Source organism: Klebsiella sp. Q2 (assembly GCF_009900705.1).
Lineage (GTDB): Bacteria > Pseudomonadota > Gammaproteobacteria > Enterobacterales > Enterobacteriaceae > Klebsiella > Klebsiella quasipneumoniae.
Genome location: NZ_JAAABE010000002.1, coordinates 222259 through 334662 on the forward strand (window position 1 = coordinate 222259; position 112404 = coordinate 334662).

Annotated in this window: 110 protein-coding genes, 3 tRNA genes and 3 pseudogenes (2 of these 116 cut by a window edge); 49 read left to right on the plus strand and 67 right to left on the minus strand. The window is 58.0% G+C overall.

Annotated elements, in window-relative coordinates:
- Nucleotides 1-1141: the 3' portion of a M20 aminoacylase family protein gene (locus GT756_RS08760; RefSeq protein WP_004203021.1), read on the plus strand. It extends 17 nt beyond the left edge of the window; 1141 of the gene's 1158 nt are visible here — the last part of the coding sequence; the start codon falls outside the window, past its left edge; the stop codon is at nt 1139-1141.
- A gap of 42 nt (nt 1142-1183) precedes the next feature.
- On the opposite strand, the gene fdhF is transcribed toward GT756_RS08760, so the two are convergent.
- Both fdhF and GT756_RS08770 read right to left on the minus strand, forming a co-directional pair.
- Complete coding sequence (fdhF, locus tag GT756_RS08765) at nt 1184-3334, minus strand: formate dehydrogenase subunit alpha (RefSeq protein ID WP_060655977.1); 2151 nt, start codon at nt 3332-3334, stop codon at nt 1184-1186.
- A 246-nt stretch (nt 3335-3580) separates the two neighbouring features.
- Entirely contained in the window at nt 3581-4660 is a 1080-nt protein-coding gene (locus tag GT756_RS08770) for a malate/lactate/ureidoglycolate dehydrogenase (RefSeq protein WP_004203019.1), read from the minus strand.
- Between the two features lie 303 nt (nt 4661-4963).
- Here GT756_RS08770 and GT756_RS08775 point away from each other — a divergent pair, with 303 nt between their 5' ends.
- From GT756_RS08775 to GT756_RS08785, 3 genes are all read left to right on the plus strand, one after another.
- A complete protein-coding gene (locus GT756_RS08775; RefSeq protein WP_004203017.1) occupies nt 4964-6052 on the plus strand; it encodes an ABC transporter substrate-binding protein in 1089 nt (362 codons plus the stop codon).
- Nucleotides 6053-6127: 75 nt separating this feature from the next.
- Nucleotides 6128-7897, plus strand: a complete 1770-nt coding sequence (locus GT756_RS08780) for an iron ABC transporter permease (RefSeq protein ID WP_004189548.1) — start codon at nt 6128-6130, stop codon at nt 7895-7897.
- Nucleotides 7890-8960 carry an ABC transporter ATP-binding protein gene (locus tag GT756_RS08785; protein ID WP_160124713.1) on the plus strand — a complete coding sequence of 357 codons (1071 nt, stop codon included), beginning with the start codon at nt 7890-7892 and terminating at the stop codon, nt 8958-8960. Before GT756_RS08780 ends, GT756_RS08785 begins: the two co-directional genes overlap by 8 nt.
- 7 nt (nt 8961-8967) lie before the next feature.
- Here GT756_RS08785 and GT756_RS08790 read toward each other — a convergent pair whose 3' ends face one another.
- On the minus strand, nt 8968-9339 hold the full coding sequence (locus tag GT756_RS08790) for a VOC family protein (RefSeq protein ID WP_017899590.1): 372 nt from the start codon (nt 9337-9339) through the stop codon (nt 8968-8970).
- 501 nt (nt 9340-9840) lie between these two features.
- Between GT756_RS08790 and GT756_RS08795 the strand changes: the two genes are divergently transcribed.
- From GT756_RS08795 to ccmI, 12 genes are all read left to right on the plus strand, one after another.
- Complete coding sequence (locus tag GT756_RS08795) at nt 9841-10596, plus strand: gluconate 2-dehydrogenase subunit 3 family protein (protein ID WP_165796161.1); 756 nt, start codon at nt 9841-9843, stop codon at nt 10594-10596.
- Nucleotides 10597-10598: 2 nt separating this feature from the next.
- A complete protein-coding gene (locus GT756_RS08800) occupies nt 10599-12383 on the plus strand; it encodes a GMC family oxidoreductase (RefSeq protein ID WP_002908285.1) in 1785 nt (594 codons plus the stop codon).
- A gap of 10 nt (nt 12384-12393) precedes the next feature.
- Nucleotides 12394-13734: a cytochrome c gene (locus GT756_RS08805; RefSeq protein WP_004184337.1), complete on the plus strand. Its 1341-nt coding sequence runs from the start codon at nt 12394-12396 to the stop codon at nt 13732-13734.
- An 83-nt stretch (nt 13735-13817) separates the two neighbouring features.
- Nucleotides 13818-14441, plus strand: a complete 624-nt coding sequence (ccmA, locus tag GT756_RS08810) for a cytochrome c biogenesis heme-transporting ATPase CcmA (RefSeq protein ID WP_032456218.1) — start codon at nt 13818-13820, stop codon at nt 14439-14441.
- On the plus strand, nt 14438-15097 hold the full coding sequence (gene ccmB, locus GT756_RS08815) for a heme exporter protein CcmB (protein ID WP_032456217.1): 660 nt from the start codon (nt 14438-14440) through the stop codon (nt 15095-15097). Before ccmA ends, ccmB begins: the two co-directional genes overlap by 4 nt.
- 49 nt (nt 15098-15146) lie before the next feature.
- Nucleotides 15147-15884 carry a heme ABC transporter permease gene (locus GT756_RS08820; RefSeq protein ID WP_109938556.1) on the plus strand — a complete coding sequence of 246 codons (738 nt, stop codon included), beginning with the start codon at nt 15147-15149 and terminating at the stop codon, nt 15882-15884.
- Complete coding sequence (gene ccmD / locus GT756_RS08825) at nt 15881-16111, plus strand: heme exporter protein CcmD (protein WP_023286548.1); 231 nt, start codon at nt 15881-15883, stop codon at nt 16109-16111. Before GT756_RS08820 ends, ccmD begins: the two co-directional genes overlap by 4 nt.
- The gene (ccmE, locus tag GT756_RS08830; protein WP_004143391.1) at nt 16095-16553 is read left to right on the plus strand and encodes a cytochrome c maturation protein CcmE; all 459 of its coding nucleotides are present in this window, start codon (nt 16095-16097) and stop codon (nt 16551-16553) included. The genes ccmD and ccmE overlap by 17 nt, the downstream gene beginning before the upstream one ends.
- Complete coding sequence (locus GT756_RS08835) at nt 16550-18502, plus strand: heme lyase CcmF/NrfE family subunit (protein ID WP_109938557.1); 1953 nt, start codon at nt 16550-16552, stop codon at nt 18500-18502. Before ccmE ends, GT756_RS08835 begins: the two co-directional genes overlap by 4 nt.
- Entirely contained in the window at nt 18499-19053 is a 555-nt protein-coding gene (locus tag GT756_RS08840; protein ID WP_004202997.1) for a DsbE family thiol:disulfide interchange protein, read from the plus strand. Before GT756_RS08835 ends, GT756_RS08840 begins: the two co-directional genes overlap by 4 nt.
- Before the next feature lie 11 nt (nt 19054-19064).
- Nucleotides 19065-19511 (plus strand): cytochrome c-type biogenesis protein, encoded by a 447-nt coding sequence (locus GT756_RS08845; RefSeq protein ID WP_174562438.1) that lies wholly within the window; start codon nt 19065-19067, stop codon nt 19509-19511.
- The gene (gene ccmI, locus GT756_RS08850) at nt 19508-20350 is read left to right on the plus strand and encodes a c-type cytochrome biogenesis protein CcmI (RefSeq protein WP_065904635.1); all 843 of its coding nucleotides are present in this window, start codon (nt 19508-19510) and stop codon (nt 20348-20350) included. Before GT756_RS08845 ends, ccmI begins: the two co-directional genes overlap by 4 nt.
- Before the next feature lie 824 nt (nt 20351-21174).
- Here the strand turns inward: ccmI and GT756_RS08855 are convergent.
- A pseudogene (locus GT756_RS08855) lies at nt 21175-21334 on the minus strand (LysR family transcriptional regulator); the annotation flags it as partial.
- Nucleotides 21335-21561: 227 nt separating this feature from the next.
- Between GT756_RS08855 and GT756_RS08860 the strand changes: the two are divergent.
- A complete protein-coding gene (locus GT756_RS08860) occupies nt 21562-21954 on the plus strand; it encodes a cyclophilin-like fold protein (RefSeq protein ID WP_228715094.1) in 393 nt (130 codons plus the stop codon).
- Between the two features lie 127 nt (nt 21955-22081).
- Entirely contained in the window at nt 22082-23299 is a 1218-nt protein-coding gene (locus tag GT756_RS08865; protein ID WP_074194568.1) for an MFS transporter, read from the plus strand.
- A gap of 204 nt (nt 23300-23503) precedes the next feature.
- Here the strand turns inward: GT756_RS08865 and GT756_RS08870 are convergent, their stop codons facing one another.
- The 9 genes from GT756_RS08870 to GT756_RS08910 form a co-directional block, all read right to left on the minus strand.
- Nucleotides 23504-24307 carry a carboxymuconolactone decarboxylase family protein gene (locus GT756_RS08870; protein ID WP_049004716.1) on the minus strand — a complete coding sequence of 268 codons (804 nt, stop codon included), beginning with the start codon at nt 24305-24307 and terminating at the stop codon, nt 23504-23506.
- 15 nt (nt 24308-24322) lie between these two features.
- Nucleotides 24323-25033 (minus strand): putative quinol monooxygenase, encoded by a 711-nt coding sequence (locus GT756_RS08875; RefSeq protein WP_160124808.1) that lies wholly within the window; start codon nt 25031-25033, stop codon nt 24323-24325.
- A gap of 34 nt (nt 25034-25067) precedes the next feature.
- Complete coding sequence (locus GT756_RS08880) at nt 25068-25607, minus strand: NAD(P)H-dependent oxidoreductase (protein WP_254067453.1); 540 nt, start codon at nt 25605-25607, stop codon at nt 25068-25070.
- Between the two features lie 87 nt (nt 25608-25694).
- Complete coding sequence (locus GT756_RS08885) at nt 25695-26714, minus strand: aldo/keto reductase (protein ID WP_065696969.1); 1020 nt, start codon at nt 26712-26714, stop codon at nt 25695-25697.
- A 2-nt stretch (nt 26715-26716) separates the two neighbouring features.
- On the minus strand, nt 26717-27289 hold the full coding sequence (locus GT756_RS08890; RefSeq protein WP_064187652.1) for an NAD(P)H-dependent oxidoreductase: 573 nt from the start codon (nt 27287-27289) through the stop codon (nt 26717-26719).
- Nucleotides 27290-27440: 151 nt separating this feature from the next.
- Nucleotides 27441-28475: an amidohydrolase family protein gene (locus tag GT756_RS08895; RefSeq protein ID WP_064187651.1), complete on the minus strand. Its 1035-nt coding sequence runs from the start codon at nt 28473-28475 to the stop codon at nt 27441-27443.
- Between the two features lie 102 nt (nt 28476-28577).
- Nucleotides 28578-29525, minus strand: a complete 948-nt coding sequence (locus tag GT756_RS08900; protein ID WP_136073436.1) for an aldo/keto reductase — start codon at nt 29523-29525, stop codon at nt 28578-28580.
- A gap of 84 nt (nt 29526-29609) precedes the next feature.
- Nucleotides 29610-30299, minus strand: coding sequence for a type 1 glutamine amidotransferase domain-containing protein (locus GT756_RS08905; protein ID WP_094311870.1), 690 nt, complete (start codon nt 30297-30299; stop codon nt 29610-29612).
- 14 nt (nt 30300-30313) lie between these two features.
- Complete coding sequence (locus GT756_RS08910) at nt 30314-30616, minus strand: hypothetical protein (RefSeq protein ID WP_053810270.1); 303 nt, start codon at nt 30614-30616, stop codon at nt 30314-30316.
- Nucleotides 30617-30755: 139 nt separating this feature from the next.
- Between GT756_RS08910 and GT756_RS08915 the strand changes: the two genes are divergently transcribed.
- A complete protein-coding gene (locus GT756_RS08915; RefSeq protein WP_053810271.1) occupies nt 30756-31655 on the plus strand; it encodes a LysR family transcriptional regulator in 900 nt (299 codons plus the stop codon).
- 36 nt (nt 31656-31691) lie between these two features.
- On the opposite strand, the gene GT756_RS08920 is transcribed toward GT756_RS08915, so the two are convergent.
- Nucleotides 31692-32600 carry a LysR family transcriptional regulator gene (locus GT756_RS08920; RefSeq protein ID WP_004184079.1) on the minus strand — a complete coding sequence of 303 codons (909 nt, stop codon included), beginning with the start codon at nt 32598-32600 and terminating at the stop codon, nt 31692-31694.
- 213 nt (nt 32601-32813) lie between these two features.
- Here GT756_RS08920 and GT756_RS08925 point away from each other — a divergent pair, with 213 nt between their 5' ends.
- From GT756_RS08925 to GT756_RS08935, 3 genes are all read left to right on the plus strand, one after another.
- Complete coding sequence (locus GT756_RS08925) at nt 32814-33800, plus strand: aldo/keto reductase (RefSeq protein WP_094311869.1); 987 nt, start codon at nt 32814-32816, stop codon at nt 33798-33800.
- 46 nt (nt 33801-33846) lie between these two features.
- Nucleotides 33847-35028 (plus strand): aldo/keto reductase, encoded by a 1182-nt coding sequence (locus GT756_RS08930; protein WP_065696975.1) that lies wholly within the window; start codon nt 33847-33849, stop codon nt 35026-35028.
- A 65-nt stretch (nt 35029-35093) separates the two neighbouring features.
- Nucleotides 35094-36038: an SMP-30/gluconolactonase/LRE family protein gene (locus tag GT756_RS08935; protein WP_053810274.1), complete on the plus strand. Its 945-nt coding sequence runs from the start codon at nt 35094-35096 to the stop codon at nt 36036-36038.
- A 51-nt stretch (nt 36039-36089) separates the two neighbouring features.
- On the opposite strand, the gene GT756_RS08940 is transcribed toward GT756_RS08935, so the two are convergent.
- The gene (locus GT756_RS08940; protein WP_053810275.1) at nt 36090-37127 is read right to left on the minus strand and encodes an aldo/keto reductase; all 1038 of its coding nucleotides are present in this window, start codon (nt 37125-37127) and stop codon (nt 36090-36092) included.
- A 284-nt stretch (nt 37128-37411) separates the two neighbouring features.
- Between GT756_RS08940 and GT756_RS08945 the strand changes: the two genes are divergently transcribed.
- The 4 genes from GT756_RS08945 (at nt 37412) to GT756_RS08960 (ending at nt 43644) form a co-directional block, all read left to right on the plus strand.
- Nucleotides 37412-38299, plus strand: coding sequence for a LysR family transcriptional regulator (locus GT756_RS08945; RefSeq protein WP_040241338.1), 888 nt, complete (start codon nt 37412-37414; stop codon nt 38297-38299).
- 356 nt (nt 38300-38655) lie between these two features.
- Entirely contained in the window at nt 38656-40539 is a 1884-nt protein-coding gene (locus GT756_RS08950; protein ID WP_160124714.1) for a beta-glucoside-specific PTS transporter subunit IIABC, read from the plus strand.
- A gap of 34 nt (nt 40540-40573) precedes the next feature.
- Nucleotides 40574-41977: a glycoside hydrolase family 1 protein gene (locus GT756_RS08955; RefSeq protein WP_064794664.1), complete on the plus strand. Its 1404-nt coding sequence runs from the start codon at nt 40574-40576 to the stop codon at nt 41975-41977.
- A 164-nt stretch (nt 41978-42141) separates the two neighbouring features.
- On the plus strand, nt 42142-43644 hold the full coding sequence (locus GT756_RS08960; protein ID WP_160124715.1) for a carbohydrate porin: 1503 nt from the start codon (nt 42142-42144) through the stop codon (nt 43642-43644).
- A 386-nt stretch (nt 43645-44030) separates the two neighbouring features.
- Here the strand turns inward: GT756_RS08960 and GT756_RS08965 are convergent, their stop codons facing one another.
- Genes GT756_RS08965 through budA form a run of 3 tightly spaced genes read right to left on the minus strand, consistent with a single transcriptional unit; the run spans nt 44031 to nt 47293 of the window.
- Nucleotides 44031-44801 carry a (S)-acetoin forming diacetyl reductase gene (locus tag GT756_RS08965; RefSeq protein WP_004151179.1) on the minus strand — a complete coding sequence of 257 codons (771 nt, stop codon included), beginning with the start codon at nt 44799-44801 and terminating at the stop codon, nt 44031-44033.
- A gap of 23 nt (nt 44802-44824) precedes the next feature.
- The gene (gene alsS, locus GT756_RS08970; protein WP_004202990.1) at nt 44825-46504 is read right to left on the minus strand and encodes an acetolactate synthase AlsS; all 1680 of its coding nucleotides are present in this window, start codon (nt 46502-46504) and stop codon (nt 44825-44827) included.
- 9 nt (nt 46505-46513) lie between these two features.
- Nucleotides 46514-47293 (minus strand): acetolactate decarboxylase, encoded by a 780-nt coding sequence (gene budA, locus GT756_RS08975; RefSeq protein WP_002908205.1) that lies wholly within the window; start codon nt 47291-47293, stop codon nt 46514-46516.
- Nucleotides 47294-47399: 106 nt separating this feature from the next.
- On the opposite strand from budA, the gene GT756_RS08980 reads away from it, so the two are divergent.
- Entirely contained in the window at nt 47400-48272 is an 873-nt protein-coding gene (locus tag GT756_RS08980) for a LysR family transcriptional regulator (RefSeq protein ID WP_004145376.1), read from the plus strand.
- A 19-nt stretch (nt 48273-48291) separates the two neighbouring features.
- On the opposite strand, the gene GT756_RS08985 is transcribed toward GT756_RS08980, so the two are convergent.
- Genes GT756_RS08985 through GT756_RS09010 form a run of 6 tightly spaced genes read right to left on the minus strand, consistent with a single transcriptional unit; the run spans nt 48292 to nt 54016 of the window.
- Nucleotides 48292-49062, minus strand: a complete 771-nt coding sequence (locus GT756_RS08985; protein WP_004202988.1) for a 3-hydroxybutyrate dehydrogenase — start codon at nt 49060-49062, stop codon at nt 48292-48294.
- A gap of 23 nt (nt 49063-49085) precedes the next feature.
- Nucleotides 49086-50480 (minus strand): GntP family permease, encoded by a 1395-nt coding sequence (locus tag GT756_RS08990; protein WP_196531944.1) that lies wholly within the window; start codon nt 50478-50480, stop codon nt 49086-49088.
- Nucleotides 50481-50524: 44 nt separating this feature from the next.
- Entirely contained in the window at nt 50525-51448 is a 924-nt protein-coding gene (locus GT756_RS08995) for a 3-hydroxyacyl-CoA dehydrogenase family protein (RefSeq protein ID WP_048295006.1), read from the minus strand.
- An 11-nt stretch (nt 51449-51459) separates the two neighbouring features.
- The gene (locus GT756_RS09000; protein ID WP_043519898.1) at nt 51460-52641 is read right to left on the minus strand and encodes an acetyl-CoA C-acetyltransferase; all 1182 of its coding nucleotides are present in this window, start codon (nt 52639-52641) and stop codon (nt 51460-51462) included.
- A gap of 9 nt (nt 52642-52650) precedes the next feature.
- Nucleotides 52651-53307 carry a CoA transferase subunit B gene (locus GT756_RS09005; RefSeq protein ID WP_004202984.1) on the minus strand — a complete coding sequence of 219 codons (657 nt, stop codon included), beginning with the start codon at nt 53305-53307 and terminating at the stop codon, nt 52651-52653.
- Between the two features lies 1 nt (nt 53308).
- Nucleotides 53309-54016, minus strand: coding sequence for a CoA transferase subunit A (locus GT756_RS09010; RefSeq protein ID WP_004202983.1), 708 nt, complete (start codon nt 54014-54016; stop codon nt 53309-53311).
- A 140-nt stretch (nt 54017-54156) separates the two neighbouring features.
- On the opposite strand from GT756_RS09010, the gene GT756_RS09015 reads away from it, so the two are divergent.
- Nucleotides 54157-55047, plus strand: a complete 891-nt coding sequence (locus GT756_RS09015) for a LysR family transcriptional regulator (RefSeq protein WP_017899570.1) — start codon at nt 54157-54159, stop codon at nt 55045-55047.
- A gap of 43 nt (nt 55048-55090) precedes the next feature.
- Here GT756_RS09015 and GT756_RS09020 read toward each other — a convergent pair whose 3' ends face one another.
- On the minus strand, nt 55091-55231 hold the full coding sequence (locus tag GT756_RS09020) for a hypothetical protein (protein WP_002908189.1): 141 nt from the start codon (nt 55229-55231) through the stop codon (nt 55091-55093).
- A 289-nt stretch (nt 55232-55520) separates the two neighbouring features.
- Between GT756_RS09020 and GT756_RS09025 the strand changes: the two genes are divergently transcribed.
- Nucleotides 55521-56429, plus strand: a complete 909-nt coding sequence (locus tag GT756_RS09025; RefSeq protein WP_004202981.1) for a DUF535 family protein — start codon at nt 55521-55523, stop codon at nt 56427-56429.
- Nucleotides 56430-56489: 60 nt separating this feature from the next.
- On the opposite strand, the gene GT756_RS09030 is transcribed toward GT756_RS09025, so the two are convergent.
- Nucleotides 56490-57707, minus strand: a complete 1218-nt coding sequence (locus tag GT756_RS09030; protein WP_160124716.1) for an MFS transporter — start codon at nt 57705-57707, stop codon at nt 56490-56492.
- A gap of 236 nt (nt 57708-57943) precedes the next feature.
- Nucleotides 57944-58405 carry a helix-turn-helix domain-containing protein gene (locus GT756_RS09035; protein ID WP_048295003.1) on the minus strand — a complete coding sequence of 154 codons (462 nt, stop codon included), beginning with the start codon at nt 58403-58405 and terminating at the stop codon, nt 57944-57946.
- 60 nt (nt 58406-58465) lie between these two features.
- Between GT756_RS09035 and GT756_RS09040 the strand changes: the two genes are divergently transcribed.
- The 4 genes from GT756_RS09040 to chrA all read left to right on the plus strand — a co-directional run bounded on the left by GT756_RS09040 (nt 58466) and on the right by chrA (nt 62518).
- Entirely contained in the window at nt 58466-58702 is a 237-nt protein-coding gene (locus GT756_RS09040) for a tautomerase family protein (RefSeq protein ID WP_043519905.1), read from the plus strand.
- 197 nt (nt 58703-58899) lie between these two features.
- Nucleotides 58900-60093: an MFS transporter gene (locus GT756_RS09045; protein WP_004202975.1), complete on the plus strand. Its 1194-nt coding sequence runs from the start codon at nt 58900-58902 to the stop codon at nt 60091-60093.
- Between the two features lie 129 nt (nt 60094-60222).
- The gene (locus GT756_RS09050) at nt 60223-61182 is read left to right on the plus strand and encodes a chromate resistance protein ChrB domain-containing protein (protein WP_160124809.1); all 960 of its coding nucleotides are present in this window, start codon (nt 60223-60225) and stop codon (nt 61180-61182) included.
- The gene (chrA, locus tag GT756_RS09055) at nt 61151-62518 is read left to right on the plus strand and encodes a chromate efflux transporter (RefSeq protein WP_017899566.1); all 1368 of its coding nucleotides are present in this window, start codon (nt 61151-61153) and stop codon (nt 62516-62518) included. The genes GT756_RS09050 and chrA overlap by 32 nt, the downstream gene beginning before the upstream one ends.
- Before the next feature lie 136 nt (nt 62519-62654).
- Here chrA and GT756_RS09060 read toward each other — a convergent pair whose 3' ends face one another.
- The 10 genes and pseudogenes from GT756_RS09060 to GT756_RS09105 all read right to left on the minus strand — a co-directional run bounded on the left by GT756_RS09060 (nt 62655) and on the right by GT756_RS09105 (nt 72571).
- The gene (locus GT756_RS09060) at nt 62655-63137 is read right to left on the minus strand and encodes a hypothetical protein (RefSeq protein ID WP_004202969.1); all 483 of its coding nucleotides are present in this window, start codon (nt 63135-63137) and stop codon (nt 62655-62657) included.
- 108 nt (nt 63138-63245) lie between these two features.
- The gene (locus GT756_RS09065; RefSeq protein ID WP_004202968.1) at nt 63246-64610 is read right to left on the minus strand and encodes a patatin-like phospholipase family protein; all 1365 of its coding nucleotides are present in this window, start codon (nt 64608-64610) and stop codon (nt 63246-63248) included.
- Between the two features lie 273 nt (nt 64611-64883).
- Nucleotides 64884-66305, minus strand: coding sequence for an FAD-binding oxidoreductase (locus GT756_RS09070; RefSeq protein ID WP_167878459.1), 1422 nt, complete (start codon nt 66303-66305; stop codon nt 64884-64886).
- Between the two features lie 26 nt (nt 66306-66331).
- Nucleotides 66332-67147, minus strand: coding sequence for an ABC transporter permease (locus tag GT756_RS09075; RefSeq protein ID WP_160124717.1), 816 nt, complete (start codon nt 67145-67147; stop codon nt 66332-66334).
- Nucleotide 67148: 1 nt separating this feature from the next.
- Nucleotides 67149-67979, minus strand: a complete 831-nt coding sequence (locus GT756_RS09080; protein WP_032431880.1) for an ABC transporter ATP-binding protein — start codon at nt 67977-67979, stop codon at nt 67149-67151.
- A complete protein-coding gene (locus GT756_RS09085; protein WP_064183308.1) occupies nt 67976-68959 on the minus strand; it encodes an ABC transporter substrate-binding protein in 984 nt (327 codons plus the stop codon). Before GT756_RS09085 ends, GT756_RS09080 begins: the two co-directional genes overlap by 4 nt.
- Nucleotides 68959-69842 (minus strand): annotated as a pseudogene (locus tag GT756_RS09090) (creatininase family protein). Before GT756_RS09090 ends, GT756_RS09085 begins: the two are co-directional and overlap by 1 nt.
- A complete protein-coding gene (locus tag GT756_RS09095; protein WP_048324511.1) occupies nt 69839-70318 on the minus strand; it encodes a RidA family protein in 480 nt (159 codons plus the stop codon). Before GT756_RS09095 ends, GT756_RS09090 begins: the two are co-directional and overlap by 4 nt.
- Nucleotides 70308-71591 carry an amidohydrolase family protein gene (locus GT756_RS09100; protein WP_049093734.1) on the minus strand — a complete coding sequence of 428 codons (1284 nt, stop codon included), beginning with the start codon at nt 71589-71591 and terminating at the stop codon, nt 70308-70310. Before GT756_RS09100 ends, GT756_RS09095 begins: the two co-directional genes overlap by 11 nt.
- Before the next feature lie 11 nt (nt 71592-71602).
- A complete protein-coding gene (locus GT756_RS09105) occupies nt 71603-72571 on the minus strand; it encodes a PDR/VanB family oxidoreductase (protein WP_004202954.1) in 969 nt (322 codons plus the stop codon).
- 207 nt (nt 72572-72778) lie between these two features.
- Here GT756_RS09105 and GT756_RS09110 point away from each other — a divergent pair, with 207 nt between their 5' ends.
- From GT756_RS09110 to GT756_RS09125, 4 genes are all read left to right on the plus strand, one after another.
- Entirely contained in the window at nt 72779-73678 is a 900-nt protein-coding gene (locus tag GT756_RS09110) for a LysR family transcriptional regulator (RefSeq protein WP_049093733.1), read from the plus strand.
- Nucleotides 73679-73972: 294 nt separating this feature from the next.
- On the plus strand, nt 73973-74962 hold the full coding sequence (locus GT756_RS09115; protein WP_160124718.1) for an ABC transporter substrate-binding protein: 990 nt from the start codon (nt 73973-73975) through the stop codon (nt 74960-74962).
- 11 nt (nt 74963-74973) lie between these two features.
- Entirely contained in the window at nt 74974-76392 is a 1419-nt protein-coding gene (locus tag GT756_RS09120) for an amidohydrolase family protein (protein ID WP_064187142.1), read from the plus strand.
- Between the two features lie 20 nt (nt 76393-76412).
- The gene (locus tag GT756_RS09125; RefSeq protein ID WP_072140470.1) at nt 76413-77402 is read left to right on the plus strand and encodes an isopenicillin N synthase family oxygenase; all 990 of its coding nucleotides are present in this window, start codon (nt 76413-76415) and stop codon (nt 77400-77402) included.
- Nucleotides 77403-77475: 73 nt separating this feature from the next.
- Here the strand turns inward: GT756_RS09125 and GT756_RS09130 are convergent, their stop codons facing one another.
- Entirely contained in the window at nt 77476-78393 is a 918-nt protein-coding gene (locus GT756_RS09130) for a LysR family transcriptional regulator (RefSeq protein WP_109938399.1), read from the minus strand.
- 116 nt (nt 78394-78509) lie between these two features.
- Between GT756_RS09130 and GT756_RS09135 the strand changes: the two genes are divergently transcribed.
- The 4 genes and pseudogenes from GT756_RS09135 (at nt 78510) to GT756_RS09145 (ending at nt 82097) form a co-directional block, all read left to right on the plus strand.
- On the plus strand, nt 78510-80042 hold the full coding sequence (locus GT756_RS09135; protein ID WP_131076431.1) for an MFS transporter: 1533 nt from the start codon (nt 78510-78512) through the stop codon (nt 80040-80042).
- A 159-nt stretch (nt 80043-80201) separates the two neighbouring features.
- Nucleotides 80202-80315 (plus strand): annotated as a pseudogene (locus tag GT756_RS26160) (LuxR family transcriptional regulator); the annotation flags it as partial.
- Nucleotides 80316-81137: 822 nt separating this feature from the next.
- Nucleotides 81138-81275, plus strand: coding sequence for a hypothetical protein (locus GT756_RS26165; RefSeq protein ID WP_229583961.1), 138 nt, complete (start codon nt 81138-81140; stop codon nt 81273-81275).
- A 132-nt stretch (nt 81276-81407) separates the two neighbouring features.
- Complete coding sequence (locus tag GT756_RS09145) at nt 81408-82097, plus strand: hypothetical protein (RefSeq protein WP_129550391.1); 690 nt, start codon at nt 81408-81410, stop codon at nt 82095-82097.
- A gap of 114 nt (nt 82098-82211) precedes the next feature.
- On the opposite strand, the gene GT756_RS09150 is transcribed toward GT756_RS09145, so the two are convergent.
- The 3 genes from GT756_RS09150 to GT756_RS09160 all read right to left on the minus strand — a co-directional run bounded on the left by GT756_RS09150 (nt 82212) and on the right by GT756_RS09160 (nt 85800).
- Nucleotides 82212-83408, minus strand: coding sequence for an MFS transporter (locus GT756_RS09150; RefSeq protein ID WP_109938396.1), 1197 nt, complete (start codon nt 83406-83408; stop codon nt 82212-82214).
- Between the two features lie 99 nt (nt 83409-83507).
- Entirely contained in the window at nt 83508-84656 is a 1149-nt protein-coding gene (locus tag GT756_RS09155) for an iron-containing alcohol dehydrogenase (protein ID WP_049093728.1), read from the minus strand.
- Nucleotides 84657-84717: 61 nt separating this feature from the next.
- A complete protein-coding gene (locus tag GT756_RS09160; protein WP_223171628.1) occupies nt 84718-85800 on the minus strand; it encodes an alpha/beta hydrolase in 1083 nt (360 codons plus the stop codon).
- 227 nt (nt 85801-86027) lie between these two features.
- Between GT756_RS09160 and GT756_RS09165 the strand changes: the two genes are divergently transcribed.
- Complete coding sequence (locus tag GT756_RS09165; RefSeq protein WP_049093752.1) at nt 86028-86948, plus strand: LysR family transcriptional regulator; 921 nt, start codon at nt 86028-86030, stop codon at nt 86946-86948.
- Between the two features lie 237 nt (nt 86949-87185).
- Nucleotides 87186-87557: a cyclophilin-like fold protein gene (locus GT756_RS09170; protein WP_017899547.1), complete on the plus strand. Its 372-nt coding sequence runs from the start codon at nt 87186-87188 to the stop codon at nt 87555-87557.
- Nucleotides 87558-87635: 78 nt separating this feature from the next.
- On the opposite strand, the gene GT756_RS09175 is transcribed toward GT756_RS09170, so the two are convergent.
- From GT756_RS09175 to GT756_RS09235, 13 genes are all read right to left on the minus strand, one after another.
- Entirely contained in the window at nt 87636-88124 is a 489-nt protein-coding gene (locus GT756_RS09175; RefSeq protein ID WP_039103707.1) for a DinB family protein, read from the minus strand.
- A gap of 117 nt (nt 88125-88241) precedes the next feature.
- On the minus strand, nt 88242-88784 hold the full coding sequence (locus GT756_RS09180) for an anti-virulence regulator CigR family protein (protein ID WP_108433493.1): 543 nt from the start codon (nt 88782-88784) through the stop codon (nt 88242-88244).
- A gap of 368 nt (nt 88785-89152) precedes the next feature.
- Nucleotides 89153-90124: an ABC transporter ATP-binding protein gene (locus tag GT756_RS09185; protein ID WP_039103704.1), complete on the minus strand. Its 972-nt coding sequence runs from the start codon at nt 90122-90124 to the stop codon at nt 89153-89155.
- On the minus strand, nt 90121-91101 hold the full coding sequence (locus GT756_RS09190) for an ABC transporter ATP-binding protein (RefSeq protein ID WP_023318454.1): 981 nt from the start codon (nt 91099-91101) through the stop codon (nt 90121-90123). The genes GT756_RS09185 and GT756_RS09190 overlap by 4 nt, the downstream gene beginning before the upstream one ends.
- Nucleotides 91098-92048 (minus strand): oligopeptide ABC transporter permease, encoded by a 951-nt coding sequence (gene opp4C / locus GT756_RS09195; RefSeq protein WP_072500751.1) that lies wholly within the window; start codon nt 92046-92048, stop codon nt 91098-91100. The genes GT756_RS09190 and opp4C overlap by 4 nt, the downstream gene beginning before the upstream one ends.
- Nucleotides 92045-93004, minus strand: a complete 960-nt coding sequence (locus tag GT756_RS09200) for an ABC transporter permease (RefSeq protein WP_004202926.1) — start codon at nt 93002-93004, stop codon at nt 92045-92047. Before GT756_RS09200 ends, opp4C begins: the two co-directional genes overlap by 4 nt.
- A gap of 44 nt (nt 93005-93048) precedes the next feature.
- Nucleotides 93049-94752, minus strand: a complete 1704-nt coding sequence (locus GT756_RS09205) for an ABC transporter substrate-binding protein (protein WP_004202925.1) — start codon at nt 94750-94752, stop codon at nt 93049-93051.
- Nucleotides 94753-94900: 148 nt separating this feature from the next.
- Nucleotides 94901-95944 (minus strand): methionine ABC transporter ATP-binding protein, encoded by a 1044-nt coding sequence (locus GT756_RS09210; protein ID WP_017899540.1) that lies wholly within the window; start codon nt 95942-95944, stop codon nt 94901-94903.
- A 52-nt stretch (nt 95945-95996) separates the two neighbouring features.
- Nucleotides 95997-96773: a MetQ/NlpA family ABC transporter substrate-binding protein gene (locus GT756_RS09215; protein WP_049092638.1), complete on the minus strand. Its 777-nt coding sequence runs from the start codon at nt 96771-96773 to the stop codon at nt 95997-95999.
- A gap of 31 nt (nt 96774-96804) precedes the next feature.
- On the minus strand, nt 96805-97479 hold the full coding sequence (locus GT756_RS09220) for a methionine ABC transporter permease (RefSeq protein WP_004202921.1): 675 nt from the start codon (nt 97477-97479) through the stop codon (nt 96805-96807).
- A 1-nt stretch (nt 97480) separates the two neighbouring features.
- Nucleotides 97481-98707 (minus strand): SfnB family sulfur acquisition oxidoreductase, encoded by a 1227-nt coding sequence (locus tag GT756_RS09225; RefSeq protein WP_023318450.1) that lies wholly within the window; start codon nt 98705-98707, stop codon nt 97481-97483.
- Nucleotides 98708-98986: 279 nt separating this feature from the next.
- Nucleotides 98987-99661, minus strand: coding sequence for a CatA-like O-acetyltransferase, family 1 (locus tag GT756_RS09230; protein WP_160124719.1), 675 nt, complete (start codon nt 99659-99661; stop codon nt 98987-98989).
- Nucleotides 99662-99692: 31 nt separating this feature from the next.
- A complete protein-coding gene (locus tag GT756_RS09235) occupies nt 99693-100076 on the minus strand; it encodes a VOC family protein (protein WP_004202917.1) in 384 nt (127 codons plus the stop codon).
- Nucleotides 100077-100166: 90 nt separating this feature from the next.
- Here GT756_RS09235 and GT756_RS09240 point away from each other — a divergent pair, with 90 nt between their 5' ends.
- Complete coding sequence (locus GT756_RS09240) at nt 100167-100937, plus strand: DeoR/GlpR family DNA-binding transcription regulator (RefSeq protein WP_004202915.1); 771 nt, start codon at nt 100167-100169, stop codon at nt 100935-100937.
- A 3-nt stretch (nt 100938-100940) separates the two neighbouring features.
- On the opposite strand, the gene GT756_RS09245 is transcribed toward GT756_RS09240, so the two are convergent.
- Nucleotides 100941-101570 carry a LysE family translocator gene (locus tag GT756_RS09245; RefSeq protein WP_023318448.1) on the minus strand — a complete coding sequence of 210 codons (630 nt, stop codon included), beginning with the start codon at nt 101568-101570 and terminating at the stop codon, nt 100941-100943.
- Nucleotides 101571-101819: 249 nt separating this feature from the next.
- Between GT756_RS09245 and GT756_RS09250 the strand changes: the two genes are divergently transcribed.
- Complete coding sequence (locus GT756_RS09250) at nt 101820-102455, plus strand: carbonic anhydrase (protein ID WP_004202911.1); 636 nt, start codon at nt 101820-101822, stop codon at nt 102453-102455.
- A gap of 47 nt (nt 102456-102502) precedes the next feature.
- Here the strand turns inward: GT756_RS09250 and GT756_RS09255 are convergent, their stop codons facing one another.
- The 4 genes from GT756_RS09255 to GT756_RS09270 all read right to left on the minus strand — a co-directional run bounded on the left by GT756_RS09255 (nt 102503) and on the right by GT756_RS09270 (nt 105162).
- Nucleotides 102503-103519, minus strand: coding sequence for an NAD(P)-dependent alcohol dehydrogenase (locus GT756_RS09255; protein WP_023318447.1), 1017 nt, complete (start codon nt 103517-103519; stop codon nt 102503-102505).
- A gap of 152 nt (nt 103520-103671) precedes the next feature.
- The gene (locus GT756_RS09260) at nt 103672-103881 is read right to left on the minus strand and encodes a YdgH/BhsA/McbA-like domain containing protein (protein ID WP_004202908.1); all 210 of its coding nucleotides are present in this window, start codon (nt 103879-103881) and stop codon (nt 103672-103674) included.
- 84 nt (nt 103882-103965) lie between these two features.
- Entirely contained in the window at nt 103966-104682 is a 717-nt protein-coding gene (locus GT756_RS09265) for a hypothetical protein (RefSeq protein WP_043519949.1), read from the minus strand.
- 45 nt (nt 104683-104727) lie between these two features.
- Nucleotides 104728-105162, minus strand: coding sequence for a winged helix-turn-helix domain-containing protein (locus GT756_RS09270; protein ID WP_017899535.1), 435 nt, complete (start codon nt 105160-105162; stop codon nt 104728-104730).
- Nucleotides 105163-105562: 400 nt separating this feature from the next.
- On the opposite strand from GT756_RS09270, the gene GT756_RS25840 reads away from it, so the two are divergent.
- A complete protein-coding gene (locus tag GT756_RS25840; RefSeq protein ID WP_002907802.1) occupies nt 105563-105712 on the plus strand; it encodes a hypothetical protein in 150 nt (49 codons plus the stop codon).
- 87 nt (nt 105713-105799) lie between these two features.
- Here the strand turns inward: GT756_RS25840 and GT756_RS09275 are convergent, their stop codons facing one another.
- Nucleotides 105800-106636, minus strand: coding sequence for an MBL fold metallo-hydrolase (locus GT756_RS09275; protein ID WP_043519952.1), 837 nt, complete (start codon nt 106634-106636; stop codon nt 105800-105802).
- A 7-nt stretch (nt 106637-106643) separates the two neighbouring features.
- Nucleotides 106644-107159: a hypothetical protein gene (locus GT756_RS09280; RefSeq protein ID WP_023318444.1), complete on the minus strand. Its 516-nt coding sequence runs from the start codon at nt 107157-107159 to the stop codon at nt 106644-106646.
- A gap of 156 nt (nt 107160-107315) precedes the next feature.
- Here GT756_RS09280 and GT756_RS09285 point away from each other — a divergent pair, with 156 nt between their 5' ends.
- The gene (locus GT756_RS09285) at nt 107316-108200 is read left to right on the plus strand and encodes a LysR substrate-binding domain-containing protein (protein WP_043519954.1); all 885 of its coding nucleotides are present in this window, start codon (nt 107316-107318) and stop codon (nt 108198-108200) included.
- A 1-nt stretch (nt 108201) separates the two neighbouring features.
- On the opposite strand, the gene GT756_RS09290 is transcribed toward GT756_RS09285, so the two are convergent.
- Nucleotides 108202-109122 carry an AraC family transcriptional regulator gene (locus GT756_RS09290; protein ID WP_043519957.1) on the minus strand — a complete coding sequence of 307 codons (921 nt, stop codon included), beginning with the start codon at nt 109120-109122 and terminating at the stop codon, nt 108202-108204.
- 97 nt (nt 109123-109219) lie between these two features.
- Here GT756_RS09290 and GT756_RS09295 point away from each other — a divergent pair, with 97 nt between their 5' ends.
- Complete coding sequence (locus tag GT756_RS09295) at nt 109220-109972, plus strand: SDR family oxidoreductase (RefSeq protein WP_043519959.1); 753 nt, start codon at nt 109220-109222, stop codon at nt 109970-109972.
- Between the two features lie 121 nt (nt 109973-110093).
- On the opposite strand, the gene GT756_RS09300 is transcribed toward GT756_RS09295, so the two are convergent.
- The 3 genes from GT756_RS09300 to GT756_RS09310 all read right to left on the minus strand — a co-directional run bounded on the left by GT756_RS09300 (nt 110094) and on the right by GT756_RS09310 (nt 110332).
- Nucleotides 110094-110170, minus strand: a tRNA-Val gene (locus GT756_RS09300).
- A gap of 4 nt (nt 110171-110174) precedes the next feature.
- Nucleotides 110175-110251, minus strand: a tRNA-Val gene (locus GT756_RS09305).
- A gap of 4 nt (nt 110252-110255) precedes the next feature.
- A tRNA-Val gene (locus tag GT756_RS09310) sits at nt 110256-110332 on the minus strand.
- A 253-nt stretch (nt 110333-110585) separates the two neighbouring features.
- On the opposite strand from GT756_RS09310, the gene GT756_RS09315 reads away from it, so the two are divergent.
- A complete protein-coding gene (locus tag GT756_RS09315) occupies nt 110586-111164 on the plus strand; it encodes a TIGR00730 family Rossman fold protein (RefSeq protein WP_004202897.1) in 579 nt (192 codons plus the stop codon).
- Between the two features lie 140 nt (nt 111165-111304).
- Here the strand turns inward: GT756_RS09315 and asr are convergent, their stop codons facing one another.
- Both asr and mdtK read right to left on the minus strand, forming a co-directional pair.
- Nucleotides 111305-111769 (minus strand): acid resistance repetitive basic protein Asr, encoded by a 465-nt coding sequence (gene asr, locus GT756_RS09320; RefSeq protein WP_032456174.1) that lies wholly within the window; start codon nt 111767-111769, stop codon nt 111305-111307.
- A gap of 177 nt (nt 111770-111946) precedes the next feature.
- On the minus strand, nt 111947-112404 hold the 3' end of the coding sequence (gene mdtK / locus GT756_RS09325; protein WP_004202895.1) for an MdtK family multidrug efflux MATE transporter. 916 nt of this gene lie beyond the right edge of the window; the window shows 458 of its 1374 coding nt (coding positions 917-1374); its start codon lies off the right edge, out of view; the stop codon is at nt 111947-111949.

Consider the following 112404-nt stretch of genomic DNA (forward strand, 5'->3'; position numbering starts at 1 on the left):
ACTGATCGCCGAAGCCACAGGCTGGCGACGTGAGTTTCACGCCGCGCCTGAGCTCGGATATCAGGAGCAGGAGACCTCGCGCCGCGTCGCCGAGCTGCTGGCCTCGTTTGGCCTGCAGGTTCATCGCGGGCTGGCCGGCACCGGCGTCGTGGCGACGCTGGAAAACGGCCCCGGGCCGGTCATCGGCCTGCGCGCCGATATGGACGCCCTGCCGATCACCGAGCTGGGGAGCGTCAGCTACCGTTCGCGCCGCGCCGGGGTCATGCACGCCTGCGGCCACGATGGCCACACCGCGATGCTGCTGGCGGCCGCCGCCCATCTGGCGCAGACCCGTCAGTTCAGCGGCACCGTCCACTTTGTTTTCCAGCCAGCGGAAGAGAACCTCGGCGGCGCGCGCAAAATGGTGGAGGAGGGATTATTCGAACGCTTCCCGATGGATGCGATTTACGCGCTACATAACTGGCCGGGGATCCCGCTTGGCGAAGTGGCGCTCAGCGATGGCGCGATGATGGCCTCCCTCGACGCCTTCGAGATCACCCTGCGCGGCAAAAGCTGCCATGCGGCGATGCCGGAGAGCGGGGCCGATCCGATCGTCGCTGCGGCGCAGCTGATTATGGCGCTGCAGACCATTCCTTCCCGCCGCCTGTCGCCACAGGATTCGGCGGTGGTCAGCATCACCCAGATAAACGGCGGCGAGGCGATCAACGTCCTGCCGGACACCGTGGTGCTGCGCGGCACCTTCCGCTGCCTGAGCAATCGCGTTCGCGCCCGCGTGCGGGAGCTTATCGAAAGCTATGTGGCGACCCAGCCGCAGGTGTCCGATGTGCAGGGCGAGATTAGCTGGTTTCCGGGGTATCCGGTGACCAAAAACCATGCGCCGCAGGCGCAGCTGCTGCGCGAGGTGGCGGTCGCCACCCTTGGCGCGGAGGCGGTGCGCTGGAACCAGGCGCCGTCGATGGCCTCTGAGGATTTTGCCTGCATGCTGGAGGCCTGTCCGGGGGCCTATTTCTGGATCGGCACCGATGGCGAAACGCCGTCGAAGCCGCTGCATAACGCCAGCTATGACTTTAACGATGCGCTGATTAGCCACGGGGTGGCGATGTGGGTGGCGCTGGTGGAGAAACAGCTGCCGGCGGCGTAACCCACCGGCAGCGGCAGCAGGGAGCGCGCGCGCTCCCTGAGGTCAGACGTCGGCGGCGGCTTTCAGTCGCGCCTTCATGTCGCTGTAGGCCGTCCAGGCATAGCGCTCCGCCCACTGCTGGTCGGCTATCGCTTCCACTTTCACCGCACAGTATTTGGTTTCCGGCGTTTTGGAGATCGGATCGAGGTTATCCTGGGTCAGCTCATTGCAGGCGCCCACCCACCACTGATAGGTCATATAGACCGCGCCCGGGTTGATGCGATCGCTGAGGTCGGCGCGGGTGATGACTTTCCCGCGTCGGGAGCTAACCCACACCAGCTGTTTGTCAGCGATCCCCAGCCGTTGCGCATCCACCGGATTCATCTGCACCCGTCCCGGCTCGTCGGCCAGCGACTGCAGCGCGGCGCAGTTGCCGGTCATCGAGCGGCAGGAGTAGTGCCCCACCTCCCGCACCGTGCAGAGCACCAGCGGCCATTCATCATCCGGACGCTCCGCCGGCGCGCGCCAGGCGGTGGCGAACAGCTGCCCTTTACCCGATGGGGTGTCGAAGCGGTTGTCTTTATACAGCCACGGCGTGCCGGGGTGGTCGAGGGTCGGGCACGGCCACTGAACATGGCCCATATCGCCCATTTTCTCCCAGGTCACGCCGTAGAAAAGCGGGCAGAGCTCGCGCATCTCGTCCCAGATCTGCTGGTTGTTCTCATAGTGCATCGGATAGCCCATTTCGCTGGCCAGCAGACTGATGATCTCCCAGTCGCGCTTCACATTCCCCGCCGGAGGGATTGCCTGTTCAAACCGCTGAAACCCGCGGTCGGCGCAGGTGAAGACGCCACCGTGCTCGCCCCAGGAGGTGGCCGGCAGCAGGACATCGGCAATCTCCGCCGTTTTGGTCATGAAGATATCCTGCACCACCACGAAGTCCAGCGCCTCGATGCCTTTGCGCACCAGGCCGAGGTCGGCTTCGGTCTGCAGCGGATCTTCGCCCATGATGTAGTAGGCTTTGATCTCGCCGGTCAGCGCTTTATGCGGCACTTCGGTGATGCGGGTGCCGACCTGGTCATCCATTTGCGCCGGGTCGATCCCCCAGGCGGCGGCGAATTTGGCCCGCACGGCGGGGTCGGTGACCTCCTGATAGCCGGGGAACAGGTTCGGCAGCACGCCCATATCGCAGGCGCCCTGCACATTGTTTTGCCCACGAACCGGGCCCACACCGACGTTCGCCCGCCCCAGGTTGCCGGTGAGCAGCGCCAGGCTTGCCAGGCCGCGCACCACGTCCACCGCCTGGCCAAACTGGGTGACCCCCATGCCCCACATAATGGTGGCGGAAGGGGCGGCGGCAAACATGCGCATCGCCTCGCGAATAGCCTGCGCGCTGACCCCGACAATCTCTTCCACTGCTTCCGGGGCGTAATCCTTCACCGCCTCGCGGTAGGCGTCCAGCCCTTCGGTGTAGCGTTCGACATAGGCTTTGTTGTACAGCTCCTCCTCCAGCAGGACATAGCCGAAGGCGTTCACCAGCGCCATATTGCTGCCGTTGTTGAGCTGCAGATGACGGTCGGCTATGCGTGCGGTTTCAATGCGTCGCGGATCGCAGACGATGATCTTGGCACCGTTTTCCCGGGCTTTGATCACCCGGCGGGCGACGATGGGATGGGAGTCGGCGCAGTTGTAGCCAAAGACCAGCAGGCACTTCGAGTTTTCGATGTCGCTTATCGAGTTGCTCATCGCCCCGTTGCCCAGCGCCTGCTGTAGCCCGGCGACAGAGGGGCCGTGGCAGACGCGGGCGCAGCAGTCGACGTTATTGGTGTTCAGCACCGCGCGGGCGAACTTTTGCATCACATAGTTGGTTTCGTTGCCGGTGCCGCGCGAGGAGCCGGTGGTCATGATGGCGCGCGGGCCATGCTTCTCTTTGATCTCCCTGAGCTTGCTGGCGGTATAGCGAATCGCCTCCTGCCAGCTGACCGGCGTAAAGGCGCCGCCTTTCTGGTAGCGGATCATCGGTTGTTTAAGACGGGGCGTCAGGAGCTGCGTGTCGTTCAGAAAATCCCAGCCGTAATAGCCTTTCAGGCACAGCTGGTTCTGGTTGGTGACGCCGTCGGCGGCTTCCGCGCGAATGATTTTATTGTTGTCGACAACCAGTTTAAGTTTGCAACCCGCCCCGCAGTAGGGGCACACGCTCGTGATTTTTTTCATCAGTAACAGACCTGTTAACAGTGAACAGAGGATCGCTGTCGCGCCGGGCCCGACGGGCAACGATCGCGGTATCGCCTGGTGGTGATGCGGACGCAGGCCCGCTGCGCTATGCAGGTCTCGTGCCAGATTTTAATGTGTTGATTTATAATGAAAAACTTCAGATGGATGATGACGGGAGCGTGACCTCGTCACTAATGACGATGACGCAGAGCGCCGACGTCAGACGCTCTGCGGGGGAAAACGCCGCTACGCGAGAGGGCGGCAGCGGGTGATATGCGACTCGCTCAGGCCGACGTCGCGTGCGGCGGCGCAGATTGCCTGCCAGCTGCCCGCATCCAGCGGGATCCCCTCGGCCAGGCGCGCTTCGCGGTTGGCGGCTTCCCATTCGCCGGGGGCCAGCACCGGGGCATCGGGATCGTGCGGCGACTGTTTACACCATGCGATAAAGGCCTCCGTCTGCGCCTGGCTGTCCGGGGCATCGAACGCGTCCGGGCGCAGGATCACGGTGGTCATGCAGTTAAAGATGGCGTCGACGCTGGTCTGCAGGCTTTCCTGATGGGTGGTTTGCCCCCCGGAGAGCGCGCCGCCGAGCACTTCACACAGCGTCGCCAGGGCATAGCCTTTGTGCTGGGCGAAGGTGAGCAGGGCGCCCAGCGGCGAGGTTTGCATCACCGCCGGGTCGGTGGTGGGCAACCCCTCGGCGTCGATCAGGCAGCCGGGGGCCACGGCTTCCCCTTTGTGCCAGGCGACGCGGGTTTTACCAAAGGCGATGGCGCTGGTGGCGTAGTCCAGCAGCAGCGGCGGATGGCCCTCTCGCGGAAACACCACGCACAGGGGGTTGGTGCCGAAGCGACTGTCTTTTCCGCGGAACGGAGCGACCATCGGGTCGCCGATCACGCTGACGAAGTGAATAGAGATCAGCCCGGCGGCGGCGCACTGCTCGGCCCAGTAGCCGATGCGCCCGACGTGATGCGCATTGCGCAGGGCGATAGCCGCCATGCCGTGCTGCTTCGCCTTTTCGATACCTAACTGCATCGCTTCGTGGGCGACCACCTGGCCGAAGCCGGCGTTGCCGTCGAGGGTGACCACGGCGCCGGCGTCTTTGGTGACCGTGGCGTGGCGGTTGAGCTGCAGAAAACCGCCGGCATGGGATTTCACATAGCTTGGGATCATCCCGACGCCATGGGAGTCATGCCCGGCCAGGTTGGCGGCGATCAGGTGGTCGGCGACCAGCGTCGCTTCTTCTGAGCGGCTGCCGAGATGGGTAAACAGTGAGACGACAAACTGATGCAGATCCGTCGCCAGAAAGCGGTGTCCTGTTGGCACTGATTCTCTCCTGTAGTCTGTTGTTATTTTGTTATGTTTGCCGTTTTATGCTGCGCCGCCCGGCGCAGAAGGTCAAGGGCGGGGGCTCCGGGCGTCACGCCACTGCGCCAGCGTCTGCGTTATACGCCAGACGATAAAAAACCGGTCCGCGATCGCGTTTTAATTAACGTCATAAACACCACATTTTTAAATTCTGCCACTGTCACAAAAGCCAGAAAAAAGCCAGCCCCGGCGTTGCAAGGGCAGCTGATACCACTATATGTTAAATTTGTGTTTATTAATTGATGATTAAAGGTTGGTATCATGTATAAGAAAATAAGTGGTTTAGTGGTTTCACTGACGGCCGTTTTCGCCTGTGCCGCCTGGGCGGAGGTGCCTGCGGGCTATCCGGCGGATTATCAAAAAACGGTTGATGCCGCCGTCAAAGAGGGCAAGGTGGTGATCTATTCCACAACCGATACCAAAGCCGCCGGGCCGTTAATTAAAGGATTCGAAGCGCAATATCCGGGCGTCAAAGTCGAATATAACGACATGAACAGCACCGAGCTGTATAACCGCTATATCAGCGAGCAGGCCGCCGGGGGCGGCAGCGGGGACGTGGTGTGGAGCTCATCGATGGATACGGCGCTGAAATTAGCCACCGAATACGCGGAACAATATGCCTCGCCGGAGGTGAAGCAATTGCCCGACTGGGCGGTGTGGCAGCAGAAAGCCTATGGCACCACCTACGAGCCGGTGGTATTTATCTATAACAAACGGCTGATCCCGCAGAATGAAGTTCCGGATTCGCATACCGCGCTGGCAAAATTGATCGCCAGCCAGGCCGATAAATTTAAAGGCAAAGTCACCACCTACGATATCGAAAAATCGGGCCTCGGCTTTATGCTGGCGGTGCAGGACAGCCAGGCCGACGCGAACTATTTTACCGACCTGGCGAATATCGCCAAAGGCGGCCTGACGGTGCAGTCTTCCACCGGAACGATGATGGAGCGCGTCTCCTCTGGCGAAAACCTGATCGGCTATAACATCCTTGGCTCCTATGCCGAAGCGCGGGCGAAAAACGATCCCTCTTTAGGCATTGCCTATCCGAAAGATTACGTGCTGGTGCTCTCCCGCGTCTCGTTTATTAGCCAGGAGAGCGAACATCCCAATGCGGCAAAATTGTGGCTGGACTATGTCCTGTCGGAAAAAGGCCAGCAGATCCTCGCCAGTCAGGCGGATATTCCCTCTATTCGTCGCGATATTGAAGGCAAAAATGATATCGACGGCATGACCGCGCTGCTGGGCAAAGCGTTAAAACCGATCCCGGTCAACGAAACGCTGCTGGATTATTTACAGCCGCAAAAACGTCTGCAGTTTATTAAACAATGGCGCAGCGCCGCCGCGAAATAATCCTCCCCCGGGGCATCGCCGATGCCCCCTTATTCACACCCGGCGGGTTTATTCACCTGACCAAAGGGATGAACCATGAATGTATTACGCAGAAAGTGGCAGGGGCTGCCGCGCGGCGTGGTGGTGTGCATCACGGCGCTGGTGATTTATGTCCCGCTGTTATTTATTGTGGTGCAGAGTTTTCTCTCCGCGCCGTTCTTTTCCCGCTCCAAATCCTGGAGCCTGGAAGCCTTCGCCTTTATTTTTACCGACCCGGATTTTTATCTGGCGTTAAGGTCAGGCTTTATTCTGGCCTTTGGCCTGGTGATTATCGCCATTCCACTGGGCGGTATTTTGGCCTTTCTGATGGTACGCACCGATTTACCCGGCCGGCGGTTCATTGAGCCGCTGATCCTGGTGCCGATCTTCGTCTCGCCGATGGTGCTGGGCTTTGGCTACGTGGTGGCCGCCGGGCCGGTAGGCTTCTTTTCACAGTGGGCGCAGCAGCTGATCGGCTTTGTGCCGTGGAATATCTACTCGATGTTCAGTATTGTGGTCATCGCCGGCTTAACCCACGTGCCGCACGCCTATCTCTATATCTCCTCGGCGCTGCGCAGCGTCGGCTCGGACGTGGAAGAGGCGGCGCGCACCGTCGGCGCCACGCCGCTGCAGGTGATGACCTCGGTGAGTCTGCCGATGGTGCGGCCGTCCATTCTTTACGCCTGCGTGCTGCTCTTTTTCCTCGGTCTGGAAGTCTTCGGTCTGATGCTGGTGCTGGGCGACCCCGAGGGCAACATGGTGCTGGCGACCTATCTCTACAAGCTGACCAACAAGCTCGGCACCCCCTCCTACCATCTGATGGCGGCGGTGGCGGTGGTGCTGATCTGCATCACCATCCCGCTGGTGATGCTCCAGCGGCGGCTGATGCGCACCGCCAACCGCTTTGTCACCATGAAGGGCAAGGCGTCGCAGGCGCGGGCGCTGCCGCTGGGCAAATGGCGCTGGGTGGCCGGGGCGGTGGTAGTGGCCTGGCTGACGGTGACCATCGGCGTGCCGCTGCTCGGCGTGGCGCTGCGCGCTTTTATCTCCAACTGGGGCGTCGGCGTGTCGCTGTGGGATGAGCTGTCGCTGACGACGTTCCACAATATCTGGCAGCAGCCCAACCTGCTGAGGGCGATCGTCAACTCGATGGCTATCGGCATCGTCGGCGGCGCGCTGGCGGTGATCTGCTATCTGTTTGTCGGTATCGCCATGCACCGCAAAGCGGACAACGTCACCCGCTTTCTTGATTACAGCGTACTGGTCCCGCGCGCGGTGCCGGGGCTGCTGGCCGGTCTGGCCTTCCTGTGGGTGTTCCTGTTTGTGCCGATGTGGCTCGATCAGTCGCTGAAGCACGGCTGGCTCTCGGCGCTGCCGGTGGCCGACTGGCTGCGGGAGCACCTTATCGTGCAGCTGCGCGCGCTGCGCAACACCATCTTCAGCGTCTGGCTGGCCTACACCGTGGTATGGATGGCTTATGGCCTGCGGCTCATCTCTTCGACGCTGCTGCAGGTGGGCCCGGAGCTGGAGGAGGCGGCGCGCAGCACCGGCGCCTCGCGGGGGCAGATCACCCGCCACGTCACCGTCCCGCTGTCGCGCTATGGGCTGATTGGCTCCTGGCTGCTGATGTTCCTTATCTTTGAGCGCGAATATTCCACCGGCGTCTATCTGCTGTCGCCGGGTACCGAAACCATCGGCTCGATGCTGGTGTCGCTGTGGGCGGCGGGGGCCATCGATATCGTCGCGGCGCTCTCCTTTATCAATATTCTGCTGGTGGTGATTGGCCTTGGCATCGCCCTGCGCTTTGGAGTGAAATTACATGATTGAGTTATCGGTAGAAAACCTGCATCTCACCTATGGCGACAACCCGGTGCTGAAAGGGGTGTCGATGACGCTCGGCCGGGGAGAGTTGGTGTCGTTGCTGGGGCCGTCGGGAAGCGGCAAAACCACGCTGCTGCGGGCGGTGGCCGGGCTGGAGAAGCCGACGAGCGGACGGATCGCCATCGGCAACCGCACGGTGTACGACGGCACGCCGCGCAGCGAGATCCCGGCCGAAGAGCGTAACCTCGGCCTGGTGTTCCAGTCCTATGCCCTGTGGCCGCACAAAACGGTGTTCGACAACGTGGCCTATCCGCTGAAGCTGCGTAAAGTGGCCGCCGGGGAGATAAAAGAGCGGGTGCAGCGCGTGCTGGATCAGCTGGGGCTCGGGCACCTTGGCAACCGCCATCCGCACCAGCTCTCCGGCGGCCAGCAGCAGCGGGTGGCCATCGGCCGGGCGCTGGTCTACAACCCGCCGGTGATCCTGCTGGATGAGCCGCTCTCCAACCTTGACGCCAAGCTGCGCGAAGAGGCGCGGGTGTTTCTGCGCGAGCTGATCGTCAAGCTGGGCCTGTCGGCGCTGATGGTCACCCACGATCAGAATGAGGCGATGGCCATCTCGGATCGTATTCTGCTGCTGAACAATGGTGTCATCGAGCAGCAGGGGACGCCGCAGGAGATGTATGGCAGCCCGGCGACGCTGTTCGCCGCCGAGTTTATGGGCAGCAATAACCGCCTGCACGGCAAGGTAATGGCGCTGGAGAACGGCAGGGCGCGGATCGAAGGCGCCAGCTGGAGCCTGTGGGGGCGAGCGGGCGAGGGGGTTAGCGTCGGCGAGCCGGCGACGGCGGTGATCCGCGTCGAGCGCCTGCGTCTGGACGGCGCGGCGCAGGATAACAGTCTCCAGCTACCGCTGCTGACCAGCATGTACCTCGGCGACCGCTGGGAGTACCTGTTCCGCACCGAGGGCGACGATTTCCCGCTGCGCGCCTACGGAACGGCGCTGCGCGATGCCGAACACTGTCATCTGACGCTCCCGGCGGAGGATGTGTGGATTTTTCCGCAGCGGTAACCGCTGGTTAAGACGCCAGATGGCACACGGCTTCAATATTGTGCCCGTCTGGCGCAATCACAAAGGCGGCGTAATAACTGGCGTGGTAGTTTGGTCGTAACCCCGGCGCGCCGTTGTCCTTTCCTCCGGCGGCCAGCGCCGCCTGCCAGAAGGCATCGACCTGCTCGCGGCTGTCGGCGCGAAAGGCAATGTGCAGCGGCGCCGGTTTTTCCGTACTTTGATAGAGGCATAGAGAGACATCGCCGCTGCCGGCCAGCTCTGCGCCGTAGGTCGGCTCGCCTTCGCCGACCAGCGTTACGCCAAGCGGGGCAAGGGCTTGTAAAAAGAACGCTTTGCTCGCGGCATAATCACTGACGCCGAATTTCACATGATCGAACATATCTTCTCTTCTCCTGCGGATGGGATATCGCCAGCCGAACGCGTTAGCCGGGAAATAGATGCAAAATAGTTAACAACGGTTATTAACTTTTTTAACAGCTCAAAATGTTTAATTATTCCTAATACGAGTATTTACAGACGTTTAATCTGCCATGTACCATAAACAAAAAATAACATTTGTGATACAAGTCACTCTTTTTTGGCGCATGGGTAAGCTCAGCGCGGTGTGAACGCCGCCGGTTTACCGCCTCAAGGTTATGGCAGCACCCTTCTCACGATGACATTCCGGTGAATTTCTCTCCGATTTCCCGCGTTTCGTTGAGAATCGTCTACTATCCAAACGATAACCCTATAAATGATATCGCCTCTGGCGATGTTTTATCCGACTTGCCGGGCCGGGCCAGACGCTAAGCGGTTTAAAAGCGCAATGGTATCGGTTCCAGCACGACATTCACTGGTTTTGTCAGCGACAAAAACAGTAATTTTCAATGACAGGAATGTGATGATGTCGAGCGAGAAAACTAACAATTCCAGGCGTGATTTCCTGGTGAAGTCGATGGCGCTGATCCCGACGGTGGTGATCGGCGGCGCGGGAGCAGGGGCCATTGGCGTGGCCACCAGCGCGACCGCGCAGGCGGCCCCCGCTTCAGAGCCAGCCTCCGGGAACACGGCGGCGGCCAGCGACTGGAAGCCGCAGTTCTTCAACGATCGTGAGTGGGCGTTTATCAACGCCGCCGTCGCGCGCCTGATCCCAGCGGATGAACTTGGCCCCGGCGCTAAAGAGGCCGGCGTGCCGGAGTTTATCGACCGCCAGCTTAATACCCCTTACGCCACCGGCTCCATCTGGTATATGCAGGGGCCCTTCAACCCCGACGTGCCGAAAGAGATGGGCTATCAGCTGCCGTTGGTGCCCAAACAGATCTATAACCTCGGGATCGCCGACGCCGAGGCGTGGTGTCAGGACAAGTATCGCAAGACCTTCGCTGAACTGAGCAACGAGCAGCAGGACGAGGCCCTCGGCCTGTGGGAATCCGGCAAAGCCGAGTTCAAACAGCTTCCGGCCTCGCTGTTCTTCACCTATCTGCTGCAGAACACCCGAGAAGGCTTCTTCAGCGACCCGATCCATGGCGGTAATAAAGGCATGGTCGGCTGGACGCTGATTAATTTTCCCGGCGCGCGCGCCGACTTTATGGACTGGGTTGAACGGGGCGAACGCTACCCCTTCCCGCCGGTATCAATTAATGGGGAGAGGGCGTAATCATGGCCACCGTATTGAAAAAAACCGATGTCGCGATCGTCGGCTTCGGCTGGGTTGGGGCGATCATGGCCAAAGAGCTGACCGAAGCCGGGCTCAACGTCGTGGCGCTGGAGCGCGGCCCGATGCGCGACACCTGGCCGGACGGCGCCTATCCGCAGGTGATTGATGAGCTGACCTACAACATCCGCCGCAAGCTGTTCCAGGATCTGTCGAAAAGCACCGTCACCATCCGCCATAACACCAGCCAGCAGGCGGTGCCGTATCGCCAGCTGGCGGCTTTCCTGCCGGGTACTGGCGTGGGTGGGGCCGGGCTGCACTGGTCCGGCGTCCATTTCCGCGTCGATCCCATCGAACTGCGGATGCGCAGCCACTATGAAGAGCGCTACGGCAAAAACTTCATTCCCCAGGATATGATCATCCAGGATTTCGGCGTCACCTACGACGAGCTGGAACCGTTCTTCGATAAAGCGGAGAAAGTGTTCGGCACCTCCGGGACCGCCTGGTCGATCAAGGGCAAGGTCGTCGGTAAAGGCCGCGGCGGCAACGCTTTCGCCCCGGACCGCTCAGACGACTTCCCGCTGCCGGCGCAGAAAAACACCTGGTCAGCGCAGCTGTTTGAAAAAGCGGCGCTTGAGGTGGGTTACCATCCCTACAACCTGCCGTCGGCCAACACCTCCGACTCCTATACCAACCCCTATGGCGCGCAGATGGGTCCGTGCAACTTCTGCGGTTTCTGCAGCGGCTACGCCTGCTACATGTACTCTAAAGCCTCGCCGAACGTGAACATCCTGCCGGCGCTGCGCCAGGAAAAACGCTTTGAGCTGCGGACCAACGCCAACGTGCTGAAGGTCAACCTGACCGACGACAAATCCCGCGCTACCGGCGTGACCTACGTCGACGGCCAGGGACGCGAAATGGAGCAGCCGGCGGACCTGGTGATCATCGGCGCCTTCCAGTTCCATAACGTGCACCTGATGCTGCTCTCCGGGATCGGCAAACCGTACAATCCGGAGACCGGCGAAGGAGTGGTGGGGCGTAACTTTGCCTACCAGAACATGACCACCATCAAGGCCATTTTCGACAAAGACACCTATACCAACCCGTTTATCGGCGCGGGCGGCAACGGCGTCGGCGTCGACGACTTCAACGCCGACAACTTCGACCACGGCGCGGCCGGCTTTGTCGGCGGTTCGCCGTTCTGGGTCAACCAGGCCGGGACCAAGCCCATCTCCGGTTTCCCGGTACCGCCGGGCACCCCGGCGTGGGGCAGCAAGTGGAAAGCGGCGGTGGCCGATACCTACACCCATCACCTGTCGATGGATGCCCACGGCGCGCATCAGTCCTATCGGCAGAACTACCTCGATCTTGATCCGAACTACAAAAACGTCTTTGGCCAGCCGCTGCTGCGCATGACCTTCGACTGGCAGGAAAACGACATCAAGATGGCGCAGTTTATGTTCGATAAGATGGCGCCGATCGCCAAAGCGATGAAGCCGAAATATATCCTCGGCAGCCCGAAAAACGCCAACAGCCACTTTGATACCACCACCTACCAGACCACCCATATGAACGGCGGGGCGGTGATGGGGGAGGATCCGAAAACCAGCGCCGTTAACCGTTATCTGCAAAGCTGGGACGTGCATAACGTCTTCGTCATCGGCGCCTCCGCTTTCCCGCAGGGGCTGGGCTATAACCCAACCGGCACGGTGGCCGCGCTGGCCTACTGGTCAGCGAAGGCGATCCGCGAGCAGTATCTGAAAAATCCGGGTCCCCTGGTGCAGGCATAAAGGAAGGCAGATGATGAAAATGCAATGGTTATCGGCCCTGGTGCTTGGGGCATTGAGCTGCGCGGCCTTCGCCGAAGAGGCGCCTGCGGACAGCAATCTGATTAAGCAAGGGGAGTATCTGGCGCGGGCGGGGGACTGTGTCGCCTGTCACACCAACGGCAAAGCGGGCAAACCTTTCGCCGGCGGTCTGCCGATGGAGACGCCGATCGGCACCATCTACTCCACCAATATCACGCCGGATAAAGAACATGGCATTGGCGGGTACACCTTCGAAGAGTTCGACGACGCGGTGCGCAAGGGCGTGCGGAAAGATGGTTCCACACTCTATCCGGCGATGCCGTATCCCTCGTTCGCACGGATCAGCGAAGCGGACATGCGCGCCATGTACGCCTACTTTATGCACGGCGTGGAGCCGGTGAATGTCGCCAACAAGGACACCGACATCCCGTGGCCGCTGTCGATGCGCTGGCCGCTGGCGTTCTGGCGCGGCATCTTCGCGCCGACGCCGAGCGACTTTGTCGCCAACCCGCAGGTTGACCCGGTGCTGGAGCGCGGCCGCTATCTGGTGGAAGGCCTGGGCCACTGCGGCGCCTGTCATACCCCGCGTAGCCTGACGATGCAGGAAAAAGCGCTCAGCGAAAGCGAAGGCGATGATTACCTGGCGGGCAGCAATGCGCCGATTGACGGCTGGGTTGCCTCCAGCCTGCGCGGCGAAAACCGCGACGGTCTGGGGACCTGGAGCGAAGCCGAGCTGGCCGAGTTCCTGAAAACCGGACGTAACGATAAATCGGTGGTCTTCGGCGGCATGAGCGATGTGGTGGAGCACAGTCTGCAGTATCTTTCTGATGACGACATCACCGCCATCGCCCGCTATCTGAAGTCGCTCCCGCCGCGCGGCGGCAAACAGACCCCAGCCCCGGTGGAAGACAGCGTGGCGAAAGATCTGTGGAAGGGTAACGACAGCAAAACCGGCGCCGCGCTGTACGTCGATAACTGCGCCGCCTGTCACCGCACCGACGGCGTAGGCTATAAACGCGCCTTCCCGTCGCTGAAGGGCAATCCGGTGGTGCAGACCGAAGATGCCACTTCGCTTATCCATATCGTTCTGACCGGGAGCACCACGCCGGCGGTGAAAGACGCGGTCTCCAACCTGACCATGCCGTCGTTCGGCTGGCGTCTGGACGACCAGCAGGTGGCGGATGTGGTCAACTTCATCCGCACCAGCTGGGGCAACAACGCGCCGGCGGTCAGCGCCAGCGATGTGGCGAAGGTGCGTAAGGAGACCGCGGCGCACGATGAGAAGGCGTTAGGCAACGCTGATATCTCGAAGCTGCCGGGGGCCGGACAGTAACCGTCAGGGTTGCGTCGCCCGCGCGGCGCAACCCATACTTAGCCAGGACGTAAAATACTGTCTGAATCAAGGAGTTTGCCTTCATGCTGCATGCAGAGCGACTGACCTGCATCGTTGACGATCGACCGCTGTTTGCGGAGCTGACGCTGTCCCTTGCTGCCGGTGAGCTGCTGCAGGTCGCCGGTGATAACGGCGCGGGGAAAACCTCGCTGCTGCGGATCCTCTGCGGCCTGGCGCGCCCGGAAAGCGGCGGGGTGAGCTGGCAGGGCCAGCCGCTGGCGAAGGTCCGGGAGTCATTTCATCGTCAGCTGCTGTGGCTGGGCCATAAGCCCGGCGTCAACGCGGCGCTGACCGCCGATGAAAACCTGCGTTTCTTCTTTCCGGCCAGCCGCCTTCAGCAGCGGGAACGCGCCCTCGCCGCCGTCGGCCTGGCGGGCTATGAAGATCTCCCCTTGAGCCAGCTCTCCGCCGGGCAGCAGCGCCGGGTGGCGCTGACCCGCCTGTGGTTAACCGACGCGCCGCTGTGGATCCTCGATGAGCCGTTCACCGCCCTCGACGCCACGGCGATGGAAACCCTGACCCGACGCCTGGAGCAGCACGCCCGGCAGGGGGGAAGCGCGATCCTCACTACCCACCAGCCGCTGCGGCCGCTGCGCTGCCCGTTGCGCACCCTGCGCCTCGGCGGCGGCGACGGGAGGTGGCAATGATGCGGGCGCTGTTGGCCCGGGAACTGCGCCTGGCGTGGCGCAGCGGGGCGGAGATCCTCAATCCGCTCTGGTTCTTTCTGATCGTCATCACCCTGTTTCCGTTCGGCGTCGGCGCCGCGCCGCAGCTGCTGGCGCAGATTGCGCCGGGCGTGGTATGGGTCGCCGCGCTGCTGGCGGCGCTGCTGGTGATGGATCGGTTGTTTCGTGACGACTGGCAGGACGGCTCCCTGGAGCAGCTGTTGCTTCTGCCGACGCCGCTGGTGGCGGTGGTGCTGGTGAAGGTGGTCGCCCACTGGATGATGAGCGGCCTGCCGCTGCTGATCGTCTCTCCGCTGGCGGCGCTGCTGCTGGGGATGAGCGTGCATGACGCCGGCGTGCTGGCGCTGACCTTGCTGCTCGGCACCCCGACGCTCAGTTTTCTTGGCGCGGTGGGGGTTGGCCTGACGGTCGGCCTGAAGCGCGGCGGCGTCCTGCTGAGCCTGCTGGTGTTGCCGCTGGCGGTGCCGCTGCTGATTTTCGCCACCGCGGCCTGCCAGGCCGCCGTCGCCGGGCTCCCGGTCGGCGGCTATCTGGCGATGCTGGCGGCGTTCTTAACCGCCAGCGCCACCCTGTGTCCGTTCGCCACCGCCGCCGCGCTGCGGCTGACCGTGCAATAATTCGCTGCGCCTGTGGGCGCGGCCATCAAAACCGTGTGAGTAAGCGTCTATGTGGAAAGCGTTACATCAACTGGCGATCCCCGAGCGGCTGTACCGCCTGTGCGGATGCTGGATCCCCTGGCTGGCGGCGTTGAGCGCGCTGTTGCTGGTCATCGGCCTGGGATGGGGATTTGGCTTCGCCCCGGCGGACTATCAGCAGGGGGAAAGCTACCGGATCATGTATCTTCACGTCCCGGCGGCGATGTGGTCGATGGGGCTGTACCTGGCGATGGCCGTCGCGGCCTTCGTCGGGGTGGTCTGGCAGATCAAAATGGCCGATCTGGCGATTGCCGCCCTGGCACCGGTGGGGGCGGTCTGCACCCTGGTGGCGCTGGTCAGCGGCGCGGCGTGGGGCAAGCCAATGTGGGGAACCTGGTGGATCTGGGACGCCCGCCTGACCTCGGAGCTGGTGCTGCTGTTTCTGTATGCCGGGGTCATCGCCCTGTGGCACGCCTTTGACGACCGGCGGCTGGCCGGGCGCGCGGCGGGGATCCTCGTGCTGGTCGGGGTGGTCAATCTGCCCATCATTCATTACTCGGTCTACTGGTGGAATACCCTGCACCAGGGTTCGACCAACCTGCAGCAAACCATCGACCCGAGCATGCGTCTGCCGCTGCGGATCTGTATCTTTGCTTTCCTCACGCTGTCGGTCACCCTGACCCTGATGCGCCTGCGTAACCTGATACTCCAGCTGGAGCGCCGTCGACCGTGGGTGGTGGCGCTGGCTAACAAAGGAGCCGTCCGATGAGCCCCGCTTTTTCTTCGTTCGCCGCCTTCCTGAATATGGGCGGCTATGCCCAGTACGTCTGGCTGGCGGTGGCGGTGGCCGTCGCCGCCTTTGGCCTGCTGACGGTGCACACCCTGTGGGCGCGGCGGGCGCTATTCCATGAAGTGCGACGCCAGCAGGCGCGCGAGCGGCGGATCGCTGCTGCCCGCGAACATGACAAGGAGGCCGCGGATGCAAGCGCGTCGTAAAACCCGGCTGTATATCGTGCTGGCGGTGCTCGCCGGACTTGGGCTCACCGTCAGCCTGACGCTGTACGCCCTGAGCAGCAATATCGATCTGTTCTACACCCCGGGGGAAATTATCTACGGCAAAACGGAAACCCGGGCGCTACCTCATACCGGGCAGCGTCTTCGGGTGGGAGGCTACGTTCAGCCGGGCTCCCTGCAGCGCGACCCGCAAACTCTCGACGTGCGCTTTAAGCTGTATGACGCCCGCGGGGTGGTGGACGTTAGCTATAAGGGCATTCTGCCGGACCTGTTCCGTGAGGGGCAGGGCGTGGTGGCCCAGGGCGTGCTGGACGGCGAGCGGCATATTACCGCCCAGCAGGTGCTGGCCAAACATGATGAAAATTACACCCCGCCGGAGGTGAAAAACGCCATGACGCCGGAGAAAACGGGGGCGCAGCCATGATGCCGGAGCTGGGCAACTTTTTACTGTGTCTGGCGGCGGGGCTGGCGCTGCTCCTGAGCGTCTATCCCCTGTGGGGCGCGGCGCGGCAGGACCGGCGGCTGATGGCCCTGGCCCGGCCGCTGGCCTGCGGGCTGTTCGCCTGTATCGGCGGCGCCTTCCTGCTGCTGGTGCACGCCTTCGTGGTCAACGACTTTACCGTCCGCTACGTGGCGGAAAACTCCAACAGCGCGCTGCCGGTGTGGTATCGGGTGGCGGCGACCTGGGGGGCGCATGAGGGCTCGCTGCTGCTGTGGGTTCTGCTGCTCAGCGTCTGGACCTTCGCCGTCGCCCTCTTCAGCCGCCGGATGCCGCTCGACGCCGTCGCCCGGGTGCTGGCGGTGATGGGGATGATCGCCCTGGGGTTCCTGCTGTTTATCCTCTTTACCTCCAACCCGTTCAGCCGCGGCCTGCCGCAGTACCCCATTGATGGCCGCGACCTTAATCCGCTGCTGCAGGATATCGGCATGATTTTCCATCCGCCGATCCTCTATATGGGGTACGTCGGCTTCTCGGTGGCTTTCGCCTTCGCCATCGCCTCGCTGCTGGCGGGCCGGCTGGATACTGCCTGGGCGCGCTGGTCGCGTCCCTGGACCCAGGCGGCATGGATGTTCCTCACCCTCGGCATCGTGCTGGGCTCGGCGTGGGCCTATTACGAACTGGGCTGGGGCGGCTGGTGGTTCTGGGACCCGGTGGAAAACGCCTCGTTTATGCCGTGGCTGGTTGGAACCGCGCTGCTGCACTCCCTGGCGGTGACCGAGAAGCGGGGCAGCTTCCGCGCCTGGACGGTGCTGCTGGCCATCGCCGCCTTCTCCCTGTGCCTGCTGGGCACCTTCCTGGTGCGCTCCGGGGTGCTGGTCTCGGTGCATGCCTTCGCCTCGGATCCGTCGCGCGGGCTGTTTATCCTGGCGCTGCTGATTATCGCCATCGGCGGGTCGCTGCTGCTGTACGCCCTGAAGGGCGGCCGGGTGCGGGCGCGGGTGGAACATACCCTGTGGTCGCGCGAGTCGTTCCTGCTTGGCAACAATATTTTGCTGATGGCCGCGATGCTGGTGGTGCTCCTCGGAACGCTGCTGCCGCTGGTGCATAAAGAGCTGGGCCTCGGCAGCATCTCCATCGGCGAGCCGTTCTTTAACACCATGTTCACCGCCCTGATGGCGCCGTTTGCGCTGCTGCTGGGGCTGGGGCCGCTGATCCGCTGGCGGCGCGATGACATCGCCAGGCAGATTAAGCGCCTGATTATCGCCCTGGTTGTGACGTTGTCACTTTCTCTGGCGCTGCCGTGGCTGCTGCAGGATCGTATCACCGCCATGGCGGTCATTGGCCTGATGATGGCCCTGTGGGTGCTGATCTTCGCCCTGCTGGAGGTTCACGAACGGGCCACTCATCGCCACGGCTTCTGGCGCGGCCTGCGGACGCTGACCCGCAGCCAGTGGGGGATGGTGCTCGGTCACGTCGGCGTGGCGGTGACCGTTATCGGCATCACTTTTAGCCAGAACTACAGCGTGGAGCGCGATGTACGGATGCGCCCCGGCGACAGTATCGATATCCACCGCTATCACTTTGTGTTTAACGGCGTGCGCAATATCGTCGGCCCCAACTGGACCGGCGGCGAAGGCATTATCACCGTGACCCGCAGCGGACGCCCGGAAGCGACGCTGTATGCTGAGAAGCGCTTTTACACCGCCAGCCGGATGATGATGACCGAGGCGGCGATCAGCGGCGGGCTGACCCGCGATCTTTACGCCGCGCTGGGGGAAGAGCTGAGCGACGGCAGCTGGGCGGTGCGTCTGTACTACAAACCGTTCGTTCGCTGGATCTGGTACGGCGGGGTGCTGATGGCCCTCGGCGGTCTGTGCTGCATGCTCGACCCGCGCTATCGGATGCGTAAGAAACTGCAGGAGGCCTCATGAACCGGAAGCTGCTGTTTATCCCGCTGGCGCTGTTTCTGGCGCTGGCCGCCGCGCTGTTCTGGCAGCTGATGCGCAATGCCGATGGCGACGACCCGACGACCCTTGAGTCGGCGCTGATTGGCAAACCGCTGCCGGAGTTTCGCCTTGAAGCGCTGAATACCCCCGGTCAGACGCTGGACCGGCGGACGCTGATTGACGGCAAGCCGCTGCTGCTCAACGTCTGGGCCACCTGGTGCCCAACCTGTCGCGCCGAGCATCAGTTTCTCAACGGCCTGGCGCAGCAGGGCGTGCGGGTGGTGGGGATGAACTACAAAGACGATCGGCAGAAGGCGATGAGCTGGCTGCAGCGCCTGGGTAATCCGTACAGGCTGAGCCTGTACGACGGCAACGGCATGCTCGGCCTGGATCTGGGAGTTTATGGCGCGCCGGAGACGTTTCTCATCGACGGTCAGGGCATCATCCGCTGGCGGCACGCCGGCGACCTGAACGAACGGGTGTGGCGCGAGGAGCTCCAGCCGCTGTGGAATCAATACAACCGGGGGGCGGGCTGATGAGAGGGGTAATGGGCATCCTGCTGGCGCTGATGCTGACCGGCCAGGCGTGGGCCGCCATCGATACCTGGCAGTTTAAGGATGAGGCCCAGGAGCAGGCCTTTCGCGAGATCACCTCCCAGCTGCGCTGCCCGAAATGCCAGAACAACAGCATCGCCGACTCGAACGCGATGATTGCCGCCGATATGCGGCAGAAGGTGTACGAACTGATGCAGCAGGGGAAAACGAAAGGGCAGATCGTTGACTATATGGTGGCCCGCTACGGCAATTTTGTCAGCTACGAGCCGCCGCTGACCGCGGGCACGGTGCTGCTGTGGCTGGAGCCGGGGCTGTTCGTGCTGGCGGGCGCCGGGATGATTATCGCCCGCGCGCGTCGTCGCGACATCCCTGACGCGGCGCTCAGCGCTGAAGAGCGCCAGCGGCTGGCGGAATTATTAAAAGAAGGAAAAGAACGATGAGCCTGTTGGTGGTTATCGCCGGGCTGTTGCTGGCTGGCGCGCTGGGACTGCTTTATTACCCATGGACGGGCAACGGGGCGGTGGACCGCGATACCCTCAACCGCGCCCTGTATCAGTCGCGCCTGCAGGAGCTGACGCAGGAGCGCGGCGAGGACAACCCGGCGCTGGTCGTCGAGCTGCAGCGCACGCTGCTGACCGATATCCCGCCCCAGGCACAGCCTGGCGAACGGCCGCTAAGCCGCTGGGCGCTGCTTCCGGGGGCGCTGCTGCTGGTAGTCCTGAGTCTGGGCCTGTATCTGAAAACCAGCGATATCGGCCAGGTGCTGCTCTGGCAGCAGGCTGAACGGCATTATCCTGCGCTGTTGCAGCAGGTTAAGGACCCGACGGCGGCGCCGCTGCGAATGGATGAGCTGGCGGAGCTGCGGCTTGGCCTGCGCAGCCACCTGCAGGATACCCCGAATGACCTCCCCGGCTGGCAGCTGCTTGGACGGCTGGGCCTGTTGTTAAACGATGGCGAGACGGCGATCGGCGCCTTTGGCCGGGCGCATGCTCTGGCGGCGGATGACCCGGCGGCGGCTTTCGATTACGCCAGCGCGCTGGTGCGGGCGGGAGATAGCGGTCAGGTTCGGATGGGCGAGCTGCTGCTGCGTGACCTGCATCAGCGGCAGCCGAACAGCCTGCCGGTGCTGGAGATGCTGGCCCTGAGCGCGGTGCGTAATGAAGATTACCCCGAGGCCGTGGCAGCCCTGCAGGCGCTGCTGGCCCGGCTGCCGGAAGGGGATGCGCGGCGCGAGGCGATCGTCCGCCAGCTGGCGCAGGCGCAGCAGCAGGCGCAGTAACTGCCCGGCGGTGCTGCGCAGGCGCGGGTCTGGGGCATGCCACCAGAAGAGTACGGGCGGCCCTGTTTTTGTAGGCCGGGTCAGGCGCAGCCGCCACCCGGCACAAAATCGGCTCCGTGCCCGCTGTCCTTGCCCGGCGGCGCTACGCTTGCGCGGGCCTACGAAGGGCGCGAATAGAGCACCAAATCGCGGGCAGTTTTGTAGGCCGGGTATGGCGCAGCCGCCACCCGGCACAAAATCGGCTCCGTGCCCGCTGTCCTTGCCCGGCGGCGCTACGCTTGCGCGGGCCTACGAAGGGCGCGAATAGAGCGCCAAATCGCGGGTAGTTTTGTAGGCCGGGTCAGGCGCTAGCCGCCACCCGGCACAAAATCGGCTCCGTGCCCGCTGTCCTTGCCCGGCGGCGCTACGCTTGCGCGGGCCTACGAAGGGCGCGAATGGAGCGCCAAATCGCGGGCGGTTTTGTAGGCCGGGTAAGGCGCCAGCCGCCACCCGGCACAAAATCGGCTCCGTGCCCGCTGTTCTTGCCCGGCGGCGCTAAGCTTGCGCGGGCCTACGAAGGGCGCGAATAGAGCGCCAAATCGCGGGCAGTTTTGTAGGCCGGGTAAGCGAAGCGCCACCCGGCAAAATAACGGCACAAGAGTGGCGCAATAGCGTAGCCAGGATAAGGCGCCACGCGCCGCCATCCGGGAACTTCCCAGCAGGCGCTACGCATAGCCGCTAGCGCGTGACGTCCCCTGGTGTCGATCACGCCTGCTGTGTGCCAGATATAGTCATTAAACTCTCAGGCGTAAATTTTCCCCGATTGAACCATGTGCTCATTAATGCAGCAGTCGCGCCCCGGCAGTCGTCACTGACACACTGCGCGTGGTCCTTGTCAGCAGGCGGATTTGCATCCGTTCTTCCTGCCCGGAAATCGCCTGCTCAGGCGGGCTGGGTCACGCCGAGCTGGGCGGCAGCGCGCGTAAAGCTACCCTCACGCACCACGGTAACGAAAGAGAGTCAGTCGTTGAGATTGCACCTGGCCATGCTCGTTTCCGGTCCATTTATAAATTTTACTCATAAGGGTATTAAGTATTCATTAGCTAGTTAACCCGCTGCATATTGCTAATAATAAAGCGATGAAAAAGTCAACGATAACCCTTATGCAAAACGCTTACCGCAGAACATCACTGCTGCTTCTTGCCGGCCTGATTTTCGTCACGCAGTCCGCTATGGCGAGTGACAACGACCGGGGAGTGGCGCAGGAGACGCTTATGAAAATTGAGATCATCGTGGAGGGAGAAACCGCTACCGCCACCCTCTATGATACGCCGACAGGCCGGGACTTTGCGTCTTTGCTTCCTCTCAGCCTGACGCTGGAAGACTATGACGATATTGAGCGTATAAGCGACCTGCCGCGCAGGCTTTCCACGGTGCAGGCACCGGACGGCATGACGCCGGAAGCCGGAGATATCACTTACTACGCGCCGTGGGGCAACCTGGCGATTTTTGCCCGGGGCAGGGCTTACGGCCGTTCACTGATCCCGTTAGGGAAAGTGGATTCCGGACTCCCGGTCCTGCAGCGCCACGGACCTCTTGCGGTGCAGATCAGGGTAGCCAACTGACCCACAGCACCTTCCACATCGCGATTATCCCTCTTATCCCGTCCCCGTATGCCGTTTCAGCTCTTCCTTCAGCGCTGCAGGCTCCGGGGCGCAGACTTCATGTTATCTACTGAAAAGAAATCCCTGAATGAGTAATAAGACAGACGAAAACAGAAAAAATAACACCGGAAGCGGGAAACAGCCTGAGCACTGGAGTGGTGTCTTTGCCATGACGCTGTGCGTCTTTGCCCTGATCGCCTCCGAATTCATGCCTGTCAGCCTGCTGACACCGATGGCGCAGACCCTTCGTGTCACCGAAGGTATGGCCGGACAGGGCATCGCCATTTCCGGGACATTTGCAGTGGTAACCAGCCTGTTTATTTCCGTGCTGGCAGGCACGCTTAACCGGAAAACGCTGCTGCTCGGTCTGACCTGCATTATGGCAATTTCCGGTGCTGTTATTGCGATGGCGCCCAATTACCTGACCTATATGGCGGGCAGGGCCCTGATTGGCATTGTGGTCGGCGGATTCTGGTCGATGTCGGCCGCGACGGCAATGCGTCTGGTCCCGGTGCATCGTGTTCCGCTGGCGCTGGCTATTTTCAACAGCGGCAATGCTCTGGCTACCGTCGTGGCTGCCCCTCTGGGCAGCTGGCTCGGATCGGTTGTTGGCTGGCGGGGTGCCTTCTTCTGCCTGGTGCCGGTCGCCATCATCGCGTTTGTCTGGCAATTACTCAGTCTCCCTTCTATGTCGGTCACCCGTCAGACGGCGGCTTCCCGCAACGTTTTCACGCTGTTTCGTCGCCGGGTGGTCACGCTGGGCATGCTGGGTGTGGGGATCTTCTTTATGGGGCAATTCACGCTCTTTACCTACATCAGGCCTTTCCTTGAGACGGTGACGCGGGTGGATGCCGCAACGGTGACCTTGGTCCTGCTGGTTATTGGTGTCGCGGGTTTCATCGGCACTACCCTGATTGGCCGGGTGCTGAAAAGCGGGTTCTACCCGACCCTGATGGCCATCCCTGTACTGATGGCTATCACTGCGCTGGCCCTGATTGCCTTCGGCAGTCATGTAGCCATCGTGACGGCGCTGCTCGGGCTGTGGGGGCTGATTTCCACTTCCGCACCGGTGGGATGGTGGGCATGGGTTCCGCATACCTTCCCTCAGAATGCCGAAGCGGGCGGCGGACTGATGGTGGCGATGGTGCAACTGTCCATTGCTCTCGGTTCGACGGTGGGCGGTCTGCTTTTCGACCATCACGGCTACCAGAGCACCTTCCTGGCCAGCGCCGCGATGCTGATTATCGCAACCGTACTGATCTTTCTGACCTCGCGGGCAGACACTTCTGCCGCAGACCATTCATAAACCCAGGAGTAACGCCATAACAGTTAAAGCTTACGGCGCCCATGCGTGCATATTGCCGCTGGAGCCGATGGATAAGGCCTCGTCGTGAGGAAAGAATATGTCTACGGGCGGGGTCAGTCCAAATCACTCAATGTTGCGCCCATTTGTTCGAGAACTGGTCACCCTAATTTTATGATGTACGTTAGGTTTTCGCGTTCAGTAATATTACTTTTTACTCGATGACCGATTGCGTAGTACCTCTCCGACAACAGGAGCAGCGGTAAACGCGTTTGGCCAGCCGGCATAGAACGCGGCTTGGGTAACGATCTCACCAGCCTCCTCAGCAGATAGTCCATTATCCATCGCTCTGTTGAGGTGATAGCCAATCTGTGCACTTTGTCCGGATGCGATTAAGGCGCTGACCGTAACCAGGCTTCTGTCGCGGGGTTTCAGCGCGGGTCTTTGCCAGAGATCCAGGAACAGGGGTTCAGCAGTGAACTTAACCAGGCCTGGAGATATTGAGCCAACATTTTTTTCCACTGTTTCTGAACGCTGCTTTTCTGCTTCCTGATTGAGGGGGAGCAGATCCGGAGAAGCGTCAGGAATTGCATCCGCCGTAACGCCACGAGATTCAAAAACCGTTTTGGTCACGCTGATGGCTGACATTGCATTTGGCCAACCTGAGTAGAACGCCAGATGGGTAATGATTTCTGACAGTTCCGCTGGTGTCACGCCGCTATCGAGAGCGACTTCAATATAGTGCTTAAGCTCGCCTGGCTGGTTGCGGGCAATCAGCATGGCAATGGTCACCATACTACGGTCCCTGGGCGAGAGGGAATCGCGTGTCCACAGATCTTCAGTAATGGCTTCACGGCTGAAGCGCGCCAGAGCCGGAGAGACAGCACGAATATCAGCTTCCGAAATCGCTGAAGGTTCAATTTTCATCATCGCTTTACCTCTTGTTTCCTCAGCAATAGCAAAATCAGAAATAACAAGCGACATGGCCGCCGCTGCAATTATGCTTTTCATGTTAATCCTCACTGATCAACGGTGCGGATCCTGTTTGATTCCGCCTTTGTTACGAAGAAATACCGGTTTTACCGGGATAGCGTCCTTACTGGCGCTCATATGCGCCGTTTGCCTGAGATAGTCCCGAAAGTGTGGCGTTTTTCGGTGCAGTTGATACGCTTCCTCACTGGCGTAAATCTCATAGAAATACCAGCGGTTCGGAGTCTGTGAGTCTGTAGCGGCATACATAGCTAACACGCCTTTCTCTACTTTGAGCGACTCAGCCATTTCAGGCATGACGATGTTTTTAAATTCGGTCTGAAATTCAGGCTTTACCTCGACGATCACCAGATTATTAATGGTTCGCTCATTCGGTATGATGTGTTTGTCCCCCAGAAATTGGGGCTCCAGAATGATTTTATTTTTCCGTTCGATAATGTCAGGTGCCCGGGCAGCGAATGCCTTGTACGGGTCGCCATTCAGATGTTTGTGGTAAGCGCTTTCGTTTTCATAGAGCTCCACCATGAATGCATGACTTGGATGGTCGCTGCGTTGCAGGGCGTACATCGCCAGCGTACCTTCTTCATGAACAACCGAAGCAGAAATCGTCTGTCTGGCCACGTCTGCAAAATCGTTGCCCCGATCGGGCCTGACCCCAATCTCGAAGAGATTCATCACTGACTTATCCAGCACATCCGGTTTTGTTGCAAAAACCGGACTGCTTATTAGTATGCAAATTAAAAGCATAAGGCTCTTTTTCACGAGGCTCCTTTTACTGACATTACTGTTTAAGTCGTTCGATCAGCTGGTGCTGGTAGGAAGGTAGCCGATCGTTACGGGCGCCCTCAAAGACCAGGGGAGGAAGCCACGTCATACCTGCGTGCAGGGCGCTGGCTTTCATTGGTAAAAACACATCCGCGAGCGATACCCCGATCCTGCCGTCTGGCCCGTAAGTTGAGCTTCCCCCCGCAGCCGTACTGACAATAAGCATCTCCTTTCCCTGCCACAAACCGGGTCCGACACTCCCCCAGGTTTCATTAAGCCAGGCTTTCATCATCGGCGTAATATTGAACCAGTGTGTCGGGAAGATAAAAACGACACGACTGTGCTCACGCATCATTTTTCGCTCCGCGTCGCCATTAATCTGACGTGTGTCATAACCATACAATGTCTCAAGGTTGCGAACCGTCACGCCTTCCGGACTCTCAGCGGCTGCCTGCAGCCCTTTTGTCAGAACTGAGCGTTCCGGATAAGGGTGTGAGACGATAACGAGCGTTTTAATGTCGGTCTTTTCACGACTATGTGCATGGCTAACGGGCATCAGGAAGATAACTGCAAACAAAAACAACGCTGCTGCTCTGTGCTGCAGTAACCAGATCATAAAACCTCCTATAAAAGTGAATAAGGGCTACCGCGTCCAGACCTGCCTGGCGTCTTTCGTTTGCGGCGTGTTTTGCGCCATGATCCCCGTCAGAACATGCGGCTGGTAGGTTTCTTCCAGAAACCGGATTTCCTCCTGGCTCAGTTGAAGATTGACGGCGTTTACCGCGCCATCGACGTGATCTTTTTTTGTGGCCCCTACAACAGGTGACGTGACTTTTGTCAGCAGCCAGGCGAGAGATATTTCCGTCATGGACACCTGATGCCGTTCGGCAAGTTCGGCTACACGCTCAATAATGAGCCGATCCTGTTCAGCCGTGCTGTCATATTTCCCGCGCGCATAATCATCCTCCGCGGCTCGTCGCGTGTGGCCTTCTTTCCGGGAGAGACGACCGCTGGCCAGCGCGCTATAGGGGGTCATGGCGATATCATCTTCAGCGCACAGACCGAAGAGCTCTCGTTCATCTTCACGCATAATCAGGTTGTAGTGGCTCTGCACGGAAACAAAGGGCGTCAGCCCTTCGCGTTCGGCAAGGGCGTTCGCCTTCGCCAGCTGCCAGGCATAGCAATTGGAAATACCAATCGCGCGCACCTTGCCGGCGGTCACGGCGGCGTGCAGCGCTTCAAGCACCTCAATAACTGGCGTGTTGTAATCCCAGATGTGATAGATGTAGAGGTCGATGTAGTCCATCCCCAGATTCTGCAGGCTCTGGTCGAGCGATCGGGCTATGGCTTCTTTTCCGCCGATCCCCGCGGCAATTTGCGCGGCGGTTCGTGGCAGAAACTTGGTGGCCAGCACCACGTCCTCGCGTTTTGCCATCTCCCGCAGCGCCCGGCCAACGTATCGCTCGCTGGAGCCGTTCTGATAGGCGATGGCGGTATCGTAAAAATTGATACCCTTTTCGAGACCGTAGCGGATAATGTCCCGGCTTGCTGTTTCGTCCAGCGTCCAGCGATGCTGGCCCGTTAACGGGTCGCCAAACCCCATACATCCCATGCAGATGCGGGAGACCAGTAAGTCACTTTTACCAAGCCGGATATACTGCATCTTTATTCTCCCTTTGGATTATTCACGACGGAATTGAGCAGATCGACAAGCCTTGAAGCGTGTTCCCGGGCAAGCGTTTTTTGCTGCGCGATTTTGTCGGCATCCCGGTCGGCATAGCTGATACCGCAGGTATAAACCGGCGCCAGCAGCTCAAGATTGCACAGCCTTGCCGTGGTCTCGAACGGAATAAGATACGCTTCAATGGCATGGCCAAAGAAACCGTCAGCGGTATAGAGCGCCTGTGGCGCCCCGGTAGTGAAGGAGAGGAGCAGCTTTTTACCGCGCAGTTTCGCCGTTGAGCCATGCGCGAAGCCGTGGACAAAGACCTCGTCCAGCCATTGTTTCATTACCCCGGGTAGCCCATACCAGGAAAAAGGAAACTGCCAGACAATCACATCGGCCCTGAGCAGGCTTTCCTGCTCCGCAGCGATATTGAAGTTGCCGTCCGGATAGAGCCAGTCCAGACGACGAATTTCAGCATCGGGAAGGGCGGTCGCCACTTCATCAAGGATAGTGGCGTTGGCGACGGAATGGTTCAGCTCAGGATGACCTGAAACGACAAGGATATTTTTCATTTCAATCAGTTAAACATCATTGGTGGATATTTAACCCAGTATAGAGTGACAACATTATTTTTTTTAGAGCAGTAAAGACTCATTCACTTTTAGACAAAAACTAATAATGGTCGGCCGTTCTCATTGTGCTCAGTCATCATGAACCCGTGAACTACACCGTGATGCTCAGTAAACGTTCTGCATTGCGAAACGCGATGGCCTCTTTTTCAGCCTTGTTGACGGGCAGACTGTCGATAAATGTTTTTACACCGTCCAGGGTCTGATAGGGATAATCGACGGAGAACAGGATCCTTTCTGCCCCCATTAACTCGTAGATAAACTTGAAGTGCGGCAGTGTCAGCATACCTGACGGGGTAACGTAAACGTGCTCCTGGAAGGTCCTCGTTAGCGTTCGTGACAGACCCGTTGCAGCCAGTGGAAGACTGTCATCAAGACGTTGAAGCCAGAATGGCAGCATCTCTCCCCAGTGACCACTGATTACCTGCAGGTGGGGATATTTATCAAATGCGCCCGATAACATCAGCCGTAACAAATGGATCCCGGCTTCGTGATGCCAGCCCCAGCCAAACATAGAGAGCCTGGCGTTGACCTCTGCGCTGAAGCCCGTGAAGTAGGCCTGTTGCACGCTTTTAAACGGTAATCCGGGATGAAGGTAGAGTGGCACATTCAGTTTATTAAAGCGGGAAAGCAGGGAGTCATAGTCAGGATGATCGAGAAAGCATGAAGAGGGTCGGCCATTGAGAAGTGCCCCTTTAAATCCCAGTTCTTCTACTGCACGGACAAGCTCTTTTTCAGCCTCTTCCGGCTGTGCCCAGGGAAGTGTGGCAAATGCCGCGAAGCGATCCGGGTGATTTCTTACCGCCCCGGCAAGGCGGTCGTTTGCCGCCGCATTTAATGTTACCGCTTCATCCCCGGGTGCCAGCTGGGGGAATCCACCCACTGAGAGGATCTGCAGGGTAATTCCAGCCTCATCCATATCCCTGAGGCGGCGGCTTCCCAAATCTGCGCCTTTCGCGTTTATCAGCGCATTCTTTTCTATCTGCGGCCGGCTTCGGTCAGGATTATGACCATCAGCGACGGTTTTCCCCCAGTCGCCAAGGAAAGGCGCCTGCTCAAGCGCAACAGGCATACACGCTCGCCCTAACTCGCTGTCGAGATAATGTTCTTCGAGGCAAATGATTTTCATATTCTCACCCTTCATACAAAGCAGTAAAAGTGATACAGATTAGGATCACCCGGAACAGCCCGTTCGTGTGTGTCATTCATGACAGTCTGTCCCGGACGGGCGTTACACCATCGGTTTTTCCCAGGCGCCTCGTGTATCCACTCTGGTCTCTGTGGCGAGTTGTTCCAGCAGGATGATTTCCTCATCGCGTAACTGGATGTCTGAAGCGCAGGCGGCGTCCAGAACGTGATGGACTTTAGTCGCGCCGATGAGGGGAAGGGTACCTTTTGCAATAGCCCATGCGATGGCTATCTGTGCAACGCTGGCATTCCTTTCGGCTCCCATTTTTTTCATGGCGGCGGTTAATCTTTCTATCTGCGGCAGTACTGCGTTATAACTTTCGGCCCGGCCACTCCCGGCAGGCATGGGATGATTTGAATCATAACGACCACTGAGCGCGCCTTGCTCCAGGACCATGTAAGCAAAGAACGTGATGTTATTTTGTCGGCAATAATCAAGGATCCCGGCCTCTTCAGAGGCGCGATAGAGCAGGCTGTAGTGATTCTGTACTGCACTGAGGGAATAACCGGAAGCGTTAAGGATTTCGTTGGCGCGTCTGATTTGTGCCAGATTGTGGTTGGAAACACCGACGCGTTTGACCTTACCGCTTTGTAAAAGTGGGATCAGTCCTGGCGTCCATTTCTCAACATCGAGGGGATTATGGATCCAGTAGAAATCAATCGCGTCCACACCCAGGCGTCCCAGGCTGGCCTCAAGCATATCGCTGACAGGCTGCGCTGACTGTTCGTTCGCAATCTGCGGCGTGAATTTGGTGGATAAAATCATATCCTCGCGGGGGAATTGACGGACTAACGTTCCCAGCGCAGCCTCTGAACTCCCCATGCCATATACTGCTGCGGTATCCCAGAGATTGAGGCCCTTACTCATGGCCGTGGTGAACACGTCTGCCATCTGAGTATCAGAAAGATGATTGCCGAAGACGGTGTCGCCACCGGCAAAGCCTGTGCCCCAGGACCATGTGCCGAGCGCGACGGGAGGAAGAGTTTTCATATTCAGCTCCTGAAAAAAGGCCGGATCGTTGCTGACGTAAACCGGCCAAAGAGGGTGAGTAACGATGAAAGACAGATGAATGAATTAAGCTGTCTGGCGGAGCGCATTTAACAGCGCCACACCGACACCGTGCGCTGAAGCGGGATTCTGCCCCGTGATAAGGCGACCGTCGGTAACCACGTTTTCAGACCAGTTCGGGGCTTCATGATGAAGCGCGCCATGCTCGCGGAGTGCAGTCTCAAGCAGGAAGGGAACCACATCTGTGGTGTGAACTTCTTCCTCTTCCTTGTTGGTAAAGGCCGCCACGTTTTTGCCTTTTACCAGGTATTCCCCGCTACTGAGCTTTGCGTCAACCAGTGCCGCAGGCCCGTGGCAGACGGCTGAGACAATCCCATCATTTTCATACACTTCGCGGATAATACGCTGGGCATCCTGGCTATCACGGAAATCCCACATGGTTCCATGGCCACCCGCAAAGAAAACGGCGCTGTAATCGGTACCGTTCAGCTCGGATAACGCAGGCGTTGTGGCCAGGCGCTGCTGAAAATCGGTTTCGTTCCAGTACCAGGCGTTGACAGGGTCACTGAGGTCAAATCCATCCACCGGCGGCTGTCCCCCACGAATGCTGGCTATCGTCGTTTTTAGTCCGGCATCTTCCAGTACTTTCAGCGGATGCGTCAGCTCGGCCAGGAAAAAACCGGTCGGTACACCGGATGCACCTTTAATTGGATGGCTGGAGACAACACACAGCACGGGTTTATCTGCAGGTTTCATATCGGGCCTCACTTTTACTTTTTGAATTCAGCGGCAAAAAGATTTTCCCAGTTAATAAAGGAGCCAAGCGGAATGCACTCGAAGCTTAATAAGCCTGCTTTTGCCAGCGGGAATTCGGCCATGACGTTCACCGCTTCATCGACAGAGTCACATTCAAGAAAAATAGCGACGCCAGGTCTGTCCTGACGGAAGTAGATGTCGCGGATGAAGCCGGATTTATACAATCCCCAGGCGTGCAGGGCTTCAGCGTTAAGGTGTGGAGCATATTTTTCCAGCGATGCTCCAGGTGCGGGGATATCCAGACATAAAATTCGCATCATAGTCTCCTGAACTCAGGTCGTTGTAGAAAGAGATAAAAGTATAAGAGGCGAATTTCATGAAGATTAGAGGAGCATTGACTTAAGCATCTTTAGACTGTACTTAATAATCTGGCGGAGATTGTTTAAGGAACACATTATGAATAATGCCCTTTATAACCAGATACGCATCTTTCAGAGCATTGCACGTGAGGGTAATATTTCGGCAGCCGCAAGAAAACTGGCAATTACGCCTCCTTCCGTCAGCAATGCGCTTAAGCTGCTTGAAGAGCATATTGGCCATCCGCTTTTTGTGCGTACGACCCGCCGTATTGAGCTGACGGAAACCGGGCAGCTGTTGCTAGAACAGACCGCTGCGGCGGTGGAGTCGCTGGAAAATTCGCTTGAAAGCATTCGCGACCAGAATCAGGAGCCCTCTGGTATCGTGCGAATCACACTCTCGCGTTTTGCCTATTTGTTAATTCTTAAGCCTGCAATGGCGAAATTCTGTCAGCAATATCCGGGCATACAGCTGGAAATATCGGTCTATGACGGTACCGTGAATATCATCGAAGAACGTTTTGATCTGGGGATCCGTTTTGGCGATATTCTTGAAGGCGGGGTGGTGGCGCGGCCGTTAATGAAACCCTTTCGTGAAGGATTATATGCATCCTCAGCTTATATCAGCGAGCATGGAATGCCTGAGGTGCCGGCAGACCTCAGTCAACACAAGCTGATTGGCTACCGTTTTATCACTAACAACCGCATCCTTCCGTTGCTCCTGAACGACCACGGAGAACAACTGACGGTTGAGATGCCCGGGCAGTTAATCAGTAACGATATCGATGTTATGGCTGACGGGATCCGTAACGGGCTGGGAATTGGACGCCTGTTTGAACCCATCTGGCAGTTACAGCCCGACAGGGAGCACTTTATCCCCGTGATGGAGTGCTACTGGAAAACCTACCCGCCAGTTTATCTCTATTATCCCAAAAACGCGGGTAAAACGAAAAGAGTGAAGACCCTGATTGATTTTCTGCTATCCGCTACGAGGCGATAAAGACGTTAACTCATTGTTCAGTATGGAGGCGCTATTTCACAACCCCAGCGGCCTGGCCTCCTGTATAAACTCAATCAGAAGACGAAGCCCGGTCGGCAGTTGCCGGCGGCTTGAATAATAGATATGAAAACCTTCCTCCAGCGGGGACCATTCCGTAAGCACCAGGCGGAGCCGCCCATCCTTGACATAGGGAGCAACGAGAGGCTCCGGAAAATACATCAGGCCAGCCCCGCCCAGTACGGCCACAAGGCCCGTTTCGGCATGATTGACCGTCACTGAGCCTGGCACTGTCATTTGGTATGTTTCGCCGTCTCGCTTAAGTTCCCAGCGATAAACCCGATCGTCGCCGAGACGATTGCTGATGCAGCGATGGTGTAATAAATCATCCGGATGTTCAGGCGTTCCGTAGCGTTCCAGGTAGTCGGGGGAGGCCGCGATAACCCAGCGAATATCGGCGGATAAACGCCGGGCAACCATATCCTCCGGGACGGTGCCGCCATAGCGGATGCCGGCATCGAAGCCCGCATCAGTGACGTCAACCATACGGTTGCTGGCCACAATATCGATTTCAATATCGGGATAGCGATCCATAAAAGCGGGCATGACCGGCGCAAGCAAAAGATTTGCCGCTTCAACGGCTGCATTGATGCGGATACGTCCGGTAGGGGTATTGCGATACCGGTTAAGCGATTCAAGCGCGCCTTCTATGGTGTCGAAAGGCTGAAGAACAGACTGAACCAGTTCCTCACCAGCTGCCGTAGGGGTGACGCTCTTGGTCGTGCGATTAAGCAGGCGAACCCCGAGCCGGGTTTCCAGTCCCTTCAGGGCATGACTCAGCGCTGATGCACTGACGCCTAGTTCAATCGCCGCACGGCTGAAGCTGCGATGACGTGCAATCGCCATGAAATAAATGAGATCGGCAACATCAGCTCTGCTTATTTGCATACAGAATAGTTTTCCTTGTGCGTTAAGGCCCGAATGCGTTGATAAGGAAATGATATACACCTTAGACCGATTAGGGCTAATCCGTTGCTGAATTTTATTCACAAGTCCATCCATTCATGTCCTCTCACTGAACACGTTGTGCTTCGTTATTCTTGAAAATTATGCACTCTGGCTGGTGGGCCAGGGCGGAACATTCACCTAACGGAGCCGTTTATGAACTATACGCATCTTGGCCGCACCGGCCTGAAAGTCAGCCGCCTTTGTCTCGGAACCATGAATTTTGGTGACGTCACCGACGAGAAAACCAGTGCCCGCATTCTGGATGAAGCGCTTGAGGCGGGTATCAATTTCATTGATACAGCGGACGTGTATGGCACCGAACAATCCCCCGATATCCAGCAAGGCTCAGGGCTGTCCGAGGAAATTATTGGTCGCTGGCTTCAGCAGGGTGGCCGCCGTGACCGTATCGTTCTGGCGACGAAAGTCTATCAGCCTATGGGACCTGGTCCGAACGATCGCCGGCTTTCTGCTTACCATATTCGCAAGGCCTGCGAGGACAGTTTGCGACGTCTTAAGACCGACCATATTGACGTCTATCAGATGCATCACATCGATCGTCATACACCGTGGGAAGAGATCTGGCAGGCCATGGAACTGCTTGTTCAGCAGGGAAAGGTTCTTTATATCGGTAGCAGCAATTTCGCCGGCTGGGACATTGCGACTGCGCAGTCAGTCGCCACGGCCCGTCATTTCCTGGGCCTGGTCGCCGAGCAAAGTCTCTACAATCTGACTGCCCGAACTATTGAGCTGGAGCTCATTCCCGCATGCCGTCATTTTGGCCTGGGACTGATCCCCTGGAGCCCGCTTGCCGGAGGGTTGCTTGGCGGCGTACTGAAAAAGATGGCAAGCGGGCGCCGAGCAAGGCCCGCGTTTGCCCGCCAAATTGAACAGTATCGTCCGCAGCTGGAAGCCTATGAAGGATTATGTGAGAACCTCGGCGAAACCCCTTCCGATGTGGCGCTGGCCTGGCTCCTGCAGAATCCTGTCGTTACCGCTCCACTGATTGGGCCTCGTACGGTCGAACAACTCCAGCAGGCGCTTCACGCAACGACAGTCACGCTATCAGACGACACCATGAGCTGTCTCGACGAAATCTGGCCAGGCCCCGGGGGAGAAGCGCCTCAGGCTTACGCCTGGTAATGACCAAATTGATGAATCCTTTCTTCGTTATAGGGAGTTCCAGTTTATGAGCAAGATGATGCATGACCAGCCTTCTGCTGCCGTACCCGCTTCCTGGGACCGGCGCAATTTTCTGATCGCCGGCGCCGGTCTGGCGTTGGCCGCAACCACCCTTGGCAGGAGCGGCGCCGTGATGGCGAAACCGGCTGGTCAGGACACGCCGAACGCCCCTGCGGATGCTGTTCCCGTCCAGAAGGAAACCTTAACCACGCGTAAACTCGGCTCGCTGGAGGTTTCCGGCATGGGACTCGGGTGCCTGCCGATGGTGGGCTATTACGGCGGAGGTCCGCGCGATCGTAAAGCCATGGTTTCGCTCATCCGGGCAGCCTTCGAACAAGGTATCACGTTCTTTGATACTGCCGAGGTGTACGGCCCCCATCTCAGTGAAGAATTTGTCGGGGAAGCACTGGCCCCCGTTCGCGATCGTGTGGTGATTGCCACCAAGTTCGGCTTCGGCGTGGAGGAGGGGAAGCCCACTTCCCTTAACAGCCATCCTGACCATATCCGCCGCGCCGTAGAAGGCTCACTAAAGCGTCTGAAAACGGACCACATCGATCTTCTCTATCAGCATCGCCCCGACCCGAATGTGCCGATCGAGGATGTGGCGGAAACCGTGAAGGCGCTGATCCAGGAGGGGAAAGTGAAACACTGGGGACTGTCGGAAGCGAGTGCCAGGACAATCCGGCGCGCACATGCGGTACTCCCTGTGACTGCAGTGCAGAGTGAGTATGCCATGTGGTGGCGGGAACCGGAGACGCGGATATTTCCAACGCTCGAAGAGCTGGGTATCGGTTTCGTACCTTACTGCCCGACTGCCCGCAGCTTCCTTGCCGGAGCAGTCAATCCAAGCCAGCGGTTCGACAGCACCGATCGGCGGCATAACCTGCCACGCTTCCAGCCCGATGCCCTGGCCAAAAACATGGTGCTGCTTGAATTCGCGCAGTCGTGGGCCCGTCGCAAAAACACCACTCCGGTTCAGTTCGCGCTGGCCTGGGTGATGGCGCAGCGGCCCTGGATTGTCCCTATCCCGGGTACGACGCAATATCCGCACCTGATAGAAAACAGCGGCGCACCGCAAGTCCGGTTGACGGACAGCGAGCTACGCGAAATCGATGCGGCGCTTGCCAAAATCCCATTGCAGGGCGGTCGCGCCGATCCGTTTACCGAAAGTCAGTTTGATAAAAGTTAATACCTGCTGTCACAGGGAGACTGCAGGTGAAGTCTCCCTCTGTATTATTGCCGGGGATAAACCACATGAATGGACTAAATCATAACGCGCTTACATGCAGTGCCGTCCCCATACCGCCCTGGGAGCGTTCTCTTCAGACCGTGGAGGCCCAGCCGTACTTCAGCGTTTCACAGGCATCGCTCGTGCTCGAAGGGATCGTGTTCGATCGGAACAATAACCTGCTGTTTGTTGATGTGGCAACGGGGCGCGTGTTTAAGCTAACCCCGGAGCGGCAGCTTTACATTGTCCTTAAGGAGAATACGTTTGGTGCTTCCGGCCTGGCGGTACACAAAGATGGACGGATCTTTATCGCCTCGGTGGGCGATATGCAGCGAGGTTCTGTTCGGGCTATCGAACCCAACGGCACCGGTGAGCAGATGATTGTTGCTCCTGATGCCGGATTTCTTGTCAACGACCTGGTCTTTGATAATCAGGGCGGATTTTATTTCACTGACAGCCGGGGAAATTCAGCCGATCCACAGGGTGGGGTGTTCTACGTTAGTCCCAATGTCGGGTCAATTCATGCCATCCTGCCTGGACTCGCGGTCGGGAACGGCATAGCGATTGACCCCGCTGGCTCTCAGATATGGGCCACAGAACACGCTAAAAACAGGCTTCATCGCGTAAGACTGTCAGACGCCACCACGGTCGCCCCGTTTGGTTCAGTTGTTACCTATCAGTTCACCGGGCCGGCGCCAGACGGGGCCCGTGTCGACAGCGAAGGCAATGTATATGTGGCCATCTCAGGCCAGGGCCGCGTCATGGTCTTCAACCGCAACGGACTGCCGATTGGGCAAATTGTGCTGCCTGACCGCGACAAAGGCCGTAACCTTAAATCGACAAGCCTGGCGATCCGCCCCGGGCATCGCGAGTTGTTTATTGTCGCCAACAGCGGGACCGAACCTGGTGGAGCGATGATTTTTCGATCGGGCGCATTCGCGCCGGCACCGTTTCCCTTTTCACATCAGTGACCGGGAGTGAGTGGTCTGGGAGACCCGGCAACGCCGGGCCAGGGCTGGGTGTTAACAGTTCTGGATTGCTGAAGGCGGCGTGAGGGAAGGCGGCGTATCCGGAAGCGGGGGAATGATCCCGTCAACGGGGTGCGGCAGATAGTGTGCCTCGAGTTCCATGATTTCGGCATCGCTCAGAGAAAAGTCCAGCGCGCTGATAGCCGTGGAAAGATGTTCTGGTTTCGTTGCGCCAATGATCGGTGCTGTGATGACGGATTTTGATAACAGCCAGGCAATTGCAACATGAGCTCTTGGCACCGCGTGCTTTTCAGCAATGCTGGCAACAACATCAATAACGGGCTTATCCAGAAGGGCTGCGTTCTCATACATTTTTAACGCAAAGGCATCGTTTTGCGTTCGTCGGGACGTGACACTCCAGTCGCGCGTGAGCCTGCCGCGTGCCATCGGACTCCAGGGGATCACCCCAACGCCCTGGTCTTCACACAGGGGCAGCATCTCGCGCTCTTCTTCCCGGTAAAGCAGGTTGTATTGCGGTTGCATCGTGATAAATCGGGTCCAGCCGTTACGCTCAGCGGTATGCTGCATTTTTGCAAAGCGCCAGGCTTCCATAGAAGATGCGCCGATGTAACGTACTTTTCCTGCTTTAACGAGGTCATGCAGAGCCTCCATGGTCTCTTCAACAGGCGTGGAGTGGTCAAAGCGGTGAATCTGAAAGAGATCCACATAATCCATGCCTAAGCGCATCAGGCTATCGTCAATAGACTGAAAAATGGCCTTGCGGGAAAGAAACCCGGTATTGGGTGAGTTGCGCCACGGAAAGAAGGTCTTTGTCGCTACAACGATCTCGTCACGTCTGGCCATTTCTCTCAGCGCTTTTCCAGTAATCTCTTCAGAACTTCCGCCTGAGTAGATATTCGCGGTATCAAAAAAATTAATGCCGGCTTCAAGCGCCTGGCGAATGAGCGGACGTGACGCCTTTTCATCCAGGGACCAGGGTTGAGGCAACCGTTCAGGTTCGCCATAGCTCATACAACCGAGACAAAGACGGGAGACTTTCAACCCGCTACGACCCAGATTCACATACTTCATTCGGTGTTCCTTCTTTTATTGCCAGCAATTCTGTATGTGACAGGGTATTGCACTGGTATGAAGGGAACCAGCATGCGCCATTGAATGGTGTTATGAGTTTTTTTCACAAGTAGTCGACAATGGAATTAAAATCGAAGTACAGTCCCGACAAAGTAACATTGGTGATCGCATCAAACATCCCTGCTTTCATAATGCGCTATTGGTAACAAAAATCTCCATGGGCTGTTAACACTTATTAATATCTCAAGTATAGTTGGGATTCATATGTTAAATTTGGTGGCTATATGGACCTAAAAATTCTACGTTACTTCCTGACCGTTTCAAACACTAACAATATTACCAAGGCTGCGGATTTGCTACACATTACGCAGCCAACATTAAGTCGCCAGCTAATAATGCTTGAACAGAGCCTTGGTGTGGAGTTGTTCGAAAAAAATGGCAGGGCAATGACCCTCACACCAGAAGGTAAATTATTAAAGAGTCGCGCCAGAGATATTTTGGATCTTGCTGCACTAACAATAAAAGAACTAACCGAAAAGAATGTTTTAGTTTCTGGTGAAGTTACCATTGGAATAGTGGAGTCACAGGGTAGCGAATTACTTTTAGACTTAATTAAACCCTTCTCTTTATCTTACCCTAACGTCAGGTTTAACTTCTATTCTGGCGTAACAGAATATATCATCAAAAAAATGGATGAAGGAGAGGTTGATATTTGTGTGTTATTAGACCCGGTTGATACATTAAGTTATAACGTCATAAGATTACCCACATATGAAGAATGGGGTGTGCTGCTACCCGTCGACGATCCTTTAGCCAAAAAGGAAAAAGTTGAAATGAAAGATCTGATCCATCAGCCACTGATGCTTCCAGCGAGGCCTTCTGTTATTAATGAAATAGAAAACTGGTTTGGCCGCTCGAAATATCATATTAATATATTAGGAACCTACAACAGTCTTGTCATACCTATTCAAAGCGTCAGGAAAGGTATTTGTTACGTGGTATGTATTGATAGCCCACTTGTACGTAATGTGAATGGATTAACTTTTCGGCAGTTTAACCCGATAAGGCGTACACAAAGCCTGGTTCTATGGAAAAAAGGCCGTATATTTAATACCGCAACAGATTTATTTGTTAAAACGATTTCACGCTATCTGAACCAACCTGAATACTAATAGCCAACGTCTAACGATTAATGTCAGGGTGATTTAACCGGACAAACAGCCAAAACATGAACTCTTTATCTTCATTATAGTTGTGATATCCATCACATTATTTAAAGGAGGTTGAATTCTTATGCTGTAAAAGTAGCATCTGGATCTCGTTTTATGATTATGGACATACTGAAATCGACCAGTAACAGTAGTTTATGTAAAAGCGAAAAAAACAAACCCGATGATTATCAAGAGGTTTTGTTGCTGTGTCATTACGATTACCATGCCTGTGAGGCATAGTAATGCATAGTTTAAAGGTATTTGATTCAATATTTTTCAACTGTTAGATTCCCAGCATCAAAAACTGGAGAATCTTAATGAGCGGTAAATACCATAATCTGATAACCTCTATAATTTCTCATATTGGCGGGATTGGGAATGTAAAAGATTTAACCCATTGCCAAACTCGGTTGAGATTTGTTTTGGTTGATAATAATATTGACATTGCTAAATTGAAATCCCTTGAAGGGGTAATCAATGTCATTATGAGTGGAGGTCAGTGCCAGGTGGTTGTCGGCACTCATGTTAAGGATGTTTTTGATGCATTTAATGACGCGTACCCAGCACGCAGCTCCAGCAGTTCTAATATATCCACATCGAAGAATAGAAAAATAAGTTTAAGTTCAGTTATGGACTTTATCTCTGGAACATTCAACCCTCTCATACCCGCTATTTCCGGGGCAGGGATGGTAAAAGCATTGCTGGCTTTACTTGTCGTGTTTAACCTTATTGGTAAGGAAGAGAAGACCTATGTAGTTATAAACTTTATGTCTGACGCTGTTTTTTACTTTTTGCCAATTTTACTTGCCTATAATGCGGCATCAAAATTAAAGTGCAATCCAATACTTGCCGCAGTGCTTGGTGGTATTTTACTTCATCCTCAATTTGTCCAGTTACGATTGACAGGCGATCCAATAGAGATTTTTGGGTTGTCTGTTAGGCTCGTAAACTATGGTTCCTCTGTTGTTCCAATTTTACTCATTGTTTGGCTACAGTCATTTGTTGAACGTTTTTTGAATACAATAGTGCCTAATGCCATCAAGATTATCTTTGTCCCTATGTTGACTCTGATGTTTGTCGGTATTATAGGGTTAACGCTGCTTGGTCCACTGGGAGGGTATATTGGAGATTATATTGCATTAGCTTTTGTGGGTTTACAATCTGTCGGTAGTTGGACAGTGGTTTTCCTTGTAGCAACACTTTGGCCAATATTAGTTATGTTTGGCATTCATTTTAGCATTACGCCACTTTCTATTGCACAACTTACAACATTAAAAGTCGAAAATATTATTGGTCCAGGTGCGATGATAGCCAATATCAGTCAGGCCGTTGCTGCGCTGGTTGTTGGTTTTAGAACTCAGGATAATACTACTCGTCAAATCGCTCGTTCTTCAGGAATCACTGCACTAATGGGGATTACAGAGCCTGCACTCTATGGTGTAAATTTACCAAAAAAATACCCGTTAATCGCTTGTATGACAGGAGCCGCTTGCGGTGGTTTATATGCCGGGATTACAGATGTGTATCGTTATGCCGTGGGATCATCGGGACTTCCAGCCCTGCCTTTATATCTTGGCGAGAACCTGTGGAACATCTTTAATATTCTTATTGCATTACTTATTTCCGTTATAGTAACGGCTATCCTTACCTATATTCTTAGTCTGAAATACGAACCGGCTTCAGTGTGTACCGATAATGATGAAGCACCTGCAGAATCGCACATTTCAGCAGAAAAAAATAATATAGAAGGGATAATGAATCCAATAAAAGGGAATGTAATCCCATTAGAAGAAGTAGAGGATGAAGTTTTCTCTTCCGGTGCCCTTGGAAAAGGATTAGCCATCGTTCCTGTTGAAGGAAAGGTATTGGCACCATTTGACGGTACCGTTGTTTCAGTTTTCCCGACTTTCCATGCTATCTGTCTGGAATCAAATAATGGTGTTGAATTATTGATCCATGTTGGTATTGATACCGTGTCATTGAAAGGGGCGCCCTTTAAGTCTTACATTGAAAAAGGACAGAAGGTGACTTCAGGACAACTCATGATTGAATTTGATATTGGGGCGATTAGCGCAGCCGGTCTTTCTCTGCACACCCCTGTTATTATTACTAATCTTGAAGAAACTTCAGAGCTTGAATATACACAAGACCAACACAAGGTAATTGACGCCACGAAAAAGATAATGAGCGTCAAGTTATAAATGTATTCCGAATCAATAATATTAAGGGCTTAATATGCTATACAAAAATCTTAAAGTTTTTCCGGATAAATTTTTATGGGGAGCATCGACTTCAGCTTTCCAGGTTGAAGGAGGGTGGAATTGCGATGGCAAAGGTCCTTCGGTCCAGGATGCCCTTGGTGCTCGGCATGCTGACATTACCGATTTTACTGTAGCGAGCGATCATTATCATCGCTATAAAGAAGACGTTCGTTTATTTGCTCAAATGGGATTAAAAAGTTATCGTTTTTCAGTTTCATGGTCGAGAGTATTGCCTCAGGGGCAAGGTGAAATAAACGAGAAAGGGGTTGATTTCTATAATAATTTAATTGATGAGCTGTTGCGTTACAATATAGAGCCTATATTGACTCTGTATCACTTTGATTTGCCATTGAAACTTGAAGAGCAAGGTGGATGGAGTTCAAGAAAAACCATTGATGCATTTATAGAATACGCGAGATTGATATTTGATCGTTTTGGTGACCGGGTAAAATATTTTTTAACTATAAACGAACAAAACGTAATGATTTTACACGGTAATGCCATTGGAAAAAAACATAACAGCAAAAAACACGCTTACCAGGAAGCACACCATATGTTTGTAGCACAGGCAGCAGTGATGAAACTGTGCCACGAACGTGTGCCTGAGGGTAAGATTGGACCAGCACCAAATATTATATCGGTATACCCAGCGTCCTGCCATCCAGAGGATATTATTGCAGCAGACAACTGGATGGCAATTCGTTGTTGGCTTTATCTTGATATGGCAGTTTATGGCCAATATAACAGCCTCGCCTGGTCATATTTATGTGATCGAGGTTATCAGCCTGATGTCCTGGAGGGAGATGATGAAATACTGAAGAATGCTAACCCTGATTTCATTTCTATTAATTATTATGCCACAATGACGGTCAGTGCGAGTCGTAATGATGGTCATGATATTACCTTCCGCGAAGGTGATCAGCAGATCACCTATGGTGAGGAAGGTATTTATCGGGCAGCAGTTAACCCTTATCTCGAGAAAACAGATTATAACTGGCTGGTCGACCCTATAGGTTTTCGCACGACTTTAAGAGCCGTATGGGATAAATATCGATTACCCATCATGATCTCTGAAAATGGGTTAGGTCAACATGATTGTCTTGTAAATGGTAAAATTGATGATCAATACCGCATTGATTATTTACAAAAGCATATTGAACAAATGCAGCTTGCAATAACCGATGGTGTAGAAATTTTCGCTTATTGTCCCTGGGCCGCTATAGACTTAATCAGCACCCATCAAGGCTATGGCAAGCGGTATGGATTTATATATGTTGATCGTGATGAATTTGATCTTAAAGAGCTCGCCAGAATCCCGAAAAAAAGCTTCTGGTGGTATAAAGATGTGATTAGCAAGAATGGCTTGTCCAGGCCCTGAATTATTTATTTGATTAATTATAAAGTATACCCCATCTGGTTAACCTAAAAATTAGATGGGGGGATGCTGTTTATCTTTTATTTAACAGATGATAGTGTTCATAAATACTTATTGTTAACGCTTGGCAAACAACAATAAAATCAAAATCACAAGGGTACTAATTGATGGCAATCAAGAACAGCCTTACAAAACTTATATGTATTTCTGCACTTCTACTAGTTAATGCTTATGCTATTTCTGCACCGACTCTTTCGACGGAGGATATTGATGCAATTGTTCGGAAGTTAAAGGAAGAGTTATCGAACGACGATAAGTTAAAATTCAAAGAGAATGACAACAAAAAATTAATTGCGAATAAAATAACGACAGGTGAACCATTATCCGCCTCGACGAATGAGGCAGGTACATTTAATAATATGTCGGATAGTGAATTCCACGATCTTGCGTTAAAGATTAAGAAGGAAATAGGGTTTAATTATTCCGGTTATTTTCGTGCAGGAATGGCAACAACAACCAATGGTGGTCCGAAAGACTATGCCATTGGTAGTCTTGGACGATATGGTAATGAAAACACGGGGTGGTTTGATCTCACCTTTACACAGCGAGTGTTTAAAGATCAAACTAGAGAGGCTGAAGCAATCGTTACTCTGGACGGTAATGTTAGCCAGTCAAATTCCAGTGGATGGTTCGATACACCCTCTGAGAAGGGCAGTTATCTACAATTTTCAGATATGTATCTAAAAACCACGGGTTTTATACCACCAATTCCTGATGCAATATTGTGGGTTGGTAAGCATAAAATTGCTAAACGAGAACTCCAGATGCTTGACTGGAAATATCATAATGCAGTAACCGCAGGCGGTGTAGGCTTAGAAAATATCACATTGCCTGTTGGTAGTTTGGATATTGCATTACAACGTCAGGATAAGGATGCTGCTGATGAAACAGTCAACACGAATTTCATTGATTTTCGTTATAATAAAATACCTGTATCTCATAATAAGACATTGGAAATAGATGGTAAATATCATATGGCAAATAAAACAGATAGCCAGAATGATATCGAATTTAAAGATGCTGCAATGGGAACTATCACTTTAACCACACAACATGATGATGGTGGTTTCAATGAATTTGGGTTTCAACTTGGTAATAATTCGATTGCTAGTAGCATGGCTAAAATAAATGACTCAGAACCGGGCTATTTGTATATACCAGGCAGTGCCAGTGGCTATACATGGCGCTTTATCACACAAGGGGAAAATTATTTATCCCCCAATATAATAATGGCCAGCACAGTAGTTGCTGGGATGGCTAAAAATATTCATACCATTGAAGATAAACATCCACACTCTGACTCGGAATTTTTGCGTGCAGTGGTTCGGCCAGCCTGGATTTGGGATCAGTATAATCAAACAGGAATAGAGTTGGCTTATTTTAATCAAAGAAATACTAATATCGACGGAACTCTTCGAGAATCAGGCTATAAAGCAACAGTTTATCATGCACTTAAAGTTGCAAATAGCATGTTAAAATCACGCCCGGAAATTCGCTTCTATACCACCTATATGGATGCAATTCATAACGAAATTACTAATTTCAGTTTCAATGACGATAAAAGCCGTCAGTTAAGCTTTGGCGTTCAGGCAGAATTGTGGTGGAGATGAACGGCCTATATATTTTTCACATTTTTATAACAATGATTATTCACTGTAAAAATTCACTGGCCATCCAATACATCCGATAATTGAATGGAGGCCAGTCTCTTAACAGAAGGTAACCGGCATCATGTAACTCAGTAGCCAGCCGTTCGTGGTAAACACCGGTGGCCTCCATCACCACATGAACTTCTTCCGGACCGCAGTGCTGGAGCCTGAGCCAGCGAAGTATATTTTCAACTGAATTGCCCACGTCGTGCCAGAAGCGTAACTAATAACGCCAGAAGCCCGCAAATATTGATGCTTCGTTTCGCCAGGATGCTTACACTTACACCCAAACCAAAAAAAGCCCCTGCGTACAAGCAGGGGCAAGCCATGTCAGAGCTTATTATTTATTAGTTAAACACCATCCCGCCGTCGATCAGCAATGACTGACCGGTCATATAATCAGAATCCGGGCTGGCAAGATAGGAGACGCAGGCGGCGACATCTTCCGGCTCGGATAGCCTACCGAGGGTGATGCGTTTGGCGAACTCGGCGGTACCGTAGCCCAGCGGTTTACCGGCGGCTTCTGACACCTGGCGGTCAATTTCGGCCCACATCGGCGTTTTGACAATCCCCGGGCAGTAGCCGTTGACCGTGATGCCCAGCGGCGCGAGGTCGCGAGCGGCGGTCTGGGTTAAGCCGCGCACCGCGAATTTACTGGAGCTATACACCGCCAGCTCCGGGTTGCCGACGTGGCCGGCCTGGGAGCAGGCGTTGATGATTTTCCCGCCGTGCCCCTCTTTCTTAAAGGCTTCGACCGCCGCCTGAATGCCCCAGATCACCCCTTTGACGTTGATGTTGTAGACTTTATCGACAATTTCCGGGGTAATGGACTCGATCGGCGTGGACGGCGCCACGCCGGCGTTGTTGACGATGACGTCGAAGCCGCCCAGCGTTTTGCGCGCCTGTTCGACGGCGGCGAACACCTGATCGCGGTCGGAGACATCCACTTTCACCGCCATGGCGCGGCCGCCGGCCTGGTTGATTTCGGAGGCGACCGCTTTGGCGGTGGCGTCGTTATAATCGGCAATGGCCACGGCAAATCCATCCTTCACCAGACGAAGGGCGATAGCTTTACCAATCCCCTGGCCGGCGCCGGTAACAAGTGCGACTTTTTTCATTTTCCTTTCCTTATTGTGATGACTTACAGAATCTGACTCAGATGCAGCTGGCCCATCAGCAGCGGGTTATCACGATAATCCACCGGAATGGCCACCACCGCCGGGCCGTCGACGTCCATCGCCGCGCGCAGGGTCGGCTCCAGCGCCTCGGCGCTTTCCACGGCAAACCCTTTGGCGCCGAAGGACTCGGCATAGGCTTTAAAATCCATCGGCCCGAACTCGACGCCGGACAGGCGCTGATATTTTTTCTCTTCCTGGATGGCCACCATGTTGTAGCCGTTATCGACCCAGATCAGGTGCAGCACGTTGGCTTTCAGGCGGACGGCGGTCTCCAGCTCCATGCTCGACTGCAGGAAGCCGCCGTCGCCGGAGACGGAGACCACTTTGCGCTCAGGATTGACCAGCCAGGCGCCGATGGCCCAGGGCAGGGCGACGCCCATGGTCTGCTGGCCGTTGGAGATCATCACCTGACGGGCGCGGAAGCTGTACAGGTAGCGGGCAATCCAGATATGGAAGCTGCCCATGTCCACGGTCAGCGTGACGTCGCTGTTGACGATATCCTGCATGGCGCGAACGATGCGCAGCGGATGCAGAGCAAACTGATTCAGCTGCGCGCCGCGGCGGTCCAGCAGTTCGCGCTGGTGCTGGCGGTCGCGGAGGATCTCCGCCGCCTGCGGGGAGAGCACCAGCCGGCGATCGATATTTTGCGCCAGCTTGTTGAGGGTGCCGGCGATATCGCCCACCAGCTCGACGTCCGGGGTGTAGTTGCGCTCTTCATAGGCGGGCAGGACGTCGATATGCACCAGCGTCGCGTTGCCGCTGTTCCACATCGCCGGTTCATATTCCACCGGGCTGTAGCCGATGCAGATCACCAGGTCGGCGAGCTGCAGCAGACGGTCCCCGGCCTGGTTGTTAAACAGCCCGACCCGGCCGGCGAAGCGAGAGAAGTTATCCTGATTCACCGCCCCGGCGGCCTGATAGGTGCTGGTGACCGGAATATGGCTGGCCTCCAGCAAACGGCGCAGCGCCGCGCTGTTCTCCGGCTGGCTGGCCATCAGGCCGAGCAGGAAGATCGGGTTTTTCGCCTGAGCGATAAGCTTCGCCACCTGGTCGATGGCGGCATCCGGCGCGGCGCCCATCTGCGGGGCCCCGCTGGCCGGCAGTACTTTGCCGCTGACCGGGCCATCGACCACATCCTGCGGCAGGCTGACGAACGCGCTGCCCGGGCGGCCCTGCTCGGCGGCGCGGAAGGCGTTGGAGACCACTTCCGCCAGCGCGTCCGGCGCGGTCACCTCGACGGCGTATTTCGTCACCGGGCTGAACATCGCCACCGTATCCATACTCTGGTGGACCTGTTTGGCTTTATCGGCGCGTTTCACCGCGCCGCCCAGGGCCACCACCGGGTCGCCTTCGCTGTTGGCGGTGGCCATACCGGTGATCAGGTTGGAGCAGCCCGGGCCGGAGGTGACCAGCGCCACGCCGGCTTTACCGGTAATGCGCCCGACGGCGGCGGCCATAAACGCGGCGTTGGCTTCGTGGCGTACCGGAATAATGCGAATGGAGGAATCCAGCAGTGAGTCGAATACCTTGTCGATTTTGGCGCCAGGGATGCCGAACACCTGACGTACCCCCTGGGCTTCCAGCTGGCTGACGACGAGATCGGCGCCGTGCGCCCACTGGCGTACCGGATACTGTTTGTCCATGTGACCCCCTTAACTTTCTACGGAACGGATGGCGGCATCGAGATTATCGGGATGCAGATTGGCCTGCAGGAACGCGCTGTCGGCGGGCAGGTCGATCATCAGCTTGTGAATTTCGCCGAAGGTCAACACTCCGTGGTCGAGCTGGTAATCCAGCAGGTGACCGCCGCCTTTGCGGTCATCGGTAATAAAGTGCTCGTGATACCCGGCGACGTTGATCCCCTGCATATGCTGCGGGGTACGGAAGCCGACCAGTACCCCTTCGCGCTGGTTAAAGCGGAACACCGGCTGATCGTCGAGGACGTCGGTCATCGCCCGGTACGGCGGCGTCTGGCGCGGTACGGTGCGGGTATGGGCATGGCGGAAATGGCCATCGATGCGCAGGGCGCAGAACAGGTTGTCAGAGGGAATTTGCTGGTCGATCACCTCGTGCAGCTGCTGGCGGCTCACCGGGTGGTCGAAAGTTTTCCGGTACTGCGGCTGGAACCAGGTCATCACCGCGAACGGCGTTTTCTGCTCCGGCTGCGCTTTGCGTGCGCTGCCGTCGGCCCGCAGCTGATAGACCTGACTGCTGAAGGCGATCAGCTCCCCGTCCAGCTCATTAAAGGTGCCGAGACCGAAATCGCCGTGCTTCAGCAGGTCGGCGATGGTGGTGCTCCCTTCGTAAACCCCGCTCAGCAGGGCGCTCATAAGCGATGTCTGATAGAGCACGCTCTCGGGATGCTGCGCGGAAAACGCCCGCAGGGTTTCGCATAGACTCTCTTCGCAGGTGCATTCAGCAGAATGATTCATATACCACTTCCTCGTTCAACAAATATAAGAAAGGTTAAATAAATGTTGACCCGATTCAGCTCACAGTTCCAATATAGAAACCATGCTGGTTTGAGACGTTTTCGATATGGAACTTCGTTATCTTCGCTATTTTGTCGCCGTCGCCAGGACGCGGCACTTCACCCAGGCCGCCAAGGAACTGGGTATTTCACAGCCTCCGTTAAGTCAGCAAATTCAGCGGCTTGAGCGCGAGGTGGGGACCCCGCTGTTTCGGCGTTTGACCCGCGGGGTGGAGCTCACCGAGGCCGGTGAGTCGTTCTATGAGGATGCCCGTCAGATCCTCGCCATGAGCGATGCGGCGCTGGAGAAGGCCAAGGGCATTGCCCGCGGGATGAACGGCAGCCTGTCGCTAGGCATTACCAGTTCTGATGCTTTCCACCCGCAAATCTTCACGCTGCTGCACCGTTTTCAGCTCGACCACCCCGGGGTGACCCTGCACCAGATGGAAGACAACATGGCCAATCTGATGACCGCCCTGAGCGAGGCCGAGCTGGATATTGCCTTCGTCCGTCTGCCGTGCGAGAGCAGTAAGGCCTTTAATCTGCGGATTATCGATGAGGAGCCGATGGTTATCGCGCTGCCGCGCGATAACCCGCTGGCGACGCAGCCGACCCTGGCCCTGGAGCAGCTGCGCGACGTGGCGCCGATCCTCTTCCCGCGGGAAGTGGCTCCGGGGCTGTATGAGCTGGTGTACAACAGCTGCCTGCGCGCCGGCATCGATATGGAGCGCGCCTGGCAGTCGTCGCAGATTTCGTCGTCGCTGAGCATGGTCAATGCCGGGTTCGGCTTCGCGCTGGTCCCGCAGTCAATGACCTGCATCCAGCAGCCGAACGTCAGCTATCACCCGCTCAGCGGGGCGCCGCTGAAGACCGATATCGCCATCGCCTGGCGGCGCTTCGAGCGCTCGCGCACGGTGAAACGCTTTCTGGCGATGTTCTGATCTTCGCGACGCCTGCGGCTTACTGCGCCACCCAGCCGCCGTCCATGTTCCACGCCGCGCCGCGCACCTGGGCGGCGGCGTCGCTGCACAGAAACAGCGCCATTTCGCCCAGCTGTTGCGGGGTGACAAACTCCCCGGAGGGCTGCTTTTCCGCCAGCAGCTGGGCGCTGGCCTGCTCCGGGTCGACCCCCTCGGCGATGCGCTTATCGATCTGCTGCTGCACCAGCGGAGTCAGCACCCAGCCGGGGCAGATGGCGTTGCAGGTGATGCCGCTGCGCGCGGTTTCCAGGGCCACGGTTTTGGTCAGGCCGACCACCGCGTGCTTGGCGGCGACATAGGCCGATTTCTCTTTCGACGCCACCAGGCCATGCACTGAAGCAATGTTGATGATGCGCCCCCAGTTGCGCTGGCGCATGCCCGGCAGCGCCAGGCGAGTGGTGTGGAAGACGCTGGAGAGATTGATCGCGATGATGTCGTTCCATTTGTCCACCGGGAACTGCTCCACCGGGGCCACGTGCTGGATGCCGGCGTTATTGATCACGATATCGACGCCGCCGAAGGTGCTTTCGGCATAGCGCATCATCGCCTCGATCTGCCCGACGTCGCGCAGGTCGGCGTCGTGATAGCCGGGGATCTTGCCCAGCGCGGCGACTTCAGCCCGGGCGTGGCTGCTGTCGCCGAAGCCATTGAGCACCAGCTGGGCGCCTGCCTGCGCCAGCACTTTGGCGATCCCTAAGCCGATGCCGCTGGTGGAGCCGGTGACCAGCGCTGTTTTACCGTTTAAATTCATCATATTTCTCCTTCAGTCGGGTCTCAGACAATGCCGGTCACATAGAACGTGGCAATGACAAACAGTACCGCGAGGCTTTTGATCACCGTGATGGCGAAAATGCCGCCGTAGGCCTGGCGATGGCTCAGGCCGGTGATCGCCAGCAGGGTGATCACCGCCCCGTTATGCGGCAGGGTATCCATGCCGCCGCTGGCCATGGCGGCGACGCGGTGCAGGACCTCAAGCGGAATATTGGCGGCGTGGGCGGCGGCGACAAAGGTCTCGGACATCGCCGCCAGGGCAATGCTCATTCCCCCGGAGGCCGAGCCGGTGATCCCGGCCAGCACCGTGACGCTGATCGCCTCGTTTAACAGCGGATTGGGAATAGCCGCGAGGGCTTTCGACAGCACCAGGAAACCCGGCAGGGCGGCGATAACCGCGCCGAAGCCATACTCAGAGGCGGTGTTCATCGCCGCGAGAATAGCCCCGCCCACCGCCGTCCGGCTTCCTTCTGCCAGCCGGCCGCGAATATTGCGGTAGCCGCAGACCAGTACCAGCACAATGCCGGAGAGCAGCGCCGCCTGTACCGCCCAGATGGCGGTGATTTTCCCCACCTCGGTGACCACAGGCTTCGCCAGACCCGGGAGGGTGAGCTCATGGCTGGCGCCGTACCACTGCGGGATCCAGTGGGTAAACAGCAGATTCAGCACCCCCACCAGCAGCAGCGGGGCGATAGCGATCAGCGGATGCGGCAGGTTGATGTCATCCGGGGTCTCCGGCTCATTTTGCAGGTCGGTCCCATAGCCTTCGCCGCTGGCCTGCGCTTTGCGGCGCTGGCGCTCCAGCCACAGCAAACCGAAGAGGATAATGAACAGCGAGCCGATAAGCCCCAGCCACGGGGCCGCCCAGGCGTTGGTGCCGAAGAAGCTGGTGGGAATAATATTCTGGATCTGCGGCGTGCCGGGCAGGGCGTCCATGGTAAACGAGAAGGCCCCGAGGGCGACGGTGGCTGGGATCAGCCGTTTGGGGATCCCGCTCTGGCGAAACAGCTCGGCGGCGAAAGGGTAGACGGCAAAGGCCACCACAAACAGCGATACCCCGCCGTAGGTCAGCAGGGCGCACACCAGCACGATCACCGGGATCGCATGGCGGCGTCCAAGGATGCGGATGGCGGCGGCGACAATCGACCGCGAGAATCCCGACAGCTCAATCAGCTTGCCGAATACCGCGCCCAGCAGAAACACCGGGAAATAGAGCTTCACAAAGCCGACCATTTTTTCCATAAACAGGCCGGTAAAGGCCGGGCCGACCGCGCCCGGGTCGGTGAGCAGCACCGCGCCGAGGGCGGCGATCGGCGCAAAGAGGATCACGCTGTATCCACGGTAGGCTGCCAGCATCAGTAATGCCAGCGCGGCCAGGGCTATTATCACACTCATCACGACGTCTCACTCTCATTGTTATTGTAGGGGTACAGAACGAGATACTAGGGTTTCAGGGCGAAGCGCAGCTGGTGTTCCCGGCGCGACTGGATGCGCTGGCGCCGGGCCTCGTCCCAGCGGTAAAAGCCTTGCCCGCTGCGGGCGCCGGTGTCGCCTCGCGCTACTTTCTCCGCCACCAGCGACATCATCTCGGTGCCGCTGGCCAGCTCCGGCAGCAAGTGCTGGCAGATATCCTGGACCGTCGCCAGGCCGGTCATGTCCGCTGCCTCCAGCGGGCCGACCATCGCATAGCGGCGCCCCAGCGAGGCGCGCATCACCTGGTCCACCACCTCCGGGGACGCGATGCCGCTGTGGACGATATGCAGCGCTTCGCGCAGCAGGGCGAACTGCAGCCGGTTGCCGACAAAGCCCGGCGCGGCGCGGTTGAGCACCACCGCTTCCAGCGCGCAGGCGGCGCAAAAGTCGCTCACCTGGCGCGCCAGATGAGGCAGGGTGGCGCTCCCGGGCACCACTTCCACCAGCGGGATCAGGTGCGGCGGATGCCAGAAATGGGCGATCAGTAGCCGTTCCGGGAGGCGCATGCCCTGCGCCAGTTGATCCGGCGGCAGGCCGCTGGTGTTGCTGGCGATAATCGCCTCGTCGGCGATCAGCGTTTCCAGTTCGGCATACAGGGCGTGCTTCAGCCCCAGCCGTTCGGGGATCGCTTCAATCAGCAGCGTGGCGTCCGCCAGCGCTTGCAGCGCCGGGGTAGGGGTTAAACGGCTCAGCACGGCGTCGCGGTCGGCGGGAGCCTGCTGACCGCTCGCCTCCAGCTCGCGCAGGATCGCCTCGGCTACTGTGGGTATCTCGGCGAGACGTTGCGGATCGGTGTCATACAGGCGGACGGCGTGACCGTGACGGGCGAAATGGCAGGCAATGCCGACGCCCATCAGTCCGGCGCCGAGTACCGCCAGGCGTGGTGTAAACATGGTGGCTCCTGTTAACGTTGAAGGGTCATGGCGATGCCCTGTCCGCCGCCGACGCACAGGGTGGCCAGCCCTTTGCTGGCGCCCCGGCGCTGCATCTCATGCACCAGACTGACGAGGATCCGGCAGCCGGAGGCGCCGATGGGATGGCCCAGGGCGATGGCGCCGCCGTTAACGTTGACCTTCTCGCTGTCCCATTCGAGCAGCTGGCCGACGGCCAGCGCCTGCACGGCAAAGGCCTCGTTGGCTTCGATCAGATCCACCTCGTCCAGCGTCCAGCCGGCGCGCTGCAGCGCCTGGCGGCAGGCGCTCACCGGGCCGATGCCCATCACCGACGGGTCGACCCCGGCGACCGCCGCGCTGACAATGCGCGCCAGCACCGGCAGCCCAAGCTCGTGCGCTTTATCGACGCTCATCAGCAGGACCGCCGCAGCGCCGTCGTTCAGCGATGAGGCATTCCCGGCGGTGACGCTGCCGTCAGCCGGGCGAAACGCCGGGCGCAGCTTGGCCAGCTGCTGCTCGCTGGTCTCCGGGCGCGGTTGCTCATCGTCGGTCACGACACGCGGCGGCTTTTTGCCCTGCGGGACGCTGACCGGGACGATCTCCTCGCGAAAGCGTCCGGCGGCGATAGCGGCCGCCGCTTTGCGCTGGGAGCTGGCGGCGAAGGCGTCCTGGCGCTCGCGGCTGATGTCGAAGGCGTCGGCAAGGTTCTCGGCGGTAATGCCCATGTGGTAGTCGTTAAAAGCGTCCCACAGGCCGTCCTGGATCATGCTGTCCTGCAGGCTGGCATGGCCGAAACGCAGGCCGTCGCGGGCGCCATTCATCAGATAGGGAGCATTGCTCATGCTCTCCTGGCCGCCGGCGATAACGATCTCGGCGTCGCCGCAGCGGATCGCCTGCACCGCCTGCTGAACCGCTTTCAGCCCTGAGCCGCACACCAGATTGACGGTGACCGCTGGAGTGTCCACCGGCAGGCCGGCCCGCAGCGCGGTCTGGCGCGCCGGGTTCTGCCCGCAGCCGGCGGTGAGCACCTGGCCGAAAATCAGTTCATCGACCGCTGCGGCGGGCAGCTGGCAGCGTTCAAGCAGGCTGCGCACCACCGCTGCGCCGAGGTCGACGGCGGAAAGCGGGGCGAAGGCGCCGCGAAAGCTGCCGACCGGGGTGCGTACGGCAGCAACTATGGCAATATCGGTCATGGTCTCTCCTTAGCTGAAGCGCATTTCGCGCACGTCGTCGGCGACGATCAGCCGTCCCGCCGTTTTACGCATCACTTCGTCGGGGCTGACCCCCGGGGCCACTTCGCGCAGGACAAACGCGCCGTCGACAATGTCCAGCAGGGCCAGGTCGGTGAGCACCCGGCGAATGCAGCCCACGCCGGTGAGCGGCAGGGTGCACTGCGGCAGCAGTTTGGATTCGCCGTTCTTTGAGGCGTGGGTCATCACCACGATGATGTTCTGCGCGCCGGCCACCAGGTCCATGGCGCCGCCCATCCCCTTGACCATTTTTCCGGGGATCATCCACGAGGCGATATTCCCTGCGACGTCGACCTCAAAGGCGCCAAGAACCGTAAGATCGACGTGGCCGCCGCGGATCATGGCGAACGACTGGGCCGAATCGAAGATCGCCGCCCCGGTTTGCGCGGTGACGGTCTGTTTGCCGGCGTTGATCATGTCGGCGTCGAGAGTTTGCTCATCGGGAAACTCGCCCATCCCCAGCAGGCCGTTCTCCGACTGGAGCATCACTTCAATGCCGGCGGGAATGTAATTGGCCACCAGCGTCGGGATACCGATCCCGAGGTTGACGTAGTCGCCGTCGCGCAGCTCCTGGGCGACGCGCATCGCCATTTGTTCGCGGGTTAACATCTCAGTGCCCTCCGGCGCGCAGGGTGCGCTGTTCAATGCGTTTTTCGAATTGCCCGACGATCAGCCGGTCGACATAGATCCCCGGGGTGTGAATGGCGGAGGGCGGCAGTTCGCCCGGCGGCACAATCTCTTCCACCTCCACCACCGTAATGCGCCCGGCGGTGGCCATCAGCGGGTTGAAATTCTGTGCGGTATGGCGATAAACCACATTGCCGTACCAGTCAGCCTTCCAGCCCTTCACGAGGGCGAAATCGCCGCGAATAGCTTGTTCAAGAATGTAATTTTTACCGTCGAACTGGCGCACCTCTTTGCCTTCGGCGACCGGCGTGCCATAGCCGGTGGCGGTGTAAAAGCCGGGGATCCCGGCGCCGCCGGCGCGGATTTTTTCCGCCAGCGTTCCCTGCGGGGTGAGCTCTACCGCCAGCTCGCCGCTCAGCACCAGCTGTTCAAACAGCGCGTTTTCCCCGACGTAAGAGGCCACTACCTTGCTGACCTGGCGCGACTCCAACAGCATGCCGAGACCGAAGCCATCGACGCCGCAGTTGTTGGAAACCACCGTCAGCCCCTTCACCTGGCGACGCTTCACCTCGGCGATCAAATTCTCGGGTATACCGCACAGGCCGAAGCCGCCGGCGAGCAGCGTCATGCCGTCCGTTAACCCTTCCAGCGCCGCTTCGTAGCTGGCGACGCGTTTATCCAGTCCTGCCATCTTGTCTCTCCTGCCTTGCGATACCCTTATCATTGGCGCGGGCGACTGATTTGATAATTTTGAATTTGTGACTCACTCATTTGGAAATTTAATTAATTTCCTGTTAACTAATTTCTTTCAATTAGTTAACAGGATGAAAAATGAGAATGAGTGTCAAACAGTTACGCGCGTTTTTAGCGGTAGCTCACACTCTCAATTTCGCCCACGCCAGCGAAAGGCTGAATCTGTCGCAGCCAGCGCTCAGCCTGACCATCAAAGGGTTGGAGGAGGCGCTGGGGGGCGCGCTGCTGCAGCGCAGCACCCGCAAAGTGACCCTCACCCAGGAGGGGGAACTCTTTCTGCCGATGGCCCGTCAACTGCTGGCCGACTGGGATAACGTTGAGGAGGCGATGCGCCAGAGCTTTACCCTGCAGCGCGGCAAAATCTCGGTCGCCGCGATGCCGTCGTTCGCCGCCAACGTTCTGCCGGAGGCGCTGAAAGCCTTCCGCGACCGCTATGCCGGGGTGAACGTCACGGTGCATGATGTGATCAATGAGCAGGTAATCGAGATGGTGCGTGAGGGGCGGGTAGAGATGGGCATCGCTTTCGAGCCATCGCCCAACCACAACCTGCTGTTTACCCCGCTGGCGGTGGACCGCTTCGTGGCGATCGTTCCCCGGCAATCGCCGCTGGCGAAGAAAAAAAAGCTCACCTGGCAGGAGCTGTTAACTCTCGACTTTATCACCCTCCAGCGTCCCTCGGCGGTGCGCCTGATGCTGGAGGAGGCGCTGGCGCGCAGCGGGCGTCAGCTGGACGTGGCGCTGGAGAGCCACCAACTGGTGACGGTGGGGAGGATGGTAGCCAGCGGTCTGGGAGGCAGCGCGGTGCCGGCGCTATGCAAAACGCAGATGACCTCGCTGGGGGCAGTGTGCATTCCGCTCAGCGATCCGCCGATTGAAAAGTGCGTTGGGGCGATCCATGCCGGACATCTGCCGCTGTCGAAGGCGGCGCAGGCGCTGCTGGATACGTTGAAAGGGTATTTACCCACCTGAGGGGGCGTGGGGAAAAAAACCGGCCCGCAGGCCGGTTTGATAATCAGATTTTGCAGGCGTCGCCGCAATCGTCATCGGCAACGATCGCCTGGGCTTTTTTGTCCGCTTCTTCCAGACGCTCCGCGTTGCGCTCTTCCGCTTCATCCAGGCCGCTGAAGACCAGGTTGTCGAGATCAATTTCCATAAGTTACCTATCGTTGCTGGTTTTGAATCAGCGTCAAGTATAGGGCATAACCGCCTGCGGAGGTAACCGCTCTTCGCGCCGAACGCACAGAGCGTTAAGTCCGCCGGCAGCAGATAAAACCCACCATAAATAACCGTTGACAGGATGGCGTTAGCTTTAAATATCTCCACCAGAATAATTTCCTGCCTAAATATTAAATGAAAGGACAACGAAGGTGTAATTAAGCATTGACGAATGGCTTTTATGTTAATATGGCCGCGATTATGGATGAATCTATGGATCTTAATCAATGGAACATACTGTTACAGGCGCCATCAAAGAATGGCGTAAACATAATAAAGTGATCGGTCAGGTCAAAATAAGCTATAAAAAATTCTTACGAAAATGCAGAGAGCTCTCGCTCGCAGGAGGTAAATACAGAGAATATCAAGGACTTTGCGCCAAATATCAGTGCGCACGATTGACCGCCGTGACCCAGGGACTGGTGCCTTTCGAGGATAAACCCTTTAAGGCCTATCTTAATAAACGGATGTCAAAACGGCGCAAGCTGGATATTGCCCACGGTTCGCTGAATTTTATCGAGAAAACGTTTCAGCCCGATGTGCTGCCGCAGCTCTATAACGTGGCGGATTTTGGCCGGACGATGTTTGCTATTCCTCTGAAAAATGGCGAAAAGCTTGACGTTAAGCTGCTGGCATCGCCGTTTCAGGAGGAGGGTGAGCTGATGCTGCAGCTGTTTCTCGGCGACCGGCGCGTTTATAGCGTCTGTTTTTCCTGTACCGACGATGGCCGCGCTTATATCGGCGGAATACAGGGCGGGAAAGATATCACCAATGATGAGGTGAAGGTGCTGACCAAAGAGCTGCATGGCGCGCGGCCGAAAAATATCATCATGAGCGTGCTGTATGGTTTCCTGCGTTATTTCGGCATCACTACGGTCTACGCGATTGATTCCGATTACCACGTGAAAAGCGATCTGGTGAAAGCCAGTTATTCATCGCTGTGGCTGGAAATGGGCGGAGAGAAACAGGCTCGCGGCTGGTATAAACTGCCGGCGCAGGAGATCAAAAAAAGTCTTGAAGAGGTAAAAAGTAAACACCGCAGCCAGTTTATTAAGCGCGAAGGTGTCAAAGAGCTGATTCAGCTCGAAATGGCGAACGCTCTGCGGCAAATAACCTTGAATCCGCAGATGAATTAACGCCTTTCCCACGTCAGGCAGGCAGCAGGGGGCTGTTGTCCGCCTGACGATATCCTTTCTTTACTGGCCGCTCTCGCCGATCGGCGGCGACACCGAGTTGGTGAGCAGCGGGGCGCTGCGCCACCACACTATCAGCGCGACCAGCGCGATAACGCTCAGCACGCCGAAGGCGGTAGCAAAAGAGTAGCGCCCGGCGATAGCGCCGGTTAACGCCGGACTCATCGCCGCCCCGGCGCCCTGCATTAGCATCACCACGCTTTGTCCGGCGTTAACGTGCCCGCTGCCGCGCAGCAGCGAGACGATAAAGCTGGGCACCGCCACCCCCAAAATCCCTGCCGCCAGACCATCAAGAATTTGCACCGGGACCATCATCGCCGGGGCGTCGCTGGCGGCCGCCAGCGACGCGCGGATGGGCATGATCAGCAGCGCCAGCAGAATGCATCGCCAGTAACCATATTTGTCGATGCTGCCGGCGACCCGGATGGCCACCGGGATCATTACCACCTGCGAAATAATCACCGTGGCGGCGGCAAACAGCCCCGGATTGAGGTGTCCCGGCGCGGCGGCGATCCGCATGCTGAGCATCGGCAACAGCGCGGCGTTGGCGAGATGGAACAGCATCAGGGTCACGCCGGCGATCAGCAGCGGCGTATGGCGGAACAGGATGGCAAACCCAGGCACAGCGGGCGTGACGGCCGACTCGAGGCCGCGGGCGGCGTCATCGTCAATATCGCTGCTGCGGATTGCCAGCAGGGCGATCAGGGTAAACAGGGTGGTACAGGCCATCAGGATGAAAATGCCGCCGATGCCCCAGTACCAGGCGATGGCCCCGGCAATCAGCGCGGTGAAGAAATTCCCCGCATGGTTGAAGGCTTCGTTTTTTCCCATCTGAGCGCTAAAGCCGCGCTGTCGGGTCAGCCCAAGGGTGATCCCGGCGATTAACGGTCCGACAAAGGCCGCGCAGATCCCGCTGGCAACCTGTGAAAGAGCCACCACGCTGGTCTTCTGACTGAACCAGAGCAGGAGGGTGGTCAGGGTGATCGCCAGGCAGACCCCGGCCAGCAGCACGCGCTTATGCCGCGAGGTGTCGGTGATGAAGCCCGCGGGCAGGGTCGCCAGCAGGCCGGCCACGCCGCCGACGGTCATCAACAGGCCGATGTCCTCCGCCTGCCAGTGACGCTGGGTGAGAAAGATCCCCAGAAACGGGCCGAGGCCGTCGCGAACGTCGGCGATAAAGAAGCTGGTCAAACATAAAGCCCGCAGTGAACGAAGCGACATTTTCTTCCTTTAGCATGAACGATCCGCGGATCAGCGGCGGACCAGGGCGGTCATGGCGTGCGCCACGAATAATAGCCGGGATCGGACCCGGCAGAGAGCCTCATTCTTTATCGCACCGTTCGATGAAACCAAAATGTCACCCAGTCGTCGGGTAACGTGGCAATGCAACATACCTGCTCGTCGCGGCTTCCGCCAGAGGCCTACGAAAGTTCTGTATCAGGGCAACCGCGCCGCTCTCAGCGTTCGTCTGCCTTAACCATCTGCAGCGCGGCGGGATTCGCCACGCTGCCGCTGGCGGTGACGAACCCGGGATGGACGGCCTCGCCGCTGGCGCTGTCCACCAGCGCAATATGCGGCGCGCTGTGCAGCACCTGCTGGTGGCCCCATTCCATCAGGGCGAACAGCACCAGCGCCAGGCTACGGCTTTTTTCGGTGAGAACATATTCATAGCGCTCGCGAGCCCCCGCTTCCCGATAGGGGACTTTGCGAAGCAAGCCCATTTCGGTCATGGTTTTCAACCGGGTGGTGAGCGTCTGGCGGGTGATATGGGTATGCGCCTGCATCGTTTCAAAGCGCGTCACGCCGTAAAACGCCTCGCGGAGGATCAGCAGCACCCAGCGGTCGCCCAGTATTTTGGCTCCTTCCGCCAGGCCGCACAGCTCAGGATCGAGGTAGGGCAATGATTTATTTTTTGACATCGTGAGATTGGCCTTCTACTCTGAGTTTGAAATTTAGACTTAGATGCTAAGGAGCATAGCGTGCCATTTGTTAACGTGCAAACCATTAAAGGGATCATAACCGCGGAACAGAAAAGTGAGCTGCTGCGGCGGATGACCGATCTGCTGGTGGAGATTGAGGGGCAGGGCGATCCGCAGTTCCGCCAGTCGGTGTGGATCCGCATTGATGAACATGACCCGGAGCAGTGGAGCCTGGGGGGCGTCCAGCCGACGGCCGCGATGATTGCGGCTAAATTCGCCGCGGCGCGGCGCGACTGATTTCCTGAAAAAAGCGGGCTGCGAAGCCCGGCCCGGCGATCTGGCGCAGAAGAGGGCCAGGTCGCCGGGTAATATTGCTATTCGCTATGGTGCAAAAGCGTATTTTGCGGCTAAGGTAACGGTCAGGGAACCCAACAAACAGGGCGCGATGCCAGACGACCCGCCTGGCGCCACTCTCAAACTGGTGAAAACAACGGATGTCTAGCGAACAGATGCTGCCGCTGGCGGCGCAGAACAACAATATCATCCGCCTGGCCGTCGCTCAGGCGCTGGCCGGTGCCAACTCGGTGGTGTTCTACGCCACTGGCGCTATCGTCGGCAATACCATCGCCCCCAGCCCGTCGCTGGCCACGCTGCCGATCACCCTGTTTGTGCTGGGGATGGCGGCCTCGATTCTGCCTTTCGGCGCGCTGGCGCGCAAGCGGGGCCGCAAAGCCGCGTTTATGGCCGGTACCGGCGCCGGGGTGGTTACCGGTCTGGCGGCCGCTCTGGCGGTGGTGCTGGGCTCTTTTCTGCTGTTTTGTTTCGCCGCGATGCTTGGCGGCGCCTATGCCGCGGTGGCGCTCAGTTTTCGCTTTGCCGCCACCGACGGCGTCGCTCCGGAACGTCGCGCCCGCGCGCTGTCGCTGGTGATGGGCGGCGGCGTGGCCGCCGGGATCATTGGCCCGATGCTGGTCACCGGCACCATGCACCTCTGGCCGACTCATACCTTCGCCTTCACCTTCCTCGCTCAGGCGCTGGTGGCGGCGCTCGCCGCCATTCTGCTGGCAGGCGTGACGCCAGCAGAGCCCGCGGCGGCCAGCGTTCGCGGAGGGCGGCCGCTGCGCGAGATTGTCCGCCAGCCGGGCTTTGCCACCACGGTGTTCAGCGGCGCGGTGGCCTATATGGTAATGAATTTTCTGATGACCGCCGCGCCGCTCTCCATGCATATGCACGGCCTTTCCCAGCAGGCCGCCAACCTCGGGATCCAGTGGCATGTGATGGCGATGTACGGTCCGGGATTTGTCACCGGCCGGCTGATCCAGCGCTTCGGCGCAGCGCGCATGGCGGCGGCGGGATTGCTGATCACCGGCGCCTCGGTGGCGGTCGGTCTCAGCGGCGTCGGGGTGTATCATTACTGGCTGTCGCTGATTTTGCTCGGCATCGGCTGGAACTTTGGCTTCACCGGCGCCTCGGCGAAAATCATCGATTTCCACCGCCCGGAAGAGAAGACCCAGGTTCAGTCGCTCAACGATTTTCTGGTCTTCGGCGTGATGATCGTGGGTTCGTTTTCGTCCGGCGTTCTGCTCAACGCCTTCGGCTGGAACGCGGTGCTGTGGGGATCCCTGGCGCCGGTGGGGCTGGCGCTGTTCACCCTGCTGCTGCGCCCGTTATCGCCGCCCCGCGCTTAGCGCCTGGCCTGCCGCTGCGCGGGCCCTCGTTTTGTGCTTTTTAGCTATGCATTGCTGAAATTCATCTTAACCTGCGCGCGAATAAACGTCACACACGCTACATGCTGTAGTAATCTCTACATCATGACAATGCATCTCTTGATCCTTAACCTGACGACGTCTCAAGCCACGCTGCGCATGCGTGTCTGGCGAACCCTGAAGCAGAGCGGGGCGGCGGTCCTGCGCGACGGGGTCTATCTGCTGCCCGACATGCGTCAGGGCTATGACATTTTCCTCAGCACCTGCCAGGCGATCCGCGCGGAGGGCGGGGCCGGGTATGTGTTTACGATTGAGTCGACGGAAGAGGAGGCGCTCAGGCCGCTATTCGATCGTCGCGAACAGTATGATGCGCTGTTGCAGGATCTGCTGGCGCTGCAGGAGACGTTATCCGCCGACGGACTGGCGGCTCAGCTCAAACAGCTGCGTAAAATTCAGCGTGACTACCAGCGGATCGCGGCTATCGATTTTTTCCCGGGGGCCGCCCGGGAGCAGGCCGCTGAGCGACTGGCCACCCTCGAGCAGGCGATTAATCAGCGGCTATCGCCGGACGAGCCGCAGGCGGTTGCGGGCGAACTGAGCCTTCTGGATAGAGAGGCCTTTCGCGGCCATTTGTGGGCCACCCGCCGACGCCCGTGGGTCGATCGTCTGGCCAGCGCCTGGCTAATTCAGCGCTTTATCGACCCTGAGGCGCGGTTCCTGTGGATGGCCGCGCCTGAGGATTGTCCGGCGACGGCGGTCGGTTTTGATTTTGACGGGGCGCTGTTCAGCCACGTCGGCATGCGGGTGACCTTCGAAGTTCTGGTCCGGCGCTTTGCTCTGGAGGCCGCGATCCCCGACGCTCTGGGCCGGCTGATCCACTTCCTGGACGTCGGTGGGGTATCCACCCCGGAGGCGGCGGGGGTGGAAAGCATTCTTGCAGGGCTGCGGGAAACCATTACGGACGATGACCAACTGCTGGCGGCAGCCTGCTCGCTGTTCGACGGCTTACTGAAGTCCTGTGAAATGAGGTCTGGTAATCATGAGCAAAACGGTGGTTCTTCCGCAGACTGACAGCCCTTCCGTCGTCGCTTCCGTATCCTTCTGGCAGGCATTTCGCTTCTGGCTGAAGCTCGGCTTCATCAGCTTCGGCGGACCTGCCGGGCAGATCGCCATGATGCACCAGGAGCTGGTGGATAACCGACGCTGGATCTCGGAAGGGCGATTCCTGCACGCGCTCAACTTTTGTATGGTCCTGCCGGGCCCGGAGGCCCAGCAGCTGGCGACCTATATCGGCTGGCTGATGCATAAAACCTGGGGAGGCATCATCGCCGGGGTGCTGTTTATTTTGCCCTCGCTGGTGTTGCTCATCGCGCTGGCGTGGATCTACCTCGTCTGGGGAGATGTCGCGGTGGTGGCGGGGATTTTTTATGGCATCAAACCCGCCGTGGCGGCGATCGTGCTGCAGGCGGCGCACCGCATCGGCTCGCGGGCGCTGAAAAATGGCGCCTACTGGGCCATTGCCGCCGCAGCCTTTGTCGCTATTTTTGCGCTGAACGTACCTTTTCCGCTGATCGTCCTGACCGCGGCGATCGTCGGGTTTATCGGCGGACGGGTGGCGCCGGCGACCTTCGGCAAAGCCGACGCCCATCGCGCGCAGAGTCAGCCTGGCGGGGCCGCCATTATTGATGACGCGACGCCGATCCCAGCCCACGCCCTGTTCAGCTGGCGGCGCACTGCCCGGGTGCTGATCGCCGGGATACTGCTGTGGCTGGTGCCGATGGCCACCCTGGCGCTAATGCTGGGCTGGGCGCACCCGCTGACCCAGATGAGCTGGTTCTTTACCAAAGCCGCGTTGATGACTTTCGGCGGGGCGTATGCCGTCTTGCCTTACGTTTACCAGGGGGCGGTGACACACTATGGCTGGCTGAGCGCAGGGCAGATGATGGACGGCCTCGCACTGGGGGAATCCACCCCCGGACCGTTGATCATGGTGGTGACCTTTGTCGGGTTTGTCGGCGGCTACACCAAAGCGGTGTTGGGCGTTGATGATGTGCTGCTGGGGGGCATCGCGGCGGCGTGCCTGGTGACATGGTTTACCTTTTTACCCTCGTTTATCTTTATTCTCGCCGGCGGGCCGTTTATTGAAACCACGCATAATAAAGTGGGATTTACCGCGCCGTTGACCGCCATTACCGCCGCGGTGGTGGGCGTTATCCTGAATCTGGCGCTGTTTTTTATCTGGCATAGCGTCTGGGGGCCATCCGGTTTCGACCCATGGTCTGCGGCCATTGCTCTCGCCGCCGCCGGGCTGCTGTTTCGCTATAAGTGGAAGCTGACCTGGGTACTGGCCGCCGCCGCCGCGGTGGGGCTTATCGTCCATATGGCGGGACTGTCCGGCGCAGGGTGAGGTCGGCTTCGGGCTGAAAAGGCGGGAGGCAGGGACGGTATGGGGAAAGGGGCCGATGCCTGCTGAAACAGTCGTCGGCCGGAAGGTGTGGTAATAGCAATGTCTCTATTTCTCAAAGCATCTATAAGACTTCGCGTTACCAAAAGCGAGCTGCGTAATTAAAATGCTTCATCTGATGTTCATCAACATATGAGCTAGTTTCATCGGTGACTACAGGATTTGTGGAGACGGTGTTACCTGAGATATATAACGGGATGCCTGCCTTATTTTTACCTGTGTAAATCCCAGCGTGATCTCCTGGCTTTTTGCCGTTAGACTGGGCGGGATAATCTACTCTTAAAACAATATCGCCAACGGCAATGTCGGAAATATTTATTATTTTTCCGTGCGCTAATGACTCCTGATAGAATTTCGCTACGCTGGCGGTTTTAGGCAGGCCGGGAATACCAGCCTGACAGCTACACCAGTAGACGAAAGCCATACACCATGGCGAGCCGGAGGGGCTACCCACGTAGTCGAGATAGGTATTTACCATCGGGCCAGAGTTGCTGTTAAGTGGTTCCTCTTTAACATTAAGCTGACTTCTTGCTGCGTTTATTAAGTCATTACCATTAGGCATGTTCTTATCCTCATCAGGTAGATTGTTAAATTGTGGATGGCAGAGAATGATTTTTTCGAGTTTCGCTCCTTATCTGGCTGAACTTTTCTGTTTTTATCTTTGAAGTATTTATTTGTTCTTGAAGTATCTATTTAATTTTGTAAGGGGAAGGCTTGTCTGATAAGCGGAAGTAATATCTCGCCTGATTTTTTTGTAATTATGCCAATCAAAATTAATAAGAAATTGATAAGCGGTTTCTGCGCCAAGTCTAAACAATTTAAGTTTGTTGGCATCGCACATACTGAAGTCTAACCAGCCAATGTCTCCAGTGTCTATGAATGATACTAGCTTATTGTAATCAGGGTTTTTTTTAATGAAATCGTAATTCATGGCATGTCTGGCGGTGTTGAACGATTGAGCAAATATATCAAGGGTGCTATTAATTTCATGACTGTGATCGTCAAGTTGCAGTTTGACACCAAATGTGGGTCTTGCTGGAATTTTTGTGGGGTTGTGAAAAACATCAATCGGAAAGTTTGACATGATGCCGCCATCAACAAAACAAGCGATAGGTGGCGGAAATCGAGTCGCTAATCTGCTTTGAAAACTAATGCCGGTATATTTTTGCCATTTCAATTGTAGATTATTATCCATATGAGGTATTTTTACCGTGTAGGGCTGAAAAACAAAAGGGATAGACATAGAGCAGCGGCAGAACACCGCGGGATTTACATCGTTCGTTTTTTCCCAGTATAGTTCTGCCATGACAGGAAGTTCAACTTTATATTCGGTGGCTAAATCTGCTGTTATCAGGCATAAATAGTCATGATTTACATCCAGTTCATCAAGGGATTGTTTACCTTCAAGTTGGGATGATTTATCAATGCTGGTGCTTCTAAGCTTCCATCCGTATGGAGTCGTCGCCATTCTTTTTCTAAGATCGTTTACTGTATAAATATTAAAAGATGATAGCTGTTTTTTAAGCCAGGACTCAAATTCATCGCCTCTATTAAGTCCTTGCATTATTTTTAAGTTGTCCGTTGTCGTAAGAAACCTTAAAAATGCACTAAAATATTTAAACCCTGACTTGTTTTTAGAGTTCATTAAGCCTGTGGCGGTATCCATAAATTTCTTTGGGTCATAATCTCCGTCCTTTTTCCCATCAATAAATGTATTTATTGGCATGTTGGCGATCATATCTATTAGGCGTTCGCTTTTTTCTTTCTCAGGTACATCTATGGCAGATAATAACAAGGCGGCAATTGAACCGGCTGACGTGCCTGCGATACCAATGAATCTTATCCCTGCTTGCTCTAAAATATATATGTAACCTACAAGGGCTAATCCGAGGACGCCGCCACCCTCCATTACCAGATCAACGTATTGATGGCCATTTTCATCAATAGTGTCACTGAATTCTTTATTGGACAGGGCGGTGGCTTTATTTTTTATTTCTTCAACTTCTTTTAGGTAGCTATTCACGGATAATGACATTTTAATTTCCTTAGCAACGGATCTGATCATTGTTGATCATACAAGGGAATTTATTGGCCGTTATCAGAAGACCTCTTTTTTGCTCAAAGAGAAAATTGAGAAAATGCTGTGAACAATTTTTAACGGCCGTCTCGTCAACTACAGAAAAGTATAACGGAGGAAACAGAGACGCCACTCATTCATATGAATGAGTGGCGTAAAAAAACTCGCCGTGCGGGCAGGGGAAGAGAGACGGGCCCGCTCCGCGTTAGCCCGCACGCGGAGCGGGGGCGATCAGGTCGCGGGGCTTTCGCGGGTGGCCCGCGCCAGCGGGTTGCTGTCCAGCTCCAGCTGGTCGCGCAGCGCCCAGCCGCGCAGCTTGCCGGGGTTAAGCAATCCTGCCGGGTCGAGAGATTGTTTAACCGCCACCACGTCAGGGCGGATAACCCCCTGTTTGCCGTCCTCAACCTGCAGTACGTGGGGATTGTTAATTTTGACGTCGTTATCGCGAAATATCTGCATGATCGCGTTGAGACGTTCGGGCGTGGTATAGCGCACCAGCTGCAGACCGCTGGCGGTAAGGTTGCCTTCGATATCGCGCAGAAATTCAATATGGGACATTACCTCCCCGGCGAAATGCTGCTCCATCTGTAAAATTTGCTGCGGATAGCGCAGCGGATCAAACGCCGTCTGTAGATAGGTCAGCGTATTGTCCACCTTGAGCGCATGCAGGGTGGTGTGGTTCCAGCAGTATTCCATTAACGAGGCGTTTTGCGTCCGGGCCTCGTCGCTGGCCTGACGGATGGCGTTGTTCCCGCGATGGCGCGGTAACAGGCTGGCGCAGAGTCCTTCGCTCTCCACGGCGATCAGGCTGATAACCGCATGCTGGCCGGCGCGGTAACGATCGTTCAGGTGGCTAAAATAATCGGCGATCGGCGTGGCCAGCAGCGCCACCTGGCGCTTCACCAGTCCCGGGGAGCGGACGCAGGCGTTGGCATAGTTCAGCGCATCGGCGAAATCGTCAAACACGTCCAGGCGTTCTATCCACTGGTGCGCGGGAGCCAGCGCCAGCTCAACCTCGAGAATGATGCCGTTGGTGCCGTAGGCGTGATGCAGCAGCAGCGCTTCGGGAGCCGGGACGGTCAGTACGCGAGGGACCGGCTCGACGGTCATCACTTTGACGCTGAGCACATTGCCGGGCGCCGCCAGCGGCCCATAGTTGATGGAGCCGATGCCGCCGAACCCGCCGCCGTAGAGGCCGCCCAGGCTCGCCAGGCGATAGGTCGACGGCATACAGCGCAGCTCCCAGCCCGTCGGGCGGGCGGCGGTTTCGATGTCCGCCAGGCGAATGCCGGCCTGGGCTCTCACCGTGCCGTTGCCGAGGGCGACGATCTGGTTGAGCCCGGTCATATCCACCAGCATCCCGCCTTCGAGGGGGACCAGTTGGCCGTAGTTGCCGGTGGCGCTTCCGCGCAGGGTCAGCGGCAGCTGGTGCTGCGCGCAGGAGGAGACCAGTTGCCGCAGCTCCTCTTCATCGCGCGGGCGAACCACCGCGTCCGCCTGTTTTCCCGCCAGCTGCTCGGTGAGCACCGGACTGAACCAGTGAAAATCGCGGGAAAGCCGTTTGAGTTTCGCCGGCTGCAGGGTCCACTCCAGCGCCGGGAGTGCCTGCTGGATCGCCGCTATCGCTTGTTGACGCTGTTCATCAGTCATCATTCTTTTTCCTGTTCGTCAGCAGAACATTAATGAGATTGCACGGATTCGCTTTCATGCCAGGCGCTGAGCGCCCGACGCGAGACCCAGGACATCACGCCGAACAGCGCAATCCCGGCGAGAGAGATCAGCAGCAGCGCGGCAAACATCAGCGGGATATCCAGCTGATAGCCGGCCTGCAGGATCTGATAGGCCAGCCCGGTACTGGTCCCGCCAGTGCCGGCGACAAACTCCGCTACCACCGCGCCAATCAGCGACAGCCCGCTGGAAATACGCAGCGCGCCGAAGAAATAGGGCAGCGCCGAGGGGATACGCAGTCGCACCAGCGTTTGCCAGCGGCTGGCGTGATTGAGGCGGAAATAGCTCAGCAGACCGGGAGAGACGCTGCGCAGTCCCTGGGTGGTATTGGAGATGATGGGGAAGACCGCCATCAGGGTGGCGCACACCACCAGCGAGAGGGTGGCGTCCTTCACCCAGATGATGATCAGCGGGGCGATGGCGACGATCGGCGTCACCTGCAAAAACACGATGTAGGGAAACAGGGCGGTTTCCACAAACCGGTTCTGCACCAGGATAAACGCCACGGCGGCGCCGATGACAATCGACAGCAGAAACGAGATCAGGGTGATCTTAAGGGTAAACAGCAGCGCCAGCAGCAGCGGCGTGAGATGCGTCCACAGGCTGTCCAGCATCACCAGCGGCGACGGCACCAGAAAGGCCGGGATGCGGAAATAGCTTACCGCGCCCTGCCACAGGAGCACCACCGCCACCGCGACGAGGGTCGGATAGAGAATTTTGAGAAAACGCGGATGCTGGATCCACGGCGTTGCGGTTGTGGTTTTCATATTATGGCTCCATACCAGACTGGCTGGCCTGCAACAGACTGTCCTGCAGCTGACGGGCATACAGGGAAAAGGCCGGACTGACGCGGAACGCCTCGCTGCGCGGGAACGGCTCCCGGATGGCGATATCTTCCACCACCCGTCCGGGACGGGCCGCCATCATGATCACCCGCTGCGAGAGAAACACCGCTTCGTGGATCGAGTGGGTGACGAAGACCACCGTCAGGTTCTGCTCCTGCCACAGACGCAGCAGATCGCTGTCGAGCTTGTTGCGCGTAATTTCATCCAGCGCGCCGAAGGGCTCATCCATCAGCAGCAGCTTTGGCCGGGTGACCAGACCGCGGGCGATGGAGACGCGCATTTGCATGCCGCCGGAGAGTTCGCGCGGCAGGACGTCGGCGAACTTGCCCAGCCCCACCAGTTCAAGGACTTCACTCACCCGGGTATTACCTTCCGCGCGCGGCACGCCGGCCAGATCCAGCGGCAGCCTGACGTTATTGCGCACGCTGCTCCACGGCATCAGGGTGGCTTCCTGGAAGACAAACGAGAGCGGATGCTGGGCCTTTTCCCGGCTGTCGCGCCGCCACAGCATCAGCTTGCCGTCGCTGGGCTCCACCAGGCCGGCGACCATCTTCAGCAGCGTACTTTTACCGCAGCCGGACGGACCGAGCAGGGTAATGAACTCCCCCTGATTGATGGTCAGGTTGACGGGCAGCAGCGCCCGGGTGCCGTTGCTGTAGATCTTCTCCGCCGACAGCACCTCAATGGCCGGCGTGGCGGAGGCGGGCGTAAAGCGGGTGTCGCTCATCACGGTCAGTTTCGGGGCGGTATTCATGGCATCACTCCGGCGTCTTTGACCATCTCCAGGGTGTAAGTCTGCTCAAACGGCACCTTGCTGGCGTCGATCAGTTTGTTTTTCACCAGCATGTCCCAGGTTTTTTTCAGCCGCGGCTCGGTGATGATGCCGATGCCGCCGGTCTTAGCATCGCCGCCGGTCACCAGCTGGTAGTGCTTCATCTGGGCAATGCCAAAGGCGATCTGCTCGGCGCCCATTTGTGGATTCGCTTTGCCGATCAGGTTGTTTCCGGGGGTGGGATTCTGCAGGTAGCTTTTCCAGCCCTCCATGGAGGCTTTGACGAAGGCCGCCACCGCCGCCGGACGTTTGCGGATGGTGTCCGCCATACAGATGATCGAGTTGCCGTAGGGCGGGTAGCCCCAGTCGCTGAGCGGATAGACATAGAACGGCTGCCCGCCTTTGGCGACGGAGAACGGCTCGGAGGTGACGTAGCCCTGCTGCACCAGATTTTTATCGGCGAGGAACGGCTGGACGTTAAAGGTATAGGGGCGCACTTTGCTGCCAGCCAGACCCAGCTCGCTCTTCGCCCACGGCCAGAAGGAGGTATAGGCCTCGGTGGCGAGCAGGAAGGTTTTGTCTTTAAGCTCAGCCGGGTTGCTTACTTTGTCATGGGTGATAAACACCGTCGGCGAGTGCTGGAACACGGTGGCGACGGTTACCGCATGCACCCCCGCCTGCCAGGTCTCCAGCGCCTGGCCGTTGTCGCCAAGGGTGCAGTCCGCCTGACCGGCCGCCATCAGCTGCATAACGTTGATCTGCGGGCCGCCCATTTTAATTTCGACATCGAGACCGGCGTGTTGGTACAGCCCGGTGGCCTGGGCCTGGTAAAACCCGCCGTGCTCCGCCTGGGCATACCAGTTGGTGAGAAACGTAAACTTCTCCGCCGCGAAGGAGGAGGCTGAGGTGGCGAGGGCGGCCACGGTCAGCAGGGTTAAAACTGGCGTCGATCTGGTATTCATCAGGGCTCCTTGGAATCAGCAGCGATAGAGGGGGGGGGAGGGACTGGACAAAGCCGTGCCAGTGCTGTTTGCCCCAGGTCGGTTCTCGACGTTCGACCCAGGCCATGCGGTGGATCTCGATGATTGCCTGCGCCCAGCTGGCGGCGAGGGAGTCGAGCAGCCCTTCGCCTTGCTCCCGCGTCGCCGGGGTCGGGTCGCCAATCACCCCGCTGGGGCCAAAGTCATACGCTGCCCATGCCGCCGCCGGACGGCCTTTCGACAGGGTCGGGCAGGGGAATTCCGGCGGGAAGTTGGCGACCGCCCGCTCCATATGAACGCACTCCGGCGCCAGCGCCAGCATCAGCGCCGTTTCGCTATGGCCGGCGTGCATCGCCATCCGCTGTTCATGCGGGCTGAGAAACTGTTTTTCGCAGTTGGGCACGTTGAACACATCGTGCGGGATGGCGATGAAATCCCCGTGGCGCAGGCGCATTTCCCGGCAGGCGATCTGCAGGATCTGCGGCTGGCCGCCGTGGCCGTTGATCATCAGCAGCTTGCGAAAACCGGCCCTATAGAGAGATTCGGCGATCTCCAGCAGCGTATGCAGCAGCGTATCGCCGCTGAGGGTCAGGGTGCCGGGAAAATGCAGATGCTCCTCTGACTTACCGTAGACGATCGGCGGGATGGCGTAGGCCGGGATCGCCGCCGGCAGCCGGGCGAGGGCATGGCCCGCCACGCCGGAAGATATCACGCTGTCCACCGAGCAGGGCAGATGCGGGCCGTGCTGTTCGATCGCCCCGGTAGGGAGGACGATAACCGTATTGCTTTTATCCGGCAGGGCGGCCACGTCCGTCCAGCTCAGAAAAGGGAGAAAGCGCGCTGCAGGAATGTAACCGTTAATCATCGCGGTGCCTCGGAGTGAATTGGCTGGGGTAACCAGACGGTTGCTTCGACTTCAATCAATACCGTGGCGTCGGGCAGCATTTCGCTGACCTGCACCACGGTGGAAACGGGCGGCTGGCCGGGATAAAACAGCTTCCTGACCCGGCTGTAATAGGGAAAATGGTCAAGGTTGCGAAAGTACTGCACCAGCTTGATAACGTCGCTCATCTGCCCTCCCGCGGACTCCACGGTGCGGCGGATGCTTTCCAGGACGTACCAGCTCTGGGCGAGGATCGGCCCCTGTTTCGCATCGGTTGAAAATTCGCCGGTCGCCCCCAGCAGCTCCCGCACCGGCTCAGGCACATCCTGAAAGCCATTGACGATGGTGCCGGTCAGGGGATTGACCGGAATAATGCCGGAGAGAAAGATAAAATCGCCGGCTCTGCGCCAGGCGGCATACCGCGCCAGCGGCGCCCCCGCGCCTGCTTCAAGACTCATGTGCTATCTCCTCCTGCCACACTCGCCGGTGGGTTAACCTGCCGTGGTTAACCACCAGACGGGCGGCGCTGTTTAAAGGCCAGGTAAAGCGGTCGCTACCCGGGAAAATCACCACGCTGGCCGCCGCCCCGACGGCAAAGGGCACCGCGTCTGCCGGCGAACTGGTTAGCGCCGCGCGATCGCAGATCAGCCGCGACTGCCGGTCGAACGGGTCGCTAAGCTGGGCGCTGAACAGGCCGCAGGCCAGGGTGTCCAGCGGGTCGTAGCTTCCCGCCGGACAAAAAGCGTCCTGCACGTTGTCGCACCCAAGCAGGGTGGCCACGCCGGCGGCCTGCGCCTCGTGCAGCAGGGTGATCCCCCGCTGGCGCGGCGTGCGGCCGAACGTCGCATCCTGCAGCAGCAGGTTGGTCATCGGCAGGGCGATAAGGGTGACGCCGTGCGCCGCCAGCTGACGCAGGATTTGCGCCGCCTGCGCGTCGCTGCCGGCGGCCAGCGCGCAGCCGTGGCTGCAGCAGATATGTCCGGGGAAAGGGTGGCGGGAGAGATGATCCGCCAACCAGGTCAGCCCCTGAGACACCTCGCTGAGCTCCTCATCGATATGCAAATCCAGATCCAGTTTCCAGCGGGCTGCGCTATGCAGCAGGTTTGCCATGGCGGCGGCGTCCCAGTTGGAGGAGTGGATGAAGCCGCCCAGCAGGCAGCGCTCCCCGCTGTTGGCGACCGCACGGGCAATGGCCTCGGCATCCGCCGGATCCTGAAACAGGGGCAGCGGGACCAGCGCCACCCGCTCCAGGGTGATGCCGCCGGTATCGAGGCGGGCGATCTCCTGCCAGGCGTCCGGCGCGTCGGCGGTAAACCAGTCGATATGGCTGCGCAAATGGGTCACGCCATTCGCTGCCGCCCGGGCCAGCGCGGCGGACGCCCGACGTTGAATATCCGCCCCGGTCCAGTGTCGGCGATCCTCATGCATGGCGTGGATCGCCGGCAGCAGCCCGGCCTGCGCCGGACGGCAGCGTTCAATGGTAAAGGTTTTATCCAGATGGGCATGGGGTTCCACCAGACCGGGGAGCGTCAGGGCCCCCGCCAGGTCCCACAGGCCGGGAGTCGGCTGGTCGGTTGGGGTCAATGCGGCGATCCGGCCATCGCGAAAGACCAGGTCCGCCAGCAGCGGTTCACCGTTGGCCTGCGTCGGCCAGCCTTCGGGCAGCGCCCAGGCCGGGAGTCGGGCGCGGCTGATACCGATGAGCGGCGCGCAAGAGGAGGAGAATGTCATCGTCAGTCTCCTCACAGATCCAAAACCAGACCCGGCGATTTCGCCCGCGAACAGCAGAGCGTGATCTGGTCGTTGCCAGCTTTCTCTTCCGCCGTCAGCACGCTGTCCCGGTGCTCGGGGATCCCGTCGAGGACCCCGGTAATACATGACCCGCACATTCCCTGTTCGCAGGAGAGCATGACCTCCACCCCGGCGTGCTGTAATACCTGAGCAATGGTTTGATCCGCGGCGACCTGCAGACGCTGCCCGCTGGAGGCCAGCTCAATATAAAAAGCGTTTTTCGCCGCAGTATTATTTTCCGCCGCGGGAGTGAAGCGCTCGAATACAAATTGCGACGGCGACCAGCGATATTCATCCATGACCGACCGCAGTCGCTGAATAAAGCCCTCCGGGCCGCAGGCCACCACCGCGGTATCAGGATCGGGCGCGGTTAAGCATGGGGGGATCTGCTGGCGAAACGACTCGCCTTCCTCGCTGCAGTGAATCGCTACCGTGCCGCTCGCGGCCAGCTGAGCCAGGCGCGGGGAGAAGGCGGTCTGGCGCGAGCTGGCGACATAATAATGCAGCTCCAGCTCTCCCTTTCTGGCGGCAATCGCGTCAGCCATCGCCAGCAACGGCGTGATGCCGATACCGCCGGCAAACAGCAGGTAGCGCCCGGCTTGCGGCAGGGGGAAATGGTTGCGCGGCTGCGAAATGGAGAGCCGATCGCCGGCTTTGAGCTGCTGGTGCAAATAGCGTGAGCCGCCGGTGGAAGCGTCCGCCAGCCTGACGCAAACTTCATAGCGATTTCCGCGGTCAGGCATGCCGCACAGGGAATATTGCCGCGGGCCGACGCCGGGAATAATAATATCGATATGCGCCCCGGCGGAGTAGGCCGGTAATATTTCCCCGGCCGCTGCCTGCAATATTAAAGACAGATTTCCCTCGCCGTTGGGCCGTATTTCCCCGACCGAGACCGAAATAAAATCGTGGCTGTGCATTACCGTTTACTCTCCCTCATTCCGCTGTCTGCAGGGCGGCCAGGGTCGGCGAAGAGATAACTCCCCTTCGCGGTGAACTGTCCGGCGTGCAAGAAAATGGGTGAAACGATCGTTTCTCCGCTATGAATGCTACGGTATTGTGATAAAACTGTTGCGTCCAGAGCTTTGATTCGCACAACCCGTTGCAAAAAAGAGAGCACCCAAACGATGTTTGCCTTCTCCCGATTTCTGCTCTATTTCACTGAAGTGGCCCGTCAGGGGTCGTTTCGTAAAGCGTCAGAGGCGCTGCATGTCTCTGCGTCCTCTATCGACCGTCAGATTTTGCGCGTGGAACAGGAGCTGGCGATGCCGCTCTTCGAGCGCCATCCCTCCGGGCTGCGGCTGACCGCCGCCGGGGAGCTGCTGCTGCATGCGGCCAATAACTGGAAAAAGGACTTTACCCGGGTCTGTGAGCAGCTGGATGACCTGCGCGGACTGCGGCGCGGGCATGTGCGCATCGCCACCATCGATGCCATTAACCGGCATTTCTTTTCGACGATGCTCAAAGAGGTGCATAAACATTATCCCAACATCTCTTTTACATTGACCACCATCAACAATATCCACATCCAGCAGGCGCTGATCTCCGGCGAGGCGGATTTCGGCATCATGCTCAACCCGCAGACCTCCCGTGAACTGCAGGTGAGGGCGTTTGCCGAAATGAATATGGGGATCGTGGTGCCGACCGGCCATCCGCTGGCCAGCCGCAGCGCTGTGCGCTTTAGCCAGTGCATCGACTACCCGTTTATCCTGCCCTCCGCCCCATTGATGATCAGCGAACCGGTAGAGGCGCTGGTGAACATCAGCGGCAACGAGGTGAAGGAGGTGGCGGTGTCGAATAACATCCACATGATCCGCACCCTGATTAAAGAGCAGATGGGTATCGGCATCCTGTGCCGGCTGGATATTCTCGATGAGATTGAGTCCGGCCAGCTGGCGTTTGTGCCGCTTACCGATCCGCAGCTTAAGCCTTTCACGCTGGCGCTGTGCGTCTCGCCCGCCCGCCAGCTTTCACTTGCCGCCTCGATGATGTTGAACCAGCTGGAGATGCTCTTCAGCCAGCTGTGAGAGACCGGCAGGCACTAAAATCATTCATTAGTGCACCATAATGGTGCGTTTTTTGTGTGCATGAATCAAAGGTTGCATGCCCCAGGGCGGCGGCGCAGGCGATTTTGCGCGGCCGCGCGCGGGCGATAAAATCTGGCATTGTTTTTGTATAGCTAAGTGTGAGTAGAAGCGGTCAGTACGGGTTATCCATACGGGACATTGCTCAGTCACCATGTCGCGGTTCAATGTTGACCGGGATGGGAGGCTGAGCCACATTCGCTCGCTCCCCCTCCCGGCGTAAAGAGGAGAGGGATAATGAAAACAGGCGCACGCCTTCCCCGGGGTTTACGCTGGCTGGGCCTGATGGCCCTCGGCGGTGTCTCGCTGGCCGTTCAGGCCGAGGAGAAAATCGTTCTGCTGACCTCCTGGTACGCTCAGGCGGAGCAGGGGGGGTATTATCAGGCTCAGGCCACTGGGCTGTATAAAAAATATGGTCTCGACGTCGAGATCCGCTCCGGTGGCCCCCAGGTCAACGGCATGCAGTTGCTGTTGTCGAAGCGGGCCGATGTGATCATCGGTTACGATCTGCAGCTACTGGAAGGCATTCAGCGCGGCTTCCAGGCGAAAGCCATTGCCGCGCCCTTTCAGTACGATCCCCAGGGGCTGCTGACCCATGCCGATGTCACCTCCCTGCAGGGGCTGAAAGATAAAACCATTCTGGTCTCCAGCTCCGGTCAGGCGACATGGTGGCCGTGGCTGAAGGCGCAATACCAGCTGAGCGACGCTCAGGTTCGCCCCTATACCTTCAATATTCAACCCTTTGTCGTCGACGACGCTGTCGCCCAGCAGGCCTATGTCAGCTCCGAGGTGTTCCAGGTGCAGAAGGCCGGGGTGAAGGCGAACTTCTTCCTCTTTTCTGAGCATGGTTACCCTCCCTATGGCGGCATTCTTATCGCCCGCCCGGCCACCATCGCCGAGCGTAAAGCGGCGATGGCGAAGTTTGTCCGCGCCTCAATGGAGGGCTGGGTGAGCTATCTCAAGGATCCGGCGCCGGGCAATGCGCTGATTAAGCAGGACAATCCGAAAATGACCGACGATCTGCTCGCCTGGGGCGTGACCCAGATCCGTGAGCATCATCTGATCGACGGCGGTGATGCCGTCAGCCAGGGCTGGGGGACGATGACCGACGCGCGCTGGCAGAAGACCCGCGATTTTATGGTCAGCGCCGGTCTGCTGGCGGCGGCCACCGACTGGAAACAGGCCTACACCACCGAATTTGTTCAGGCCATGCAGGTTAAACCCTGAGGAGCGACGCCATGTCATTAATGATTAAAAATGCCCATGCCATCCTCAGCGGTCTGCCCGGAGAGGCGGCGCGGCTGGCCGGGCCAGATATTCGCATCCGCGACGGCAAGATTGCGGCCATCGGCAGCCTGACGCCGCTGCCGGAAGAGCGACAGATCGATGCCCGCGACTGTGTGATCTATCCGGCATGGGTGAACACGCACCACCATCTTTTTCAGTCGCTGCTGAAGGGCGAGCCGCAGGGGCTGAACCAGAGCCTGACGGCCTGGCTGAGCGCCACGCCGTACCGCTTTCGCGCGGCTTTCGATGAGCATACTTTTCGTCTGGCGGTGCGCATTGGCCTGGTGGAGCTTCTGCGCTCGGGCTGCGCCAGCGTGGCGGATCACAACTACCTGTACTGGCCAGATATGCCTTTCGATACCTCGGAGATTGTCTTCAGCGAAGGGGAAGCGCTGGGGATGCGCATCGTTCTGTGCCGGGGTGGGGCGACCCAGGGGCGGGCGGTGGAACAGGATCTGCCGGTGGCGCTGCGTCCGGAAACCTTCGACGGCTATATGGCGGATATCGAACGGCTGGTCAGCCGCTATCACGACCCCCGGCCCGATTCTCTGCGCCGGGTGGTGATGGCGCCCACTACCGTCCTGCACTCCGCGCCGGGCGCCCAGCTGCGGGAGATGGCGAAGCTGGCCCGCCAGCTGGGGATCCGGCTGCACAGCCATTTATCGGAAACCGTCGATTATCTTGACGCCGCGCGGCAGAAATTCGCTATGACGCCGGTGCAGTTCTGCGCGGAGCATGACTGGCTGGGAAATGACGTGTGGTTTGCCCATCTGGTGAAGCTGCTGCCGGAGGAGATTGCCCTGCTGGGCCGCACCGGAACCGGCATCGCCCATTGCCCGCAAAGCAACGGTCGGCTGGGCAGCGGCATCGCCGATCTGCTGGCGCTGGAGCAGGCCGGGGTCCCGGTCTCGCTGGGGGTGGATGGCGCTGCCTCCAATGAGGCGGCGGATATGCAAAGCGAAGCCCACGCCGCATGGCTGCTGCAGCGCGCGCGCAAGGGGATGCTGGCGCAGCCGCGCTACGCCGGAGGCACCTTCGAGGGCGGGGCCGATGCGGCCACGGTGGAGGATGTGGTGCGCTGGGGCAGCGCCGGCGGGGCGCAGATCCTCGGCTTAGCGCAGAGCGGCACTCTGCAGGTCGGCATGCAGGCGGACCTCGCCATTTACCGGCTGGACGATCCGCGCTACTTCGGCCTGCACGACATGGCCATTGGGCCGGTGGCCTGCGGCGGGCGCGCCGCGCTGAAGGCGCTGCTGCTGAATGGCCGGCCCATCGTGGAAGATGACGCCATTCCCGGTCTCGACCTTGACGCGATGCGCCACGACGCGCTGGCGGCCGTCCGTACCCTCCAACAGCGCGTCGCTGTTTAACTGATAACAGGATAATGAAGATGAACGCAACTACTCAGAATCAACGCTACGCCTTACAGGAACTGGAAAAAGAGGCGTTGATGGGCGCCGAGGGTGAAGAGACCTTCGCCCGCGAAGTGCGCTGTATCGACCTGTCGAACTTTGCCGAAAGAAAACATGATATTGCCGAACAACTGTGGGAGGCGGCAGTGGAGATCGGCTTCTTCCAGGTCAGCCACCATGGTATTCCGCTGGCGGAGATCCGCCAGGCGTTCAGCACGACCGAGGCGTTTTTCAACCTGCCCGACGAGGTGAAGCGCCAGTATCCGCTGGCCGGCAACGCCGGCTGGGAGAGCAAGGCGCAGGTTCGGCCGTCGACCCGCACGCCGGATCAAAAAGAGTCCTATCAGATAACCCGTCCGCTGATGGATAGGCGCTGGCCCAGCGATCGGGAGCTGCCAGGCTTCCGACAGACGATGCTCGGGTTTGAATCGCAGTGCTGGCAGCTGGGGATGAAGATCCTCTCCTGCTTTGCGTTAAAGCTCGGTTTTCCGGAATCGTTTTTCACCACCGCGCACGATCCGCAGCGTGACACCTATCAGAGCACCTTGCGCATGCTGCACTACTATGCAACCGAGCAGTCGCAGCAGGGAATGTGGCGGGCCGGCGCGCATACCGATTTTGACTGTCTGACGCTGCTGTTCCAGCGCCCCGGTCAGGGTGGCCTGCAGGTTTGTCCCGGTAAAGACCGCGAAAGCCAACAGTGGACCAGCATTGAGCCGCGCGAGGAGGTGATCACCTGTAATATCGGCGATATGCTGATGCGCTGGAGCGACGACCAGCTGCCGTCTAACTTCCACCGGGTGAGAAACCCGCTGCCCCACGAATATCAGGGGCCGCGCTACAGCCTGGCGTTTTTCTGCCAGGCCAATAAAGATGTCGAGATCCTCGGGCCGCAGAGAAAGTACCCGCCCATCAGCGCCGAGGATTATCTGCAGCAGCGGATCCAGGCCAATTTTGCCAAAGGGTAAGATGCGCTCTTGAATGGTATACCTGCCGCCGGCTTTCGCTGGCCGCGCGGCAGGACATCCGGCGCTGAGCTTTTCAGGGGGTAGGGCTTGCCGATACGGGCGACAAGGGTATCTCTGCCGCAGCTATAAAATCAATAAAACAGCGTATTCTTGGTGACAGGTAGCGGCTGGCGGGCCACAGGACCGAGAAATGCCCATCCTTGACGCAACAGCCGGGCAACACCTCCTGCAGTTGTCCCTCGTTGATGGCCTCGCGCACGACAAAATCAGGCACATAAGCGATGCCCATCCCCGCCGCGCTTAAGCGAATGGCGGCCTCAATGTTATTGACTGTCATAATGGCAGCGGCCCTGAAATCTCCCGTCAGCCGCATATCGCGCAGTTCCCAGGGCTGGATCAGCCCTGTCGCGGGGAAGCGAAAAAAAATACACTTGTGCGCCGCTAATTCCGCTGGCGAGCCGGGAACGCCGTATTCCGCCAGATAGGCCGGACTGGCGCAGAGCACAAAACGAAAGCCCCCCAGCTTTCTGGCGATCAAGCGGGAGTCCGCTAGTTCGCCGCTGCGGATAGCGACATCAAATCCTTCATCGATCAGATTGACCAGCCGGTCACTAAAATCGAGATCCAGTTCAACCTGCGGATAAAGACGGCTAAAGGCGGTGAGGGCAGGGAGCAACAGGCGGTAGCCGATGACAGGCAGTGAAATCCTCAGTTTACCGGTGGGCTGTGAAAGACTGCTGGTCAGCTCAGACTCGGCCTCCTGGATCTGCTCCAGGATACTCTGGCAGCGGGTCAGAAACGCGGCCCCCTCCGCCGTCAGGCTGACGTTTCTGGTGCTGCGGTTGAACAGCCGGACCCCCAGCTTATGCTCAAGCCGGGCGACATTCTTACCCACCGCCGAGGCAGATATCCCCAGCAGCCTGGCGGCCTGAACAAAGCTTAGCGTTTCGGCGGTGCGGACAAAGGACGTCAGCGAAGTGAGGCTGTCCATCGATTATAAACCTTTTGTCTCTTAAGAAGATATTTTCAGTCTATTTATCGGCAAGAACATCCGCAATAGGATGGCGATAGTTTATTCATTCCTTGCCGACTGATGAGGGCCGCCCGATGTTACTCACCGCCAGAACACCTTCCCGATACGCCAGCGCCCTGGCCGCGCTTTCTGTCTTTATGGCGGCCTTGCTGCTGCCGTTAAGTTTTACCGGCGGCGTCATGACCACCCCGGCGATACAGCAGTCGCTGGGCGGCTCTCCCGCTGCGCTGTCGTGGCTGACCAATGGCTTTATGCTGACTTTCGGCAGCTTTTTGCTGGCCGCAGGGGTGACGGCGGATGCCATCGACAGAAAACGTATTTTTATCGCCGGCGCCGCGCTGTTTTGCCTGAGCAGCCTGCTGTTTTGTCTGACGCACAATCTCTTCCTGTCAGGCGTGCTGAGGGCGCTGCAAGGTCTGGCCGCGGCGATGATTTTAGCCAGCGGCAGTGCGGCGCTGGCCCAGCTGTATGACGGCGCTCAGCGGACGCGGGCATTCAGCATCCTGGGCACAGTGTTCGGCGCCGGCCTGGCGTTCGGCCCGCTGCTGATCGGCTTCATGACCGACGCGGTGGGTTGGCGCGGGGTATACGCCCTGTTTGCGCTGCTCTCGGCGATGGTTCTGCTTATCGGTCTGGCGTATCTGCCGGCGGCAGAACAAAGCCAGCCGCGGACACCTGACAACCTCGGCTTAACCCTGTTTACGCTGGCCCTGATGCTGTTTACTGCATCGCTTATGGTCATTCCGGCCCGCGGCTTTTTATCGCTGACCACGCTGGCCTTGTTCATCGCGTCGGCGGGACTGTTCGTGGCGTTTGCCGTGCGCTGCCAGAGGGTGAGCAACCCGGTGCTGGAACTCTCCCTGCTGCGCCATCCGCGTTTTGTCGGCGTACTGTTGCTGCCTGTCGCCACCTGCTGTTGCTACGTGGTCCTGCTGATTGTTGTTCCACTGCATTTTATGGGCGGAGAGGGGATGAGTGAGTCGCAGAGCGCGCTGTATCTGATGGCGCTGACCGCGCCGATGCTGATTTTCCCATCCGTTGCGGCCCTGCTCACCCGCTGGTTTTCACCGGGGCGGGTATCCACGGGAGGGCTGATGATGGCCTCCGTCGGGTTGCTGTTGCTGGGCGATGCTTTTCACAGTAACCATCTTTCGCAATTGGTGCTGGCGCTGATCCTCTGTGGGGCGGGGGCGGCGCTTCCCTGGGGGCTGATGGACGGCCTGGCGATATCCGCTGTGCCGGTGGCGAAAGCCGGTATGGCGGCAGGCCTGTTCAACACCGTTCGCGTTGCCGGCGAGGGGATCGCCCTGGCGATAGTCTCCGCGGTATTAACGGCAAGCAATACCCTGACCCTGCAGAGTCGCGTTCACGGGTATGCCCCCGAGGTGATTCACCGCGCCGCAGGCTGGCTGGGAGCCGGCAATATGCCGCAGGCGGCTGCGCTTTTGCCTGACTTTTCCCTCCGGGCGCTGCGCGAGAGCTATGACTCTGCTTATACGCTGCTGTTTAGTGGGCTGGCGGTCGTCACCCTGCTGTGCGCCCTGATGGTCTGGCGGACGCTATGCCGGAAGGGGAGCGCTATCCAAACCCGCAACAGCGGATCCTGAGCCCCCTTGATAGCGCATTGGCGTCACGCTCCCGGCAACCGCCTTTCCCGGTCTGCTTAGCGAACCGGGACTGTCATTGTTTCGCTGGCGGAACTATGCTGATCAGGGCGGCCACATGCGCCGCTCCGGCAGCGGAAACAGTGACTCACAGGTGGCGGTATGGCGATTGATCCGGAACTGATTTACATCGAGATCCTGGAAACGGTGCTGATGGCCACCCTGGATCCCGATTTGTGGAAATCGGCATTGCAGAAACTGGCGTTCCTCACCGGCCATCAGTACGCGGCATTTCTGTTCTACGATAAAGGCAATGCGCATCTGTTGACCGATTCATTCCTGCTGGAGGAGAAGGTCTTCACTGCCTATCGCGACGTGTTTCTGGCCATCGATCCCGCCGAAAAAATATTGACCGCGTTACCGGTCGGGCAAATGTACCGAGACCGCGAGTATTTAGGCGATAAATTTATTGCCGGCAGCGTCTATTACAATGAGTTTCATCACCCCAACGATCTGAATAATCTTACCAGCGTCAAGCTATGCACCCTCAATGGCTATGCCACCTATCTGTCACTGATGACGGCCAATACGGCGGCTTATCCGCAGCCGGCGCAGTTTGAACTGTTCAGGCGCTTGATCCCGGCGTTAAAAACCGCCTGCCAGCTTCACGCCCGATTTGAACAGCTGCGAGACACCATAAAATACCAGAGCGCGGTGATGGACAACGGGATCTACCCGGTATGGCTGGTGGATCATGGCGGTAAAATTCTCTACGCCAGCGCGCATGCCGAACGCTACCTGCGCGCTAACACCCGCCTCTCCTGGTATAGCGGGGGCGATACGCTGTGCCTCAATACCGACAGCAAAAAACTGAAACGGGCTATCGAGCAGGCCACCCGGACGGCAGAGCCGCCGAGGGCAGGGGTGTGCTATACCGCCGGGCGTGAGCCGAAACCGATCCTCGTGATCCCTGCGGCCCGCCTTGCCGGGGTCGCCTGCGTGATTATTCCCGAGCCGTTTCTCACCGGCAGCGCCTTGATGGAACTGTTTAACGTCAAGCCTGCCGAAAATGCGGTGGCGGAGCTGCTGGTGCGGGGCATGACGCCGGATGAATGCGCCTTACATCTGGGCGTATCTATCGCCACGATCAGAACTCACCTTAGCGCCCTGTACCGGAAAACCCACACCCGTAATCAGGCAGAACTACTGCTGATCATTCGTGCGATTCACGGCTGATTTATTTCATCCACTCATTCATATGGATGAGTGGATCTGTTATTACCGCCATTATAATCCTCCTAAAACGAATGAAGGATTTAATCGCTCTCTGAGCGGTCAGTCCGTATATCTAATTCCTGCTGGATGGGAGTGGTTAATATGTTTTTCTTCCGTGTGATAGCCATCGCAATTTTATTCCCTGCTTTAATATCCTGCACAACGCAAAAAGCCCTAAATGAAACCGGGAAGGAGATTGATAAAGGCCATTATGGTGTCGCGACATGGTATGTCGCAACCTTACCCGTTGTCATGCTTTATGACGTATTTACTCTCGGCGGTACCAGCGACCCGCAAACGGGATATAATACGGTCGCCAGCGTCGCGAATAAGCAACCGGTGACTCAGTCAGCCCACAGTTCATCAGGTACGCGGCCTCAATCTACAATTCAAACCGCTGCTGGCGGTTCAGTCGCGACTGTCACAACGCCTCAAAACGTCGCCCTGAGAACGGCGTCTTCGCAAGGGCCGTCATCGGTTTCTTCGTCAGTCAAATCCTATCCTCCGGCTGATAATTGCCTTACCCGTGATTCGACGTCGAATTCACTGGCAGACTTCTGGATTAACCACTGTGGCTTTGCCGTTACCGTGATGTGGTTTGATGCGAATGATTGCCGTACGGGGTGTATGGATGGCGTGGGGGCGAATTCACGCCAATCAATAACAAAAGGAAGGGCGGGAAGCGCTTATACTTCCGTGGCTTGTCCAAAACCTTCTACACCAAAAGGACCCGATGGCATTCATCAGTGGGCCAACGAAGGGCATCATCAATGTACTTCCTGAGTCGTGGATAGCCAGGCCAGAGATATTCTGGCCTGGCTATCCAATCGAGCTTTTCGTCTCTATCGAATGGTCGACGACGTTAGCCGGAACCGAGCCAGCAAACATCGCGCGTAATCAGTTAGCAGAACGTCGCGCCGTCTGGATCGTCATCAGCGCGGCCACGATCAGCATCCCGGCGCTCAGGCAAAAGGTGCTCTCATAGCCCAGATGGTCGAATATAATACCGCCGACCGTTGCACCAAGGGCAATAGAAAACTGCACTGTGGCGACCATCAGTCCCCCGCCTGATTCGGTATCCGCTTTGCTGGCATGGGCGACCCAACTCCACCACCCCACCGGCGCTGCGGTGGAGAGTACGCCCCACAGGGCCAGCAGAATCGACACCGCAACAAGGTTTGTCGCCAGCGGGATCAGTAATAACGCAATCAGGGCCATCAGTAGCGGAATAATGATTAACGTTTTATAGAGCTGCTTTTTAATCACCAGTCCAATAGCCGTAGTCCCCGCGAGTCCGGAAATACCGATCGCTAATAATAGTAGCGAGATGGTCCTGGCATCGACCTGAGCCATCAGTTCGAGGTACGGGCGAATATAGGTGAATAAGGTAAATTGCCCCATAAAAAAAATACCGGCCGCGCCCATGCCAATCGCCACCGAACGATCGCCCAGTAGTCTGCGCAGACCGGAACCGCTAGCGGCCTGGTGCGCTCCCGCTTTCATTGAGGGAAGGCTTATCCATTGCCAGATAAAGGTTACCACGGCGATGGGCACCAGGCTCAGAAAGGCGCCACGCCAGCTGGTGACTGACGACAGATAGCTACCCAGCGGTGCGGCCACCACGGTGGCAAGCGCATTGCCGCCATTAAAAACGGCCAGAGCGCGCGGAACCTGACTAATATGGACCAGCCTGACCGCCGTGGCGACAGACATTGACCAGAAGCCGCCAATGACTACACCAATCAATGCGCGCCCTAGCATATAAATGCTGAAATTCGGCGCCATCGCTACAATTAAAGCCGAAATTCCCATCAACGCGGTCAGGAGTAACAGCAAATATTTGCGGTTCATTTTACCTACCAATCTGCGAATACACAGGCTGGTTAAAACAGCACATATTCCTGAGATCGTCATTCCCTGACCCGCGGTACCTTCGGTGATCTCCAAATCCATAGCGATGGGGGAGAGCAGACTCACCGGCATAAATTCTGAAGCAATTAGCGTAAATACGCAGAGCGTGATGGAAAATACCCCCCTCCAGTTGGAGGAGTGATTTTTATCATCATCATAAGCTGAATGTTTTCTGAGATCCATAATAGGGTTTATTACACCTTAACGTTTACGGCAGGCGTCACTCTGTATTGGTTGATCGCGAATGAAAGGGACCTTCCCGAAGCCCATTCGTATTCGCCATTAAAGCGCATTATGCAAAATAACTTCGACAACATCAGGCGAATAGGTTTCGGCGATACCAAAGGCCCGGATATGCGATTTAACATTGTCGATAATTGAAGGTAATGCCTCGGCAGAAATATTCACCTCGGAAAGTCTCACCGGCGTGCCGATTTTCGTAAACCAGGATTCCAGTGCAGCAATACCTTCTTCCGCACTTTCCACGTTAAAAACTACCCGGGCGAAGCGGTTAAACTGGGCTTTATTTTGGGACTGGTACCATTTCATCCATGCAGGCATCACCACCGACATCCCGGCGCCATGAGGCACGTCGAACAGGGCAGACAACGAGTGCTCAATCGCATGGTTAGGATAACTATAATCTGCGGCGCCGGAGAAGGTTATCCCATTTTGCGCCAGCGTCGAAGCCCAGGCAAATTCGCCGCGTGCCGCAATATTTTGCGGATCGTTAATCAGTATATCCGTCGTTTCGATGACGGTTTTAATCAATGATTCAATTAGTCTGGACTGCAGCCTGGGCAGTACGGTGGCCGTAAAGTACACCTCGATCAAATGCGAAATAATGTCCGCTGCCGAGTAGACCAGGTATTCCCTCGGAACACCCGTCATCAACGCCGGGTTCAATACCGTCACCCGTGGACGAGTGGCATCGTTACCAATGGATAATTTTTCTTTTGTTTCTTCGTTAACCACCACGGCATACGGATTCATTTCGCTACCGGTGGCCGCGAGGGTCAGAATGGCATATATCGGCAGGGCGGAGATTAATTCCCCGTCGCCAGTGAACAATTCCCAGGCGTCGCCTGGATAGTCGACTCCCGCAGCAATCGCTTTCGCGCTGTCAAGAACCGAGCCGCCACCGATGCTGATAATCGCCTGTACCTTTTCCTTACGCGCCATCTCAACGGCGCTTCTGACCGATGAAATGACCGGGTTGCTGATAATACCGCCAAATTCACACCAGCTTATTCCCTGGGATACGAGACGGCGCGTGACCTTCTCGAACAGACCCTCATTTTTGATTCGCTGGCTGCCATAGCAAATCAGCACATGATGAATACCGTCTTTGGCGATATGGTCAGCAAGGGTATCTTCTTTATCGATGCCGAATTCAATACGTGTTGGATTATAAAAATTAAAATTATGCATATTCGCTCCTGTGTGCCGGCTTAATTCCGACACAGGTATTAAAATGGTTATCAATAAAAAGTTATTTCAGAGTGGCTTTAAAGAAATGGTCCAGTTTATCAAAGGGAATTCTTCCACTCTGGTTGTCATATAAGTCCACGTGGTTAGCGCCCGGAACAATGACCAGTTCTTTAGGCTGAGCCGCTTGCTGGTAGGCGGTTTCCGCAAAGTAACGCGAATGCGCTTTCTCACCGGTAATAATCAGTACCGGTCGTGGCGAGATTTCCTTAATATGATCCAGTTGCGCGAAATTCATAAACGGCATTGGGGTTGTCACTGACCATGACCCGGCGGAGTTAACCGACCGCGGGTTATACCCACGCCTGGTGCGATAATAATCGAAGAATTCTCGAGTAATGGGATCGGCATCCGCTTGCAGCGTTGCTGGCAGGATAGTTTTATCCCGGACCACGTTACCCGCTTTATCAAAGCTGACATTGTGGCTCTCATAAGCAGGCACGCCATTCTCGGCGTCTTTCCAGCGCTGCAGGCTCATGTTTTCCAGCACTTTGCTACGCTGTTCCGGGGTATAGCTGTCCTGGAAGCCTTTACCCCACAGGCGCGACATATCATACATCACCGAGGTGGCGACAGCCTTGATACGTTTATCCATTGCCGCCGCGCTAAGGTTCAGCCCGCCGTAGCCGCAGACGCCCAACAGGCCAATGCGTTGACGGTCAACGATATCCAGCAGACCCAGATAGTCGACGGCCGCCATGATATCTTCCGTGTTGATATCGGGTGAGGCGATATTACGCGGTTCGCCGCTGCTCTCGCCGGTATAGGAAGGATCAAAAGCCAGAGTAACAAAACCACGCCGGGCCATTTCCTGAGCATAGAGACCGGATGACTGCTCCTTTACGGCACCGAATGCCCCACTGACCGCCAGGGCAGGAAGCTTACCGGCCGGGTGATTTTTCGGCACATAGACATCGGCGACAAGGGTAATACCGTAGCGGTTTTTAAAGGTGACTTTTTGATGGTCGACGGCGCTGCTCAGCGGAAAGGTTTTATCCCAGATCTGAATGAGCTTAACATCCGTGTCGCCTTTCATAGGCAGCGCCAGGTCTGCGATGGCGGCATTGGAACCAAACAGCATCGCCATCCCAACGATCATTCCCGTGCGCAGCGTTCGATGAGAAAAAGTAGCCATAAATACTCCTGAATGGTGTAAAGGACAGGCCAGGATGTCCCGTTCGGTGTGAGTGTTGATGGCGCTTATAGTAGAGAACCAAAACCGTTCTGATTAGCAGGCAAAACCGCACTTCATTAATGTGTCCATGTTATAAATAGAATCCTTGAGACCGACCAGACGCAGGAGGCAGGGTGGATATTTTTCGTCGTGAGGATTTGCATCATCTCTATCTTTTTTATCATGTGGCTAAAGAGGGGGGATTTACCCGTGCCGCGGCCAGGCTGGGGCTTGCCCAGTCGAGTATCAGCCGCAGCATCAGCATGCTGGAGAAAAGTATTAATCTGCAGTTACTGGTGAGAAGTACCCGCAAGGTCGCGCTCACCTCAGCCGGGGAAAAACTACTGCGTTCGCTCGATCAGGGGTTCGGTCAACTGGAAAATGGCTGGATGCTGCTGAATCAGCTTCGGGAGAAACCTGCAGGAACCGTGCGCATTAACGGCAGCAGGCAGGCCATCGAGCAAGTGTTGCTACCGCGACTGCAGTCGTTACGGGATGCATACCCAGATATCGCGCTGGAGCTTATTGAAAATAATACCTTTGTTGACATTGTGAAGGAGCGATATGATGCCGGGGTTCGCTACGGCAGCATGGTCAACGAGGATATGGTTTCCGTGCGTATTGGCCCCGATGTGCCGATGCGGGTTGTCGGTAGCCCCAATTTTCTTCGCCAGCATGGGATCCCCGCACATCCCCGCGAACTCGATAAGTATCCCTGTATTGGCTACCGCATGTCCGACGGTTCACCATGGGGATGGGAGATGCATGATGGCGATCGGTTATATCGACATAACCCCGCCGGAGGATGGGTGTTCAGCGATGCCGGCACAGTCATTAAAGCCGCGACGCTGGGAGTGGGGCTGGCCTATGAAGCGGCGGATCTGATGCAGGACGAACTGGCAAGCGGTCGGCTGATACCGGTTCTGGAGAATTACAGTCACACCTTTCCTGGGTTTCATATCTATTATCCGCACCGGAACGTGTCCAGTGCGCTGCGAGTGATTATCGACATTCTGAGGGACTATCCCGGAGCGGACAGCCGCGCTATCAGAACGGGCTGATCCCTTGCGGACCCGTCGCGAACCGTGGTGCCGGCAGGGCATGGCTCCCGCCGCTGGTTTTTCAGGATATCAGCGGTAGCCAACTGCCTGACGATCAGCGTCAGCTAATAGCACGCCTCTCCGGGTAAAGGTAGTCCTGGCGGGGCAGGGTGAGAAGGAGATGCTCGCCGCCGGGAAGCGGTTTACCTGTTCCGCGCATCACTTTTAATGACCTCAATCATTAGCAGGGAGTGAAGGATGAAGTTAAAGATTACTATCAATGATAACGTGCTCACCGCGACCCTGAACGGTAGTCAGGCCAGCCGCGAATTCGCTGGATTGTTACCTTTAACGTTGCAGCTCAGCGACTATGCAGGAGAGGAAAAGATAGGCGATTTACCCGCCCGGCTGTCGACGGCGGATTCGCCTGTAGGGTCAGCAGCCAGCAAGGGCGATATCATGGTCTTTTTACCCTGGGGCAATCTGGCCATTTTTTATCAGGCTCATGGTTACGTTGACGGGCTCATCCCTCTTGGGAGGCTGGATGAACCTGACGCATTACCTCTGCAGCCTTCATCATACCCGGCACGATTCGAATTAGCCGCTGCAGCATCGCTCGGGAGCGATTAGCAAGCCGTTACGGCGACGGACAGAACGGCATCATTCGCCACGAGGACGTTCCCCGAGGGGAACGTCACGGGATAAGTTTCAGGAATGATGGTCGCGCAGGAAAACGGTCAGCACATCTTTCGGCGGCACGCCGCCGCATTCGCCAATCATCCAGCCTACCGCGCCGCGGTGATAGGCGCCGTGAAAGAGCATGTGGTTCAACATCTCCATCGCGGTCATATTGCCGTCGCCGCCGTCGACAAATTTGAAGGCGATACGTTCGTGGAAATCAGCGGGGGTCATGGCGCTGACGTACTGAATGTATTCGTCCGTACAGGCGGTCATTGCCGTTTCCAGCGCATCAATGGTTGGCGTCTCGGGGGTATTCAGCGCGGTGTAACCGTGCGTCCTGCCGCGCAGATTCGCCCGGAAAATCATGTCAACGACATGGATATGGTTCATCAGCCTGAGGGTCAGGTGGCGTTTTTCGCCATGTACTGTTCCGTCTATCGTGCGGATCGCCTGCAAGGTGGCAAGGTCAATCCAGCGCTTGTACTTCAACAGCGTCACTACAGTGTCTTTGTCCATAGTCGGTCCCGGGTTGGTTGAGCCATTATCTTAGCGATGATGCCAGTGAGTTGTCACTCTCGAGCGCCAGGCACAAAAAAGCCTCGCCGGGGCGAGGCTTTTCAATAAGCAGGTGAGTTAGTCAAACACACCGTTAATCACGGCGGTGACAATGGCGGTGCTCAGCGCTACCAGCACCAGGTCATCGCCGACCGCCCGCCATTCATAGCCCGGATAATAGGGCAGGTCGTTAATCATAGAAGCTGGCAGAGTCTTTTTCGCGATACCCGGAGGGAGCGGTTTGCCGCGGGCAACATTTTTGGCGATACCCGGAGGCAGCGCCTGATAGCCGACCAGACCGTAGTTCACGGCCAGGGAGCGCGCCCGTGAGAAGCTAATATCGCTGTCGACGTGGTCGGGCTTGCCGTAGTTTTTGCGGTTGCCATGATCGGCGGTGGATTGACCTTTATTTTGTCCTTTATTACCATGGTCGCCGCTGTTACCGCTGTTACCGCTGTTACCATGATTGCCGCTATTGCCATGGTTACCACTGTTCCCGTGATTACCGCCGCCATTGCCATTGCCATTACCGTTACCCGGGTTGGCATAGGCCGGTGCCGCCATGACGGCGAGAGAAATAACCGCCGCCAGTGCTGTTTTAATAGTGCGACGCTTAAGCATGATCTTGCTTCCTTAATGTGGAGTACACGCTTAAAAAATAAGATAACGCTATGCCTCAGGCAATCTCATAGAGTCTTATTTTTTTCCGGGATTTCACGGGAAGGTCATTAAGGAATAGCGGGACGCGGGCGAGCAATTCCATTGCTGCGTTTTGACAGACGGGCGACCGCGCCCCGCTAAATTTGTCGCCGGCAGGATCGCTCCCGGGCGTGTCGCAAAAAAATGCCCGAAGCCATCGGGCAAAAATGAACAAAAATATTACGCTTCATTCATAACGCGTCTCACAAGACGGAGCGGATAGTAAATCCTGGCGCCGCTGCGCACAATCGACCGGTTGTTTAGAAATAAATAACCCCCGTCGGCCGCGCTCAGGACGCGACCCAATGGCAGGCCACTCGATGACCAGGGGCCACCTCGCGCAGCGCCGGAGCTTCTCTGCGGCACCGATCGCCGGCCTGCGGGCAGCGAGATGAAAAGCGGCAGCCGGCGGGAGGATTGGTCGGATCCGGGATCTCGCCTTGCACCAGCGCCTGCGGTTCGCTGTGCGGGTCGAGGGTCGGCACCGCGGCTAGCAGAGCGCGGGTGTAGGGATGGAGGGGGCGGCTGAACAGCGCATCGCGGCTGGCGCTTTCCACCAGTTGCCCGAGATACATCACCGCCACATCGTCACATAAATGCTCCACCACCCCGAGGTCGTGGGAGATAAACAGAAACGTGACGCCGCGGTCGTCGCGCAGGTCGGAAAACAAATTGATGATCTGCGCCTGAATCGACACATCGAGGGCCGAGATGGGCTCATCGGCGACGATAAAATCCGGGTTGAGGATCAGCGCCCGGGCAATACCGATCCGCTGGCGCTGGCCGCCGGAAAACTGATGCGGGAAGCGGGCGTAGTGTTCCGGCGCCAGGCCGCAGATCTTCATCACGTCGATCACCCGGTCATAGAGCTCATCGCGGGTGCAGAGCTTGTGCTGCAGCATGGCTTCGCCTATCGCCTCGCCAATACGCAGCCGCGGGTTCAGCGAGCTGTAGGGATCCTGAAATACCAGCTGCATCCTCGGCCGAATGGCGCGCAGGGCGGGCCCGGTCAGGTCGGCCAGCTCCTGACCGTGAAATTTCACGCTGCCGGCGCTCTTCTCGTACAGGCCAAGCAGGGTTCGGCCGACGGTGGTTTTGCCGCTGCCGGACTCGCCCACCAGGCCAAAAATAGTGCCCGGACGGATGTTAAAGCTGACGCCGTCCACCGCGCGAAGCTCGCCGGTCTGCTGGCCAAAGAGGCCGTCGCGCAGCGGAAAATACTTCTTCAATCCATCCACTTCAATAACATAGCGATCGCTCATGCTGTCGCCTCCGCAAATTCGCTATAAAAGCAGGCGGCCCGCTGGCGCTCGCCGAGCAGCGGCGGAATCGCCTCCCGGCAGCGCGGCGTCGCCCGTTCGCAGCGCCCGGCAAAAGCGCAGCCCGCCGGCAGGGCGGCCAGATCCGGTACCTGACCGGGAATCGAGTACAGTCGCCGACGCCGCTCGCCCGGCACCGGGCGGGAGGCGATGAGCCCACGCGTATAAGGGTGCTGCGGATGGCGTAGCACCTCCGCCGTGGCGCCCTGTTCCACGATCCTTCCGGCATACATCACCACCACCTGTTCGGCCATCTGCGCGATCACCCCCAGGTCGTGGGTAATCAGCATCATCGCCATCTGGCTGGCCCGCGCCCGGTCCCGCAGCAGGCGCAGGATTTGCGCCTGCACGGTGACGTCCAGCGCGGTGGTCGGTTCGTCGGCAATCAGCAGTTTGGGCTGACAGCTCAGTGCCATGGCGATCATCACCCGCTGCAGCATGCCGCCGGATAGCTGGTGGGGGTAGCTGGCCATCAGGCTGTCGCCGCGCGCCAGGCCGACCTCGCTTAGCAGCCGGGTAGCCAGCTGCCAGGCGGCTTTCGGCGTGGCGCCGAGGTGGCGGATCGCTGGTTCGCACAGCTGTTCGCCGATGGTCAACACCGGGTTCAGGGCCGACATCGGTTCCTGAAAGATCATGGCCAGCTGGTGGCCGCGCAGGTCGGCCATCTGTCTGGGGTTCAGCCGCAGCAGATCGCGGTCCGCGAAACGAATTTCGCCGCCGTCGATGCGCGCTGCCTGCGACGGCAGGAGGCCCATCAGCGCCATGGCGGTGACGCTTTTGCCGCAGCCGGACTCGCCCACCACGCCAACGGTTTGCCCGGCCTGAATCGTGAAAGAGACGTCCTGCACCGCGCGCACGCGATGACGTTCGCCAGCGAAAGAGACGGAGAGATGATTAAAAGAGACTAACGGTAGGGTCATTTCAGCCTCGGTTTCATATTGGGATCCATGGCGTCGCGCAGGCCATCGCCCAGCACGTTAATGGCGATCACGGTGAGAAAGATGGCGATCCCAGGCGGCATCCACAGCCAGGGACGGCGCTGGAAATCGATCAGGCTATTGGCGGCATCCATCATATTGCCCCACGACGGCGTTGGCGGCACCACGCCGAGGCCGAGATAGCTCAGCGCGGATTCGCTGAGAATGGCGTTGGCGACAGCCATGGTCGCCATCACCACCAGAATCGGAATGGTATTCGGCAGCAGGTGGCCAAACAGCCGGCGACGCGCCGACAGGCCCAGTACTTGGGTGGCCAGCATAAAATCGCGTTCGCGCAGGGAGAGACATTGCCCGCGCACCAGCCGCGCCAGTCGGGGCCACTCCAGCAGGCTGAGCATTACCACCACCATATAGATGCGCGAGTCCGGGGAAAAATCGAGCTCGGAAAGCATCGCCCCGGCAACAATCAACAGCGGCAATCCAGGGATGGTCATCACCAGGTCGGCCACGCGCATGATCACTCTGTCGGTTAACCCACCGACATAACCCGAGAGGGCGCCGAGCAGATAGCCGAGGAATACCGACATCACCATGGTCAGCAGGCCGATAATCAGCGAGATGCGCCCGGCCAGCAGCAGGCGGGTGTAGACATCGCGACCAAGGAAATCGGTCCCCAGCCAGTGTTCCGCGCCGGGCGGTTGGTTGATGCTCAGGGCGTCGGTGGCATCATCTTTCCACGGCGACCAGACGGGCCCCAGCACGCACCACACCGCCATTACGGCCAGCAGGATCAGGCAGAACATGGCTAGCCGGTTACGGCGCAGCTGTCGCCATCCCTGGCGCCAGGGAGAGGGGGTAATGTGCGCCAGCACCGGGATAGCCGCCTGCCGCTGGCGGCGACGGGAAGCAAAGTAAGACAGGATCATCATGACCTCACCCGAATACGCGGATCGGCCCAGGCGTACAGCACGTCGGCGAGCAAATTACCGACTATCGTCAGCACCGCCAGAAACAGGGTAAACCCCATCAGCACCGGATAGTCGCGGGCGGCCAGCGAGTCGATATGAATGTGGCCTGCCCCCGGCCAGTTGAATACCTTTTCGGTAATGATCGCCCCGGAGAACAGCCCCGGCAGCTCAAAGCCCAGCAGGGTGATGATCGGCAGCAGGGCGTTGCGCAACGCATGTTTAAGGATCACCGTGCGCTCATGCAACCCCTTGGCGCGGGCGGTACGGATAAAATCCATTTTCACCACGTCGAGCATACTGGCGCGCACATAGCGTGTCAGGCTGCCCGCCTGCAGCATCACCAGCGCCAGCACCGGCAGCGCCAGGTGGGCAGCCACTTGCAGCACATACTGCCAGCCGCTTTCGTCGCTGCCGGTATTGGTCATCCCGCCTACCGGCAGCCAGTGGAGATCGACGGCAAACCATTTAATCAGCAACAGGCAGAGGAAAAAGGTGGGGAATGACATGGCGGCAAACACCGCAACGCTCACCAGATGATCAAACCAGGAGCCAGGTCGCAGGGCCGACACCACGCCGACCGCCAGGCCAATGCCCCAGTAAAAGACCAGCGCGACGCTGGCCAGCAGAAAAGAGTTCCAGATGTACTGATTGAGCAGTTGGCTGACCGGGATCTGATACTGCAGCGAAAAACCTAAATCGCCTCGCAGAAGCTGTCCCAGCCAGTGGAGATAGCGGGTGAACAGCGGCTGGTCGAGGCCATAGATCGCCTTCAGCTCCGCAGCGCGGGCGGCGGTCAGGGTAATATTGCCATCGATAAAGTCGCCGGGGGTTTTGGCAAACAGCATAAAAATAATGAACGAGGCCAGCAGTAGCATCGGCAGCGTTTGCAGCAGGCGCCTCAGGATGAAATTTTTCATGACGATCTCGCATCAGCCGCCGGTTAACCCGGCGGCCAGGGGATTTACTTAACGATTTTCACATCCGGCAGGCTGCCGGTCAGGCCGTTGTAGATATCCGGTTTAAAGCCGGTGACGCGGGCGCTGCTGGCGGAAAGGATGTTGCGATAGCCGAGCAGGATCACCGGCGGATCGTCGGCCAGCACTTTATACAGCTGGTGATAGATCGGCTTGCGCTTTTCGATGTCGAGCACCGCGTTGCCGGCGTTAATCAGCTTATCGACCTCCGCGTTGTGGTAGCCGGACTCTTTAGCTTCGCTGCTGTAGAAATCCCATACCCCGTCGTGCGGGTCGTTGAGAGTGCTGGTGCTGAACGAGGCGAGATCGTAATTTCCGGCTTTGCGCTGCGCCATCAGAGCGTTGAAATCCACCACCTGCGGTTTAAGCAGCACGCCGATCTGCCGCCAGTTCTCCTTGGCGATGGGGATCAACGCATCGTTGAGCACCTTCTTGCTCACCAGCAGGGTCAGCTCCAGGCGCTGGCCCTCTTTGACGCGGATACCGTCGGCGCCAGCTTTCCAGCCGGCCTCATCCAGCAGCTTTTTCGCCTGCGCCGGATCGTAATGGTAAGGATTGACGCCTTCTGCGTTAAAGGCCCAGGAGATCGGGGCGATCGGCTCGATGGCGACTTTGCCGTACCCCTGGTAGACCACGTCGATTAGCTTCTGCCGGTCCAGGCCATAAATCAGCGCCTGGCGTACCCGCTTATCCTGCAGCGCCGGACGATGAACGTTGAATTCCACCTGGCTGTAGTCGCTGGAGCCGTAAAGATTAATGTTGGCGAAGCCGAGCATCTTCAGCTGTTCGATATCGTCAGGACGCGAGGTAAAGGCGTCGTAGTCGGTCTCCCCGGTCTGGAACAACTGGAAGTTGGTCGACGGATTGGTCACGCGATAGATAAAGCGCGGCGTAGGCGGCGTCCCACGGTAAAAATGGCTATTGGCATGGAAGCGAATTTCCTGACCGGGAATATAGGTATCGTACACGTAAGGGCCGTTGCCCAGCGGCTTGCCGTGCAGTGAGCGCAGATAGTCGAGATGTCCCCGTTGATATCCTTTGCCGTACCAGGCTTTCGACAGCACTGGCCCGCCAATTTTGGCCAGCGTGGTGGCGCCTGGCTGGGTGGTGGTCACCTGAAGAGTGAGCGGGTCGATGACCTTCAGGCCGCTGACGCTGTCAGCCTTGCCGGCTTTGTATTCTGCGCCGCCAGCGATATTGGCCAGGGTGATGTCGGTATCGCCATCATATTTGGGGTCGAGCAGGACCGTCAGGGTAAAGGCGACATCTTCCGCCGTCAGCGGTGAACCATCGCTGAAGGTCAGACCAGGGCGCAATTTAATGGTATAGACTTTACTGTCCGGGCTGACCGTCCAGCTCTCCGCCAGCCCCGGGACCAGCTTGCCCTGGCTGTCCCAGTCGATCAGGCGTGAAAAAATGACGTTCGTGACGTTCTCATCCCAGCCGTTGACGAAAAAGTAGGGGTTAAAGATCCCCTGCGGCTCGGAGATCCCGGCTACCACCGTGTCTTTGCGCAGCTTGGCGCTGGCCGGGATCTGACTGGCGTCAGTGGCCGGGGTGATGCCTTCTTTCAGGAGACCCTCAGCAAAGACAGCAGAAGAAAATGCTACCACGCCGCCGAGCAGGGCCACTTTTAGCGCCAGGGCGAAGCGGGTTTTTTGGGTTTTTAATCCTTGTTGTAATCTGGACAAAAGTGCTACCTCATCAAGTGATTGCGTGGTGATTTACAATTCATGACGAAAGATAAGAGGCGCACTTCGCCCTGTCTAACACTGAAACGCTATGATTTATAACCAATTATCCTTAGCAAAGGATCGGAAATATAATTCCATTCTATGGCTATGGCGCAGTGGTTTCCGCTGTCTGAAGAGGGTGGGTCAAAATGCTGTCCGCGACCCAGCCATCCTGCACCAGCGCGCTGGCGGCCAGCGGCCCGCTCAGCCGGACCTGCAGCTGGCCGATGACCCGGCCCTGGATACGCTCGCAGTTGCTGTACAGCAGGCGGGCGTCGCCCCCCAGCAGGCTGGCGATATGCTGCAGATTGGGTTCGCGACCGCTGCTGCCGTCAAACCGTAAGGTCACGATCTGCTCGCCGTCGCGCAGCGATGGCCTGGCCTCCGGGCGATCGGGGTGCTGCAGGCCGAGCATAGCGCGCGTCACCGGGTGTTGCGGGTTGCCAAACACGCGCCAGACCTCCCCCTGTTCGACAATGCGTCCGCCTTCGAGCACGCTGACCCGATCGCAGAGGGTGCGAATAACCTCCATTTCGTGAGTGATCAGCACGATAGTCAGCCCCAGGCGCTGGTTAATCTCCTTCAGCAGGGTTAACACCGACAAGGTGTTTTCCGGATCCAGCGCCGAAGTTGCCTCATCGCACAGCAGAATTTCCGGTTGAGTGACCAGCGCCCGGGCGATGCCGGTTCGCTGTTTCTGGCCGCCGGAAAGGCGGGCAGGGTAGCTGTCGCGCAGGGCGCTGAGGCCCACCAGCTCAAGCATTTCCGTAACCCGCCGCTGACGTTCGCCGGCCGGGATGCCAGCCATCTTCAGCGGCAGCGCAATATTCTGCGCCACGGTTTTGGTGGCCATCAGATTAAAGTGCTGAAAAATCATCGCCACCCGCCGACGCAGGTCGCGCAGCTGGCGCGTGGAGTAGCGAACGGTCGACTCGCCGTGGATGAACATCTCGCCGCTATCGGCACTTTCCAGGCGATTAAACAGGCGCAGCAGGGTGGATTTTCCGGCGCCGCTGCGGCCGATGATGCCGAAAATTTCACCCTGACGGATGGTCAGGTCAATGTCCTGTAGCGCCTGCACGCCGTTAGGATAGGCTTTGCTGATACCAGCAAACTCAATATGGATCGGTGGGGCGGGGATATGCGTCACGATGATGCGCTCCGTTTGCCCGGGCAGCGGCTGTCGCCGCTGCCCGCGGTGATTAAAATCCGGGTAAAATTTTGCCCTGATAACGCGTCAGAATGAACTGACGAACGGCGTCCGAATGTAGCGCTTGCGCCAGTTTCTGAATGCCCGGGTCCTGAATATTGTCCGGACGCGCCACCAGATATTCGACGTACAGATCGCTGCCTTTTTCCACCAGCAACGCTTTATCGGTGTCGATACCGGCCTCCAGCGCATAGTTGGCAAAGATAAAGGCGAGGTCGACCTGCTTCACCGCCCGCGCCAGCATGGCGCCCTCCAGTTCGCGGATTTTAAAGTGATGCGGGTTGCTGGTGATGTCCTTCGTTGCCGATTGCGGATTGTGCGGATCCTTGAGGGTAATCAGCCCGGCGTTGCTTAACATCACCAGCGCGCGTCCGGTGTTCACCGGATCGTTAGGAATGGCGATCGTCGCCCCGTCAGGCACCGCGGTGAGACTCGTGTATTTGCTGGAGTAGGCGCCGAAAGGTTCGATATGCACCCCGACCACCGGAATAAGGTTGGCATGCCGGGTCTGGTTGTAGTTATCGAGAAACGGACGGTACTGGTAGTAGTTAGCGTCGAGGTGTTTCTCCGCCAGCTGCTGATTGGGCTGTATAAAATCGTTAAATACTTTGATCTGTAAATCGACGCCTTCCTTTGCCAACACGGGCTTCACAAACTCCAGGATTTCCGCATGCGGTACCGGCGTGGCGCCGACGATCAGCGTCTCGTTAGCCATTGCTGTGGTGGAGAAGAGGGCCAGAAGTCCGGCGGCGATAATGGATTTTTTCATGATAGTGATTCCTGAAACCTGGAAGGGTAAGTTATTTGCGGCTGACGTAGCGCACCAGGCGGTCGCCGCTCATTTGCAGAAGCTGTACCAGCGCAATCAGCATCAGGACGGTGACCACCATCACGTCAGTCTGAAAGCGCTGATAACCAAAACGAATGGCCAGATCGCCCAGCCCACCGCCGCCAATCACCCCCGCCATCGAGGTGTAGTCGACCAGCAAAATGGCCGTCACGGTCACAGCGGCGATCAGCCCGGCCCGCGACTCCGGTAACAGCGTGTGCCAGATAAGCTGCCAGGTGCTGCCGCCCATCGACCAGCTGGCCTCCACCAGGCCGTGCTCCACCTCGCGCAGAGCGGTTTCCACCAGCCTGGCGAAGAACGGGGCGCAGCCGGCGACCAGCGGCGGAATGGTTCCTTCCACCCCCAGCGAGGTGCCGGTCAGCAACGTGGTCAACGGGATCATGACAATGAGTAAAATGATGAACGGCAGGGAGCGCAGCACGTTGACGCACAATGACAACAGGCGGTAAAGACGCGGGGCGTACAGCAAACGCGGCTCGCCGGTGAGATAGAGTACGATCCCCAGCGGAAGGCCCAGCAGCACGGTCCAGCCCAGCGACCAGGCCAGCATGGTGAGGGTATCGAGGGCGGCCTGGGCCACATCGCTCCAGTCAATTTGTGCGAAAAATGCCAGCAGACTCGTCATATCAGTTCCAGTCATGTCGTTGCGGACGAATACCGTTCAGCACCCAGTTTCCGAGCAGCTGATACTTCCAGCGTACCGGGTCGTGCAGGGTGTGCACCCGGGCATTGCGCCAGTGGCGGTCGAGGTTGAGCGACTCACCGGTAGCCCGCGTGCCCCCCAGCTCAAACAGGCGGCTGGCGGCCTCCAGCGCTACTTCAGTGGTCCAGATTTTGGCGCGGGCGACGGCCAGCGATGCCTCTGCGACATGTTCCTCACTGAGGTCATTTTTATAGCGGTCGAGCACCCGTCCGGCCCGCTCCAGCAGCGCGTCGGCAGCGGCAAGACGGCTATCCAGCTGACCGATATGGTAGATAGTCAGCGGGTCGTCACTGGCTCGCGCCACACCGGCGTCGATCCACGGTCGGGCGCTGTTGCGCACGAACGCCACGGTATCGTCCAGCGCCGCGCGGGCGATACCGGCGTCTATCGCCGCGGTGGTCAACTGGGCGAAGGGGCCGGCAAGGGTCGGGCTGGCGTAGGACTTCCACGTTGGGAAAAGGTGGAAGGGATTGACCGGAAGATTATCGGCCAGTACGGTGCCGCTGGCGGTAGTTCGCTGACCGAGGCACGCCCAGTCATCGACCACCGTCAGCCCCGGGCTGTTCTGTGGCACAAAGGCGAGCTGGGCGCGATCGTCAGCATCCAGCGCCAGAATGCCAATCCAGTGGGCATACAGTGATCCGGTGCAATAGCCTTTACGGCCAGTGATCCGCAGCCCCTCGGCGCCTTGCACGATACGGGTACGAATATCGAGGACCGTTTTCCCTCCGGTTTCCGACAGGGCATTGGCGAAGCGATAGCCTTGCAGTACCTGGGCGAAAAAGAACGCCTGCTGGTCGTCGCTGCCCTGCAGACGAATATCTTCCAGCAGGCAATAGTGGTTCTGGGGAATCTGACCTAACGATGGATCGGCCGCGGAAAGAATGGCAATGACCTGCGCCAGGGTCGCGGCCGAGACCTCGGCGCCGCCAAAGCGGCGCGGCACCGTAATACCCCACAGCCCGCTGTTGGAGTAGGTGTTGACGATCTCCACCGGGACGATACCCGTGCGGTCGCGCTCGGCGGCGCCGGGTTTGAGCACGGCGGCGATCTCATCGGCGATGGCGAGGGCTTCCGCATCGCTGGCAATAATATGCGCCTGCGGCGAGGACTGGGTGTAAGGCAGAGCGGGTGAACTGGCTGACATCATCTTCTCTCTTATTCAGTGAATAGCTTATGCGTAAATTGGATAAATAAATTATTCGTAATGCTCATGGGTTATATGTACGAGTAAGCAAAACACGTGCCAGCGAGAGAGGAAGGCAGGTTGGCGATATTTAGCGGGCTGGCTATGTCTGCTGACGGAGCGGACTGCTGCAAATGCAGCGCACTTTTGCGCTGCCTGTTGCAAAGGCGACAGTTAGGGAAAAGCGACCTCCGGACAGAGGGAAGGCTGCCCGGCGGTGAGTGTGGCGAGTTCTCAGCGATCCTACGCCGTAGGGGGAAGCAGTGAGGGGGCGGTCGCGGTTAGCGGTTGCCAGAGCCGCTCGGGGTCGCGAAACCCCGCTTCGACGAGGGCATAAAAGCGGCTGGCATGGAGACCATCGACGAAGGCATGGTTAAATCGCCCGGCCACCGGGATCACGCCGTTCTGCAGTTTCCCCCAGGTGAGCGCCGGAACCGCGGCGCCCACCGCGTATTCCGCATGGGTCATCGAGGTAAAGTGGAGCCACGGCAGACAGCTGGCGCAGATAAAATGTTCGCCATCGACGATGAGCGGCGCCGGCGATGTCTCTCTTGCCGCGACGATCTTCGGCGTTGCCGCGGCGCTGAAGGCGGTGAACTCGGCAGCGTTGTCGCACCATACCTGGCGGAAGCCCTCCTCGACGGTCATCACCGGCGTCATGACCGCCAGGCTGTGATATTCAATCACCTCGCCATCGCGCACACGCTGTCGGAGCTGCGGCACCCCGTTGGCCGCGCGCAGCAGGGCATAGAGCGCGAGCTGAAAAAATGAGACCCGCCGGTCCTTCGCACATTCGTACAGGCGCTGCGCCTCTATCGGAACGCAGAGATTAAAGCTGGGGTTGGCAAATTGTCGGTAAAAGGTGAAATGGTCCCGGCGGGGCCAGGCCGCGGTGTCGATGATCCGGTAACGTGCCATGGATGCCTCCTTATAGCTGGCGGTCTACTGACTATGCGACGATTTCAATCAGGTTGCCATCGGGATCGGCGATCACCGCCTCATAATAGCCGTCGCCGGTGGTGCGCGGGGGTGAAACCAGTATTCCCGCCGCTCCAGCGCGTTGGGCAAGGGCATCGACCTGTTCTGCGCCGCCCACCGAGAGGGCCAGATGCGCCCAGCCGGTATGGTTATTATCCGCGCTGGCCTGCTGCAGGCCAGGCTTGGTCATCAGCTCGATCACTACTTCGTCGTCGATGGTGACAAAATAGGAGGCAAATCCGGGGTTGGTCTGGCTGAGGTATTTTTCATTAATACTGGCGGCAAAGAACTCGACCCAGAAGCGGGCCTGAGCCTCAAGCTGTTGGGTCCACAGAGCGAAATGGGCAATTTTCATGGTAAACCTCCGGGCAGGAACATTGACAATCACAGCAGGGCAGACGATCATGCTTACTGTTGCTCGTTTATGATTATTTAAGGAGTTGCTTTGCTCGATTATGCTGCTTTTCCCCAACAGCGACAAGCGCTGATTTGCCAGATCCTGCAGGAAAACGGCAGGGTGGTGTGTGCGGATCTGGCGGCGCGTCTTCAGGTGTCTGAACATACTATCCGCCGCGATCTGCATGAGCTTAGCCGCGAAGGCGTCTGTAAAAAAGTCTACGGCGGGGCGGTGTTGAGCCTGCCGGAAGCGGGAGACTACAGTGAACGGAAAGATAAAAACCGAGCAACAAAACTCAGGATCGCGCAGCAGTGCGCCCGGCTGGTGAAACCCGGCGGCACTATTTTCATTGATACCGGCACCACCAATCTGGCGATGGCCGAGGCGCTGCCCGCCGAGCTTGCGCTGACGGTGGTGACGAACTCTCCGGAGATCGCCGCGGTGCTGGTGAAAAAGCCGCTCTACGACGTGGTGATGCTCGGCGGTCAGGTGCAGCGGGCGAGCGGGGGCTGCGTTGGGGCCGCGGCGGTGGCTCAGGTGCAGGGGATGTTATTCGACCAGGGGTTTATCGGCGGCTGCGCCATGGCGCCAGAGTCAGGCCTGACCGGCTTTGACTATGCCGACTGTGAGTTTAAGAAAGCGGTGATTAAGCAGTGCAGCGAAATTATCATCGGCCTGACCTCGGATAAAATTCCGGCGGTGGCGCGGTTCGTGGTGGCCGCGAGCAGCGATATCGATGTGCTGGTGGTGGAGGAGAATATTAGTCGCGAATATCGCGTTGCCTTTCAGCAACACGATATCCGTATCCATACCGTGTAGCCGCTAGCGGGTGAGTGAGGTCGCGATAAGCCGCAGGCCCAGCGCCCCCAGCACCGTCGCGGTGGCGATATCGATTCGCCGCTTCAACCGCAGGTAGACCCGACGCGGGCGATCGGCGGAGAGCACCAGCGCCACCAGTGAATACCAGCTAACGTCAATCAGAAAACTCATCAGCGGCACGATGTAATAGAACGCGGTGGGGATCTGCGTCGGCAGCAGGGCGGTAAAAATCGAGGCAAACACCAGCGCGGTTTTGGGATTGCTCAGCTGGGTATACAGCCCGTCGCGGAAGGTCTTCAGCAACGAATGGTTGCCGGCCATACCGCTGGCGGAAAAATCCATCGGCTGCGCCGAACCGCGGAAAATCTTATAGCCCAGCCACAACAGGTAGAGCCCGCCCGCTACTTTCAAGCCAATAAACAGCTCTGGCACCGCGGTGAGCACCTTCTGCAGGCCCAGCATCGCCATAATAGAAAAAATGGCGGCGCCGGCGCCGGTGCCGAGGGCGGTCACCAGACCGTGCAGGCGCGAGCGGGCGACCGCATTGCGCGCGACAAAAATAAAGCTCGGGCCGGGACTGATCACGCCCATGATCAGCACCGCGGCAATGGCCATCAGGCTGGATAAGAACATAGCAACTCCTGGTGTGTTCGCCGCCGTCAGGCGGTCGGCAACGTGGGGACGGTACGAGCAGACAGAGTAGCAAACTGGCTCAGGAAAGCACGTGAAAACCCTGTGGAATAGGCGAGGCTGAATGGGCATCCGCGGCGCGCGTTTTCTGCGCAACTGTTTGAATAACGATTCCCATTCTTGTCAGCAATGGTAAACTGAATAACTGTGATCTTTGTCATACCGTAATAACTACAGAGAAGAGACACTGCTATGCAACATATCATTGAGGGCTTCCTCAACTTCCAGAAAGAGATCTTCCCCCAGCGTAAAGAGCTCTTCCGCAGCCTGGCTTCCAGCCAGAATCCCAAAGCGCTTTTCATCTCCTGCTCTGACAGCCGTCTGGTGCCGGAACTGGTTACCCAGCAGGAGCCGGGACAGCTCTTTGTTATTCGTAATGCCGGGAATATCGTGCCGTCTTTCGGGCCGGAGCCGGGTGGTGTATCCGCGACCATTGAGTATGCCGTGGTTGCGCTGGGCGTGACTGATATCGTGATCTGCGGCCACTCAAACTGCGGGGCGATGAAAGCGATCGCCACCTGCCAGTGCCTGGAGCCGATGCCGGCGGTGTCTCACTGGCTGCGCTACGCTGATGCTGCGAAAGCGGTGGTGGAAAAGAAAACCTGGGCCAGCGAAACCGATAAGGTCAACGGCATGGTGCAGGAAAACGTCATCGCTCAGCTGAACAACATCAAAACCCACCCGTCGGTGGCCGTCGGCCTGCGCGACCATACCCTGCGCCTGCACGGCTGGTTCTACGACATTGAAAGCGGCGAGATTCAGGCGCTGGATAAAAACACGAAATCCTTTGTTTCGCTGTCGGACAATCCGGACGTCTTTTTCGAATAAAGCCGTTCCCAGGGCACGGAGGCCCTGTTCATCTCATCTCCTCACCCCTACCACTCCACGCAAATTTTGCCGAAATGGGCGCCGCTTTGCAGATAGCGGAAGGCGTCTGGTAAGGCCGCAAAATCAAACACTTTATCGATGACCGGCCGCGACGCCTGCAGGTTCAGCGCGTTGACGTAGTCCTGTTGTTGCCGGCGATGACCCACCACTAGCCCCTGCAACCGGGCCTGTTTACTCATCAGCAGATGGGTGGGCACATGACCTTCGAAGCCAGTCAGGACGCCGATGAGGGCGATGTGTCCGCCAACACGGACGGCTTCGAACGACTGGCTCAGGGTGCCCGGTCCGCCGAGCTCGAGGATAATATCGGCCCCGCGATGACCGGTGATGTCCTGCACCGTAGCACCCCACGCCGGGGTGGTGCGGTAATTGATGAGATGGTCAGCCCCCAGGGCGCGCGCGCGGGCGAGCTTTTCATCTGATGAGGAGGTGACGATGACCTGCGCGCCCATGCTTTTCGCCAGCTGCAGGGCGGTTATCGACACGCCGCCGGTGCCGAGCGTCAGCACCGTATCGCCCGCTTTTAGCCGCCCCTCCACCACCAGCGCGCGCCAGGCGGTGAGGCCGGAGGTGGTGATAGTCGCCGCTTCCCTGAAGCTCCATCCGTCAGGCGCATGGGTAAAATGGCTGGCCGGTCTGACCACATACTGGCAGGCAAACCCCTCGGCGCCGTCGCCCGGGGTCTGGCTGAAGTCCTTCACCTGCGGGCCAGGACGGCCATCCAGCCACTGCGGGAAAAAGCCAGCCACCACCCGGTCGCCTGGCTGAAACTCGCTGACTCCGGCGCCAACCGCTTCGACCACCCCCGCGCCGTCCGCCATCAGGATCCGCCGATCGGCGGTGGGAATCACCCCCGTCGCTACCAGCAAATCGTGATAATTCAGGGAGGTGGCGTGGAGCGCTACGCGGATCTCGCCTGCCGCCGGCGCGCCGGGGTCGGCAAGATCGACAAGCTGCAGATTGTCCAGTGAACCGGGTTTGTTGACGATCCAGGCTTTCATCATCGGGTTCTCTTTTCCGGGGGATACGGTAAGTATTGGCCCGGAATTGGCTGAACGCCACAGCGCGCCGCTCAGGAAATCACTGCCCGGAGAAAGAGGCGAAAAAAAAGCGCCGTTTTTGACGGCGCTTTTTTCATTGCGAAAGAACGAAGAGATTATTTGCTCAGCTCAGCCGTCATATGGACGCGATTATTAAACTGGGCGCTGGTGATTTTATAGGACGCACCCTGCTCAGCGGCCTGGGCGGCGATTTTGGCTTCAGCACGGTCCAGGGTGGAGGCGGTGGCGCTGACGCTCTGGGCGAAGCTAACGGAAGAGAACAGTGACAGTGCAGCAACAGCAACGAAAGTTTTGATGGATTTCATGGTCGTATTCCTTAATCTGGTGTCTGATATAGGGCTTGTCGCCCTGATGTGATAAAGAATACGCGCAATACCTCGTGGTTAAAATCAAAACAATTTGCGAAACTCATTCAAATTATATGAATGATTTTCGGCCGATCGCGATGCGGCACGTCGTTGCCGGGCTGGCCGTACTCCTGGTCTATAGCAGCTGTGATCGGCGCAGAGGTGGCTAAACGTGGCCTCCGCGGTCATAAAATGATGAAAATGGGTATGGCTGACGAGGCGAAAATTCATTTTGATCCGCTCCAGTCCGTTATAAACCCGCTTGCGATTAACCCCCAGCGCGTCCGCCATCTGATTAATTGACTGTCCGTCGACCACGCCACGAATCATCTGCATCTCCAGGTCATTAAGTGGGGCTCGCAGCCGGGAGGAGTGACTCTGACGCTGATGGCGCGGCGCGAAAGGGCGGCTACGGTCTGCCAGCCGGCGCAGAAGGCGGCCGATCTCGTGAACGCTTTCCCGCTGGCTGACCCACAGGAGGGTATCCGCGTAAAAGGCGCGTCCGCGTCTCACATTGTTGGCGGAGGTAAATCCGACCACCAGACCGGGATAGCGCTGGGCTAATTCAGCAGCGGCCTGATAATCGTGATAGTTTTCCAGCGCTAAAATAATTACATCCATCCCGGCCAGATCGGGCAGATGGCTGAGCGGCAGTGAATGAATAATATTCAGACCGGGCAGGGTTTCCTGAATATCTCTGAAACACTGGGCGAGGCCGATATTAAAATAAATATTATTGCTGTGAATTAAAATATTCAAAGAATAAATCCTGTTGCAAGCGATCTAAACGGCGTGGAGAGGAGATTAGTTGCGAACCAGGAGCTTATTCATATCAGCAGGCGAGTTATTTATATAATTCATCATGCCCGGCGGTTTGAAGGAATAAATTTCGGCTACGCAAGCAGGGTTAATATAATACCCTGCGCATTTAACGCGGACAATTAACGTGCTTTCGACCCCCGCCTGGTTTAAGCGAGATTTTAGGGTCTGGATAACCTGCCATAATCGCTGCGCGGACGGACGGAGATTATTTTTTTCCCAGACGTTAATCATTAACTCTTCATCGCTGACCAGACGTTCTCTGCCATGCGCCAGCAAATACTCCAGTAAACAAGCCATGGTGCTGCGCAGCTGAACCTGCGTTCGCGTCCCACGTAACGCGATAATTTCCCGATGATGCAGGCAGTAGAAAATATTATCCGCTAACTTATAGCCAAGTAGTTTATAGCCTGTAGTCATCCACCACTCCCTGACAAATCCCCGTATTGCCGGTGCAGAGTAACCGCCTGCGGCGGTCTGACCAAGTGAATTTTATTAGCTAGAATAATCAAAACAATTAACCACATTAGCATACATAACTAGAATAAAAATCTGATAATCTTGCCCTCTTCTGTTGGATTATGTGGTATAGGAAAAGTCTTAATCAAGCGGTGGCCGAAGTTAAACGGTTGAAAATATAGGTGGCGAAATCAAAAAATCGCACTTACATTGATCTAGATCAATTTAATACCTTTCAGGTGGCAATCACCATTTACATAGCAAAACAAAGATTGAAATAACTACGTTTAAGCGGTGATAAGCTGATTCTGAACTTATGGAATTACCCAGGGAACTGTTCATTACTTTCAGGAGCGTTTTTATGGTCATTGCAACTCGTAAGCCTCTGTGCAACAAACGCTGGTCCGCCAGCCCGGCCTCTCAGGATCTTCAGTTGACCCAACTGCGTCACCCATGGGTCGCCACCAAAGCCAGCTGCAAAAGTAAAAAAGGCTGGAAGAGCCGCGGTTAACGGCTAGTCCACTTCCCCAGACACCACGTCCCGGTCGCGTTAATGTCACGACCGGGGTTTCGCTGTGATCGGTGTTCGCCGCGAAGGTCACACCGGGCGCAGGCAGTAGCCTGAGGCGGTATTCTCCACGCGGGCGAAACCTGGCAGGCCAAGATGCATACCGGCGATGAGCCACCGTTCGCTGGCGGCCTGGCGCAGCAGACTTTCCCGTGTATGCCGGGCCTGGTCAGGATCGACGTCAAATGCCACCGACACCTCTGGCCGGGCGCTCTGGATCGAGGGAAAGTGGACGATATCCCCCCAGATTAGCAGCGACGTTCCGCCCGCCTCAAGGCGATATCCGGTATGCCCTGGCGTATGGCCGGGCAGGGGACATGGCCGGATCCCGGCTACCGGCTCGTCTTCATCAATATCACGAATTTGCGTCGCACAGATCGCCATTATGCGGCGGACGAGCAGCACGTTACGTTGTCCACGATCGCTGGCGTTGTCCAGTGTCGATGGCGCCAGCCAGTAAGCGCTTTCCCGCGAGGGTAGGAACACCATGGCGTTGGGATAAGCCGGTGTACCGGCGGCGGTCAGCAGGCCGCCGATATGGTCCGGGTGCGCGTGAGTGAGAAGGATGGTGTCAATTTCCTCAGGGCGCACGCCGAGCAGCGCCAGATTGGCAATAAGCGCGCCGCCGACGCCGTTGGCCCCGCCGGTGCCGGTATCCACTAGCACCGTGTGCCCGCGTCCGCGGATCAGGTAAGCGCCGATCTCGATGGCCTCCGGCGAGGTTAACCCGGCCTGGCGCTGCAGACGCGCCGCCTCTTCAGGGGCGATCCCCGCGAGTAGCGTCAGCGGCGCTGTCATCTGACCATCACTGATGGCGCTTATCGTCAGGTCGCCTGCTGTCAGGGTATAAAAGGGAGCAGGTGTCATGTTGACCTCACGCTTGCTCCGCCGGGTGACGCAACCTGGCGGTAATGGGCTGATAGATAAAGACCGCGGCAGAGGTGACCCGGTGATGCAGATCGTCACGCGGGACGATGGCGGCATAGCGGGTATGCCGGGTGGCCAGACCCCCGGGCTGCAGGACGATCGGCGCAGCGACGGGCAGGGCTTCCGCGGTATCGCTCAGCAGCAGCACCTCGTCAGGAGCCACCTCCCGCAGCGCGTTAGTCGTGAGATAGAGGTGGCGATGCCAGTCGGCGATCGCCGATTGCCAGCGGGCAAAATGACCCCCACCATTGCGGCGATAGGCGTCGCTGTCGAGGACGGCGGCATCGCGGATATCGTGTAGGGCCAGGTAGCGAGGGCAGCCCTCGCTGAACGCGCAGAAGCGCTGGGAGGCATGAAAACCGGGCACCGAGACCAGCGCCGGCAATTTTTCCCGATTGTAAAAGGTATTCCACGCCGCTTCGCTTTGCGGGTCGGTGTAGGCGCATTCGACGACATAGAGCATAGTGACCTCGAGAGACAGATGATTCAGCGCATAACGCGCTTTAGTGAGTTTTCCTCATCCTATCCGGCAATAATGGCGCTGAAAAACGATGTTTATTCATCACTCAGTGATATTCTGTCACTGAATTTCAATGGGCCCGCACAAGGAGCATTGGCTATGCGTCGTAAAATCCCCAGCAGCGCTGCGCTACTGGCCTTTGAGGCCGCCGCCCGCCACGGCAACTTTGCCCGCGCGGCGGCGGAGCTCGCGTTAACGGAAGGGGCCATCAGCCGGCAGATCGCCCGTCTGGAAGCGCTCCTCGACAGCAAACTCTTTGACAGGATCGGGAGCCGGGTACGGCTCAATCCGGCTGGCGCCCGCTATGCCAGACAGGTACGCGAGATCCTCAGCAGGCTGGAGCGGGAAACCCACGACGTCAGCGGGATGCCCGCCGATGGCAGCAGTCTCGAGATCGCCGTGCTCCCCACCTTCGCCAGCCGCTGGCTCATCCCCCGGCTCGGGCAGTTCACGGCGCAGCATCCGCATATCGTGGTCAATATCGCCGCCCGCAGCGACCCCTTTATTCTGCCGGGCAGCGGATTTGATGCGGCCATCCATTTTGATCACCCGGCGTGGACCGGAATGGATGTGACGTTTTTGTTTGCGGAGTATCTGCTGCCGGTCTGTCATGCCGCGCTGCTGACGGATGACGATCTCCCGGGGCTGCTGAACCGGCTGCCGCGCATTCATCGGCGGCAAAACCCGGACGCCTGGCTGCACTATGCCCGCGAGTGCGGTCTGGCGCTGGATAATCCGGAGCAGGGGCCGCGCTATGATCTGCATGAGATGGCAATCGCTGCGGTACTCAGCCAGCAGGGCGTGGCCCTGGTGCCGAAGATGTATGTGGAGAGCGAACTGCGCAGCGGGACGCTGGTCGCCCCATGGCCGGGCTCACCGACGTTGGCCAAGCGCTTTTGCCTGATCAAACCCGGCGGCGGCGAGGGGGAGCCGGCGCTGCAGTTGTTTGAGCGCTGGCTGCAGACGACGATTGCGGCAGGTTAACTTATGGCGGGCCTGGGGGGCGCTGCGCCGCCCGCTGGCGGGCATATTTGCCCGGCGATATCCCGGCATATCGGGTAAAGGCCACGCTGAACGCGCTGGTCGAGCCATAGCCGAGGCGCTCGGCGATATCCGTTATGCTGATGCCCGTCTCGCCCAGCCACTGCATGGCCAGGGTCATGCGCCAGCTCAACAAATAGCCCATCGGGGTCATTCCGGTCAGGCCGGTAAAGCGTTCAAATAACGTCGAGCGAGACAGCGCGCAGTCGGCGGCCAGGGCGTTGACGGTCCAGCGTCTGGCGGGGGCCTGATGCAGCAGGCGGATTGCCTGGGCGACCCGCGGGTCGCTCAGGCCGCGCATCAGTCCGGGGGTGGCGAGCGTTCCGCAGGATCGGATGGCCTCGATAAACAGCAGCTCAACCATCCGCGCCAGAACGAAAGATTTGCCTGCGCGATCCGCCTGGGCTTCCTCTTTCAGCAGCCCGACAAAGGTGGCCAGCCGCGGCTGGTCGCGAACCACCACTAAGGCGGGCAGCAGGGAGGTTAGCAGGCTGGCGTTATCCGAATCGGCAGCGCAGTGGCCAATCAGCGCCAGCATCTCCGCTGGCTGGTCGAGAGCTCCCAGGCGAAAGTGTTCCGCCGCAAGCTTCACCGGGGTGGTCTCCAGCGCCGGTGAAGGCGGCGGGGTCAGGCTGGTTAACGCGAAGCGGTACGCCGCCGGGATCAACATAAAATCCCCGGCGCGCAGGATCTGCGGCGCATGCTGGTCTATTTCCAGCCGACAGCCGCCTTCCAGTACCACGCCGTAGAACGACATTCCCTGGTCTGAACGTTTAACGCGCCATTCTCCCGCCCCCTCAATGGTTTTGGTCAGCACCGCTCTGAGATTGAGCATCGCTATGATTTCCGCCAGCGGGTCGCTCATTTCCGGACTCCTGCTAAAGAATAATGGATTATTGACCCTATATCGTCCGGAGCGGGCTGTCTATGATGAAAAGGAAGAAACCAACGGAGACAGAGAGATGCAAACGATTATGATCACCGGCTGTTCATCGGGTTTTGGTCTGGAGACGGCGCGTTATTTTCTTGAACAGGGCTGGAAGGTTATCGCCACGATGCGGGTTCCGCGCGAGGATCTGTTGCCGGCCAGCGACCGTCTGCGGCTGGTGCGTCTTGACGTCACCTCAGCGCAGAGTATCGCCGAGGCGATTGCCGAGGCCGGAGAGATTGACGTTCTGGTCAATAACGCCGGAGTGGGGATGCTCAATGCCCTGGAGGGGGCGTCGCACGAGGCGATAGCGAACCTGTTTGCCACCAACACGCTTGGGACTATCGCCATGACCCAGGCGGTACTTCCCCGGTTCAGAGCGCGCTGTAGCGGGACGATCATTAATATCACCTCGGCGGTCACCCTGCAGCCGATGCCCCTGCTGGCGGTCTATACCGCGAGTAAAGCGGCGGTGAATGCCTTCACGGAGTCGCTGGCGCTGGAGCTGCGGCCCTTTAATATTCGCGTCGGTGTGATCCTGCCGGGACGCGCTCCCCAGACCCGCTTCGGGGAAAACGCTCGTCGAACGATGGGCCAGCTCCCGGAGAGCTATGCGCCGCTCGGCCAGCAGATCCTCGACAGCATCCAGGATAACGCCAGCGTGACGCAGGCTGTCGATGTGGCTCAGGCCGTCTGGCGGATGGTGAACGATCCTCAAGCCCCTTCGCGGTTGCCGGCAGGGGAGGATGCCCTGGCGATGGCGCAGGCTATTCCTGGTCGCGAATAATCGGGTTTCGCTTTGTCGCTGGCAGGGTTCGATGACGTTCAGGCTGGAAGCGCAGAAGGCGTGCGTTTTCCGGTCACGATGCAGCAGGCTAATGTTGAGAGGGAATGATACGAAACGAGATTGGTGCGTCTGAATGGACTCGAACCATCGACCCCCACCATGTCAAGGTGGTGCTCTAACCAACTGAGCTACAGACGCATTATGGTGCGTTTAATTGGACTCGAACCAACGACCCCCACCATGTCAAGGTGGTGCTCTAACCAACTGAGCTATAAACGCATAATGGTGCGTTCGATTGGACTCGAACCAACGACCCCCACCATGTCAAGGTGGTGCTCTAACCAACTGAGCTACGAACGCAATGTTGTGGTGACAACGGGGACGCATATTAGCGGCAGGCAGGGGATGTGGCAAGAGGTAAACGTCACTTTTCTTGTACATTGCATGCGATTGCGGATCTTTTACCCACTCCGGCGATATTTTACTGAACCACAAGGATATTTCTTCGCCAGCAGGCGCCTCGCCTCTCTTTTCTTTGCCGGTCTCACCCTGCGGGTAAGGGTTGCCGTTGTGTTAAATTAGCGCCCACCAGAAGAGAGGAGTAATAAGGAAGATGAAATCGATTGGTATTTTCTGCGGTTCTTCAGCTGGCGAACATCCGCTGTATCTCGAAACCGCCCGACGGGTTGGCCACATGCTGGCGCAGCAGGGACTGGCTGTTGTCTATGGCGGCGGCAAAGTTGGCTTGATGGGGGCGGTTGCCGATGCGGCGCTGGAGGCCGGGGGCACGGTCATCGGCGTAATGCCGCGCGGCCTGGTGGAGCGGGAAATTGCCCACCGCGGGTTGACGGAGCTGCATGTGGTGGAGGATATGCACGAACGGAAAACCAAAATGGCGGCGCTGGCCGACGGCTTTATTGCTCTGCCGGGCGGAGCGGGGACGCTTGAAGAGATTTTCGAACAGTGGACCTGGGCGCAGTTGGGCATCCATGAAAAACCGTGCGCATTCCTGAATATCAAGGGGTATTACGATCCGCTGCAGGCGATGGTCAATAACATGGTACGGGAAGGATTTATGCACCCGCGCTACGCGGAGATGCTGCCGTTTGCTGCTTCGCCAGAGGAGATTATCGCCGGTTTCCGCGACTATACGCCGCCGGCCCGTAAATGGGTTCAGCAGCCCGCTATTTAAACATCAAGCGAAGGGTAAACAGCGCGCAGACGATGAGCAGAACCAACAGCAATTCGAAGCGATAGCGTTGCAGCATGATGTCCTCCTGAAAAAAAACCGGCGCTATTCAGCGCCGGTTTATCACCTTAACGCCCTGACCGTTATGCCGCCGGTTGTACCGCCGGTTTGGCTGCGTGGTGCGCCGCTTTATGGTGCTTCTTCGCCGCCTGGGCTTTCTGCGCTACGGCCGGTTTTGTCGCCGCTTTATGGTGTTTCTTTGCTGCCTGGGCTTTCTGCGCTACGGCCGGTTTCGCCGCGGCTTTATGGTGCTTTTTAGCTGCCTGGGCTTTCTGCGCTGCTTCCGGTTTCGCCGCGGCTTTGTGATGCTTCTTCGCTGCCTGGGCTTTCTGCGCTACGGCCGGTTTTGTCGCCGCTTTATGGTGTTTCTTCGCTGCCTGGGCTTTCTGTTCGGCTGCCGGTTTCGCCGCCGCTTTGTGATGTTTCTTGTGGTGAACGGTGGTGTGGCTGGCTGCGGTAGCCGGGGTGGTGGTCGCGGCGTCGGCTGCGAAAGCAACAGATGACAGACCCATAGCAGCGGCAACAACCAGAGCTAATACTTTTTTCATGCTGAAATCCTCGAATTGGTTTCCTGAGTAACCCCACTGCGGGGCTGTTGGCCACACTATATGCATCTCCGGGGCGCTCATCAGTGAGTCTTTGGTGTCGGGGAGTAACGGAATGTACAACGTCGGAACATAACTGAAGAAAGAAAAAGCCCGCCAGGGTGGCGGGCTTTGGCAGGATCAGCGCGCGGCGCGCTGTAAGATGATGCTGGAGGGCTGGCGCTGCAGAAAACGCATCCGCAGCATCATCATAATAGCGGCGGAGGTCAGGCCGATGATAAATCCGCACCAGAAGCCGGCGGGCCCCATGCGGGGGACAATCACGTCGGTCAGCGCCAGCAGGTAGCCGCTGGGTAAACCCAGCACCCAGTACGCGGTAAAGGTGATAAAAAAGATAGACCGCGTATCTTTATAGCCGCGCAGGATACCGCTGCCGATCACCTGAATAGAGTCCGAGATCTGGTAGACCGCCGCCAGCAGCATCAGATGCGAGGCCAGCATCACCACCTCCGGGTTATCGTTGTACAGCAGGGCAATTTGCTTACGCATCAGCACGGTAAAGATAGCGGTAAACACCGCCAGGCAGACGCCCACGCCCACACCCGTACGGGCGGAAACCTGGGCATCGATCGTTGAGC

Excerpts from the sequence above, each read along its gene's own strand:
- GT756_RS08950 (WP_160124714.1), top strand. The coding sequence starts at position 38,656 with ATGAGCGGTAAATACCATAATCTGATAACCTCTATAATTTCTCATATT.
- GT756_RS09050 (WP_160124809.1), top strand. The coding sequence starts at position 60,223 with ATGCATCTCTTGATCCTTAACCTGACGACGTCTCAAGCCACGCTGCGC.
- GT756_RS08780 (WP_004189548.1), top strand. The coding sequence starts at position 6,128 with ATGAATGTATTACGCAGAAAGTGGCAGGGGCTGCCGCGCGGCGTGGTG.
- fdhF (WP_060655977.1), bottom strand. The coding sequence starts at position 3,334 with ATGAAAAAAATCACGAGCGTGTGCCCCTACTGCGGGGCGGGTTGCAAA.
- GT756_RS08845 (WP_174562438.1), top strand. The coding sequence starts at position 19,065 with ATGGGCATCCTGCTGGCGCTGATGCTGACCGGCCAGGCGTGGGCCGCC.
- GT756_RS08980 (WP_004145376.1), top strand. The coding sequence starts at position 47,400 with ATGGAACTTCGTTATCTTCGCTATTTTGTCGCCGTCGCCAGGACGCGG.
- GT756_RS08895 (WP_064187651.1), bottom strand. The coding sequence starts at position 28,475 with ATGAAAATCATTTGCCTCGAAGAACATTATCTCGACAGCGAGTTAGGG.
- GT756_RS09250 (WP_004202911.1), top strand. The coding sequence starts at position 101,820 with ATGCAACATATCATTGAGGGCTTCCTCAACTTCCAGAAAGAGATCTTC.
- GT756_RS08805 (WP_004184337.1), top strand. The coding sequence starts at position 12,394 with ATGATGAAAATGCAATGGTTATCGGCCCTGGTGCTTGGGGCATTGAGC.
- GT756_RS09095 (WP_048324511.1), bottom strand. The coding sequence starts at position 70,318 with ATGAGTCTTGAAGCAGGCGCGGGGGCGCCGCTGGCGCGGTATGCCGCC.
- GT756_RS09105 (WP_004202954.1), bottom strand. The coding sequence starts at position 72,571 with ATGCACAGCCACGATTTTATTTCGGTCTCGGTCGGGGAAATACGGCCC.
- GT756_RS08935 (WP_053810274.1), top strand. The coding sequence starts at position 35,094 with ATGAATGGACTAAATCATAACGCGCTTACATGCAGTGCCGTCCCCATA.
- GT756_RS09190 (WP_023318454.1), bottom strand. The coding sequence starts at position 91,101 with ATGACCCTACCGTTAGTCTCTTTTAATCATCTCTCCGTCTCTTTCGCT.
- GT756_RS09045 (WP_004202975.1), top strand. The coding sequence starts at position 58,900 with ATGTCTAGCGAACAGATGCTGCCGCTGGCGGCGCAGAACAACAATATC.
- GT756_RS08775 (WP_004203017.1), top strand. The coding sequence starts at position 4,964 with ATGTATAAGAAAATAAGTGGTTTAGTGGTTTCACTGACGGCCGTTTTC.
- GT756_RS09260 (WP_004202908.1), bottom strand. The coding sequence starts at position 103,881 with ATGAAATCCATCAAAACTTTCGTTGCTGTTGCTGCACTGTCACTGTTC.
- GT756_RS08875 (WP_160124808.1), bottom strand. The coding sequence starts at position 25,033 with ATGCTTTTAATTTGCATACTAATAAGCAGTCCGGTTTTTGCAACAAAA.
- GT756_RS09185 (WP_039103704.1), bottom strand. The coding sequence starts at position 90,124 with ATGAGCGATCGCTATGTTATTGAAGTGGATGGATTGAAGAAGTATTTT.
- GT756_RS08985 (WP_004202988.1), bottom strand. The coding sequence starts at position 49,062 with ATGAATTTAAACGGTAAAACAGCGCTGGTCACCGGCTCCACCAGCGGC.
- GT756_RS08900 (WP_136073436.1), bottom strand. The coding sequence starts at position 29,525 with ATGAAAACTCTTCCTCCCGTCGCGCTCGGCACATGGTCCTGGGGCACA.
- GT756_RS08860 (WP_228715094.1), top strand. The coding sequence starts at position 21,562 with ATGGCGAGTGACAACGACCGGGGAGTGGCGCAGGAGACGCTTATGAAA.
- GT756_RS08995 (WP_048295006.1), bottom strand. The coding sequence starts at position 51,448 with ATGTTTACACCACGCCTGGCGGTACTCGGCGCCGGACTGATGGGCGTC.
- ccmI (WP_065904635.1), top strand. The coding sequence starts at position 19,508 with ATGAGCCTGTTGGTGGTTATCGCCGGGCTGTTGCTGGCTGGCGCGCTG.
- GT756_RS08835 (WP_109938557.1), top strand. The coding sequence starts at position 16,550 with ATGATGCCGGAGCTGGGCAACTTTTTACTGTGTCTGGCGGCGGGGCTG.
- GT756_RS09280 (WP_023318444.1), bottom strand. The coding sequence starts at position 107,159 with ATGCTCTATGTCGTCGAATGCGCCTACACCGACCCGCAAAGCGAAGCG.
- GT756_RS09080 (WP_032431880.1), bottom strand. The coding sequence starts at position 67,979 with ATGAATACCGCCCCGAAACTGACCGTGATGAGCGACACCCGCTTTACG.
- GT756_RS08925 (WP_094311869.1), top strand. The coding sequence starts at position 32,814 with ATGAACTATACGCATCTTGGCCGCACCGGCCTGAAAGTCAGCCGCCTT.
- GT756_RS08910 (WP_053810270.1), bottom strand. The coding sequence starts at position 30,616 with ATGCGAATTTTATGTCTGGATATCCCCGCACCTGGAGCATCGCTGGAA.
- GT756_RS09235 (WP_004202917.1), bottom strand. The coding sequence starts at position 100,076 with ATGAAAATTGCCCATTTCGCTCTGTGGACCCAACAGCTTGAGGCTCAG.
- GT756_RS08840 (WP_004202997.1), top strand. The coding sequence starts at position 18,499 with ATGAACCGGAAGCTGCTGTTTATCCCGCTGGCGCTGTTTCTGGCGCTG.
- opp4C (WP_072500751.1), bottom strand. The coding sequence starts at position 92,048 with ATGATGATCCTGTCTTACTTTGCTTCCCGTCGCCGCCAGCGGCAGGCG.
- GT756_RS09000 (WP_043519898.1), bottom strand. The coding sequence starts at position 52,641 with ATGACCGATATTGCCATAGTTGCTGCCGTACGCACCCCGGTCGGCAGC.
- GT756_RS08870 (WP_049004716.1), bottom strand. The coding sequence starts at position 24,307 with ATGAAAAGCATAATTGCAGCGGCGGCCATGTCGCTTGTTATTTCTGAT.
- ccmE (WP_004143391.1), top strand. The coding sequence starts at position 16,095 with ATGCAAGCGCGTCGTAAAACCCGGCTGTATATCGTGCTGGCGGTGCTC.
- GT756_RS09270 (WP_017899535.1), bottom strand. The coding sequence starts at position 105,162 with ATGACTACAGGCTATAAACTACTTGGCTATAAGTTAGCGGATAATATT.
- GT756_RS09020 (WP_002908189.1), bottom strand. The coding sequence starts at position 55,231 with ATGGAAATTGATCTCGACAACCTGGTCTTCAGCGGCCTGGATGAAGCG.
- GT756_RS09290 (WP_043519957.1), bottom strand. The coding sequence starts at position 109,122 with ATGAGCGACCCGCTGGCGGAAATCATAGCGATGCTCAATCTCAGAGCG.
- GT756_RS09135 (WP_131076431.1), top strand. The coding sequence starts at position 78,510 with ATGTTACTCACCGCCAGAACACCTTCCCGATACGCCAGCGCCCTGGCC.
- GT756_RS09115 (WP_160124718.1), top strand. The coding sequence starts at position 73,973 with ATGAAAACAGGCGCACGCCTTCCCCGGGGTTTACGCTGGCTGGGCCTG.
- GT756_RS09215 (WP_049092638.1), bottom strand. The coding sequence starts at position 96,773 with ATGAAAAAATCCATTATCGCCGCCGGACTTCTGGCCCTCTTCTCCACC.
- GT756_RS09100 (WP_049093734.1), bottom strand. The coding sequence starts at position 71,591 with ATGACATTCTCCTCCTCTTGCGCGCCGCTCATCGGTATCAGCCGCGCC.
- GT756_RS09035 (WP_048295003.1), bottom strand. The coding sequence starts at position 58,405 with ATGTCAAAAAATAAATCATTGCCCTACCTCGATCCTGAGCTGTGCGGC.
- chrA (WP_017899566.1), top strand. The coding sequence starts at position 61,151 with ATGAGCAAAACGGTGGTTCTTCCGCAGACTGACAGCCCTTCCGTCGTC.
- GT756_RS26165 (WP_229583961.1), top strand. The coding sequence starts at position 81,138 with ATGACGCCGGATGAATGCGCCTTACATCTGGGCGTATCTATCGCCACG.
- ccmB (WP_032456217.1), top strand. The coding sequence starts at position 14,438 with ATGATGCGGGCGCTGTTGGCCCGGGAACTGCGCCTGGCGTGGCGCAGC.
- GT756_RS08890 (WP_064187652.1), bottom strand. The coding sequence starts at position 27,289 with ATGAAAAATATCCTTGTCGTTTCAGGTCATCCTGAGCTGAACCATTCC.
- GT756_RS08945 (WP_040241338.1), top strand. The coding sequence starts at position 37,412 with ATGGACCTAAAAATTCTACGTTACTTCCTGACCGTTTCAAACACTAAC.
- GT756_RS09155 (WP_049093728.1), bottom strand. The coding sequence starts at position 84,656 with ATGCATAATTTTAATTTTTATAATCCAACACGTATTGAATTCGGCATC.
- GT756_RS09175 (WP_039103707.1), bottom strand. The coding sequence starts at position 88,124 with ATGGACAAAGACACTGTAGTGACGCTGTTGAAGTACAAGCGCTGGATT.
- budA (WP_002908205.1), bottom strand. The coding sequence starts at position 47,293 with ATGAATCATTCTGCTGAATGCACCTGCGAAGAGAGTCTATGCGAAACC.
- GT756_RS08790 (WP_017899590.1), bottom strand. The coding sequence starts at position 9,339 with ATGTTCGATCATGTGAAATTCGGCGTCAGTGATTATGCCGCGAGCAAA.
- ccmA (WP_032456218.1), top strand. The coding sequence starts at position 13,818 with ATGCTGCATGCAGAGCGACTGACCTGCATCGTTGACGATCGACCGCTG.
- GT756_RS08920 (WP_004184079.1), bottom strand. The coding sequence starts at position 32,600 with ATGCAAATAAGCAGAGCTGATGTTGCCGATCTCATTTATTTCATGGCG.
- GT756_RS09170 (WP_017899547.1), top strand. The coding sequence starts at position 87,186 with ATGAAGTTAAAGATTACTATCAATGATAACGTGCTCACCGCGACCCTG.
- alsS (WP_004202990.1), bottom strand. The coding sequence starts at position 46,504 with ATGGACAAACAGTATCCGGTACGCCAGTGGGCGCACGGCGCCGATCTC.
- GT756_RS09220 (WP_004202921.1), bottom strand. The coding sequence starts at position 97,479 with ATGACGAGTCTGCTGGCATTTTTCGCACAAATTGACTGGAGCGATGTG.
- GT756_RS25840 (WP_002907802.1), top strand. The coding sequence starts at position 105,563 with ATGGTCATTGCAACTCGTAAGCCTCTGTGCAACAAACGCTGGTCCGCC.
- GT756_RS09285 (WP_043519954.1), top strand. The coding sequence starts at position 107,316 with ATGCGTCGTAAAATCCCCAGCAGCGCTGCGCTACTGGCCTTTGAGGCC.
- GT756_RS09125 (WP_072140470.1), top strand. The coding sequence starts at position 76,413 with ATGAACGCAACTACTCAGAATCAACGCTACGCCTTACAGGAACTGGAA.
- asr (WP_032456174.1), bottom strand. The coding sequence starts at position 111,769 with ATGAAAAAAGTATTAGCTCTGGTTGTTGCCGCTGCTATGGGTCTGTCA.
- GT756_RS08940 (WP_053810275.1), bottom strand. The coding sequence starts at position 37,127 with ATGAAGTATGTGAATCTGGGTCGTAGCGGGTTGAAAGTCTCCCGTCTT.
- GT756_RS08885 (WP_065696969.1), bottom strand. The coding sequence starts at position 26,714 with ATGCAGTATATCCGGCTTGGTAAAAGTGACTTACTGGTCTCCCGCATC.
- GT756_RS09075 (WP_160124717.1), bottom strand. The coding sequence starts at position 67,147 with ATGAAAACCACAACCGCAACGCCGTGGATCCAGCATCCGCGTTTTCTC.
- GT756_RS08965 (WP_004151179.1), bottom strand. The coding sequence starts at position 44,801 with ATGAAAAAAGTCGCACTTGTTACCGGCGCCGGCCAGGGGATTGGTAAA.
- GT756_RS09275 (WP_043519952.1), bottom strand. The coding sequence starts at position 106,636 with ATGACACCTGCTCCCTTTTATACCCTGACAGCAGGCGACCTGACGATA.
- GT756_RS09025 (WP_004202981.1), top strand. The coding sequence starts at position 55,521 with ATGGAACATACTGTTACAGGCGCCATCAAAGAATGGCGTAAACATAAT.
- GT756_RS08930 (WP_065696975.1), top strand. The coding sequence starts at position 33,847 with ATGAGCAAGATGATGCATGACCAGCCTTCTGCTGCCGTACCCGCTTCC.
- ccmD (WP_023286548.1), top strand. The coding sequence starts at position 15,881 with ATGAGCCCCGCTTTTTCTTCGTTCGCCGCCTTCCTGAATATGGGCGGC.
- GT756_RS08960 (WP_160124715.1), top strand. The coding sequence starts at position 42,142 with ATGGCAATCAAGAACAGCCTTACAAAACTTATATGTATTTCTGCACTT.
- GT756_RS08795 (WP_165796161.1), top strand. The coding sequence starts at position 9,841 with ATGATGTCGAGCGAGAAAACTAACAATTCCAGGCGTGATTTCCTGGTG.
- GT756_RS08865 (WP_074194568.1), top strand. The coding sequence starts at position 22,082 with ATGAGTAATAAGACAGACGAAAACAGAAAAAATAACACCGGAAGCGGG.
- GT756_RS09150 (WP_109938396.1), bottom strand. The coding sequence starts at position 83,408 with ATGGATCTCAGAAAACATTCAGCTTATGATGATGATAAAAATCACTCC.
- GT756_RS09245 (WP_023318448.1), bottom strand. The coding sequence starts at position 101,570 with ATGTTCTTATCCAGCCTGATGGCCATTGCCGCGGTGCTGATCATGGGC.
- GT756_RS08915 (WP_053810271.1), top strand. The coding sequence starts at position 30,756 with ATGAATAATGCCCTTTATAACCAGATACGCATCTTTCAGAGCATTGCA.
- GT756_RS09315 (WP_004202897.1), top strand. The coding sequence starts at position 110,586 with ATGAAATCGATTGGTATTTTCTGCGGTTCTTCAGCTGGCGAACATCCG.
- GT756_RS09225 (WP_023318450.1), bottom strand. The coding sequence starts at position 98,707 with ATGATGTCAGCCAGTTCACCCGCTCTGCCTTACACCCAGTCCTCGCCG.
- GT756_RS09295 (WP_043519959.1), top strand. The coding sequence starts at position 109,220 with ATGCAAACGATTATGATCACCGGCTGTTCATCGGGTTTTGGTCTGGAG.
- GT756_RS09030 (WP_160124716.1), bottom strand. The coding sequence starts at position 57,707 with ATGTCGCTTCGTTCACTGCGGGCTTTATGTTTGACCAGCTTCTTTATC.
- GT756_RS09065 (WP_004202968.1), bottom strand. The coding sequence starts at position 64,610 with ATGTCATTATCCGTGAATAGCTACCTAAAAGAAGTTGAAGAAATAAAA.
- GT756_RS08820 (WP_109938556.1), top strand. The coding sequence starts at position 15,147 with ATGTGGAAAGCGTTACATCAACTGGCGATCCCCGAGCGGCTGTACCGC.
- GT756_RS09010 (WP_004202983.1), bottom strand. The coding sequence starts at position 54,016 with ATGGCAGGACTGGATAAACGCGTCGCCAGCTACGAAGCGGCGCTGGAA.
- GT756_RS09200 (WP_004202926.1), bottom strand. The coding sequence starts at position 93,004 with ATGAAAAATTTCATCCTGAGGCGCCTGCTGCAAACGCTGCCGATGCTA.
- GT756_RS09255 (WP_023318447.1), bottom strand. The coding sequence starts at position 103,519 with ATGATGAAAGCCTGGATCGTCAACAAACCCGGTTCACTGGACAATCTG.
- GT756_RS09230 (WP_160124719.1), bottom strand. The coding sequence starts at position 99,661 with ATGGCACGTTACCGGATCATCGACACCGCGGCCTGGCCCCGCCGGGAC.
- GT756_RS09060 (WP_004202969.1), bottom strand. The coding sequence starts at position 63,137 with ATGCCTAATGGTAATGACTTAATAAACGCAGCAAGAAGTCAGCTTAAT.
- GT756_RS09005 (WP_004202984.1), bottom strand. The coding sequence starts at position 53,307 with ATGTTAACCCGCGAACAAATGGCGATGCGCGTCGCCCAGGAGCTGCGC.
- GT756_RS08785 (WP_160124713.1), top strand. The coding sequence starts at position 7,890 with ATGATTGAGTTATCGGTAGAAAACCTGCATCTCACCTATGGCGACAAC.
- GT756_RS08880 (WP_254067453.1), bottom strand. The coding sequence starts at position 25,607 with ATGCCCGTTAGCCATGCACATAGTCGTGAAAAGACCGACATTAAAACG.
- GT756_RS08905 (WP_094311870.1), bottom strand. The coding sequence starts at position 30,299 with ATGAAACCTGCAGATAAACCCGTGCTGTGTGTTGTCTCCAGCCATCCA.
- GT756_RS08955 (WP_064794664.1), top strand. The coding sequence starts at position 40,574 with ATGCTATACAAAAATCTTAAAGTTTTTCCGGATAAATTTTTATGGGGA.
- GT756_RS09120 (WP_064187142.1), top strand. The coding sequence starts at position 74,974 with ATGTCATTAATGATTAAAAATGCCCATGCCATCCTCAGCGGTCTGCCC.
- GT756_RS09015 (WP_017899570.1), top strand. The coding sequence starts at position 54,157 with ATGAGAATGAGTGTCAAACAGTTACGCGCGTTTTTAGCGGTAGCTCAC.
- GT756_RS09130 (WP_109938399.1), bottom strand. The coding sequence starts at position 78,393 with ATGGACAGCCTCACTTCGCTGACGTCCTTTGTCCGCACCGCCGAAACG.
- GT756_RS09070 (WP_167878459.1), bottom strand. The coding sequence starts at position 66,305 with ATGATGACTGATGAACAGCGTCAACAAGCGATAGCGGCGATCCAGCAG.
- GT756_RS09110 (WP_049093733.1), top strand. The coding sequence starts at position 72,779 with ATGTTTGCCTTCTCCCGATTTCTGCTCTATTTCACTGAAGTGGCCCGT.
- GT756_RS09180 (WP_108433493.1), bottom strand. The coding sequence starts at position 88,784 with ATGCTTAAGCGTCGCACTATTAAAACAGCACTGGCGGCGGTTATTTCT.
- GT756_RS09085 (WP_064183308.1), bottom strand. The coding sequence starts at position 68,959 with ATGAATACCAGATCGACGCCAGTTTTAACCCTGCTGACCGTGGCCGCC.
- GT756_RS08800 (WP_002908285.1), top strand. The coding sequence starts at position 10,599 with ATGGCCACCGTATTGAAAAAAACCGATGTCGCGATCGTCGGCTTCGGC.
- GT756_RS09160 (WP_223171628.1), bottom strand. The coding sequence starts at position 85,800 with ATGGCGATGCTGTTTGGTTCCAATGCCGCCATCGCAGACCTGGCGCTG.